Source organism: Streptomyces sp. NPDC097107, from assembly GCF_044762405.1.
In the GTDB taxonomy this organism is placed as follows: Bacteria; Actinomycetota; Actinomycetes; order Streptomycetales; family Streptomycetaceae; genus Streptomyces; species Streptomyces thinghirensis.
On sequence record NZ_JBIWEF010000013.1, the window covers coordinates 1 to 115343 of the forward strand.

A 115343-nucleotide genomic window follows, 5' to 3' on the forward strand; every position below is an offset into this window, starting at 1 on the left:
AGCTTTCGGTTCGTCTTGCAGCGTATGAGGAGATCGGCGCCGGTGATGGCCAGCTGGTTCAGCAGTGCGGCGGAGGAGAAGTTCCGGTCGCCCAGCAGCAGCATCCCGGCCCGCAGGTCCACCGCCAGGCGGCGGGCGTACTCCAGCTCACCGGTCGTGGCCGGACCGAACACGGCCCCGATCACCGACCGGGTCCCGCAGGCCACCAGCGCGGCCAGACGCAGCTGCGGGTAGCCCGAGATCCCGTTGCCGAGCCGCTGCCGGGTGAACACCGCCAGGTTGGCCGGGCAGTCCGGGACCGACAGCAGGGTGCCGTCGACCGCGACGACCCTCAACCCCCGCCATCGTCCCGCACCAGCGGTCGTGGCCGCAGGACCTCTTATCAGGTCGAACAGCGCTTTCATCGGTGCCGGCCCCAGTCGCTGGCGGGCCTGGCGAAGTGCGCTGCCACAGGGCCTCAACGGTGCGAGGCCCGCCAGTCCGGCACATAACCGGTCGAAGACCTGCTGATAGCCCAGCCCGTTGAAGAGTGCCGCGGCCAGCAGCAGGTAGACCGTGACCCGCGCCGGCACCAGCCGGACCCTGCACTGCACCGCACCGGTCTCCGCCAGCACCTCATCGACCATCTCGAACGGAACAATCCGGGTCAGCTCGCCGATGTGCCCCGGCGCGAACACCCCGGCCGCTGTTCCAACGGTCCTTGTTATGGCAGCCTGTTCCAACAGCGGAGCTCCTGTGGTGAGGATGTCTTGGAGTGACATCCCTCTTCTACAGCAGCTCCGCTGCCTTGTTCACCGGCCTTGACGAACAAACCCCCGCCCTAACTGAACGGCGTTGGTCCTAGGCCCTGTCGTCCGGGGAGGTCGTCGAGGGCACCCGGCACCCGGCCCCCTCGGCGACCTCCCCCCGGTCCCGCCCCGTCGCGGAGACCTCGCCGCAGGTCACCGGAGGATCGCCCACCGGTCTCGACGGCCCGCCGCCGTGCCCACTTCGAGACGCACCCGTAACGCCCCGTGCCGCACGTTCCGCCCCGCCGCGCCGTCACAGTCACGTACACCGGCGTCAACGGGACCAGGGGGCACGGAAGATGAAGCGGTACCGGACACGAAGGCCGATCGGCGCGCTGCTCGCGCTCACGGCGGCGGGCGGCCTGCTGATCACCGGCTGCGCGGGCGGGGGCGACGCGGATCACGGGACGAAGGAGTCCGCGGCCGACTCCCGGGGCGACTCGGCCCCGATGCCCGCACCCGACCGTCCCAGGGGCGAGGGTGAACAGCGCTACGACGGCGGTACGGCGACCGGGGAAGCCGGGGACGGGGACACCGAGGACTCCCCCGAGACCGCCCCGGACCCCGACCACCTCTCCACCTTCGCCCTGGACGTCGACACCGCCTCCTACGGCTACGCCCGCCGCACCCTCTCCGAGGGCCGGCTGCCCGACCCGTCGACGGTCCGGCCCGAGGAGTTCGTCAACAGCTTCCGCCAGGACTACGACCGCCCCGACGGCGACGGCTTCACGGTGACCGTGGACGGCGCCCGCGCCGACGAGGAGGACTGGTCGCTGGTCCGCGTGGGCCTGGCCACCCGGGGCGCCGAGCAGGAGGGCGAACGCCCGCCCGCCGCCCTGACGTTCGTCATCGACATCTCCGGCTCCATGGCCGAACCCGGTCGGCTCGACCTCGCCAAGGAGTCCCTCGGCACGATGACCGACCGCCTGCGCGACGACGACTCGGTCGCGCTCGTCACCTTCAGCGACGAGGCCGAGACCGTGCTGCCGATGACCCGGCTCGGCGATCGCCGCGGCCGGGTCCACGACGCCGTCGACAGCCTGGAGCCGACCGACTCCACCAACCTCGGCGCGGGCGTCGAGACCGGCTACGACACGGCCGTCGAGGGCCGTCGCGAGGGCGCCACCAACCGCGTCGTCCTCGTCTCCGACGCCCTCGCCAACACCGGCGACACCGATGCGGACGCCATCCTCGAACGCATCGCGGACGAGCGCCGCGAGCACGGCATCACCCTCTTCGGCGTCGGCGTCGGCAGCGACTACGGCGACGCCCTGATGGAACGCCTCGCCGACAAGGGCGACGGCCACACCACGTACGTCTCGGACACCGAGGACGCGCGCGAGGTCTTCAGCGAGCAACTCCCGCGCCACATCGAGCTGACCGCCCGCGACGCCAGGGCCCAGGTCGCCTTCGACCCCGAGACGGTCGCCGAGTTCCGTCTCGTCGGCTACGACAACCGACAGGTCGCCGACGAGGACTTCCGCGACGACCGCGTCGACGGCGGCGAGGTCGGCCCCGGCCACACGGTGACCGCCCTGTACGCCGTCCGCGTACGGCCCGGCGCCGACGGCCACCTCGCCACGGCCACCGTCCGCTGGCTCGACCCCCGCACCCGCGCCCCGCACGAGGAGTCCGGCGACGTGGAGACGGGCGCCCTCGCCGACTCGGTCTGGGGCGCGGACCGCGGCCTGCGGGTGACGGCGACGGCCGCCTACTTCGCCGACGCGCTGCGCGCCCCGTACGACGGGGGCGGCGGCGCCCTGCCCGGCGCACCACGCCTCGGCGAACTCGCCGAACGTGCCGGTGCGCTGGCCGACCGCACGGGGGACCCGGACGTCGGGCAGCTCGCCGAGGCGGTCCGGCAGGCCGACCGGCTGACCTGAGCCACCCCCGTTGACCCCTTACGCACAAGTAAGTTTACTCTCAAGTAAGTAACGGGAAGAGGCAGCGCAACACCACTCCGATCCGCGACCGGGAGCCGACATGGGCGTACGCAGGGACCTGAAACGGGCGAAACACCGCGGCGACCTGGCGTCCCGCACCCGGACCGAAACGGTCCGGGACGCGGACGGCACCGTCCGCGAGGCCCGCACCGCGCCCCTCGCGCATCGCCCCACCACCGGCAGCACCGCCGACATCCCGTTCACCAACGCGGCCGAGGCCCCGGACGCGGTGGTCCTGCGCCGCGAGGTGAACGGCGTCTGGCGCCCCGTCACGGCGGCGGAGTTCGCCCGCGAGGTGACCGCCGTGGCCAAGGGCCTGATCGCCGCCGGCCTGGAACCCGGCGGGCGGGTCGCCGTCATGTCCCGTACCCGCTACGAGTGGACGGTCCTGGACTTCGCGATCTGGGCGGCCGGCGGCCGGACCGTCCCCGTCTACGCCACCTCCTCCGCCGACCAGGTCGAATGGATCGTCCGCGACTCCGGCGCCCGCCACGTCGTCACCGAGACGGCCGCCAACACCGCCACCGTTGTGACCGGCACCGCCGGCCACCCCGAGGGCCCGCGCGTCCGGGAACTCGACGCCGGTGCGCTCGCCGACCTCACCGCCCTCGGCAGGGGCGTGAGCGACGAGGAGGTCACCAAGCGCCGCACCGCCCTGACCCCGGACACGGTGGCGACCCTCTGCTACACCTCCGGCACCACCGGGCGACCCAAGGGCTGCGTCCTCACCCACGCCAACCTGCACGCCGAGGCAGCCAACACGGTCGAGCTGCTGCACCCGATCTTCAAGGAGGTCACCGGCCAGACCGCCTCGACCCTCCTCTTCCTGCCCCTGGCCCACATCCTCGGCCGCACCATCCAGATCGCCTGTCTGCTGGCCCGCATCGAGATCGGCCACTTCCCGAGCATCAGGCCCGACGAGCTGCGCCCCGCGCTGAAGACGTTCCGCCCGACCTTCCTGGTCGGAGTCCCGTACCTCTTCGAGAAGATCCACGACACGGGCCGCGCGACCGCCGAGAAGATCGGCCGCGGCGCCTCCTTCGACCGCGCCCACCACCTCGCCGTCCGCTTCGGCGCCGCCCACCTGGAGCGTTTCCTCGGCCGCGGCAAGGGCCCCGCCCCCGCCCTGTGGGCCGGCTGGGCCCTGTACGACCTGCTGGTCTACCGCAGGGTCCGGGCGGAACTGGGCGGCCGGATGCGCTACGCCATCAGCGGCGGCTCCCCGCTCGACCACGACCTCAACCTGTTCTTCTACGCCGCCGGAATCATGGTCTACGAGGGCTACGGCCTGACCGAGACCACCGCCGCCGCCACCATCGTCCCGCCCCTGGGACCCCGCCCCGGCACCGTCGGCCCACCGGTCCCCGGCACAGCCGTCCGCATCGCCGACGACGGCGAGGTGCTCATCAAGGGCGGCATCGTCTTCGGGGCCTACCGGAACAACCCGGAGGCCACCGCCGCCGCCCTCACCGACGGCTGGTTCGCCACCGGCGACCTCGGCTCCCTCGACGCCGACGGCTACCTCACCATCACCGGCCGCAAGAAGGACCTCCTGGTCACCTCCGGCGGCAAGAACGTCTCCCCGGCCGTCCTGGAGGACCGCCTGCGCAGCCGGCCGCCCGTCGCCCAGTGCCTCGTCGTCGGCGACAACCGCCCCTTCGTCGCCGCCCTCGTCACCCTCGACCCGGACGCCGTCGCGCACTGGCTGTCGGTCCGGAAGCTGCCCGCCGACACCCCGATGTCCGAGGTCGTACGGGACCAGCGGATCCGCGCCGACGTGCAGAAGGCCGTCGACCACGCCAACGCGGCCGTCTCCCGGGCCGAGTCGATCCGCGCCTTCCGGATCGTCGAGGGCGAGTTCACCGAGGAGAACGGGCTGCTGACCCCGTCACTGAAGGTCAAGCGGCACGCGGCGGTGGCGGCGTACGCGGACGAGATCGAGGCGCTCTACGCGGCGCCGGGAAGCTGAGCGAGCGGCACGGTCGGGGCATGCGAAAGGGGCGGGCCGCCGATGTGCTCGGCGGCCCGCCCCTCGGCCGATGTCAGCCCTCGCCGTTGGAGGACAGGATCGAGACGTCCTCCAGGAGGTGCGCCAGCGCGCCGTCGCGCTTGCTCTGCGTGGAGTTCTCGGCGCACTGCTGGGTCAGCTCGTCCGACAGGATCGGTACGTCCTGGATCGGCACGAGGCCGATGACACTGACCGGGATGTCGCTGACCGCGATGCAGGGCTTGTTGAAGGATCCCTGAATGAGCGCCATCTGCGGGCTCATGTTGCCGTGCGTCGCCGAGTTGCCGAAGTACTGCGAGGCTCCGTTGCCGTTCGCGGAGACGGGCCCGCTGTCGTCACCGATCGCCATCGCCTGCGGGGCCGCGGCGGCGGAGGCGCCCATGACGGAGGCGGCGATCGCCGCGTAGGCGACTACCTTCTTGATCATTTGGCCAGTCCTTTCTGAAAAACCCCGTCCACCGGAGCGTTCTGGTCAACTCCGTGTACGCGGGCGGGTTTCTCCCGTTCACTCCGTCGGCGGACAACGGGAAATGTGTACGGGTCCGCGTTTCCCCGCCATTTCCCGGCGGCGTTCCAGGGGTTTTGAGGTCCAGTGCGGGCCAACCGGGTGAACGCCCGCAACCAATCACTCCCCACCGGGTTGATGAGGCCGTAGGACAGTGCGTCGCTACGACGAAAGGAACGCGAAGTGCTCAAGAAGGCAATGGTCGCCGCGGCGGCTGCCGCTTCTGTGATCGGCATGTCCGCTGCTGCCGCGCCCCAGGCGCTTGCCATCGGGGACGACAACGGGCCGGCGGTGGCCAACGGCAACGGCGCCTCGTCGTCGTTCGGCAACTCGGCGACCGACGGCGACATGAGCCCACAGCTGTCGCTGGTCGAGGGCACGCTGAACAAGCCGTGCGTCGGTCTCGAGGACATCAACGTCGCCGTCATCAACATCGTGCCGATCCAGGACGTGCCGATCCTCTCGGACGACCTGGCGCAGCAGTGTGCGGACAACTCCACGCAGGCCAAGCGTGATGGCGCGATCTCGCACGTCCTGGAGGACCTGTCGGTCCTGTCGGCGAACAGCGAGGGCGGCCAGGGCTGAGCCCAGTCCTGCCCGGTCCGGGCGGCCCGCTGACTTCCCCGTGGGCCGCCCGGTCGTTTCCGGGCCGGGATTTCGCCGGGTGATCGGAATGACGTCGTCGCTCTCCTGGTGGTACGGCTGTAACGGGTGGTGGTGTATCCGAGTGAATTTCGCGGGGCCCCCTGTTCCACAGTTTCTCCGGCCGTCAATGCCTCGTTTGCAGGCTGCAGGTCATGGTGCGAGCCGTCAATGCTGTGCTCGCGCGGTTTCGGCCGTCATTCAGGCATGACCGCAGAGAAGGGAAAGTTCATGAAGAAGAGCGCTGCTGTCGTCGCGGGCGCGATCATGGCCCTGGGCCTGGCTGCCCCGGCCTTCGCCGACGCGGACGCCCAGGGTGCCGCGGTCGGCTCCCCGGGCGTCCTGTCCGGCAACGTCGTCCAGGTCCCCGTCCACGTGCCCGTCAACGTGTGCGGCAACACCGTCAACGTGATTGGTCTGCTGAACCCCGCGTTCGGCAACGTGTGCGTGAACGACTGACGTCGTTCCGCACCGACCGGCTGCGTCACGGCCGGCCTTGGCCAACTCGTTTGGTTCGGGGCCGGCTTTTCCCCTTTCTGCAGCCTCTTCTGCAGCAATCGCTACCAGCAGGAAGACAACCAGAGTGCGACAGACCCTGAGCAGGGGGATGGTCGCGGCAGCCGCCGCGACGGGCATCCTTTCCCTGTGCGGCAGCCCCGTCCTTGCCGACTCGCATGCGGGCGGTGCCGCCCAGAACTCGCCGGGCGTCGCGTCCGGCAACGCCCTCCAGGTGCCGGTCGACGTGCCGGTGAACGCCTGCGGCAACACCGTCGACGTGATCGCCGCGCTGAACCCCGCCTTCGGCAACGAGTGCGAGAACAGCTCGGACGAGCGGACCGGCGGCTCCGTGAAGCACGGGGCGCCCCACGGTGACGACGGTACGGGCCAGGACGGCGGGTACGGCGGAGAGTACGGCGAGGACGTGCGCGTCCCCTCCGGTGCCTCCGCGGACGGCGCGGCCGTGGGCTCGCCCGGTGTCGGCTCCGGCAACAACGCGCAGGTGCCGGTCGACGTGCCGGTGAACCTCTGCGGGAACACCGTCGACGTGATCGCCGCGCTCAACCCGGTCTTCGGCAACTCCTGCGACAACCGGGCGGAGGAGCCTCCGGGCTACGGCGAGGAGGAGCCTCCGGGCTACGGCGAGGAGGAGCCTCCGGGCTACGGCGAGGAGGAGCCGCCGCCCACGACGCCGCCGACCGACGAGGAGCCCCCGCCGCCCGGCGAGGAAGAGGAGCCTCCGCCGTCCGGTGAGGAGGAGCCCCCGCCGCCCGCCGGTGAGGAGGAGCCCCCGCCGCCCCCCCAGGTGGAGCAGCCGCCCGTCCTCGCGGAGACCGGCAGCGAGGCCGCGATGCCGGGCGTCGCGGCCGCCGGTGCCGTGCTGATCGCCGGCGGCGCGATCCTGTACCGACGGGCCCGCGTCGTCTCCCGCCGCTGACCCCGGCTCCCGCCGCCCCCACGCCCCCGGCCGACCCCGCAGGGTCCGCCGGGGGCGTTGTGGTGCCCGCGCGGCAGCGGCCGGTCAGCGGCTGCCCGCCCTGTCGTCGTCCGGGCGGCCGGAGCGGCCCGGGGAGGTCGCCTGGCGCACCACGCGGGCGCGGGCCGGTGCCCAGGTACGCGGGCGGCCGGCCTTGCGGCGCAGGCGGTCCAGCAGCCGGGCGGTCACATGGCGCCCCCACAGGTTCCACAGGGCCCGGCCGGGTGCCCGGTCGTCCGGGGCGTGCCAGGCCAGCTCGCGTCCGCCGGGCGCCGGGCGCAGGGCGCTGAGCGGCGCGTAGTTCTCCACCACGAACGCCCGCCCCGGCTGCGGCGCCCCGTCCGGCAGCGTGCGGTGGGTCAGGTCCAGGTGCAGGGCGCGTACGACGTCCAGCCCGGCGGTGTCGGTGAACAGCCGGAACTGGGCGCCGGGACGCGGGTTGAAGTCGAGCAGGTGATAGCGGCCCGTCGTACCGCAGCGGCGGAAGTCGAGGTCGAGGATGCCCCGGTAGCCCAGCTCGCCGGTGATCCGCTCGGCCAGGGCCTGCACCTGCGGGTTCGGTGTCCAGCGGCCGACCGCCGTCAGACCGGCGCCACGTGGCCTGGCGCGCGTCTTGCGGCCGGGACCGCCCGCCCGCACCGCGCCGGTGCGGTCGGCGTACCCGTGGAAGAACCAGTCGCGGTCCGGCCCCGGCGGCAGGAACTCCTGGAGCAGCAGCCGGCTGCCCGCCTCCTCGGCCCGCCGGTACAGCTCCCCGGCCTCCCGCGCCGAACGCACCAGCACCGTGCTCCGCAGCCCGCCGCCCGCAGGCACCAGCCAGGGCCGGCTCCACTTCGCCACCACCGGCAGTCCCAGCCGCCAGGCGGCACGGGCGGCCTCGGCCGGGCCGTCCGGGACCAGGGTCTCGGGGTGCGGCACGTCCAGGGACGCGCACACGCCGGCCAGCTCGGCCTTGTCGGCCACCCGTTCGGGCAGCGCGCCCGGCAGGTCGGGCAGCAGATACGCGGGCGCCAGCTCCGCCCGCATCCGCCCCACCGCGACGGCACACGCGTCGTCCATCGGGATCAGTACGGCGGGACGCGCGATCCGCGCGGCGACGCGGCGCAGGACCACCGCGATGTCGGCGGGCGACGCGCCGGGCGGCGGGGGAGTGTGCAGCCTGCTCACATATCGGGAGGCGCGGACCGGGCTCTGCGCGCAGTCGGCGACCACGTGTACCTCCACGCCCGCGCGGCCGAGCGAACGCACGGCACCCAGCGTTCCGTGGTGAAAGGGATTCCGGTCGGTCCGCAGCAGAACGGCGGGGACACGGGTGTCGAACAGCGACACGGGATTCTTCCTTCGCATTCGATTCGGGTCACCGGTGCGGGCGATCGGCGCACTCGAAAGCCGTAACGGCGGTGGCGTGATGGCATTTCATATGACTGAGTGTCAGTAAGCAGTAAGCAATTCGGGGCGACGGAAGGAGCCGGTAATGGCCGTACGGCAGTCACGGACCCGGTCCAGGCGTTCGGCGCGCGCCGCGGCGGTGGTCGCGGCGGCGGCGCTCCTGGCCGCGATCCCCCAAGTCGCCGTCGGCGAACCGGTCCCGCCCGCGCCGGCCCCGCCCGCACCGGCCCCCGCGGTTCCCGGCCGGACGCCCGGTGCCGCTCCCGCGTTCGGCGCGTACCTGGACTACGGCCCGCGTGGCGTGGCCCGGATGGCGCAGCTCAGCCACTGGCTGGGCGGCGCCGAACTGCGCGTCGGCCACACCTACCTGCCCGGCGACCTGTGGAGCAACATCGAGGGCGCCCCCGGCTTCCTCGACGTGTGGGCCGACTGGCGCACCCGCGAGGCCGACCGGATGCTCGTCCTCAACGTGCCCATGATGGAGCGCAACGAGGAGGGCGTCGACGACGGCGAGGTGCGCACTCTGCTGCGCCAAGGTGCCGCCGGACGTTTCGATCACCACTTCAGGGCCCTCGCCGAACGGCTGGTCGAACTGAACGTCCCGGACACGGTCCTCGTGCTCGGCTGGGAGATGAACGGCACCACGTACACCCATCGGTGCGGACCGGACCCGGAGGCCTGGAAGACGTACTGGAACAGGATCGTCACCACCATGCGTTCGGTGCCGGGCCAGAAGTTCCGGTTCGACTTCACCCCGAGCCGCGGCCGGGACGCCGTTCCGTGGACCCAGTGTTATCCGGGGGACGCCACGGTCGACATCATCGGCATGGATTCGTACGACCAGCCACGCGGAATGGCGTTCGACGAACAGGTGAAGGAACCGTACGGACTTCAGGCGCACGTCGATTTCGCCAAGGCCCACGGAAAGCCCATCTCCTATCCCGAATGGGGCCTCTTCCGCAACGGTGACAACGCCGAGTACATGCGGCGCATGCTCGCGTGGATGGACGAGCACAAACCCTTGTACAACACGCTCACCGACTACTGCCCGCACGGCGTGTGGCAGTGCGACGACAACCCCCGGTCCACCGCGGTCTACCGGTCCGTGCTCTTCGGCCGCACCGACGAGCCGGACACCACGGTCCCGGAGCCGGCCACGCCCACCGTGCCCACCGCACCGCCCGTGCCCGCGGTGCCGCCCACCGCGCCCCGGCCGCCCGCCGACTGCTCGCCGCTGGAGCTCGGCGACTGGGTCGAGTACTGGATCGGCGGGAAGCTCTGCATGCGCCTCGACTGGTACTCGCGCAACAAGTAGCCGCCGACGGGGGCAAGGACGGAGGTGTCGGAGGCGACGGGGGCGACGGAGGTGGCGGCGGGGGCGACGGAGGTGGCGGAGGTGGCGGCGGGGGCGGTCAGGTCCTGCCGCCACCGTCGCGCTCCTTCCGAACCTTGCGCACCTGTCGCCGGTGCAGCAGTTCCTTGCCCCGCCGACGCGCGGCGACGTCGCACAGGGCCGCCGACAGCAGCGGGGCCGTGTGCCGGCGGGCCAGCAGCAGCCGCTGGTTCGGCACCGGTTCCGGGCGCCAGTGGTGTTTGTACGGCTCGTCGCCCCGCAGCAGGCTCAGCGTGCCGCGCCCCGGGGCGCGGGCGTGCTCGGCGCACGCGTCCAGCAGCATCACCGCCACGTCCGCCTTCCGTTCCCGCAGCCGCGGGTGGGCGCCGTACAGATAACCGCCCGCCAGCCGCCGCGACAGCAGCGTGACGTCCACGGCCACCACCTCGTCGTCCATCCGGAACTCGGTGACGACCGCGTCCCCGGCACGCACCATCGGACCCACCGCCCGCACCAGGTGGTCGCGGAACCGCGCCCGCAGATGCTCGCCGGTCACCTTCCGCCCCTGCCACTGCAGCCGGTGCAGCTCCAGCAGCCGCCGCAGCGCCGCGTCCACCTCGTCCGGGAGGACGGTCCGGCTCTTGACGCCGAGCGCGTCCAGCCTGCGCAGCTGGGCGCGCACCCGCTGGCGGCCCTTGGCCGAGGGCAGCCGGGCGGCCAGTTCGTCCACGGGGAGGGCGGGCAGCTCCAGGCAGAGCGAGTCGGCCACCCGGCGCCGGGGCCCGCGCCAGCGGTCGTAGACCCGTTCGGCGGCGGCACCCGGCCGCACCTCGCGCAGGTCGATCAGCGCGGTACGGGCCACCGCGGAAAGCCCCTCGGTGAGCGCGGCCACCGCGTCCTCCCCGCGCTCGTCGTCCAGCAGGACGTCCCCGTAGTCGGAGATCGCCCCGCCCAGCGGCACCAGCGACGGCACCGGACGCCGTACGCGCATCAGCGGCGCGGCGGCGACCAGTTCGCGGCCGTCGCGGGCCAGCAGCAGCCGCAACCGGCCGCGCCCGCCGTACGACCGCCACCACGAGTGCAGCCAGGCATGGCTCTGGAACGGGGTCGCGGCGGCGCACCGGCCGTACAGCCGCCCCCAGTCCGCGGTCAGCTCCGCGAAGGCGCGCTCGTCGGTGACCAGTTCGGTCGTGTACGTCGTCGGGTACGTCACAGCTGTCCGCGGACGTCCGCCGCCGAGGCGGGTCCGGGCACGGCCGCCGTCGTGCGGCCGGGCTCCCGCGCGGCCGGGCGCGGACGGACCAGCAGCGCCAGACCGCCGAGCAGACCGCCCGCGCTCGCGCCCACCAGCCCCGTCACGGCGGCCGAGGCCGAGGACGCCTCGGTGGGCTCGGTGGCGCGCGCGAACCGCCGCAGCTCCACGTGGGTGTCGTCGGCGGCGGCGTCCGCGTGCTCGGTGAGTGCGCCGGCGACCGCGTTGGCCATGTCGGCGGCCTCGTCCGGGTGCGCGGAGGTGGCCGTCACCGAGACCATCGGCGCGTCCGGCGAGGTCGCCGTGCGGACGCTCTCCTCCAGCGTCGCCACCGGGACGCCCGCCAGCATCTGGGCGTCCCCGAGCACGGCGAGCTGGGTGGCGACCCGGCCGTAGGCCTGTGCGAAGCCCAGCGCCGACGCCGGGTCGGACTTGCCGGTGGGGACGGCGACCACGTAACTGGTGGCCGTGTACTGCGGAGTGGCGGCCAGGCCGTAGCCGGCGCCGAGCAGCCCGCCGGCGAGGACGCCGGCCGCGAGCGGGGACCAGGGTGGCAGGGAGCGGATGCGGCGCAGGACGCCGTGCAGGGCGGTGCGTGCGCGGCGGGGGCGGGCCGGCTGCTCGGCCTCGTGCCGCTCCGCGGGCTCGGCCGGGGACTGGGTGAGGGGCTCGGTCATGCGGAACTGACTCCCTGGGGTGCCTGGGACAACGGGTGCGTGAGGGTGGTCGCGTACACGTCCATCAGCTGGGCGGCGCTGCGGGTGACGCAGTAGTGGCGGGCGGCCTCGGGGGCGGTGCGCGGGCCGGGGCCCGGCTCGGCGGCCGCCCGGGTCTCGGCGAGTGCGCGGGCGAACTCCTCCTCGCCACCGGTGACACGCCGGGCGGTCAGCGCGGCGGCCGGGGGCAGGTCCTCGATCGCCGGGCAGGAGGCGTAGAGCACCGGCAGCCCGGACGCGAGGCCCTCCACCACCGCCAGGCCGAAGGCCTCCTCCGGCGACGGCGAGGCGAGCACGTCCATCGCTGAGGCCAGGGACGGCAGGTCCGGGCCGGGGGAGCCGTCGGTCACGTAGGGGCGTTCGCCGGTGAGCAGGACGCGGTCGGCGACCCCGGCCTCGCGGGCGGTGCGGCGCAGGACGTGCTCCTCGGGGCCGCCGCCGACCAGCAGCAGCCAGCAGTCCTCCGGCAGCCGGGCCAGGGCGCGGACCAGGACGTCGAACCGCTTGGCCGTGGTCAGCCGGCCCACGCCGCCGACGACGTACGCGCCCTGCGGCAGGCCGAGACGGCGGCGGGTGCGCAGTCGCGCGACGGGATCGAAGCGGAAGCGGGCCAGGTCGACGCCGTTGGGGACGACCTCGATGCGGGGCGCGGGCACGCCCCAGCGCCGCAGCCGGTCGGCGACGGTGGGGGAGACGGCGACCGTGGCGCTGCCCAGCCGCTCCCCGGCCAGGTAGAGGGCGCGGATGCCGGGGGTGAGCGGGCGGCCCTCCATCTGGGAGTCGCCGAGGGAGTGTTCGGTGGCGACGACGGCGCGGACGCCGGCCAGGCGGGCGGCGATGCGGCCGTAGAGGCAGGCGCGGTAGAGGTGGGTGTGCACGAGGTCGTAGCCGCCGGTGCGGATGAGGCGGGCCAGGCGGGGCAGCGCCGTCAGGTCCCGGTTGCCGGTCATGCCGAGGTGGACGACGTTCACGCCGTCGGCCAGCAGTCCGTCGGCGACCGCGCCCGGGTTGGTGAGCGTCACGACGTCGCAGTCGACGGGGAGGTGGCGCAGGAGCAGCCGCAGTTGCTGTTCGGCGCCGCCGACGCCGAGGCCGGTGATGATGTGCAGGGCCTTCATGTCCTTCGTGCCCCTCCCTGTCAGATCCCGGCCGCGGCGCGGCGGCGCAGGCGGTGCAGCCGGGTCTTCAGCAGCAGGCGTACGGCCGTGTCCCGCTGCCCGATGTGTACGCGTGGCAGGGCGTGCGGGCCGGTCAGCGGGCCGGGGTCGATGGCGCAGGCGTAGGTGTGACCGGCGGCGCGTACGGCGTCGGCGGCGCGGGCGTCGACGGCGCCGTACGGATAGCAGAAGCCGGTTACCGGAGCACCGATCAAATCCGAGAGCAGTGCTCTGCTTTCAGCGGTCTCGGCCTTCAGCGTGGCGTCGTCCGCCTGGGTCAGGTCCACGTGGGTGAGGCCGTGCGAGCCGATCTCGACGCCCTCGGCGGCGGCGTGCCGGATGCCGTCGGCCGTGAGCAGCGGCTTGCGCGGGCCGAGCGGGTCCCACGCGTTGTCGCCGCCGAGCCGGCCCGGCAGCACGAAGAGGGTGGCCCCGCAGTCCCAGCGGCGCAGGCACGGCAGCGCGTGCTCGACGAAGTCGGCGTACCCGTCGTCGAACGTCAGCCCCACCAGGTCGCGGCCACCGCCCCGGGCCCGGGCGGCCAGCAGCTCGGCGACCGGCACCCCGCGCAGCCCGCGCCGCCGCAGCCAGCCGAGCTGCGCGTCCAGCCGGTCGGGCGTGACCGTGATGCGGTACGGGTCGTCCGAGCAGTCGCCGACGGAGTGGTACATCGCCACCCAGGGGACGGTGCCGGGGCGGGTGCGGGCGTCGGAGCGGGCGCGGGTGTCGGGACGCGTGCGAACGCCGGGGCGCGTGCGGGCGTCAACGGGGTCTGCGGAAGGGGAAACGGTCACGGAAGCGGATGAGGACGCGGGAACGGGAGCCGAAGCGGCCATGCGGGAGCCTTCGTGTGACGGAGCGGACGAAATAGAGGGCCGGCACGACACCTTGGACGCGCAGGACCCGGCCGAGCAGGACGAAGACGCCGACGACGGTCACCACGCCGGCGGCGAGGGAGACGGCCGGCCCGGTGAACAGGCCCGCGACCGGCGCGCCCACGACGGTCGCCCCGGCCGCCGCCAGCACCGGTCTGACCAGGTCGCCCAGGACGCGCCGGACGCGGACCGGGACGCTGCGCGGGCCCATCCCGGCGAGCAGCAGGGCGGCGGTGACGGTGATGCCGGCGGCGTTGGCGGCCGCGATGCCGGTCACTCCCCACGGGGCGACCGCCCGGGCACCGATGCCTGCCGTGGCGGCGATGCCCGCGGTCATCGCGGCGAGCGGGTACCAGCTGGCGCGGCCCGCCGAGAAGTAGGAGCGGGCCAGCGCGCCCACCACGGTCTGGCCGAGCAGCCCGAGGGCGTACACGCGCATGACGTCCGCGGTCGCCGCCGTGTCGGCCGCCGTGAAGGCGCCGCGCTGGAAGAGGAGTTCGATCATCTGCGGCGCGCAGGCGACGACCGTGGCCGCGCCCAGCAGCACCAGGCAGGCCGCCAGCGCCACGTCCCGCTCGACCCGGTCGCGGGCCCGTTCGGTGTCGCCGTCGGCCATCGCCCGGGCCACCACCGGGAAGGTGACCGTGCACAGCATCAGCGACAGCGTCATCGGGATCTGGGCCACCTTCTGCGCGTAGTTCAGGTGCGAGATGGCGCCGGAGGGGAGCCCGGAGGCGAGGAAACGTTCGATGAGGACCTGCGACTGACGGCACAGGGCGAAGAGCAGCACGGTGCCGAACAGGGCGAGGGCCAGCGGACGCGCCTGGTCCCCGGTGCCCGCCGGCCGCCCGACGCCGTCGTCCCGGCGCCGCAACTGCCGCAGCAGCGAGGGCAGCTGCGCCGCCACCATCAGGAAGCCGCCCGCCGCGACGCCGACCGCCGCCGAGCGCACCCCCCAGCGCCCGCCGAGCACGAACATCGCCGTGATGATGCCGGTGTTGTAGGCCACGTAGATCGCCGCCGGCGCCAGGAACCGGCCGTGCGCCCGGAGCGCGGCACTGCAGTACCCGGCGAGTCCGAAGCTGACGACGCAGGTGGCGGTGAGCCGGGTGCAGTCCACGGCGAGGGTGTGGTCGGGCAGCCCCGGCGCCAGGGCCCGGACCAGCTGGGGTGCGCAGACGACGGTCAGCGCGCCGACCGCGACGAAGGCCGGTGCCAGCCGGGGCAGGGTCGAGGCGACCAGCGCGCGGACCGGGTCGCCGGGGGCGCCCTGCGCGCGGCGGGCCAGGGCCAGGCTGAACATCGGGACCAGCGCGAAGGCCAGCCCGTCCTCGATCAGCAGCGTCGCCGCGAACTCCGGCACGGTCCACGCCACCAGGAAGGCGTCCGTCTCGCTACCGGCCCCGAACAGCCGGGCGAGCGCCTGGTCCCGGGCCAGCCCGAGGACCGACCCGGCCACCGACAGCACCGCCGTGAGCAGTGCGGCCCGGGCGAGGAAGCCCCCGGAGGACCGGCCCTCGGCCGCCGCTGCCCGGGTTTCCGCGTCCGGCGCGGCGGACCGGGCCGGCGGGACGGACGGGGACCGTGCGGCCCGGAAGGGCGTCACCTTCATCGCGCGGGCACCTCCTCCGCACCGGGCCCGGACCCGGCCCCGGGCCGAGGCCCGGGCCCGGAACCAGGCCGAGGCCCGGGCCCGGAACCAGGCCGAGGCCCGGCCCCGGAACCAGGCCCAGGCCCGGAACCAGGCCCAGGCCCGGATCCGGGCTCAGACCCGGGTTTGGCTGCGGGTTTGGCTCCGGGTTTGGCTCCGGTCTCGGCTCCGGGTTTGGCTCCGGTCTCGGATCCGGGTTTGGCTCCGGACTCGGCCCGGGACTCGGCCCCGGGCTCGGCCCCGGACCCAGGCATGGACCCGCCCCCGGCCTCAGACCTGGCCCCGTCCCCGCCCCCGAGTGCCCACCAGCCCGCCAGCCCGAAGCACACCGCCGTCAGTACGGTCGAGGGCCCGCCGATGTCGGCGTACGCGAAGTCGGTCAGCTGCCACACCAGCAGCCCGCAGGCGACCAGCGCGCAGTCCGTCCCGGACGCCGCACCGGAGCGCCGTACCGCACGGAGCCTGCGCAGCCCCAGGACGAGCAGCGCCAGCCAGCTCCCCGCCAGCGCGACCAGCCCGATCAGCCCCTGCTCGGCCAGGATCAGCAGGTACATGTTGTGCGGGGACAGCAGCGGCTGCTTGCGGTACCCGGCGCCCGCGCCGTCGGTCTCGCTGCCCGAGGACAGGGCCAGCGAGGCGTGCCCGTCCCGGTGTTCGGGAAAGCCCTTCAGGCCCACGCCGGTCAGCGGCCGCTCGCGCCACATGCCGGCCGCCGCCGCCCACATCGTGTAGCGGTCGGTGACCGACTGGTCGGGCGAGTCGGTGACCTGCGTGATGCTGCCCAGCCGCTCCTGGAGCATCGCCGTACCGGCCCCGAACCCGCCGACCAGCACCACGCCCGCCGCGACCACGGCCGCCCCCACCGTCAGCGCCCTGCGCGCCCCGGCGAGCATCAGTTGGGCCGCGCACGTCACCGCCGTGGCGATCCACGCGCCGCGGCTGAACGACAGGGCGAGCGGCAGCAGCAGGGCGATCGCGCAGCCGGCCGCGAGAGCGCGCTGCCGGGCAGGGGCACGGCCCAGCGCCAGCCCGACCGCGCAGACCAGCCCGAGGGAGACGACGGTCGCCATCCCCATCACGTCCTGCGGCCCGAAGGTGCCCACGGCCCGGATCTGCTCGCCCTGGTAGGAGGCACCGGTCCCGGTGACGTACTGGTGCACGCCGACCGCCCCCTGCCACACCGCCAGCCCCGTCATCGACCAGGTGAGCAGCCGTACGTCGTCCCGGTCGCGGACCAGCAGCAGTACGGCGGCGGGGACGAGGACGAACACCTGGAGGTATCGGCCGAGCCCGGTGAGCCCGGCCCCCGGCGACACCGCGCCCAAGGCGGCGAGGGCCAGCGGGAGCACGGGCAGGCCCAGCACCACGGCAGCCGTGCGGGTCAGGGGGCGCCGCCGGTCCCGCACCAGGCGCAGGGCGCAGTACAGCACCACCAGCGCGGAGGCCGCGTCGGCCGGGTGCGCACCGCCCGCACCGTCCCCCGCGGCCGGCAGGGCGAGCAGCGCGACGACCGCGACCACGGCCAGCACGGGCGGCAGGCGCCGTACGCGCGCGGTGGACCACAGGGGCGGGGTCTGGGCCACCGCGCTCAGCTCCCGGTCGGGCGCACGAGCGCTACGGCCGTGCGCAGCAGGATGCAGACGTCCTGCCACAGCGACCAGTCGTCGATGTAGGCGTTGTCGAAGCGGGCCCGGTCCTCGATGGAGGTGTCGCCGCGCAGCCCGTTGATCTGGGCCAGGCCAGTGATGCCGGCCGGCACCCGGTGGCGGGCGGCGTAACCGGGATAGGTCTGGCTGAACTGCGCCACGAAGTACGGCCGTTCGGGACGCGGCCCGACCAGGCTCATGTCGCCCCGGAAGACGTTCCACAGCTGGAGCAGCTCGTCGAGCGACGTACGGCGCAGGAAGCGGCAGAACCACGGCATCCGGCGCTCGTCCGCCACACTCCACCGGGTCGCCGACTCGTGCTCGTCGGCCGGGCGGTGGGTGCGGAACTTCAGCAGCGTGAACGGCCTGCCGTCCTTGCCGATGCGCTCCTGCCGGAACAGCACGCCGGGCCCGCCGATGACCCGCAGCAGCGTCGCGCAGGTCAGCAGCAACGGGCTCAGCAGCAGCAGCAGTGCCCCGGACACCGTCACGTCCAGCACCCGCTTGCCGGCGCCGCCCGGCCGCCGTTCCCCCGCCTCCAGACGCCGGCAGGAGAACCCGGCGAGCCGGTCCCGGCCCGCGTACGCGGGGACGTCCGCGTCGACCTCCCACACCACGCAGCCGGACTCGGCCAGCGCCCGCAGCAGCGGTCCCTGTCGCGTCCGTACGGAAGGGTGCACGGCCAGTACCTCCCGTACGCCGTTCTGCACGACCGCCCGCTGCACCTCCTCGCCCGTGGTCAGCACGGGCAGGCCCGCGCCGCCGCCCGGCTCGTCTGCGACGATCCCGACCGGGCGCACCCCGCAGCGCGGATGGCGCAGCACCGCCGAGGCCACGCGCTGCGCGGTCGCGGCGGGGCCGACGACCAGGGCGGCGCGCGGGCGGTTCAGCAGCGCGGTACGGCGCCACCGGTGCACGGCGCCCCGGCCGGCGCAGCCCGTCGCCGCGTGCAGCAGGAAGCCGAGGAGCAGTGTGCGTGCGGACAGGGTGTGCGGCGGGGCGTACGCCGCGACGAGCGCCGCCAGCGCCAGCCAGACCACCGTGATCCGGCCGCACAGGGCGGGCAGGTCGTCCAGGACACCCGGCAGCCGCCGGGGAGCGCGCGGGCGCAGCAGCAGCGAGGCGGCGACCAGCAGGGCCGCGAGCAGCGGTTGGTGAGGAGTGCCGGTGAGCATCAGGGAGCCCGGCACCGCCGCCGCCGTGCCGTCCGCGACGAGCAGTGGCAGCGGGGACTCCGGCCGCGGTGCGGGAAGCCGGTCGGGGAATCGGAAACCCGCGGTGCCGGCACGCTGCGGCAGCACCGAGACGGGTGCGGAGGAGCCGAGGTCGCGCGGCTGGCCGGCGGGGGTGGGGACGGTGCTTTCCGCGGTCACGGGTGCGTGGACTCCCTGTACTCGATGGGCACGACGGCCGAGCGCCCCACGAGCGCGGGCCTGTCGCCGGGGACCGTGTGTGTCCCGGTCGTCCGCCCGTCGCCGAGGAGGTCGTCGTACACCGCCGTGATCGCCGCGGCCGTGTGCCGTACGTCGTGCGTGGACAGGACGTGTGCGCGCCCCCGGCGGCCGAGCGACGCGCGCAGTGGAGCGTCGAGCAGCAGCCCGGTGACCGCGTCGGCCAGCGCCTTTGGGTCCATGGGCGGTACCAGGCAGTGCGGCACGAGAGCGGGCGGCAGGCCCTCGCGGGCGCCGTCCACGTCGGTCGCCACCACGGCCCGCCCACAGGCCATCGCCTCCAGCGGCGCCAGCGCCATGCCCTCCCACCGGGACGGCAGGACGACCAGGTCGGCGGCCCGGTACCAGGGCCTGGCATCGGCGACGGCGCCCGCGAACAGCACGGACGCGGGGGCGCGTTCACCGGGGCGGGCCGGGTTCGTCGCGTGGTCGCGGGGCTGGGCCGGGTTCGTCGCGTGACCGTGAGGCCGGCCCGGGTTCGTCGCGTAGGTGTGGGGCCGGGCCGGGTTCGCCGCGTGGTCGCGGGGCTGGGCCGGGTTCGTCGCGTGGCCGGGTTCCGGGGCCGGGTGGTGGCCGCCGGGGCGGGTTGGGGACGGGCCGTCGCCGAGGAATCCGTACGCCGAGGCGCGATCGGCGAGCCGCGCGTGGTCCGGGCCCTCGCCGACCAGCACCAGCCGGGCGTCCGGGACCCGCGCGAGGACCGACTTCCACGAGGTCAGCAGGACGTCCTGCCCCTTCTGCCGGCACAGCCGCCCCACGCAGACCACCAGCGGGCCGGGCCCGCCGGCGCCGGGCGGGAGCCGTACGCCGTCGACGGCCTCCACGCCACCGACGCCACCGCCCACGTCGCTCACGTAGCCCACACCCTCCACGGCATCCGCGCCGAAGCGGTCGAGGTCGATACCGTTCGGGATCACCGTCCACCGCCCGCGGACCCGGCTCCGCACCCCCCGCAGCCGCTCCGCCTCGCTCACGCACACCGTCCGCGCCGCCCACCGAGCCCCCCACCGCTCCCAGCCGAGCGCGAGCGCCGCGGCGGCCCCGCCGACCGCCTCGAACGACCAGGCGTGCGGCTGGAAAACGGTCGGGATCCGCCCGCGTACGGCGAGCCGGGCCGCGAGACCGGCCTTCGCGCTGTGCGCGTGCACCAGGTCGGGCCGTACGTCCTCGATCACGCGGGCGAGCCGCCGTACCTCCGACACCAGCGCCGGACCCGGCGACCGCGTCGCCGGCCAGTGCCGCACGTCGGCGCCCAGCGACCGGAGTCCGGCCGCGAGACCTCCGTCGGGACAGGCGACCGCGACGCGCAGCCCGGCGGCGAGCTGAGCCCGCGTCAGGTCCGACACGACACGGGCGACCCCGCCGTCCGCCGGCTGGGTGACATGGAGAACCCGTGGCCGGGAGTCGGTCGGTGGCAGGTGCATACGCGTTTCCTCGCTCACGGAAAATGCTCGGGACGGGCGTGAACGCGTTTCACCGCAGGACGTCGGCCGCCACGCGGCGTACGCCGGCGCACGCCGCGTCCTGCTGGGAAACGAGCCGGAAGGCCGACTGGTCACCGCCACGTTCGGAGCGATCGGAGAGTGCCCTCGGCCGATGTCCCGCAGTGGTGCGACCGGGGTGCGTCGGTGGTGTGGGACTCTAGCCGCTATCCGTACTAATACGGTGAAACCGGGTAAGTGTGTTGGATTCGTGAACGCCGCTCTCCGGCGGGATCACTCCTTTGGCGGCACAACTCGCGTGCGCGCCACGCGTTGACACTGCGCCGGGCACCCGCCCGGATGTTTGTGTCAACCCCAAGGAGCACTTCTCCATGTCGCGTATCGCGAAGGGCCTGGCCCTGACCTCCGTCGCCGCCGCCGCGGTGGCGGGCACCGCCGGTGTCGCCGCTGCCGACGCCGGCGCGCAGGCCGCCGCCGCTCACTCCCCGGGTGTCCTGTCCGGCAACGTGCTGCAGGTTCCGGTCCACATCCCGGTCAACGTCTGCGGCAACACCGTCGACATCATCGGCCTGCTGAACCCGGCGTTCGGCAATGAGTGCGAGAACGACTGATCGTCGGCTCGAAACCCTTGCGCCGGCCGTCCGTACCGCGGTTCATCCGCGAGCGGGCGGCCGGTTCGCGTTGCCGCACGGACGGCGGTGTGCTGCCCCGAATGGGGGGTGCGGGCGCCGACACGGCCGGAAGGCCTTGACAGGGCGTCTCACCAGGTAGGACGCCGGGACGGGGAAAGGCGGCCGAGCGCGTACGGTCGCCGCTCGGTTGCAGAGCGCCACGGCCGCTTCCACGGTGGGCACAAGATCCGACGCACCACCGAAAGGAACCCCCATGCGTCTGCCCGCTCGGCGAATCGCCACCACCGCTCTCACCGCCGGCCTTCTGATCGGTCTCTCCGGACCGGTGGTGATGGCGGCGGATGGCGAATCGGTCCGGGAACGCACCCACGCGGCGTCCCAGGCACCCCTCCCCGACGTGGCCGAACTGCTGAACCAGGTCGGCAGTCTGGCCGGCCTGGGCGGTGTGCTCACGCCGGTCACCGACATGCTCAACGCCGTCCTCATGGCCGACAACGGCCAGCTCACCGCCATGGACGCGGACAAGCTCGCCGCCGCCGTCAAGGACGCCCTCGCCAAGGCCGACGCGGCGGACGCCGACGCCGACGACGCGGCGGCCACCCCGGGCACGACCACGCCCGGCACCACCACCCCCGGCACGAGCACCCCGGCCCAGCCGCCCGTCGTGACCGCGCCGGAGGCCGAGACGCCGGTCACGCTGCCGGCACCCGTCGTGGCACAGGGCAGCGACGAGACCGCGGCGGCGGCCGACCTGGCCGCCCAGTCGTACGCCGCTCTGCAGAAGCAGATCGACGCCCTGGTGGAGGCCACCACGTCCGGCACCGCCGAGCAGGTGAGCCTGGCCGTCGAGAACCTGATGACCGGCGTCGTCAACGTCGTCGCCGCCACCCTGGTCGGCAGCGGTCTGCCCGCCGCCGACCTGGCCGGTCTGCCCGCACTGCCGGCCGCACCGGAAGCCACCACGCCGGAGGTCGCCGCGCCGGAAGCCGCGGTACCGGCGAACCCGCTGCCGGCCAACCCCTCCTGACGCCCACGGCGTCCGCGTTCCGGGCCGTCGCGCCATTCCTCACGGGGTGGCGCGACGGCCCTTCGCCATTCTCATTCCCTTTCCCCTTTCGGCCCTCCGGAGATCTCATATGTCTTCCGGACGCGGGGTTTCCGTGCCCGGCGCAGGTCGTTAGGCACGGCGTCAGCATTTCGTCAGGTGACACGAGTTGCCGAAGAAAGGAACACGATGAAGTCCCTCAAGGCCGCCGCTGTCGTCGCCGGGTCCCTGGTCGCCGCCGGCTCCGCCGCGCCCGCGTTCGCCTACGACGCCGCCGACATCACGCCCACCAGCCTCAACGGCGCCGTGAACGCGCTCACCGCGGAGCCCATCGACGTGATGCCGCTCAAGCACCAGTCGGACGCGCTCGACACCGAGAACAAGGACTCCGTGCTGCACACCGTGAAGGGCGCGACCACCGACCTGAACTCCGAGGGCGGCCTGCTCGGCGGCCTCCCGCTGGGCGGCTGAACCACTCCGCCCCGCCTTTTCACCGTTCTTCTCGCATTCTCGAAAGGGACCGTGCCCGAAATGAAGTCGACCACCAGACGAACCCTGGCCGCCGTCGTCACCGGTGTGGCGGCCGCCGTGGGCGCAGCCGCGTCCCCCGCCGCCGCGGCCGGCGCGATCCCCGTGCCGGTGCCACTGGACGGCGCGGAGACGGCCCTCGGCATGGAACTGCCCGAGGTGGCCGGAGAGCTGCCCGTGCCGACGGCCGGCGCGCCCGAGGGCCCGCGGTACGTCGAGGGCCGGCTGCTGCCCGAGCGGACGCTTCCGCGGTTGCCGGTGCACGGCGGGCTGCCCGGCGCCGACCTGCGCCAGCCGCTGCCGCGCGTCCTCGGTGACGACTTCGACCACGCCGCCGTCGACGCCCCCGCCGCCGGGCTGCGGACGCTGACGCCGGGCCTGTCCCTGGACGCCCCGCTCACGGCGCCGAACCCGGGCGCCCTCGGCCTGCCGACGGCCAAGCTTCCGCAGGCCGGGCTGCTGGCCCCGGCCGTCCGGACGGTTCCCGTGGCCGACCTGGGCGTCGGACCGGGGCTGTAGGGGTGTCGTTCGGATCCTGCCTGGGGCGCGGGGTCCGGCACGCGCTCCCCCACTGCCTGAAGGGCGTGGGAGGTGCCCCCAGCGGCGTCGTCGTCGGTTGCCAGGGCTCCGCCCTCCGCCCTCCTCGGCCTTGCAGCCGCACGCACCAGACCCCGCTCGGGTCGGCTGCAAGGCACTGATGCCTGGCGTCGGCCTGATCCAGACGAGACCCCCTAGCCCGTCGCGCCTCGCGGCGCAGGCGCGGCCCGTGCTCCGACCGGCCCTGGGGAGGGTGACCGCGGAGCCCGTCGACCGGTTAGCGGTGCGGACCACCGGAACCGGACGAGGAGCGAGCCATGGTCGTCAACGCGGGCGGAGCAGCGAGCGACGCGCAGCAGGAGCGGGATCACCAGCGGGACCACCAGGGGGAGGGCCCGGCGAGAGGCGGGCCGGCGTCCGGCACCCGGCGGCAGCTGATGAGAGGGCTGCTCGGCCCGGCCCTCGCCGTGACGCTCGCTCCCCTGGTCGCCGCCTCCCGGCCCTCCCAGGCCACCGCCGGGCACGGGGCGGGGCTCGCGCCCACCACCGGGCACGGTGCCGGGCCCTCGCGTCCCGAGCCGCACGACGAATCGGCCGAGAGCACCTCGTTCGACGAGACCTACCGGGGCCGCCGTATCCGCGGCATCCGGTCCGCCGCCGGCCGGGCCGTCGGTGCCGGCACCTGGCACGTCACCGTGGACGGCCGCCCGTTGCACCTGATGCGCCGGGCCGACGGCAGCTGGCTGAGCATGATCGACCACTACCGGTCGTACCCCACCCCCCTCGCCGCGGCCCGCGGTGCCGTCGACGAACTCGGCCCCGGCGAGCACCTGCGCGACACGCCGGCCGCCGCCGGCCGGGACCACTCCGGGGGGAGCCATGGCGTACACGCGTAAGGACGTCAGCACGCTGACCCGCGCCGAGAGGCGACGGTTCGTCAAGGCGCTGCTGGAGATCAAACGGCGCGGCGAGTACGACGAGTTCGTGCGCACCCACATCGAGTACTACGTCTCCGACGGCGAGGACGGACTGCGTACGGCGCACATGGCGCCGTCCTTCCTGCCCTGGCACCGCCGGTTCCTGCTGGACCTGGAGGAGGCGCTGCGCCGGGTCGACTCCTCGGTCACCGTGCCGTACTGGGACTGGACGAAGGACCGCACGACCACCTCCGCGCCCTGGACCGCCGACCTCCTCGGCGGCACCGGGCGGCGCTCCGACCACCGGGTCACCACCGGGCCGTTCGCCCACGCGGAGGGCAACTGGACCCTCAAGGAGAACGTCACCGACACCGAGTACCTCACCCGGGACCTCGGCCGCACCCGGGACCCGATCACGCTGCCCACCGAGAGTGACCTGGAATGGGCGCTCGACGACCCGGCGTACGACACCGCGCCCTGGGACTCCACGGTCCGCAAGGGCTTCCGGAACAAGCTGGAGGGCTGGGGGACCGGCCGGGGCAGCGTCTCCTGGCGCAACCACAACCGCGTGCACCGCTGGGTCGGCGGTGCCATGGTCGGCGGCGCGTCCGTCAACGACCCGGTGTTCTGGCTGCACCACGCCTTCGTCGACCTCCAGTGGTCCCGCTGGCAGGCCCGGCACCGCGGCGCCCGCTACCAGCCCGCCGAGCCGCCGGGCCGGGGCAGCGCACAGCGTGGACGGATCGTCGCACGGCACGAGAGGCTGCCGCCGTGGGACGTGACTCCGGACGAGCTGGAGGACCACAGCCGGATCTACCGGTACGGCTGAGCGACCGGCCCCGAACGCTCGGCGCGGACATGGGGAGAGCCCCGGCCGGGACGGCCGGGGCTCTCCTGGTGCCTACGGGACTCAGCCGCCGTAGCCGCCGTTCTTGCCGTCCGCGCCGTGCTTGTCGCTTCCGTCCTTCTTGTCGTCGTCGCCGTTTTCGCAGGCGTTGCCGAAGGCCGGGTTCAGCAGACCGATCACGTTGATCGTGTTGCCGCAGACGTTGATCGGCACGTGCACCGGGACCTGGACGACGTTGCCGGACAGGACACCGGGCGAGCCGACGGCCGCGCCTTCGGCGACCGCGTCCGCCATGGCCAGGCCGGTGCCGCTGAGCACCACAGCGCCGGCGCCGAGTGCGACGCCGGCGGCCTTCGCGATGCGAGACATCACGTTCTCCTTTGACTCGGGGAGCACGGCGGCAGGACGCGCCACCGCACTGCCGGTCCAACGCAGCAGGTCGCGCACGGGTCACGGGAGGAATGTGAGGATCACCCTTTTTGAACAGAAGGGTGGAGCGCGGGCCGTCCGGGGCGGAAAATCGCTCCGCTCCGCGCCGAGGTGTCCACTAGCCTCCGGGCATGGTTAACGACCGACCCGACCGGTCCATGGAAACGCCGGAGCCGTCCGCGCAGTCGACGCTGTCCGCGCTGTCCGCGCTGCCCGGCCTGTTCGCCGAGGAGAGCCGGGTGCGGGCCTTCGCGGCCGTGGCCCTGGGGGCGGGCAGTCCCGCGCGGGTGTCGGAGACGGCCGGCCTGTCCTCCAGGGACACGGCCGCCGCGCTGCGCCGGCTGCGGGGGCAGGGCGTGGTGGCGTACGGGGGCGGCGGAGAACTCGTCGTCGCCCATGACCGCTTCAGGGACCTGGCCCGCGCGGGCCGGCCGGCGGTGGCCACCGGCAATCCCGGGGCGGGCGACGACGACCGGGCGGCCGGCATGATCGTGCGGACCTTCGTCAGGGACGGGCGGCTGGTCCGCCTCCCCGCCCGCTGGACACGCAAGAAGGTGGTGCTGCGGCATATCGCCGAGCAGACCTTCGAGCCCGGCGTGGAGTACCCGGAGCGCACCGTCGACGAGAAGCTCCGGCCGTGGTGCGAGGACGGCGACGTCGACCATGTGACGCTCCGGCGCCATCTGGTGGACCTGGACCACCTGCGCCGGAGCGGCGGAATCTACTGGCGCCCGGCGCAGTCCGTCCGGGCGGGGATCGCCTGAGCGTCCGACGCCGGGGACGGAGGCGGGGCGGCAGTCGGAGCCGGAGCCGCAGCCGGGGTCGGAGCCGGAGCCGGGGTCGGAGCCGGGGTCGGAGCCGGAGCCGGCTCCGGGGGCACGGGCAGGCGGCGTACGGGGGAGCCCGCGAGGTAGGCCCGGACCGCCTCGACCGCCTGCCCGTAGTACGTGGCGTAGTTGGCGCGTGAGACGTAGCCCAGGTGCGGCGTCGCGAGCAGGCGCGGTGCGGTGCGCATCGGGTGGCCGGCGGGCAGTGGCTCGGTGTCGAAGACGTCCACGCCCGCACCCGCGATCCGGCCCTCGTGCAGCGCGGCGAGCAGGGCGTCCTGGTCGACGATGGCCGCGCGCGACGTGTTGACCAGGTAGGCCGTCGGCTTGAGCAGGGCCAGTTCGGCGGGGCCGAGCAGGCCGCGGGTGCGGTCGCCGAGGGCCAGGTGGACGGAGACGAAGTCGGCCGTCGCGAGCAGTTCCTCCTTGGAGGGGGCGAGTTCGACGCCGACCTCCTGGGCGCGCTCGGCGGTGAGGTTCTGGCTCCACGCGCTCACCCGCATGCCGAAGGCGAGGCCGACCTGCGCCACCCGGCCGCCGATCCTGCCGAGGCCCAGCAGTCCGAGCCGGCGGCCGTGCAGGTCGGCGCCGACCGTCTGCTGCCAGGGGCCGTCCTCGCGCAGCGCGTTGCTCTCCTGGACGATCCCCCGGGCCAGGCCCAGCAGCAGGGCCCAGGTCAGTTCGACGGGTGGGGTCGAGGAGGACGCCGTACCGCACACGGTGACGCCGTGGGCGGCTGCGGCGGCGTAGTCGATCACGCTGTTGCGCATGCCCGAGGCGACGATCAGTTTCAGCCGGGGCAGCCGGGCGATCAGTGACTCCGGGAAGGCCACGCGCTCCCGCAACGTGACCACGATGTCCACGTCGGCGAGCGCCTCGGCGAGGGCGTCCTCTTCGCCGAAATGAGTGTCGAAGGTCACGACGTCCACGTCGTCCGCGACCGGGGACCAGTCGGCGATCTCGGTCGCCACCTGCTGGAAGTCGTCGAGCACCGCGCAACGCAGTCGCACGTCGTCCGGTCCCTCCCGCCAAACGGGCAGTGGCGCCCCCGGCAGGACTCGAACCTGCGGCCAAGCGCTTAGAAGGCGCCTGCTCTATCCACTGAGCTACGGGGGCCTGGTGTGGTGGCCTCGGTCGTGGTGCCCGGGTGTGGGCTGATCCGTGACGGTGCCGGGGACAAGGATAGGGCTCCCGGCTCCATGTCCCTGATGCTTCGCCTCCGTGGCTCGATGTGGAGGTTCGGTGAAGCGATCCTGATAATCGCAGGCAGGTACGAATCGTGCATTGCTTTTGGCGTCTCGCGCATCGGGTGTTGTGCACTCGTTATGCCCGGACTGCCCTCCCGTCCCAGTAGTCCCTTCCGTCCGGAGTGTCTGGTCGGCGCGCAGACATGCCCATATGCTTCAGAATTCCCCTAAAATTGGGCATTCTTCACATGTGGTGACCTTGGACGTACGGCCTCAGTTGCTCGACGCACTCTCCGCCCTGCGCGACCGTGTCGCGGCCGCACGCTTCCCGCTGCCCCTGGCGGGGGCCCCACGCGCGCGTGCCAACCGCGACGAACTGCTCGCGCAGCTCGACGACTACTTGGTGCCCCGGTTGAAGGAACCCGAAGCGCCCCTGCTGGCCGTTGTGGGCGGATCCACCGGCGCCGGGAAGTCCACGCTGGTGAACTCCCTCGTGGGGCGGCGGGTCAGCGAGGCGGGTGTGCTGCGGCCCACCACCCGGACACCGGTGCTGGTGTGCCATCCGGAGGATCACCACTGGTTCAGCGGCATGCGGGTGCTGCCCGACCTCACGCGCGTGTGGGTGCCCTACCGGGAACCGGACGACGATCTGCTCCTGCCGGGCGAGAACCCCGCGCGCGTACTGCGCGTCGAGACCGCCGACACCCTGCCGCCCGGCATCGCCCTCCTGGACGCGCCCGACATCGACTCCCTCGTCGCCGACAACCGCGTACTGGCCGCCGAGCTGATCTGCGCCGCCGACATCTGGGTGATGGTCACCACGGCCGCCCGGTACGCCGACGCCGTGCCCTGGAATCTGCTGCGTATCGCCAAGGAGTACGACGCCACCCTGGTCACCGTGCTCGACCGGGTGCCCCATCAGGTGGTGTCCGAGGTGTCGCGGCAGTACGGGGCGCTGCTCACCAAGGCCGGGCTCGGCGAGGTGCCCCGCTTCACCGTGCCCGAACTGCCCGAGTCCGCCTGGGGCGGCGGGCTGCTGCCGGCCAGCGCGGTGGCGCCGTTGCGGGCCTGGCTCGTCCACCGGGCACAGGATCTCGAGGCCCGGCACGACACCATGGCCCGTACGGCGCACGGGATCCTGGACTCCCTCAAGTCCCGGATGCCCGAACTGGCCGGCGCCGCCGCCGCCCAGTACGCCGCCGCGCTGCGGCTCACCGCCGCCGTCGACGGTGCGTACGACGGCGAGCACGCGCGCGTGCGGGGGCGGTTGCAGGCGGGCGCCGTGCTCGCCGGGGACGCGCTGAAGCGGTGGCGGGCCTTTCCTCTCGACTGCTCCCCCGAGGAACTCCTCGACTCGCTGGTGGAGAGCCTGAGCGCGCTGCTGCTGTGCGCCGTCACCGCCGCCGACGAACACGTCGACGAGGTCTGGCAGCGCGAACCGGCGGGCGCCGCTCCGGAACTCGCGACCCGCGACCCGGCGCCGGAGAGCGCCGAGCACCGCATCGGGATGGCCGTACGGCGGTGGCGGCGGGAGCTGGAGGAGTACGCCGAGGAGGAAGTGCGCGAGCTGGACCGGAGCATGGCGCCGGACCCGGGGGTGGTCGCCGCCCTGGTCGCCACCGTGCTGCTGGGCGGGCGGCGGGCGCGCATCGCCGGGGAGCGGCTCGCCGAGCGGATCGGCGCCCACGGCGCGCTGCGGCTGCGCGACCGGGGCGGGCGGCTGCTCGACGAGCACGTGGACCGGGTCGTGCACGTCGAGCGCGAACGCCGACTGGCGCCGCTCGACGGGCTGGAGGTGCATCCCGAGCCGCAGGCCGAACTCATCGCCGCGCTGTCCGTACTGCAGAAGGAGAGGTGACCGGTGACCGCCGTCACTGACCAGGACCCCACCGAGCACACCGACCACACGACGGAGGAGGCAGGCCAGAAGGGCCAGGCGGACCGGACGGACCGGACGGGCAGGACGGACCGGACGGGCAGGACGGACCGGTCGGGCCGGACGGGCCCGACGGGCTCCGAGGGCGGCCGGGGCCCGGAGCGGGGAACCCGCAACGAAGAGAGCGAACGCGCCCGCGGCTCCCACGCGCGCGTGCGGGACGACGGGGCGTCCCGCCGTACGGATCGAGACCGGGACCGAGACCGGGGCCGAGACCGGGACCGGTACCGGGACCGGGACCGGGACCGCGGGGAGGAGCGCGCGGAGCGCACGGAAGCCGGCGAGCGTACGGAGGCTGCGGCCGACGGGCCGCCCGGATCCGGGGCCGGAGGCGGAAGCGGGGAGGAAGGCGTCTGGGGCGACGGGCTGATCGCGCGGCGGGTGGACGAGAACAGCGGGGCGGAGCAGTTCACCCTCATGCCGAGCAGGCCCGCCAGTTCCTCGGCCCTGATGCCGCTCGCGTACGACGGGCAGCTCAGGTCGCGGCTGGACGCGCTGCGCGAGCTGGTGGGGCTCTCCCGCACCCGGCTCGACAGCGGGACGCTGGCCGAGGCGGGCCGGGTCCTCGACGAGGCCGCCGCGCGGCGCAGGCTCTCCGGGCAGCACACCGTGGTGGCCATCGCGGGGGCGACCGGCAGCGGCAAGTCGCAGCTGTTCAACACGCTCGCCGGTGTCACGATCTCCGAGACGGGCGTCCGCCGGCCTACGACCGCGGCGCCCATCGCGTGCAGTTGGAGCGACGGCGCGGCCAGCCTCCTGGACCGGCTCGGCATCCCGGGGCGGCTGCGACGCCGCCCGCTCCAGCATCCGGACGCCGACTCGCCGCTGCGCGGGCTGGTCCTGATCGACCTGCCCGACCACGACTCGGCGGCCGTGCAGCACCGCGAGCAGGTGGACCGCATCCTGGCGCTCGTCGACGCCGTCGTCTGGGTCGTGGACCCGGAGAAGTACGCCGACGCCATGCTCCACGAGCGCTATCTGCGGCCGATGGCGGGCCACGCGGAGGTCACCCTCGTCGTCCTCAACCAGGTCGACCGGCTGCCCGGGGAGGCGGCCGAACAGGTCCTCGACGACCTGCGGCGGCTGCTCGACGAGGACGGCATCGCGCTGGGGGAGCACGGCGAACCCGGCGCCACCGTGCTCGCCCTGTCCGCCCTCACCGGGGACGGCGTCGGCGAACTGCGCGAAGTGCTCGGCCAGTTCGTCGCCGAGCGGCAGGCCCCGGCGCGCCGCATCGCGGCCGACGTGGACGCCGCCGCCTGGCGCCTGCGTCCCGTGTACGTCACCGGGCGGCGGACCGGGCTCAGCGAGGAGGCGCGAGAGGAGTTCGCGGACCGGCTCGCGGACGCGGTGGGCGCCACCGCGGCGGGCGAGGCGGCCGAACGCTCCTGGCTGCGCAACGCCAACCGCGCGTGCGGCACGCCCTGGCTGCGGCTGTGGCGCTGGTACCACGACCGGCGCGACCCCCCCACGGGACGGCTCTCGCTGCGCGCCCAGGCGGACGAGGAGGCCACGGCCCGTCAGCGCGTCGAGCAGGCGGTGCGTACGGTCTCGGAGTGGGCGTCGGCCGGGCTGCCGACGCCGTGGGCGCAGGCGGTGCGCGAGGCGGCCGTCCGCGGCGCCCAGGGGCTGCCCGAGGCCCTCGACGAGCTGGCGGTGCGCACGGGGCTGCCACCGGGGCGTCCGCCGCGGCCGGGCTGGTGGCCGGCGGCCGTGCTGGCCCAGGCGGCCATGACCCTGCTGCAGGTGGTGGGCGGCCTGTGGCTGCTGGGCCAGATCATCGGCTTCGTGCCGCCCAACCTGGGCGTGCCGGTGCTGCTGATGCTGGCCGGGATCATCGGCGGCCCCCTCATCGAGTGGAGCTGCCGCATCGCGGCCCGCGGACCGGCACGGCGCTACGGCCACGAGGCGGAACGCCTGTTGCGGGAGGCGGCCGCGGGGTGCGGCCGGGCGAGGGTGCTGGATCCGCTGGCGGCGGAGCTGCTGCGGTACCGGGAGGTCCGGGAGCAGTACGGGCGGGTCACGGGGGCGGGCACCGCGGCGAGGTAGGCGGGGTGGACGTGGCGGGGGCCGGGGAGTGACGGCTCCGGCTGTGGACGTCACTGCCGGTGCCGGTGCCGTTGCTGTTGCTGTCGCCGTTGCTGTCGCCGTTGCTGTCGCCGTTGCCGTACGGGCCCTCGCTCGCTGGGGTGACGGAGTTCTCCACAGGCGCCGGGGCGGTGCACAGCCCGCGGGGGGCCCGGCCCGGACGGAGGCAGTCTGGCCTCGCGGCGATCGCGACGGACGCGGTCGTCACGGCAGCGGCCGGCGTACGGGAACCCGACGCCGGCCGCGCCGGACACAGCCGTACGGGACGCGCCCGTACGGGAGGGAGGACTCGCGATGAACGAGACGATGATCTGCGCCGTGGGCAACGTGGCCACGCAGCCGGTGTTCCGGAACCTGGCGAACGGGCCGTCCGCGCGGTTCCGGCTGGCGGTCACCGCGCGCTACTGGGACCGCGAGAAGAGCGCGTGGACCGACGGCCACACCAACTTCTTCACGGTGTGGGCCAACCGCCAGCTCGCCGCCAACGCTTCGGCGTCCTTGGCGGTGGGCGAACCCGTCATCGTGCAGGGCCGGCTGAAGGTGCGCACGGACGTGCGCGAGGGGCAGAACTGGACCTCTGCGGACATCGACGCGGTGGCGATCGGTCACGACCTGGCGCGCGGCACGGCGGCGTTCCGTCGCACCGGGAGGGCGGAGACGGCGGCCTCCCCACCGCAGCCGGAGCCCAACTGGGAGACGCCGGCGGGGGAGTCGGACGACGCGGACGCCACCGGACAGCGGCCGGAGCCCGCCGGCGCGGTGGCCTGACGCCGACGGGCCCGCCGGAACTGACCGAAGTACGGCTTATCGGCGAGTGCGCCCCGCGCGACCCCGGGTGGATTTGTCGATAAGCCCTGCTCACCTGCCCTGCCGGCGATAACGATTCCGAGTCGGATCACCGCGTGGACGAACATCATCGGCAAGCAGGGTGTGTCAGGTACTTAGGATGCCGAACGAGCCCTGTGGGGCTGGTGATTCTGCTGGTAGGACCGTGCCCCCATGTCAACGGGTCCTGCTCGAAGGGGAGTTTGGTGTTTTCTTCGCTCACCGCGCTGTCTCTGCCCGGCCGGGGTGCGGCGCGCCGCGCCACCGCGGCACTGTTGTCCGCGCTCGCCGTCGCGGGCGTGGTGACCGGTGCCGGACCGGCGACCGCCGCCCAGGACGCGGCGGGGCAGGGGCAGGGCGGGGCGACGGCCACCATAGGCGGCCTCAAGGCGCACGGCACCGCGGTCATCCACGGCGAGGGCGGCGACCAGGAGGTGCCGGCCGGCCTGTTCGAGATGTCCGTCGAGGGCGGCGGCATGCTGCAGACGTACTGCGTCGACATCCAGAACCCGACGCAGAAGGACGCCAAGTACCACGAGACCCCGTGGAGCGGCACGTCACTGGGCACCAACAAGGACGCCGGCCGCATCCGCTGGATCCTGCGGAACTCCTACCCCCAGGTCAACGACCTCGCCGCGCTCGCGAAGAAGGCGGGCGTCCGCGGTGGGCTCACCGAGCAGGACGCGGCGGCCGGCACGCAGGTCGCCATCTGGCGCTACTCGGACGACACCGACGTCGACGCCGTCGACCCGCAGGCCGAGCGGCTCGCCGACTACCTGGAGAAGAACGCCCGCGATCTCGCGGAGCCCGCGGCGTCGCTCACCCTGGACCCGCCCGCGGTGTCGGGCCGCCCCGGTGAGCGGATCGGTCCGGTCACGGTGCGCACCAACGCCGGCGGGGCGACGGTGACGCCTCCGGTGGACGCCACCGCGGGCGGGGTGCGGATCGTCGACAAGAAGGGCGAGCCGGTCACCTCCGTCACCGACGGCACCCAGATCTTCTTCGACGTGCCCGAGGACGCGGCCGCGGGCACCGCCGAGCTGGCGGTCCAGGCCTCGACCACCGTGCCGGTCGGTCGCGCCTTCGCCTCCGAGAGCCGCAGCCAGACCCAGATCCTGGCCGGCTCCAGCGAGTCCACGGTCGCGGCGACGGCCACCGCCACCTGGGCCGGCCAGGGCGCGATACCCGCCCTGTCCGCGACGAAGAACTGCGCCGATGGTGCCCTGGACGTCACCGCGCTCAACAAGGGCGACGAACCCTTCACGTTCGAACTCCTGGACACCGAGTACACCGTCGCGCCCGGCGAGACCCGCACGCTGACGGTCCCGCTGCCGGAGGACCGCGTCTACGACTTCACCGTTCGCGGCCCGGCCGGTTTCGAGCAGCGCTTCACGGGCGTACTCGACTGCCGCACCCGAAGCGCCGCACTGGCCGACACCACCCGCCCCCTCGGCGAACCGGCCCCCACCAAGGTCGTCACCCCCTCCCCGAACCCCAACCTCGCCGACACCGGCAGCTCCGGAGTGACGCCCCTGATCGGCGGCGCGGCCATCGGCCTGGTCGTGATCGGCGGCGCGGTCCTGCTGTTCCTCCGCCGAAGGAACGAACGGTGACCACCCGCCCCCGCCCCTCGACCCCGGGATCGAGTCGGGCCGGCAACGGGTCCTCCTGATCGGGGGCGTGGAGGTCTCGCAAAACCCCAGGTCAAAGGGGTCGGGCGGAACGCGTTTCCTCACAGGGGTGGCGGTGCGGCAAGATGGGGTGTATCTGCCCACTGCCTGATCAAGCTGCCGGACGGTTTCTCTTGGCTGAGTACATTTACACCATGCGCAAGGCGCGCAAGGCGCACGGCGACAAGGTGATCCTCGATGACGTCACCCTGAGTTTCCTGCCCGGCGCGAAGATCGGTGTGGTCGGACCGAACGGCGCCGGTAAGTCGACCGTTCTGAAGATCATGGCGGGGCTGGAGCAGCCGTCGAACGGCGACGCGTTCCTGTCGCCGGGCTACACGGTCGGCATCCTGCTCCAGGAGCCCCCGCTGAACGAGGACAAGACCGTCCTGGAGAACGTCCAGGAGGGTGTCGCCGAGGTCAAGGGCAAGCTCGACCGGTTCAACGAGATCGCCGAGCAGATGGCGACCGACTACTCGGACGCCCTGCTGGAGGAGATGGGCAAGCTCCAGGAGGAGCTGGACCACGCCAACGCCTGGGATCTGGACGCCCAGCTGGAGCAGGCCATGGACGCGCTGGGCTGCCCGCCCGGTGACTGGCCCGTCGTGAACCTCTCCGGTGGTGAGAAGCGGCGTGTGGCGCTGTGCAAGCTGCTGCTGGAGGCGCCCGACCTGCTGCTGCTCGACGAGCCGACGAACCACCTCGACGCCGAGTCCGTCAACTGGCTGGAGCAGCACCTCGCCAAGTACGAGGGCACCGTCGTGGCCGTGACCCACGACCGGTACTTCCTGGACAACGTCGCCGGCTGGATCTGCGAGGTCGACCGCGGCCGGCTGCACGGCTACGAGGGCAACTACTCCAAGTACCTGGAGACCAAGCAGACCCGCCTCAAGGTCGAGGGCCAGAAGGACGTCAAGCGCGCCAAGCGGCTCAAGGACGAGCTGGAGTGGGTGCGGTCCAACGCCAAGGGGCGGCAGGCCAAGTCCAAGGCGCGTCTCGCTCGGTACGAGGAGATGGCGGCCGAGGCCGACAAGATGCGGAAGCTGGACTTCGAGGAGATCCAGATCCCGCCGGGCCCGCGCCTGGGCAACGTCGTCGTCGAGGTCAGCAACCTCACCAAGGGCTTCGGGGACAAGGTCCTCATCGACGACCTGAGCTTCACGCTGCCGCGCAACGGCATCGTCGGTGTCATCGGCCCCAACGGCGCCGGCAAGACCACCCTCTTCAAGATGATCCAGGGCTTCGAGGAGCCGGACTCCGGGAGCATCAAGGTCGGCGACACGGTCAAGATCTCCTACGTCGACCAGAGCCGCGAGAACATCGACCCGAAGAAGACGCTCTGGGCGGTCGTCTCCGACGAGATGGACTACATCAACGTCGGCCAGGTCGAGATGCCCTCGCGGGCGTACGTCTCCGCCTTCGGGTTCAAGGGACCGGACCAGCAGAAGCCGGCCGGCGTGCTCTCCGGCGGTGAGCGCAACCGGCTCAACCTCGCGCTCACCCTCAAGCAGGGCGGCAACCTGCTCCTCCTCGACGAGCCGACCAACGACCTCGACGTCGAGACCCTCGGCAGCCTCGAGAACGCCTTGCTGGAGTTCCCCGGGTGCGCCGTGGTCGTCTCCCACGACCGGTGGTTCCTCGACCGCGTCGCCACCCACATCCTCGCCTACGAGGGTGACTCCAAGTGGTTCTGGTTCGAGGGCAACTTCGACTCGTACGAGAAGAACAAGGTCGAGCGGCTCGGCGCCGACGCCGCGCGTCCGCACCGCGCCACCTACAAGAAGCTGACCCGGGGCTGATCTTGCGGCACATCTACCGCTGCCCACTGCGCTGGGCGGACATGGACGCGTACGGCCACGTCAACAACGTGGTCTTCCTCCGCTACCTGGAGGAGGCCCGTATCGACTTCCTGTTCCGCCCGGACAAGGACTTCAAGCAGGGGTCGGTGGTGGCACGCCATGAGATCGACTACAAGCGGCAGCTCGTCCACCGGCACCACCCGGTCGACATCGAGCTGTGGGTCACGGAGATAAGGGCCGCCTCCTTCACGCTCACCTACGAGGTCAAGGACGGCGACCAGGTCTACGTCCGCGCCTCGACGGTGATCGTGCCGTTCGACTTCGAGACGCAGAGGCCGCGCCGGATCACCGCGGAGGAACGGGAGTTCCTACGCGAGTACACGGACGACAAGGAGGAGGCCGTCGCCGCATGACGGCCCTTCACCTGGCCGACGAGGGGGAGGCCGCGGATCTCGCCGCCTTCCTCTCCCGCCTGCTCCATTACGACCGTTCGGCGGCGGTGCGCCTCCAGGCGTCCGGCACCGCCCTCGCCGTCTTCGGCCGGCCACCCTCCTTCGAGGTGCTGGCCGTGCGCGCGGCGCGGCTCGCCAAGCCGTACGAGAACGGGCTCGACGCCACGCTGGACGTGACCGTGTCCGCCGGTGAGCTGCTGGAGACGGTGGACGAGGCGGCGGCCACCGCCGGTGTGCCGGGGGCGGTGACCGGGCCCCCGTGGGCCGGCGTGCTGCCCCCGCGCGGCGGCTGGCGGCCCGAGCCGGGGCTGCCCGCCCCGGACGCCCTGCGCGCGCTGGTCGCCGCCGCGGTGGCGGAGTTCCGCTCCCGCACGGGGGAGCTGACGCCCGAGGGCCGTACGCGGGCCGAGCTGGACCGGGTCGGGCGGGAGATATGGTCCCGGACGGTCGGGGACACCGGGCTGCCGGTGCGGGCCGTGCACGCGGCCCAGTCACTGGGGTTCCTGCGGCCCCCGGGGGCGTCCGGTGAGGAAGCGCCGCAGCTGTTCTCCTCGGGCGCGTGGCTGCGGCTGCGCACGCCCTTCGGATCGGTCGTCCTGCGCCGGGCCGGGACCGGGGCGCTGGGCATCAGCGTGCGCTGACCCCGGCGCCGTTCGCACCAGGGTGAACCGGACCTGACTTGACCGGACCGGGGCGCCGGACGACCGGATTCCGACGCCACGTCACGGGGGTCAGTCAGCAGTGTTGATCATTGAGGCCGCCGCGTACGTCAGGTACTTCCACAGCGTCCGGTCGTGCTCCTCGGAGAGCCCCAGCTCGTCGACGGCGACCCGCATGTGCTTCAGCCAGGCGTCGTGCGCGGCCCGGTCGACGGCGAAGGGGGCGTGGCGCATCCGCAGCCGCGGATGGCCGCGGTTGTCGCTGTACGTCGTCGGGCCGCCCCAGTACTGCATGAGGAAGAGCGCGAAACGCTCCTCGGCCGGGCCCAGGTCCTCCTCCGGGTACATCGGCCGCAGGATCGGGTCCTCGGCGACCCCCTGGTAGAAACGGTGGACGAGCCGACGGAAGGTCTCCTCCCCGCCGACCTGCTCGTAGAAGGTCTGCTCCTGAAGCGTGTCGCGCCGAATCTCATTCACGTCGTCCATGGTCTCAGACGCGGGGACATAGGACTCGAGGCCTAGGACCCCCGTACTGTGGAGGCATGGGCGGGCACCGGGATCTGGACGGCCTCGCCGCCTCCGCGCGGGCGGAGCTGGTGCGGGAGATCGAGCTGAGCGGCGCCTGGGCGGCCGAGCCGGTGTGGCGGGAGGCCTTCGCGACCGTTCCCCGCCACCTCTTCGTGCCCTACTACTACGTCGGCGTCCGGGGCGGCTACGAACGCCGGTGGGGCGACCACCCCGACCGGCACGCCCGCGAGCGCTGGGTGCACGGCGCCTACGCCGACACCCCGCTGGCCACCCGCCTGCGCGACGGCGAACTGCTCTCCTCCAGCAGCCAGCCGTCGCTGATGGCGATGATGCTGGCGGAGCTGGGCGTGAGAGACGGCGACCGGGTCCTGGAGATCGGCGCCGGCACCGGTTACAACGCCGCCCTGCTCGCCCACCGGCTCGGCGACGACGACCTGGTCACCACCGTCGATCTGGACACCGACATCACCGAGTCGGCCCGCCGGCACCTGGCCGCCGCCGGGTACCACCCGGCCGTCGTCACCGGCGACGGCGCCCGCGGGGTGCCCGAACGCGCCCCCTACGACCGGATCCTCGCCACCTGCGCGCTGCCCTCGATCCCGCGCGCCTGGCTCGCCCAGTGCCGCCCCGGCGGCCGGATCCTGACCCCGCTCGCCACCGGCCTGGTCCTCCTCACGGTCCGCGACGCCGGGCACGCCGAGGGCCGCTTCCTGCACACGCCCGCGTATTTCGTGCCGCTGCGCGGCGCGGACCGGTCGGAGCCTCAGACGCCGGGCCTCGGCGGGGTGCCGCGCCGGGCCCGGGAGGACGACCTGTTCCGCTTCCTGCTGGCGCTCGGCCGGGGCAGCCTCGACCCGCAGGAGGCGTACGCCCTGTGGGACCGCGAGGACGCGCCGCAGCGCGAGAGCTACGGGATCACCGTCAGCGGCGAACGGGCCTGGGCCTGGCTGGACGACCCGGAGGGCCCGTACGCCTGGCCCTTCACCTGACGGGCACGGCGGGGCCCTGTCCCCGTCAGCCCCGGCGGATCGTGATCGTCGTCCAGGCGCCGACGTGCACCCGGTCGCCGTCCTGGAGCGGCACCGGCACGAAGGGCTGGATCGGCTCGTCGCCGCCGTTGACCGTCGTGCCGTTCGTCGAGTTCTGGTCGACGACCGCCCAGCTGCCGTCCGGCTGCTGCACCAGCACCGCGTGCTGGTGCGAGACACCGGGGTCCTCCGGGGGCACCGCCAGGTCGATGTCCGGGGTGTCACCGGTGGAGTGCCGGCGGCGGCCGATCGTGAACTGGTTGCCGGTGAGCGTGCGCTGCTGCTCGGGCGAGTACGCGGGCAGGTTCAGCCCCGCGGCCTCGGGGCCGGAACGCTGCATCATCGCCATGAAATAGTCACGGTCCGGCCCGATGGTCGCCGTCCAGGTCGTCGGCCGCTGGGGCTGTTGCGGCTGCTGGGGCTGCTGGGGCTGCTGGGGCTGCTGGGGGAATCCGTAGCCGCCGCCCGGCGGGGGCGGCGGGGCCTGGGTGGCGCCGGGCGGCGGATAGCCGTAGCCGTTGCCCTGGGCCGGGCTCGGGCCTCCCGGCCCGCCTGGTCCGCCCTGTCCGGTGGACGACGGCGGGGAGAGTACCCAGTCGTCGTCACCGCCGCCGAAGGACGGGCCGCCCTGCTGCGGGCGGTTGGTCTCCTGCGGGAAGGCGGGCGGGGCCGGCGGACCGGACTGCTGGTAGGCCTGTGGGGCGCCCCCCGGCCCACCGGGGCCGGGCGGCGGCGGAACCGTCCGCGACGGGTCGGCACCGAAACCGGGCGGGGGCGGCGGACCGCCGGGACCGCCGGGACGGTGCGGGCCGCCGGGGCCGTCGGGGCCGCCGGGACGGTGCGGGCCGCCGGGGCCTTGCGGGCCACCAGGGCCTTGCGGGCCACCAGGACCGCCGGGGCCACCAGGACCACCGGGGCCGCCGGGGTTGAAGGGGTTGAAGGGATCGGAGGGCCCATTCGGGCCGCCCGGGCCACCGGGACCACCGCCCGGGCCACCGGGACCACCACCCGGGCCGCCGGGGCCACCACCCGGGCCGCCCGGGCCGCCGGGAGCACCACCCGGGCCGCCCGGCCCCGACGGGTCGCCGCCGAAGGGCGGCCCCGGCGGGATCGGCTCGGCGGGGCGGTTCATCTGGGACGGGCGGGAGCCCTGGTAGTCGTACGAGTCACCGCCGCCGTACGACGGCCCCGCCGGCGGCTGCTGGAAGTGCGGCGCCGGACCACCGGGCGCCGGCGGGCGCGGCGCGGCCGGCGTGTACGAGGTGGCGGTGTTGGTGAGGAAGTTCCACCGGCACTCCTCGCAGAACGGCGCCGCGCCCTCACGCGGCGTGCGGCACTGCGGGCACAGCTGCGGCTCGGCACCGGGGCCACCGGGACCGCCGGGCGGCGGGAAGCCGTAACCGCCGCCCGGGGGCGGAGGCGGGGGAGGGGGCGGCACGGCACCGGCCATGCGGTGACCGCAGACCTCGCACCAGTCGTCGGAACCCGACTGGTGTCCGTTCGGGCAGGTCGGCATGTCGGAGCTTCCCCCTCTTGCGGGCTTGTGGAGTGTGTTGTCCTGCGTCACTTCTTTACACGAACAGTCTTTGTCGACCGAGTCTCGAGAGTCATCTCGTCGGCCTCCATGACCTTCGCTTTCAGTCGCACAGTACCTTCCGCCGCGTCGACGACGTCCACCACCTTCGCGAGCAGTTTCGCGGTATCCGCGTTTCCGGAGGCTCCGGCGAGCTGAACCGCACGGCCCAGTTTGGCCGTTGCTCCGTCGAAGTCCCCCGCTTTGCGCAGATCGAGCCCTTGTTGGATGACCTGTGCCAGTTCGGCCTGCCCGGTGTAGTGGGCCACTTGCGGGTTGATCGACGTGGAGGCGGCCACGTCGTCCGTCCACACGGCCCGTACGAGACCCTGCGCGCCGAGGTGTCGGACACCGCCTCCCCCACTCCCGGCTTCGCGCGGGCGGGAGGTGTCCCCGGGCTCCGGGATGACCAGGGAGACGCGGGCTGCCAGCATCTCCTGACCGAGGTTCGCGGCCGGTACCTCCACGCAGACGTGGTAGTCACGGGACTCGTCGCCCCAGGATCCGGTGGGGTAGTCCCCGGCACGCGGGCCCGCCTCGGTGCGGCGGCCGGTCAGCTCCTCGACCGTGGGGGCGACCTGCTTGACGAACTTCACCGTGGTGCCGACCGGGGTCCACAGGCGCAGGGTGACGTCCGCGACCTCCTTGCCCATGGCCGTCTCCATCATCCGCGTGAAGTCGGCGGCGAGGCCGGCCGGGTCGGCGACGATGTCGGCGGTGCCGAGCATGGCGGAGGCGATGCCTGTGACTTCTTTCACTTCCCAGTCGGTGCCCACCCCGCGGGCGTCACAGGTGAACCGCCCGGCGCAGGCGTCGAGCGCAGCCTTGAGGTCTTCCGGCGACTCGTGCTCGTTGCGGCCGTCGGTGAGCAGGATGCCGTGCCGGATGGCGACGTCCGCGGTGGACAGCAGCCGGTCGGCCAGCCCGAGCCAGGTGCCGATGGCGGTGCCGCCGCCCGCGCTCAGCTTGCGCAGTGCCTGCTTGGCCTGCTCCCGGGTGGTGGCGTCGGCGACCGCGAGCCGGCCGCCGCCCGGATAGACCTCCTCGGCGACGTGCGTGCCGCCGACCACCGCGAAGTGCACGCCGTCGCGCAGGGTGCCGATCGCGGCGGACGTCGCGTCGCGGGCGTTGCGCATCTTGGTCGGCGGGTAGTCCATCGAGCCCGAGCAGTCGACCATCACCGCCACGGCCGCGGACGGACCCTGGCCCGGTGAGTACAAGTGGGGCGCGGCGACCGCGCTCCCGATCGTGCCGCCGCCGGTCGCGGTGACCGTCACGATGGCGTTGACCTCACGGCCGCCCTCGGGCAGGTACTCGTTCTGGTAGACGTCCACCGAGAACTGCGGCACGTTCGACTTCGAGAAATTGGCCATGCCGGATCGCATCCCCCTCTACGTCCCCACGGTGGTGGGGTGTCTGGCTGCCGGCGCGGGCCGCCCCCTGCGACCCGCGAGACCACCCCGCGCCCGTACCCGTACCTGTACGCGCGCGGTGGCTCTCAGGCCGATCCTGCCCCCTGCGGCGGGGCCGGGAACGGCAGGAGGGCCACTGTTACGTTGTCGTGGCCCCCGCCGTCCAGGGCGTGACCGACCAGGACGCGGGCGCTGTGCAGCGGGCGCACGGCGGCGTCGAGGGGCATGGCCTCGGCCATCTCCTCCGCCGACTCGGCGTAGTTCCACAGGCCGTCCGTGCAGACCACGACCACGCCCGGGCGGTCCGGCTTGAAGGACGCGGTGTGCGGCTCCAGTTCGTAGGCGTCGGCGCCGAGCCAGCCGGTGATCGCGTGGGCGCGCTCGTCGGCGTACGCCTCGGCCTCGCTCATCAGGCCGGCCGCGACCATCTGCGCGGCCCACGAGTCGTCCTCGGTGAGCCGGACGGGCGGGGTGCTCCGGTCGACCGGCACCCAGTAGACGCGGCTGTCGCCGACCCAGCCGACGACCAGCAGCCCGGACGTCACCACGGCGCCGACCAGGGTGCAGGCGGGCGCGTTCTGGTGCGGGGCCTGCTCGCGGGCGGTGGCGGGTTCGTCCGCCAGCGCGTTGACGGCGTGCGAGGCGGCGAGGATGGCGTCGTGCATGGCCTGCTGCGGGTGCGTGCCCCGCGGCAGGGCGGTGAGCAGCGACTCGCCGGCCGCCCGGGACGCGGCGAGGGAGGCGTCGTCGGGGCGGGTCGCGGAGGACACGCCGTCGCAGACGATCGCCACGGTCGCGGGCGCGCCGTCGGGCAGCGCGGTGCAGCCGACGGAGAACGCGTCCTCGTTGCGGTGATGGCGCAGACCGCGGTCGCTGACCGCGGCGACGGGGCCTGACTCCTGTTCCATGTGGTCGCGTTCGCGGGGCTGGGCGTGCCCGCAGTTCTCGCAGTAGCCGTCGTCGTCGACCCGGCCCGCGCGGCAGGCCACGCACACCTTGGCGCCCGCGGCCGGTGCCGGTTCAGCCGGTCCCGCGGGGGCCTGCGGCTCGGCCGCCAGTCGCGGGTCGGGCGCCTGGAGCGGGTACTCCTCGGGCTCCCCCGGCCGGTCGGGACGGTCGAACCGCACGCCGGGCGCGGGTGACTCCGGCGGCGCCGCCGGCATCGGCGGTGCGGCCGGCGGGGTCGGCGGGGTAGGCGGTGGGGTCGGCGGGGTAGGCGGTGGGGTCGGCGGCAGCGGGGCGCCGCCCGAGTCGGTGCCCGGCACCTCGGCCGCCGCGTGCACCGGGGCGGGCCGGCCGGAGCCGTCCGAGTCCCGGGCCACGGGCCAGTCCACGCCGTCCGGCGGCGGGTACGGCGCGGGCACCGAGCCGTTCATGGCGATCGTCGGGCTGTCGTCGGGCCGCGCGGGCACCGCGGACAGGTCATATCCGCACGCACCGCAGAAGCGATCGCCCGACTCGAGGGGTTCCTCGCAGCTCGGGCACTTCGACACAGCGGCCTGCTGGGGCATCTGCGACATCAACTACACCCACGTCCGGGGGCGGTAACGATTGGCACGTTCCACCAGGTCGATCCTCTCCTCGCCGCCCCGCGCCAGCCGAGCCAGCGTGCGGTACGAACGCTCCAGGCCGAAGCGCAGGCCGCGTTCGTCCAGGCCGCTGCCGAGCAGCGTCCGTCCCCCGGCGGCGGGCGGGACGGAACCCTGACCTCCGGAGAGTACCCAGTCCAGCGCGCAGCCGAGGACCTCGGTCGACAGCTGCTCGCGCCGCGCCGGATCCAGACCGTACACGTCCAGCGCCTCGACCTGCCGCGCGGCGGCGACCAGATCGTCCAGGAAGGCCGTGTCACCCGCGCCCGCGGTGCGCTGCCGCAGCCGTGCCCGTACGGCCGCGACGCGCGCGGCCGTGCAGTGTATGGACGACTCCGGCACCGACTCCAGCGTCCGTACGGCACCGGCCCGGTCACCGCCGGCGAGCTGCACGCGGGCCAGCCCGAACGCCGCGCTCACATGGCTCGGGTCGGACGACCACACCAGGCGGTAGTACTCGGCGGCGTTGTCGAGCTGCCCCAGCACCTCCGCGCACAGGCCGAGCGCGAGCTTGGGCGCGATCTCGCCCGGGAAGGCGTCGTAGACGGCGTCGAAGGCCAGCGCGGCGACCTCGTGATCCCCGGTCACCAGTGCGGCCAGTCCCCGGTACCAGACCACCCGCCAGTCGTCGGGCCGCTCGCCCTCCAGGGTCTCCAGGGCCGTCAGTGCGCCGGGCGCGTCGCCGGTCTCCAGCCGCGCCCGGATCTGCCGCAGCCGGGTCTCGGCCGACGGCGCCGGCGCGGCGGCCAGCGCGGTCAGCAGCTCAGCCGGCGCGGACGCCATGAGGCCCGCCAGGAAGCCCGCGTTGGGGTCGCCCGCGTCGACCCGGGGCACCGGCAGGGCGAGGGCGGCGGTGGGCGCGTCGGCCGACTTGACCAGGCCGGAGGCACCGGTGTCGAGCCCGCCGGGTCCGCCGGGTCCGCCGCTGCCACCGACACCGCCGGGTCCGCCGCTGCCACCGATGCCGCCGGGTCCGCCGCTGCCACCGATGCCGCCGATGCCGCCGGGTCCGCCGACCTCGCCGACCGAACTCACCGCACCCGGCAGCGCGGCGCTCGCGCCCGCTCCGCCGGCCGGTCCGGTACTCGTGCCCGTCCCACCGGGTGCGCCGAAACCCGTGCCGGTCGCGCCGGGTGCGCCGACCCCCGTGGCCGCCCCGCCCGGTGCACCGACCCCCGTGCCCGTCCCGCCCGGCGCCCCGACCGCCGCGCTCGTCCCGCCCGGCAGCGCCGGGCCGTTGCCCGTGCTGCCCGGCCGCAGCGCCGGAGCCGAGGCGGAGCCGCGCCTCCTCGTACCCGGCACCCGGGCGCCCAGCCGCGACACGTCGCCGTCCAGCCGCAGGAACAACTCGGTGTCCGTCACCCTGACCTCCGGCCCGAACAGCGTGGACACGGCGGGCCGGGCGCGGCCCGTCTGGAGCGAGACCACCTCGCGCAGCACACCCGTCAGCTGCTCGGCCATCTCCTGCGCGGAGGCGAACCGGCGGGCCGGATCGGGGTCGGTGGCGCGCACCAGCAGCCGGTAGAACGACTCGTACCGCCTGAAGACGTCGATGGTGTCCGGGTCCGGCAGGGAGTCGGCGTAGACGTTGGTGTAGCCCTGGAAGTCGAACGTCAGCACGGCGAGGGTACGGCCGACGGTGTACAGGTCGGACGCCACCGACGGGCCGACGTCGGCGACCTCCGGCGCCTGGTAGCCCACCGTGCCGTAGATGGCCGACTCCTCGTCGTCCGTCCGGCGCACCGCGCCCATGTCGATCAGCTTGAGCTGGTCCTCGGTCTGGATGGCGTTGTCGGCCTTGAAGTCGCAGTAGAGGAGGTTGCGGCTGTGCAGGTGGCCCAGCGCCTCCAGCGCCTCGATGCCGTACGCGCAGGCCTGCTCGACCGGCAGCGGGTCGCGTCTGCCCTCGGGGGAGCGCCGCGCGTTGGCGATCTCCTTCAGCGACTTGCCGCCGACGTACTCCATGACGATGTAGCCGTCCAGCGAACCCGTCCGCTGGTCGAGGTGTTCCACGAAGTTGTAGATCCGCACGATGTTGGCGTGCTCGATCTCCGCGAGGAACCGGCGCTCGGAGATGGCCGCCGCCATCGCGTCCTGGTCGCCGGTGTCCAGCAGGCCCTTGAGGACCACCCAGCGGTCGGAGACCGCCTTGTCCACGGCGAGGTAGATCCAGCCGAGCCCGCCGTGCGCGAGGCAGCCCACCACCTCGTACTGGCCGTGCACGACGTCCCCGGCCTTCAGCTTGGGCACGAACGAGTACGGGTGGCCGCACTTGGTGCAGAAGCCCTCCGTGCGCCCGGGCCGCTCCCCGCGCGCCCGCCCGACCGGCGCCCCGCAGTCCGAGCGCGAGCAGAACCGCTTCCGCTCGGGCACCTCCGGGTTGTCCAGGACCATCGCGCGCGGGTCGGGCCGCGGGATCGCCGGGACCTCGACCAGGCCGGCGCCGAGGCGCCCGCGCGCGGAGGAACCGGCGGGGGAACCCGAGCTGCGCACCGACACCGACCGGCCCGTCGAGCGTCCCGACACCGACCGCGACAGCCGTCCCGACACCGAACGCCGGGACTTCGACGACTGCGACGACGTACGCGCACTACGGCTGCTCGACCGCGAACTGCCGCTGCCCGCCGAGCCGCGCGATCCGCGTGAGCCCCGGCCACCGCCACCGGTGACCCCGGTCGGCGTCGAGCCCACCATGCCGTTGGAGGCGACGACCGGTGCGAGACCGCACGTGTCGCAGTACAGCTCGCCACCGCCCACGTCCTCGTAGGTCCCGCCGCAGCCGGGACGCTGACACGTCCGCTGTGCCTCACTCATGACGCTGCCTCCCCCCTAGGGGTGTCGTTCGGGTCCTGCCGGGGTCGCGGGGTCTGTCGCAGGGCACCGTTGCCCGGAGCGGGCCTGATCCGGACGACACCCCCTGTCGCTCACGCGCCGGGCCCCGTCCGGTCCACCGGCCCGCCCTGACCGGGCACGCGCGGGGCGGAGCCGAGCAGGTCGGCCGCCGCGTGCTGGTAGCGCAGCACGGCCTGCTCGGCGACGCGCAGGTCGCAGGGCGCGCTCCACAGCACGCGGCGCGCCTTCTCGTACTTCTCGGCCAGCTCGGGATCCTCGGCGTGGCCGAGCCGGGCCACCTTCGCCTTGTACGCGTCGAGCCGGCCGCGCAGCTCCGCGCGGACCGCCAGCGGCGCGGTGACCGCCGTCAGCGACTCGCGGGCGCGCAGCAGCTCGTCCTCCGCCTTCTCCTCCAGGGACTCCAGGAGCGGGGACAGGCGGTGCCACTGCGCGTGTCTGCGGTACTCGGCGGCCGCCGCCAGTTGCTCCTGCAGCGCCGTCGGCGGCCCGCTGACGACCGGCACCTCCGTCGCCGCGATCTTCGCCAGCACCTCGCCGCGCGCGGTGCGGGCCTCGGCGAGTGTGCGGTCCGCGCGGGAGAGTACGTCCCGCAGGGACACGATCCGGCGTTCCGCGTCCTGGCGCACCGTCAGCACGGCGTCGATCTCGCGGCGCACGTCCTCCAGAGCGCGCGCCTCCCGGTCGTACACCGTGGTGTCGGGCCGGCCGCCGCCCGGCGCCGAACTGCCCTCGGCGGGCAGCCAGAAGGCGAGCGGGTCGGACACCACCCGCTCGCGCAGCTTCGTCAGGGTGCGGGTGATCCGCTCCAGGTCGTCGCCGGCCGGGTGCTCGCCGGGGCGGACGCCCACGGAGTGCGCGAGGCGGCGGGTGCGCTGGAGCTCGGCGGCGAGTAAATCGATCCGCGCGGGCAGCGCCGACCACACCGCGTCGGCGGCGACCACCATGTCGAGTGAGGTCGCGTAGAGCTGGTTCATCCGGTCGACCAGGGTCGCCAGCGAGTAGCGCTCGCTGAGCCGGCCCGGACCGCCGTCCAGGGTGGGCGCGGCGGCCGTGGCGGTGGCGCTGCCGGCCACCGTGACGGCCTCGCCGCGCAGCAGTTCGGTCAGCTCGGCCAGGTCCTCGCGGCTGGACCAGCGGCGCCGGGAGCGGATCTCCCGTGCCGTGCGCAGCGCGCCCGTGTACGCGTCGAAGTAGGTCCACAGCAGCGTGATCGACGCCTCCGCGGCGGCCCAGCGCTCGCCGGTCACCCCGGTGAGCTCGGCGCCTTCGAGGAGTCTGCGGCCCGCGTGGTCCTGGAGGGAGAGGAGCGAGGTCTCGACCGCCTCGTGCTCCGCGCCGAGCCGCGCCAGCGCACGGTCCACCTCGTCCCGGTCCATCACCGGCCCGGTGGGTCCCGTGTCGCCCATCGATCACCCCTCGCTGTCGCGGACTTGTGCGTGCTCTTTCCCTGCGCTGCGGCGGTCGTTCAGTTCTCGCGCAGATACTGCGGGGGCGGTGGCTCCGACTTCCTCGAGTCGTCCCCCATGGTCTCCGACAGCCAGTCGTCGTACGAGTGCTGCCAGCCCTCGGCCCTGTCCGCGCGCCACTCCACCAGGATCTGGTTGACCCGGCGTACCAGATCGTCGGCGTCCTTCTTCATCGCCACGCCGTAGTACTCGGTGGTGAAGGCGTCGCCCTGCAGTTCGACCGTCGGGTCCTGCGCGGCCTGGCTCGCGGCGAGCGCCCCGTCGGTGACCACCGCGTCGGCCTCGCCGAGCTGGAGCCGCACCAGGCAGTCGAGTTGGTTGGGCACGGTGGTGCTCAGGTCGGCGTCGGCGGACAGCTTGCCGTCCTGCCGGTCCTGCTCCAGCGTGCTGAACGCCGTCGAACCCGCCGCCGTGCAGATCCGCTTGCCGGCGAGCGTGTCGTCGTACCCGGTGATGGCCGAGGACTTGGGCGCGAGGACCTGCTGGCCGGTCTCGAAGTAGGGCGCGGAGAAGGCGACGTCCGCCAGGCGGTCGCAGTTGATGGTCATCGTGCGGACCACCATGTCGACCCGGCCGTCCTGGATCGCGGGTATGCGCTGGTCGGTGGGGATCGCCTTGAACTGCACGGCGCCCGGGTCGCCCAGGATGTCCTCCGCGATGCGGTGCACCAGGTCGATGTCGAAGCCCTCCAGCTCGGCGTCCCCACCGCTGTTCGGGTCGCGGTAGCCCCAGCGGTAGCTGTTCTGGTCGACGCCGACGATCAGCTTGCGCTTCTCGCCCTCGCGGCTCTGGATCTCGTCGATGGTGGGGCCGTCGGCGTCGTCCGGGGACAGCGTCTGCTTCTCCGGCTCCGCGCACTCCTCGGCCGCGCGCGCCTGGCTGCCGTGGGCGACCCCGTGGCCGGCGGTGCCGGTGCCCGCGCCGCCGTTCTCGCCGTGCGAGCGGACCACCGGCAGGAGCAGGGCGAAGAGCACCGCGAGGGCGCAGGCGAAGCCCATCGCGCCCACACCGCCCCAACCCCTCAGTCCGGCCCGCAGTCGTCGTGCACGCATCCTCGCGCCTCCTTCCACGGGTACCCCTCCCCGCCCGTCCGCCGGGCCCGCGCCCCGCCTCACCGGTACTCCGAGAGCCTGCGGCCGATGCCCAGCAGCGCGCCGGCCGCGCCGAGCCCGGCCAGGACGCCGGCGCCCTGCGGCAGGTAGCCCATCGCGTCCAGCCCGTCCCCCGCCGCCTGCTCGAACTCCCGCTCCTCGTGCTTTATGGCGGCGGCCAGCGAGGTGTCGACGCCGTCGAAGCACTCGACGGTGGCTCCCTTGCCGCCGATGACCAGGTCGAGCGCCTGCTGGTAGTTGCCGCTCTCGTCCTGCTCACGGGCCGAGGCGTGGCGCTTCTTCCACTCCGCCATGTTGCCGTCGGCCGCCGCGACCGGCCGCTCGCCCGCCTCGTCGTCGGCGAGCCGTTCCGCCTCGGCCAGGCCCTTGCCCAGGGTGTCCATGTTCTTCCCGAAGTCGAAGTCGTAGGCGTCGAACGTCTCGTCGCCCACCTTCTTCGTCTCCGCGCCGCGTGCCACCAGCGTGAGGTTCTCGTTGCCCCGGGCCTTGAGGGAGGCGATGCGGGCGTCGTGCAGCACGTCCAGGGAGCGTACGCCGTGGTCGTAGGAGTCGCCCAGGTTCGACCGCGCGACGCTGTGGCCGACGACCAGCCAGAGCATGACGATCGTGGCGGTGGCCGTGGCGGCGACCAGGCCGTGGTTCAGGACCCGGTTGGTGCGCCGGTAGTTGCGGTGCTGTGCCCAGGCCAGGGCGGCGAGCGCGAGGACGCCGAGGGTCAGCGCGGCCCAGGGGTAGGGCCTGGCGTCCGCATAGTCGGCGCGCAGCCGCTGGTTCTCCTTCTTGTAGAGGTCCTCGGCCGCCGGAAGCATGTCCTTCTGCATCTTCTCGTTGGCGTAGCGCAGGTAGGCGCCGCCGACCGGGAAGCCCTGGCGGTTGTAGGTGCGGGCGCGCTCGATGAGGCCCTTGTACTCGGGCAGGAGGCGGTTGAGCTCGGTGATGGTCGCCGCGGAGGGGGAGTCGGCGTCGGAGTTGGCGGCGGCCGTCACGAGCCCTTCGGCGGCCGTGCGGATGCCCTTCTCGTACCGGTCGCGGGAGGCCTTGGTCTCCTGTCCGCCGGCCAGGAAGCCGCTGGAGGCGGCGGTGTTGGCGTCGGCGAGGGAGCGGTAGATGTCGGCCGCGTCGGAGGTGAGCGGCTGGCTGCGGGTGAGGACGTCGTCGGCGGCCTGGGACCGCGCGTTCATCTGCCAGGCGGTGACGGCGCCGAAGGCGACGACGAGCGCGGCGAGCAGTGCGCCGATGATCCGCAGCCGCCCCGGCTCGGTGACGGCCGCCGCGCGCAGCCGGTCCACGCCCTCGGCGAACGCGGTGCGGCGGGGCTCCGCGGGAGGCGGCCCGGCGGGCGTGCCGCCCGACCGCTGCGGGGGCAGTGGCCGGGGCTGCGGCGGTAGGGCGGGCAGGACGGGCGCGCCGGTGCCCGGCGGTGGCGCCGCGCTGCCCTTCGGCGGTCGAGTCACTGCTGACCTCCCCCATGGTCATCCGTCGCCGCAAGTATCCCTGCCCGCACCGGCATTCGCACCGGCCTTCACCCGATCCTGATCCGAACCGGGTGCAACGCACCACCCCTGCCCATGAATACGCCACCGGAACCGGTTCGGTTCCCCGATCCGGGCTCCGCGGGGGCCAGTGCGGGGTCGGGCCCGAAACCGGGCCGGCCCGGGTGGGGTCGGCGCTGGGTCCGGTGCCGGATCGGGGTCGGGTTCGGATTCGGGGCCGGTCTGGGGCTTGGGTCGGGTCTGGCCTTGGGCTCGGGTGGGGCCCGGCGCTGGGTCCGGTGCCGGATCGGGGTCGGGTTCGGATTCGGGACCGGTCTGGGACCCGGAGTTGAGGCGACCGGGCGCGGGCCGGGGAACCGGGTCCGGGCCGGAGTCAGGTCCCGGGCCCGGACAGGACACCGGGCCGGACCCGGACCGGGTTCCGGACCCGGACCCGGACCCGGACCGGATTCCGGACCCGGACCGGGCCCCGGAGCGGGCGTCGGGTCGTGTGGTCTCAGGCGGCGAAGTGTGCCCGGACCCGTGTGTGGGCCCCGGGGGAGGCCCCCGCCCGGTCGAGTCCGAGGAGGGCCGCGCCCAGGACGGGGCGTGCCGTCACCACCCGGGGTACGGCCTTGGGGGCGCGGGACGTCAGCAGCTGCCGTATTCGGTCGTCGAGTTGCGGGTGCCGTGCCGCCAGTACGCTGCCGCCCAGGAGGACCGGAGTCTCCTCCGCGAGCAGGTCCAGCCGGGTCAGCGCGACCGTGGCCATGGCCACCACCTCGTCGGCCTGCCGGTCGACGACCGCCCGGGCGAGCGGGTCGCCGCCCGCCGCCGTGGCGAACAGCACGGGGGTCAGTTCGTGGCGCCGGACGGGTTCGACGCGCCGCAGGTGCAGGGCCTCGATGAGGGCGTACATCGAGCCGAGCCCGAAGTGGGCCGGCAGGGTGCGGGCCAGTTCCGTGGGCTCTCCGCGCCCGTCCTCCGCCCGCGCCGCGTGCCACAGCGCCTCCTCGGCCAGCCCCCAGCCGCCGCCCCAGTCGCCGGAGAGGCGCCCGATGGCCGGGAAGCGGGCGGTCCGGCCGTCGGGGCGCATGCCCACGCAGTTGACGCCGGCCCCGCACACGACGGCGACGCCGAGAGGCTCGTCGACGCCCGCCCGCAGGAGGGCGAACGTGTCGTTGCGTACGTCCACGCTCGTGCCCCACGCGCGCGCGTCCAGCGCGGCGGCCAGCTGCTCCTCCTCCACTGGCAGGTCGGCGTTGGCCAGGCACGCCGAGACGTGCTCGACGGCGGTGACGCCGGCCGCGGCGAAGGCCCGCGTCACCGCCTCCGCCAGTGCGTCCACGGCCCGCTCGACGCCCACGGCGGGCGGCCGGAAGGCGCCGCCGCGAGCCGTGGCGAGAACCTCCCCGTCGGCCGTCACCACGGCGACGTCGGTCTTGCTGTTGCCCGCGTCGACGGCGAGCAGGCTTGCGGTCAGGCCCACGCCAGGTGCTCCCGGTTGTGTGCGATCAGCCGGTCGGTGAGCTGCTCGGCGTACGCGTACTGGCCGACGAGGGGATGGGCGAGCAGCGCCCGGAACACCCGGTCCCGGCCGCCGCGCAGGGCCGCGTCCAGGGCCAGGTCCTCGTACGCCGTCACGTTCGCCATCAGGCCCGCGTACAGCGGGTCCACGGCCGGCACCGGCAGGGGAGCGGCGCCCTTGCCGCCCACCGCGGCCGGCACCTCGATCACCGCGTCGCCGGGGAGGAAGGGCAGCGTGCCCCGGTTGTACGTGTTCACCACCTGGTACGGGGAGCCGGCGCCGCCGAGCAGGGCGGCGGCCAGGTCCACGGCCGCCTCCGAGTAGTAGGCGCCGCCCCGCTTCGCCAGCAGGGCGGGCTTCTCGTCCAGGGCCGGATCGCCGTACATCTCCAGCAGCCGCCGCTCCATCTCCGCCACCTCGGCGGCCCGGGAGGGCTTGGTGCGCAGCTCGTCGACGACCTCGTCGTGCGCGTAGTAGTAGCGCAGGTAGTAGGAGGGGACGACGCCCAGGCGGTCCAGGAGGGGCCGGGGCAGGCGGAGGTCGGCGGCGACCGCGTCCCCGTGCTCGGCCAGCAGCCGGGGCAGGACGTCCGCGCCCTCGGGGCCGCCGAGGCGGACGCCGGTCTCCCAGGTGAGGTGGTTGAGGCCCACGTGGTCCAGGTGGACGTCGGCGGGTGCCACCCCGAGGAGCGCGGCGAACTTGCGCTGCAGCCCGATCGCCACGTTGCACAGGCCGACCGCCCGGTGCCCGGCCCGGAGCAGGGCGCGGGTCACGATGCCGACCGGGTTGGTGAAGTCGATGATCCAGGCGTCCGGGTTGGCCCGGCGGACCCGCTCGGCGATGTCCAGTACCACCGGCACGGTGCGCAGCGCCTTGGCCAGACCGCCCGCGCCGGTCGTCTCCTGGCCGACGCAGCCGCATTCCAGGGGCCAGGTCTCGTCCTGCTCACGGGCGGCCTGGCCCCCGACGCGGAGCTGGAGCAGGACGGCGTCGGCGCCCTCCACGGCCTCGTCGAGGTCGGAGGTGGTGACGATGCGGCCGCCGTGGCCCTGCTTGGCGAAGATGCGGCGGGCGAGGCCACCTACCAACTCCAGCCGGTCCGCCGCCGGATCGACGAGGACGAGTTCCTCGACCGGCAGCGTGTCCCGCAACCGGGCGAAACCGTCGACGAGTTCGGGCGTGTAGGTCGAACCGCCGCCGACCACGGTGAGTTTCATGCGGTCACCACTCCTTTGCTCATCCCTTGACTCCGGTCAGCGTGATGCCCCTCGACGAACGCCTTCTGCGCGAAGAGGAACACGAGGGCGTTCGGGTCCTCCGCGGCACGGTGCCGGACCGATCGGTGCAGGCGGTGGCGAGGAGGGTGAGGGAGGCGGAGACGGCGACCGCGAGAGCCGTTTTTCTGTATTCCGGGCATGGCGGATCTCCCTGGGGCGGGGGCGGGGGCGGGGGCAGGGGCGGGAGGGGCAGGGGAAGGGCGTGAGCGGGGTGTTTCAGCGCGAGGTGTCGAAGACCTCGTCGCGGGTGGTGGCCAGCGCGCTTTCCAGCGCGCCGCGCAGGACGGGATGCTCGGTCACGTCACCGACGACGAGCCGGGGCCTGGACGCGGCCAGTTCCGCCAGCTCGTCCTGGACCAGGGCGCGCAGCGCCTCACCGCCCGCGGCGAGCGAGGTGCCGCTCAGGACCACCAGTTCGGGGTCCAGAACGGAGACGAGGGAGGCGAGACCGGTGGCCAGTCGGGTGGCGTACGTCCGGAGCAGGCGGCGGTGCGGGTCGTTGTCGTCGTCGGCGTCCTCGGCGGCCCGCGCCGCCCGGGCGACGAGGTCGGCGGCGACCTCGCAGTACGCCCCGGAGGGCACGGAAGTGACGCCGAGCTCCCGGGCCAGCCCGGCCAGGGCCTGGGAACCGGCCAGCTCCTGGAAGCCGCCGCTGCCCGTACGGCTGACCTTGCGGGCCAGCGGGGCGCCCGGCACCGGCAGGAACCCGACCTCGCCCGCGCCACCGGTCCACCCGCGGTGCAGCCGGCCGCCGAGCACCAGGGCGGCGCCCAGGCCCTCCTGGTTCCACAGCAGGACGAAGTCCTCGTGGCCCCGGGCCGCGCCGAGGCGCTGCTCGGCAACGGCGGCGAGGTTCACGTCGTTCTCGTACTCGACCGGCATCGGCAGGGCGGCGGCGAGTTCACCGAGGAGGGCCGGGGAGTGCCAGCCCGGCAGGTGGGAGGCGTAGCGCAGCCGCCCGGTGCCCGGGTCGAAGGCGCCCGGGGTGCCGATGACGAGGCGGCGGACGTCGTCCCGGGCGAGTCCGGCGGCCTTCACCGCGCCGTCGAGTGCGTCGGTGACCTGCTGGACGACGGGGATGGCGGCGCGCCGGCCCGGGGTGGGCAGCTCGTGCCGGCCGACCGTGCGCCCCGTGATGTCGGCGACCGCGGCGAGGATGCGGTCCGGGGTGACGTCGAGCCCGGCGGCGTACGCGGCGGCCGGGTTGACCTCGTACAGCTGGGCGCCGGGTCCGGGGCGTCCCTCGGTCGTACCGCCGGCCAGCACGAGTCCCGCCGCCTCCAGGCGGGCCAGCAGTTGGGAGGCGGTCGGCTTCGACAGGCCGGTGAGCTTGCCGATCCGGGTGCGGGACAGCGGGCCGTGCTCCAGCAGGAGGTCCAGGGCGGCCCGGTCGTTCATGGCGCGCAGGACGCGCGGGGTGCCCGGCGTACCGGCGGTTCCTGCCATGCGTGTCCACCCCTGCCTCTCGGTCGCTCAGTTCTTCAGTGTCCGGTGGAGGAGGTCCACCGGCCGCCCTCCGTCCGGCGGTGAGCGGGACCGAGTTTGTTAGGAAAGTTTCCTGTTGACTGAGAAACGTAGAGCCGCCCCGCAGGGGGCGTCAAGAGAGCGCCTCCGAGGCGACACAGTCGTTACCTCGGGGGCGGGAGGGGAGCGCGGGCCGGATCTACTTGGTGGTGCTCGTCGGGGGGATCGGGGACGCCGCGACGGACTGCGGCGACACCGTGCTCGCGTACGCCGACGGTGCCGCGACGCCGGCCGTCGGGTCGGCGGCCGCGGCCGGCTGCCCCGGGATCTCGGGACCGCCGACGATCTGGATGTCGGCCGCGTCGAAGGCCCGCTTGACGCGCCAGCGCAGCTCGCGCTCGACGGTGAGGGACTTGCCGGGCATGGTCTTCGCGGAGACCCGCACCACCATCGAGTCGAGCAGTACGGAGTCCAGGCCGAGCACCTCGATCGGGCCCCAGAGCATCTCGTTCCAGGGCTCTTCCTTGCCCATCCGCTCGCCGACGGCGGCGATGGTCTCCTTCACCTTGTCCAGGTCCTCGCCGGAGCGGACGGTCACGTCCACGCCGGCCGTCGACCAGCCCTGGGAGAGGTTGCCGATCCGCTTGACCTCGCCGTTGCGGACGTACCAGATCTCGCCGTTGTCGCCGCGCAGCTTGGTCACCCGCAGCCCGACCTCGATGACCTCGCCGGAGGCCACGCCCGCGTCGATGCTGTCGCCGACCCCGTACTGGTCCTCCAGGATCATGAAGACGCCGGAGAGGAAGTCGGTGACCAGGTTGCGGGCGCCGAAGCCGATCGCCACGCCGGCGACACCGGCGGACGCGAGCAGCGGCGCGAGGTTGATCTGGAAGGTGCCGAGGACCATCAGGGCCGCGGTGCCGAGGATGAGGAAGCTGGCCACCGAGCGCAGTACGGAGCCGATGGCCTCCGAGCGCTGACGGCGCCGCTCGGCGTTGACCAGCAGGCCGCTCAGCGCGGTGCTGGCGCCTGTCCCCACCCTTCGGTTCATCCGCTCGATCAGCTTGGTGATCGCCCGCCGCACCACCACCCTGAGCACGGCCGCTATCACCACGATCAGCAGCACCCGCAACCCGATCGCGAGCCACGTCGACCAGTTCTCCTCGACCCAGCCGGCGGCGTTCGTCGCGCTCTTATGGGCGTCCTGGAGCGAGGGCACCGCCGGGGCCGTCGGGGACGGCGACGGGGACGGCGGCGAACCGGCGGCCGACAGGACGGCGGCGGACAGGGACACGGTGGACACCTCCAGGTGCGGCGACCCGTCCGCACAGGGCGGGGCCAAGGTCGGGCCCGAGATCCGGTCCATGATCCGGCCGAGGTCCGCTCCAAGGTCACGGAAAGGTCACCGGACGGGCAGAAGCACCACACTAACGGGGCACCGGGCGCGGATCGGCCCGAAATGGGCGAGAGAGACGGTACTCACCCGCGCTTGAACTGGTCACGGTCGTGGGGATGCATTCCGTGTGGTCGAAAACACTCCCAGCCCGTTACCGGGACATGGTGGCGCTTCCACCAGCCGTGAGGGGAGACTGACTACGGATCGTCCCGGCGCGAGCCACGCGCCGCCGGCGTACAAGGAGGCATCCGTGCCGCATGTCCTGGTTCTCAACGCGTCGTACGAGCCACTCGGCGTCGTACCGCTCCGCCGCGCGCTCGTCCTCGTCCTCGAGAACAAGGCCGTATGCCTTGAGGAGTCCGGCGCCTATCTGCACAGCGCGACCGTCACCGTGCCCGCACCCAGCGTGGTCCGGCTCAAGCGATTCGTGCGGGTGCCCTACCGGGGGCCCGTCCCGCTCACCAGGCGGGCGCTCTTCGCACGCGACGGGGGCCGCTGCATGTACTGCGGCGCCGTCGCCACCAGCGTCGACCACGTCGTCCCGCGCAGTCGCGGGGGCCTGCACGCGTGGGACAACGTCGTGGCGTCCTGCCGCCGCTGCAACCACGTCAAGGCCGACCGGCACCTCGGCGAGATCGGCTGGCGCCTGCGCCACAAACCCGCCCCGCCCACCGGCCTGGCCTGGCGCATCATCGGCACGGGCCACAGGGACCCGCGCTGGCTGCCGTACTTGCAGCCGTACGGCGCGGAGGACGCCATGGCCCGGATCGACGGCATCTCCGCCTGACGATCCGGGCCTTCGCGTACGCCGGGCCGGGTGGAAGTCGCCGGCCTGGAGAACGTCCGCCTTCAGGTCCTGCCGCCAGGTCCTGCCGCTCCGGTGAGTGCGTCGAGGTCGCCCCCGACGTTCCCGCGATGGCGGCCGTCCGCGACTCCAAGAGGCCCGCCGGCGGGCCGATACCTCGCGTCGCGCCGCAGGCCTGGGCTCGGTTCGCGGGGGAGTCGGGGTCGTGCCCGCTCAAGGGCCGCTCCACGTGAGTGTGTAGCGCCAGAAGAGCCGTCGGTGCAGCCGGGCGCCGGGCAGAGCGGTGCGGGCCGCTTCGGTGATGTCGGAGAAGGGCATGTCGGCCGGCCGGGTCCGGGTGGTCATCGAGGTGGGCGGGGCGGCGCTCCGGCCCCTGTTCTTGAGCCACCCGGTGGCTGCGTTCAGCGGGACGGCGGCCGCGCCGAGGAGGTGGTCCGTGGCGGTCCGCGGCCGGAAGAGGCCGACGACGACCAGGGTGCCGCCGGGAGCAAGGTGCCGGCGGAAGGTGTCGAGGGCCTCGGTGAACGGCAGATGGTGGATGGTGGCGACGCAGGTGATGACGTCGTGAGGTCCGGCGGGGAGTCCCGTCAGTGCGTCCGCGACGGTGAAGGACGCCGCCGTCGCCTCCGGGGTCAGCACGCGTGCCTGGGAGGTGATCCGGGGGTCGGAGTCGACACCGTGGACTTCGTCGGCACGGGTGGCGAGAAGCCGAGCCAGGTCGCCGCTGCCGGAACCGACGTCCAGCGCGCTGCCGAACCGGTGGGGAAGTTGCCGCAGGATCCAGCGGTGGTAGTGGGCGTTGTGGTCCCAGGGGTGGGCGGCGTTGAAGCGGTCGAGCGCCTGGAGGAGCCGGTGAGGCAGTGACGTCATGTGGTTCCTTCGACAGTTCGTCCCGGGCCGGAAGCCTGGGGACAGGCCACGGCTCCCGCAGCCCCGCACACCGCACCTAACGTGAACACTCAGGCCTCTACTGTCCCCAAGCCGCTCATTCGAGCACCAAGATGACACTTGCCCGCCGAGTGCTCACGCCTTTCGGTACGCCCCGCCCCGCCGGGACGAAGACGGCTGCGGGGAGAGGGGAGAGGGGACAGGGGAGAGGGGAGAGGGGTGCCTCTATGTCCTTCGTCAAGTGAGTCGGGGGCTCCTGGGTTCGTAGAAGGTTCTGTCGCGGAGCATGGCGAACAGGACGCTGATGCGGTGGCGGGCGAGGCGGAGGAGGGCCTGGGTGTGGGTCTTGCCGCGGGCTCGGCAGCGGTCGTAGCAGGACCGGGAGGCGGGATCGTGGAGGGCCGCGAACGCGGAGAGGAACATCGCCCGTTTCAGCTGCCGGTTGCCGCCTCTGGGGGCGTGCTCGCCGTGGATCGACGTGCCGGACTGCCGGGTTGCCGGGGCGAGGCCGGCGTAGGAGGCCAGATGGGCGGCGGTGGAAAAGCTGCTGCCGTCGCCGACGGTGGCCAGGAGGACTGCGGCGGTCCTGACGCCGATGCCGGGCAAGGCACCCCTCGGACCCGTTGACACCACCCCCCAGGTCATCCCATCGACAGGGGGCAACAGTCATGCCGGGCCCGGAGGCCAGCGGCCCTCTTGCAGGACCGCGAAAAGATGACGGGGAGGAGGGACGAGCGTCCGTCCCGCAGCGCGACAGCGTCCTCGTGCCGGTCCACCGCGCACAGCGGGTCCGTCGGGACTAAGGGGGGAGCCGGTGGCACACGAACACGAGACAGTCCCGTGCACCGCGCCGCATTCGCGACCGCGTACACGAGACGGGCACCGGAGGCGCCAGGTCCCGTGGACGGACAACGCGGTGCGCAGCGGCAGGTCTGCCCAGAGCACGGCCGCGTCACGTGTACCGCAACTCCCCGGGTCGTACCGAGCGGCCCAGCAGCGGCAGCGCCGTCGCCGCCGACAGGAGGCAGGACGCGTACACCGCGGGCGCGACCAGCAGGGCTGTCCACGGCACCGAGCCGACGCCGGTCGCCGTGGAGTACCAGACGCCGACCGCCAGGCCCCCGGCACCGGCCAGCAGCAGGGCGGGCGCGAGCGGGACGGCGGTTTCCATCAGCAGGGCCCGGTTCAGGACCGCACGCGGCACTCCGGCCGCGACCTGGGCGGCCAGGGCACGGCGCCGGGTGGTCAGGGACTCGGCGGTGCCCACGGCGAGGCCGGAGAGGGTGATCGCGAGGGCGACGAGGACGGCGGTACCGGTCAGGTCGAGGCCGGCGGTGTAGTAGTCCAGGTCGGCGCCGAGGTGCCACTCCCGGGAGCGCAACTCGGTGAGCATCGCGTGCCGGACGCACAGGAACGCCGTACCGGCGACCGTCACCAGCAGGACCGCGGCGTGGGTGCGCGCCGGGGCCCAGGGGTCGGCGCGCAGCCGTTCCGCCGCGATCAGCGGGGCGGCGGTCCGGGCCCGGTGGGCGAGCAGCCGCCCGGTGAGTCGCGCCATCGCCCCCGACAGCCGCACCGCACCGGCACCGACCGCGATGACCAGGGCGAACACGGTCAGCGGGCCCTGCCGGTAGTGCCGTCCGCCCGAACCGAAGCCGGTCGTGGCCACGGCGAGCGGCGCCAGCGCCGCCACCAGCAGCAGCGCGGCCAGGAAGAGGCGTCCCGGGCCGCGGCCCGTCGTCGGCCCCGTCCGGCGCACCCAGCCCAACGGCGACGCCACCACCCGGCGCAGCGCCAACGCCCCCGCCACCGCGCCCAGCACCGGCACCCCGACGGCGACCAGCGCGATGCCCGCCCAGGTCAGGGCGGTCGGGCGGCTCCACAGGCGCAGCAGGAGCAGGACGGAGAAGACAGTCACCACCGCCGAGCCCGCCAGGCACGCGAGCCCGGTCTCCAGCGCCGCGATCCGCCGGACCTGCCAGGGCGTCGCCCCGGCCAGCCGCAGCCCGGCCAGCCGCCGGTCGCGGTGGACGGCACCGATCCGGGCGCACTGACCGAGGAAGCCCAGCACCGGAACCAGCAGCATCAGCAGACTGACGATCACTCCGGCCCGGGTGCCGGGCTCGTTCAGCAGGCCGTGGCCGACCGAGACGGTCAGGCCGCCCTGAAGGGACGCGAGCGTGACGGCCGCCAGTGCGAAGCCCGTCGCGAGGGCCGCGCCCGTCGCCGTCAGCATGATCCGCCACCACTCCCGCCGGTCCGACCCGCGTACCAGCTGCCGGGCCAGCCGGACGTCCGAGGCCACCGTGCTCACGCCGTCACCTCCAGCGGCGCCACGGCACCGTCCCGCAGCCGCACCTCGCGGTCCGCGTACGCCGCCACCTGGGCGTCGTGCGTGACCAGCAGCACCGCCGTGCCCGACTCCCGGGCCGTATGCGCCAGCGCCGTCATCACCTGCTCGCTCGCCAACGAGTCCAGCGCCCCGGTCGGCTCGTCCGCGAAGACCGCCTTCGGCCCGGTGACCAGCGCGCGGGCCAGCGCCGCCCGCTGCGCCTGACCGCCGCTCATCTCGCCGGGACGCAGCTCCGCCTGCCCGCGCACCCCGAACCGCTCCAGCCACCGACCGGCCCGCGCCCGCGCCTCGGTGCGGCCGGTACCGGCCAGCATCAGCGGCAGCGTCACGTTGTCCAGCGCCGTCAGCTCCGGGATCAGCTGCCCGAACTGGAAGACCACCCCGAAGTCGGTGCGGCGCAGCTCGCTCAGCCGCTTCTCCGGCAGCTCCTCCAGCCGCCGGCCGGCGTACGTCACCGAACCCGCGTCCGGGCGGACGATCCCGGCCAGGCAGTGCAGCAGCGTCGACTTCCCGCTGCCGCTGGCCCCGGTGACGGCGAGGATCTCGCCGGCCCGCAGGTCGACCGAGGCGCCGCGCAGGGCCTCCGTGCTGCCGTGGGACTTCACCAGGCCGCGGGCCGCGAGCAGCGGCCCCGCCGTGGTCCCGTTCGTGTCCCCGTTCGTCATGGTGTGCGGACCTCCGCGGTCAGAGTGGTGAGCCGGGCCGCCGTGGTGGTCATCCAACGGAGGTCGGCGTCCAGGTGGTTGAGGGCGTAGTCGGCCGAGAGCACGGTCGTCAGGCTTGTGCCTGGGGCCGTCTTGACCGCCGTGAGCTCCCGCATCCGGCCCATGTGGGCGGCGCGCTGGGCCAGCAGGTAGGCGCCCGCGTCGCCACCGGTGAGGATGGATACGACGACCTTGGCGAAGATCTCGTTCGCCACGAACGGGGCGGGCGGTGCGATCTCGCCCGCCCACCGCGCCAGTTCGCGGGCGCCGTCGTCCGTCGCGCGGTACGCGGTCCGCTCCGGGCCGCCGTCCGACGCGGTGCCGTCGACCTCCGCGAGACCGTCCCGGACCAGGCGTTGCAGGGTCGTGTAGACCTGCCCGTAGGCCAGCGGACGAGCCTCGGGGAAGCGTTCGTCGTGGCGTCGCTTCAGGTCGTAGCCATGACTCGGCCCCGAGGCGAGCAGCCCCAGCAGGATGTGACGGGTGCTCATGGGGAGCATTATTCACTGAGTACATGTACTGAGTGAATAGCTGAGGGTGAGGTGTCGGCGCGTTCCGGAGCCGAGCGGCCGGTTTGCGTGGTACTCAGACGGGTTACGTGGCTGTTCTGTCCGGATTGGTGGGGAGTTCGCGAGAATGGAGTGTGACCAGGAGCACGTTGTCGGTGCTGGGGTGCCTGACCTCGCGCGGACTGGGTAGGGCTGCCGTAACGCGCCAAAAGCGCGCCCGAAACAACGCTCGACGAAGGAGAACCCCGTGGCTGCACTGGCACCGCTTCTGCTCCCGGCCCCGTCCAAACCCGTGGCGGAGCCGTCCACCCCCTGGGCGGATCCCTCCGCCGCCTCCGACACCCCGCACTACTGCGTCTTCGGCGCCACCGGCAGCTGCGCCGAGGCACCGCTCACCAGCGAACCGCCGCTGCCCGACGCCGAGCCCCTCACCAGCGAGTCGCCGTTCGCCGACGCCGTGCCGCTGACCAGCGAGTCCTCGCCCGAACTCACGGCGGACGTGCCGGAGCAGGGCGGCCCCTCCTTCGCCGTCCCGGAACCCACGAGGTCGTAGAGGTCGCAGATGTCAGCAGCCCGGCCGGCCGAGCCCCCCACCGAAGACCTTCCCGAGGATCTGACCCGGCTCGCCGCCCTGCACGGCGTCGCCACCTCATACAGCCCGTCCCCGGACCACACCGTCGCGGTCTCGGCCACCGCCGTCGCCCTCGCGCTGGCCGCCCTCGGCGCGGACACGAGCACACCGGAGGCCGTACGCGCCGCGCTCGCCGCCCGCGAGTCCGTGCTGCGCGAACGCCTGCTGCCGCCCACCGTGGTCGCCTGGAGCGACGGCGGCACCCCCGCCGCCCTGGCCGCCCTGCCCGAGGGCACCCGGCTGCGCGTCGACACCGAGCAGGGCGAGACCCGCGACGGCGCCGGGCGGCTTCCGGCCGGCGTCCACCGCCTGGCCGCCACCGCACCCGACGGCCGGACCGCCCGGGCCCACCTGATCGTCGCGCCCGCCCGGCTGCCCGTCCCCGCCACACGCTCCTACGGACTCCTCGTCCAGCTCTACTCCCTGCTCTCCCGCCGCTCCTGGGGCATGGGCGACCTCGGTGACCTCGGTGAACTGGCCGCCTGGGCCGGACGCGCCCTCGGCGCCGGGTTCGTCCAGGTCAACCCGCTGCACGCGGCCGTGCCCGGCGCCCCCACCGACCCTTCCCCGTACCGGCCCTCCTCGCGGCGCTTCCCCGACCCGGTCCACCTGCGGATCGAGGACGTGCCCGAGTTCGCGTACCTCACCGACGGCGAGCGCGCCCGGGCCCTCCAGGAGCGGGCCGGACGGCTGCGCGAGGCCGTGCTGGAGAAGGGCGCCCTGATCGACCGGGACGCCGTGTGGGAGCTGAAGCGCGAGGCCCTCGAACTGCTCGGCGAGGTCCCCCTGGGGCCCGGCCGCCGCGCCGCCTACTGCGACTACCTCGCCGAACAGGGCACGGCCCTGGAGGACCACGCGACCTGGTGCGCGCTCGCCGAGGTCCACGGCTCCGACTGGCACCGGTGGCCCGAGGGCCTGCGCGACCCCCGCTCGGCCGAGACCGACCGCGCCCGCAGCGAGCTGATGGACCGCGTCGACTTCCACACTCGCCTCACCTGGCTCACCGACACCCAGCTCACCGCCGCCCAGCGCACCGCCCGCGAGGCCGGGATGCCGGTCGGGATCGTCCACGACCTCGCCGTGGGCGTGCACCCGCGGGGCGCCGACTCCTGGGCGCAGCAGGAGCACTTCGCCGCCGGCATGTCGGTGGGCGCACCCCCGGACGCCTTCAACGCCCGGGGCCAGGACTGGGGCCTGCCGCCCTGGCGCCCCGACCGCCTCGCCGAGTCCGGCTACGCACCCTTCCGGAGCCTGCTGCGGGGCCTGTTCCGCTACGCCGGAGCCCTGCGCATCGACCACGTGATGGGCCTGTTCCGGCTCTGGTGGGTCCCCGAGGGCCACCCGCCCACCGAGGGCACCTACGTCCGCTACGACGCCGAGGCGATGCTCGCCGTCCTGGTCCTGGAGGCGGCCCGGGCCGGCGCCGTGGTCATCGGCGAGGACCTGGGCACCGTGGAACCCGGCGTGCGCGAGGCGCTGCGCGAACGCGGGGTGCTCGGCACCTCCGTGCTGTGGTTCGAGCGCGACTGGGCGGGCGACGGCCGGCCCCTGCCCCCCGAGCGGTGGCGCGCCGACTGCCTGGCGACCGCCACCACCCACGACCTGCCGTCCACCGCCGCCCGCCTCACCGGCGAACACGTCGAACTGCGCGACCGCCTGGGCCTGCTCGCCCACCCGCTGGAGGAGGAGCGGGCCGAGGCGTCGGCGGACACGGCCGAGTGGCTGGACGTACTGGCCCGGCTCGGCCTGCTGCACGGCACCGGCGGTGACACCGGCACCCCCTCCGAGGAGGCCGGCATCCAGGCCGTCCACCGCTTCCTGCTGCGCACCCCCGCCCGCCTGGCCGGCATCTGGCTCCCGGACGCCGTCGGCGACCGCCGCCCGCAGAACCTCCCCGGCACCTGGGACCAGTACCCGAACTGGCGTCTGCCCGTCGCCGACGCCGAGGGCCGCCCCGTGACCCTGGAGGACCTGGCCGCCTCCGCCCGGCTGCACGCCCTGATCGACGTCGTACGGGACCGGGCCGGCGACTGAGCGGCCCGCCCCCGGACCGCTCACGGCCCCCGTACGGCACCCCGGGCGCGCGGCCCTTCCGGCCGTTCGCTAACTTTGCACCGTGGACAAGAAGAACGCCCTGCGCGCCGGCGCCCTGGCAGCCGGTACGACGCTGATGATGCTGCTCATGTCGTCCCCCGCGCTCGCGCTGACCCGCGACGACGGCGACGACCCCGGCACGGGCCTGAGCGTCATCGAGACGCTGGGTCTCTACGTCGTGGCCCCGATCGCGCTGTTCGTGATCATCGCGGTCCTGGTCATGGTCCTGGACAGGTCCAAGGAAGAGCACCGCGTGACCTCCCGCAACATCAAGACCCGGCCCAAGGCCGACGCCAAGGTCTGACGGCTCACCTCGACTTCACCGAGGGCGCCGGTCCCACCGCACACACGCGTCAGCCGTGTACGGGCGGGACCGGCGCCCTCGGCGTGCGTGTGACCCTCGCGCCGGCCGGGCAGGAGTGAGCGGCGCGCGGCGCCGGTTCGTGCTGATCACATCCCGGCACGCCGCGAAGGCGACGGACCGGCCGGCCGTGGAGCGCTGAGCGGGCGGACGGCGGACGGCGGTGCTGGTGCGGCCCGACGGGTACTTGGCCCGGGCGGCGGACGGCGCGGACGCGGCGGGCACCGAGAAGTAGGCGGCCCCCGCCGCGCACGTGGGCCGAGCGGGCCGCCTACTTCTCGGTGCCGGCGAGCAGGTGCCGCAGCAGGTCGGCCAGTTGGGCGGCCCGTCCGTCGTCGAGGGCGGCCAGGGCCTCCGTCTGGGCGGCGAGGCCCGCGCCGACCGCCTCGTCGATCAGCTCCAGTCCCCGGTCGGTGAGCGTGACCTGCAGTCCCCGGCGGTCGTGCGGGTCGGGGGAGCGGCGCAGCAGTCCGGCCCGTTCGAGCTTGTCCAGGCGGCCGGTCATGCCGCCGGTGGTGAGCATCAGCGTGGCCGAGAGCTGCCTGGGGGAGAGCGTGTAGGGCTCGCCGGAGCGGCGCAGCGTGGCCAGGGCGTCGAATTCCCCGCGCGAGATGCCGAAGCGCGAGTACGCCTTCTCCATCCGGTCGCCCATCGCGCGGGCGAGCCGGAAGACGCGGCCGAACACCTCCATGGCGGCCGTGTCCAGGTCGGGCCGCACCGACGCCCACTGGTCGATGATCGCGTCGACGGGGTCCTTGCGCGGCTCGGGGTGTTCAGTCATGCCCACGAGTATCGGGACACCTCCGCTCGGCCGCAAGAAAGTAGCTTGACGGCATCTTGCTTACAGCTAAGCTACTTTCTACTGAGCTTTTCGCTCGCCCGTCGTCCGAAGGGTGCCTTCATGGCCGCCGGCCGCCCCACCCTCATCGCGCTCACCGCCCTCGCCCCCGTCTCCTGGGGCACCACCTACGCCGTGACCACGGAGTTCCTGCCGGCCGACCGGCCGCTGTTCACCGGGCTGATGCGGGCCCTGCCCGCCGGTCTGCTGCTGCTCGCCCTCGCCCGGGTGCTGCCGCGCGGCGCCTGGTGGTGGAAGGCGGCGGTGCTGGGCGCGCTGAACATCGGGGCCTTCTTCCCGCTGCTGTTCCTCTCCGCGTACCGGCTGCCGGGAGGCATGGCGGCCGCCGTCGGCTCGGTCGGCCCGCTGATCGTGGTCGGGCTCTCGGCGCTGCTGCTCGGGCAGCGGCCCACCGCCCGGTCCGTGCTCACCGGCGTCGCCGCCGCGTCCGGCGTCAGCCTGGTCGTGCTGAAGGCGGCCGGGGAGCTGGACGCGCTCGGCGTGTCGGCGGCCCTCGCGGCCACCGCCTCCATGTCGGCCGGCACCGTGCTCACCAAGCGGTGGGGCCGCCCGGACGGTGTCGGCCCGCTCGCGCTCACCGGCTGGCAGCTGACCGCGGGCGGCCTGCTCATCGCGCCGCTCGCCCTCCTGGCCGAGGGCGCCCCGCCCGCGCTGGACGGCCCTGCGGCCGGCGGCTACCTCTACCTGGCGCTGGCCGGCACGGCGGTGGCGTACTGGCTCTGGTTCCGCGGCATCGGCCGGCTCTCCGCCACCCAGGCCACCTTCCTCGGCCCGCTCTCACCGCTGACCGCCGCCGTCGTCGGCTGGGCGGCGCTCGGACAGGCGCTTACGCCGGTGCAACTGGCGGGCATGGCGCTGGCGTTCGGGGCGACGGCCGCGGGGCAGCTCGCGCCGCGTGCGAAGGTCGCCGCACCCTCCGCACCTTTCAGCTCTCCTCCAAAGAATGGTCGAAAAGATTCGATGGACCTGACGGGTCCGGTGCTGCGACGGTAGGCACACCGCAATCGTCGCCCTGCCGAAAGGACCTCCGTGGCGGTGACCGCGACGGCCGAGGCGCTGCGCATGACGCCGTCCGCCGTCTCCCAGCAGCTGACGAACCTCTCCAGACAGCTCGGGGTGGAACTGCTCCAGGCCCAGGGCAGGCGGGTCCGGCTGACGGACGCGGCCCGGCTGGTGCTGCGGCACGCCGAGGCGGTCCTCGAGCAACTGGAACGCGCCGACGCAGAGTTGGCGGCCTACGTCCACGGGGAGGCCGGCGAGGTGCGGGTCGGCGCCTTCTCCACCGCCGTACCCGCCCTCGTCGTACCGGCCGTCACCGCGCTGCGGGCGACGCATCCGGGGATCGCGGTGCGGGTGCGGGAGGCCGAGGCGCAAGAGGCGTACGAACTGCTGGCCGCCGGTGCGGTGGACCTCGCGCTGTCGCTGGCCGCGCAGGCGCCGAGCGCCGCCGACCCGCGCTTCACCCGCGTCCCGCTGCTCGCCGACCCGCTGGACGTCGCGCTGCCCGACGACCATCCGCTGGCCCGCGCGGACGGGCTGCGGCTGGCCGACCTCGCCGCCGAGCCGTGGATCTTCGGCGGCAGCGGGCCCTGGTCCGAGATCACGCGCGGTGCCTGCGAGGCGGCCGGGTTCCGGCCCGAGGCCCACGCGGCGGCCGGCTGGACGGCGATCCTCGCGATGGTCGAGGCGGGCATGGGCGTCGCCCTGGTGCCGCGCATGGCGGCCGTGCCGCGAGACGGTGTGCTGATGCGCGAACTGCACGCCGACCGCCCCGTCCGGCACGTCGTCGCGGCGGTGCGCAGGGGCGCGGGCGAGGGCGCCGCCGTCGGAACCGTCCTCACGGCTTTGCGCACAGCGGCGGACGCCCGGCCTTGAACGCAACGGGGGCCCGGCCCTGTACGCACGCCCCCGGGACCCGCCCCTGAATGCCCCCGGGACCGGCCGCTGAACACACACCGGGGCGCGCCTGCAGGTACGGGGCGCGCCTGCAGGTGCGGGGCGCGCCTGCGAGTTACGGGGGGCGCCTGCGGGCACGGGGCGCGCCTGCGGGCACGGGCGCGCCTGCGGGTACGCAAGCACGCCGCACCCCGCGCGCCCGCCCCAACCGCGACGGGGGCGCCCGGCGCAGTGCCGGGCGCCCCCGAGGGCGTGCTGGTGGTGGCGTCGCCTACTCGGCCGCCGCCGCGTCCGCCGCCTGCGCCCTCAGCGCGCGCTCGACGCCCGAACGGGACTCCGAGACCAGCCGGCGCAGGGCCGCGTTCGGCTCGGCCGAGGACAGCCAGGCGTCCGTGCGGTCCAGGGTCTCCTGGGACACCTGCACCGCCGGGTACAGGCCGACCGCGATCTGCTGGGCCATCTCGTGCGAACGGGACTCCCAGGCACCCTTGAGCGCCTCGAAGTACCGCTCCGTGTACGGCGCCAGCAGCTCACGCTGGTCGGTCTGCACGAAGCCGGCGATGACCGCCTCCTGCACGGCGTTCGGCAGCTTGTCGGACTCGACGACCGACTCCCAGGCCTCCGCCTTGGCCGCCTCGGTCGGACGGGCGGCACGGGCGGTGGCCGCGTGCCGCTCACCGGCGGCCGTCCTGTCCCGCTCGTACTCGCTCCGGATCTCCGACCCGCCGAACCGGCCCACCGCCGCCAGCCGCTGCACGAACGCCCACCGCAGCTCGGTGTCGACGGCCAGGCCCTCGATGGTCTGCGTGCCGTCGAGCAGCGCGTCGAGCAGGTCCAGCTGCTCCGGCGTCCTGGCCGTCGCCGCGAACGCGCGCGCCCACGCCAGCTGGTGGTCGCTGCCCGCCTCGGCGGCCCGCAGATGGGCCAGCGTCGCCTCGGTCCAGCGGGTGAGCAGCGCCTCGCGGGCGGTCGGGGCGGCGTACTGGTCGATGGCCAGCTTCACCTGGCGGTGCAGCGACTGCACGACGCCGATGTCGGACTCCTTGCCGATGCCGGACAGGACCAGGGACAGGTAGTCGCGGGTGGCGAGTTCCGCGTCCCGGGTCATGTCCCAGGCCGACGCCCAGCACAGTGCGCGCGGCAGCGACTCGGTGAAGTCGCCGAGGTGCTCGGTGACGACGGCGAGGGACTGCTCGTCGAGGCGTACCTTCGCGTACGACAGGTCGTCGTCGTTGAGGAGGACGACCGCCGGACGGGGCTTGCCCACCAGCTGCGGTACGGCCGTCAGCTCGCCGTCCACGTCCAGCTCGACGCGCTCCCCGCGCACCAGCTTGCCGCCGGCGTCGAGGTCGTAGGCGCCGATCGCGATGCGGTGCGGGCGCAGCGTTGGCTCGCCCTTCGCGCCGGCGGGCAGGGCGGGGGCCTCCTGGCGGATGGCGAAGGCGGTGATGACCCCGTCGGCGTCCGTCTCGATCTCCGGACGCAGCACGTTGATGCCGGCCGTCTCCAGCCACGCCTTCGACCACGTCTTCAGGTCGCGGCCGGAGGTCTCCTCCAGCGCGCCCAGCAGGTCGGACAGGCGCGTGTTGCCGAACGCGTGCCGCTTGAAGTACGCCTGCACGCCCTGGAAGAACGCGTCCTGGCCGACGTACGCGACGAGCTGCTTGAGCACGCTCGCGCCCTTGGCGTACGTGATGCCGTCGAAGTTGACGAGCACGTCGTCCAGGTCGCTGATGTCCGCCATGATCGGGTGCGTGGACGGCAGCTGGTCCTGCCGGTACGCCCAGGTCTTCATCTGGTTGGCGAACGTCGTCCACGAGTGCGGCCACTTCGAGCCGGGCGCGTCGGCCTGGCAGGCGGCCTCGGCGTAGGTGGCGAACGACTCGTTCAGCCACAGGTCGTTCCACCACTCCATGGTGACCAGGTCGCCGAACCACATGTGCGCCAGCTCGTGCAGGATCGTCGCGGCGCGCACCTCGTACGCGGCGTCCGTCACCTTCGAGCGGAACACGTACTGGTCGCGGATGGTCACCGCGCCCGCGTTCTCCATCGCGCCCGCGTTGAACTCGGGCACGAAGAGCTGGTCGTACTTCTTGAACGGGTACTGGTAGTCGAACTTCTCCTGGAACCACTCGAAGCCCTGCCGGGTCACCTCGAAGATGGCGTCCGCGTCGAGGTGCTCGGCGAGCGAGGGCCGGCAGTAGATGCCGAGCGGGACGGACTGGCCGTCCTTCTCGTACACGCTGTGCACCGAGTGGTACGGGCCGACGATCAACGCCGTGATGTACGACGAGATGCGCGGGGTCGGCTCGAAGACCCAGACGTCGTCCTGCGGCTTTGGGGTGGGCGAGTTGGAGATGACCGTCCAGCCCTCGGGCGCCTTCACGGTGAACTGGAAGGTCGCCTTGAGGTCCGGCTGCTCGAAGCTCGCGAAGACGCGGCGCGCGTCCGGCACCTCGAACTGCGTGTACAGGTAAGCCTGGTCGTCGACCGGGTCGACGAACCGGTGCAGGCCCTCGCCGGTGTTGGTGTACGCGCAGTCGGCGACCACGCGCAGGATGTTGCGCCCCGGCAGCAGCCCCGGCAGGGCGATGCGGGAGTCCTGGAACACCTCGGCGGCGTCGAGGGAGTCGCCGTTCAGCGTCACCTCGTGGACCGTCGGCGCGACCAGGTCGATGAAGGACTCGCCGCCGCCCTCCGCGACGTCGAAGCGCACCGTGGTCACGGACCGGTAGGTGCCGCCCTCCTGCGCGCCGGTGAGGTCGAGATCGATCTCGTACGAGTCAACGGTCAGCAGCGTCGCCCGCTGCCGCGCCTCTTCGCGAGTCAGGTTTGTGCCAGGCACGCGGTCATCTCCTCGTTATGTGTGGGTTGCGCCATCCTTCCACGTGGTCCGCACGGAACGCGATGTCCATTTCCCGCCGGTGGACGGGCCGGACGCGCGCGAGCGTGGAGCGCATGCAGCACTACACCGCACGGCCCGTTCCGCCGGCCGCCCTGAAGGAACTGCGCACCGCCGACGACGCGGGCCGCGTGCCCGCCCCGTTCACCGACGACCAGGGCGGCGCGCCCCTGCGCTGCTGCCTGCGCCGCAGCACGCCGGGGGAGAGGATCGCCCTGGTCTCCTACGCCCCGCTGCGGCGCTGGGCCGCCGGGACGGGCGCCGAACCGGGCGCGTACGACGAGCAGGGGCCGGTCTTCGTCCACGCCGAGGAATGCGCGGGACCGGAGACGGACGGACTCCCCTTCACGAACTCGCACCGCACCCTCCGCCGCTACTCGGCAGACGGGCGCATCCTGGGCGGGCGGCTGGTCGAGGGCGCCGGCGCCTTCGCACCCGCCCTCCGGGAAGCGCTCGACGACCCGTCCGTGGCGTTCGTCCACGTCCGGGCCGTCGAGTACGGCTGCTTCCTCTACGAGGTGAGGCGGGCCCAGCCCCGAGGGCCCAGTCCCGAGGGCCCAGCCCCGAGGGCCCAGTCCCGAGGGCCTAGCCCCAAGGGCCTAGCCCCAAGGGCCCAGCCCCAAGGGCCTAGCCCTTCAGCTCCGCCGCCACCAGCTCCGCGATCTGCACCGCGTTCAGGGCCGCGCCCTTGCGCAGGTTGTCGTTGGAGACGAACAGGGCGAGGCCGTTGTCCACGGTCTCGTCCTGGCGGATGCGGCCGACGTAGGACGGGTCCTGACCGGCCGCCTCCAGCGGGGTCGGCACCTCGGTGAGCGCGACGCCCGGGGCGCCGGCCAGCAGCTCCTTGGCGCGCTCCACGCTGATCGGGCGGGTGAAGCGGGCGTTGATCTGGAGGGAGTGTCCGCTGAAGACGGGCACGCGCACGCAGGTGCCGGAGACCTTCAGCTCCGGGATCTCCAGGATCTTGCGGGACTCGTTGCGGAGCTTCTGCTCCTCGTCCGTCTCGTGCAGGCCGTCGTCCACGATGGAGCCGGCCAGCGGCAGCACGTTGTACGCGATCGGCGCCACGTACTTGTCCGGCTTCGGGAACTCCACCGCCGAGCCGTCGTGGGTGAGCTTGGGGGCGTCGTCGCCGACCTTCTTGACCTGCTCGAACAGTTCGTCCACGCCGGCCAGGCCGGAACCGGACACGGCCTGGTAGGTGGCGACGACCAGCGCTTCGAGACCCGCCTCCGTGTGCAGCGGACGCAGGACCGGCATCGCGGCCATCGTGGTGCAGTTCGGGTTGGCGATGATGCCCTTGGGGCGGTCGGTGATCGCGTGCGGGTTCACCTCGGACACCACCAGCGGGACCTCGGGGTCACGGCGCCAGGCCGAGGAGTTGTCGATCACGACCGGGCCCTGGGAGGCGACCTTCTCGGCCAGCGCCTTGGAGGTGGCGCCGCCCGCCGAGAACAGCACGATGTCCAGCTCGGAGTAGTCGGCGGTGGCCGCGTCCTCCACCGTCACGCCGTCCAGCTCCTTGCCGGCGCTGCGGGCCGAGGCGAACAGACGCAGCTCGGTGACCGGGAAGTTCCGCTCGGTGAGGATCCTGCGCATGACCGTGCCGACCTGACCGGTGGCTCCGACGATTCCGACCCTCACGGTGACTCCTTCTCCGTTTGTGCGCGTGTCTTCACGCGCGCTTTGCTCGGCCGAGACTTTTCCATCATGGGGCGAAGCCCGGCCCACCTGTCCAATTCTTTGCGCGGGATGCCCGCACCCTGGGACGCGGCGGCTCGTACAGCGGGCGCGGTCCTTCGCTGGAAGCCCTGCTGAGCTGCAGGAATTCACCTCCACCGGGCCCCGCGCCGCAAGCTGTGCTGTTCCGCCCCTGCCCATCCCTTCCCACCCCACACGACGATGTGACGTACGCCTCGCAGCAAGTCTCCGCCGGCCGGGCGAACGTTTCGGGCCCGGCCGGCGTCATAGGGGAAACGTGGCTGGGGGAGGGGTGGCTGTGCTGCGCAGAAGGGCCCGCCGCGGCCAGGGGGACGGCGTACTCGACGATCCCCTGGACGCGGCCCAGGAACGCCGGGTGCGGGCGGTGCTCGCGCTGGGCGGTGTGCCGCAGACGGACCTGCCGGACGGGGTGCAGCAGGTCCGCCTGCGGTTGCTGGAGCGCACGGCGAGCGGACGCGAGGCGCCGCGCGACGTGTCCGCGTGGGCGGCGGTCGTCGCCTCCAACCTGGCCATGGACTGGCACCGGGCCAGGCGCCGCCAGGACCGGATCGGCGAGCGCCTGGCCGCGCTCCGCCAGGTGGAGCACCCCTCCGGGGAGGACACCAGCCTGCTCTCCCTGGCCGTCGCCCAGGGCCTGGACGAGCTGCCCGACGCCCAGCGCCAGGTCCTCGTCCTGCGTTTCTACGCCGACCTGCCGGTGCGCGGCATCGCCGAGGAGCTGGGCATCCCCGAGGGCACGGTCAAGAGCAGGCTGCACACGGCGGTGCGGGCGATGCGGGCCCGCCTGCACGAGGACGAGGTGGTGTGAGATGGCCGCCGAACAGCATCCCGGTGGGCACGACGCGCTGATGGCCGCGATCACGGGCGAACCGCTGCCGCCCGGGACGGGCGCGGACGCCGATGCCGAGTACCGGTCGGCGGCGGCCGACGTGGCGCTGCTGCGCGAACAGCTGGGGATCGTCGGACGGTCGCTGAGCGAGCCGCTGCCCGGCCCCGAGGCCACCCCGGTGGGGGCACCGTTCCGCCGCCCCCGCCCCCGCCCCCGGCGCCGTCCGCTCGCCGTCGCCTTCGGCGCTCTCGCGGCGGCCTGCGCCGGCGTGGTGGTGACGGGGCTGGGCTGGCTGGTGGTGCAGGGCGGGAACGGAGCCGAGGACGCGGCGAGCGGCAAGGCCGCGGCGAGCGACGGGCAGGCGGACTCCGCCGAGTCCGGTGGCGTCGCCTTCGGCAGCCCCCGTTACCTCGCCTGCGCCCGTCTGGTGGCCGAGGGCACGGTGGCCGGCGCCGAACCGCTGCCGGGGGCCGGGCAGCACCGGATCACCCTGGACGTGACCCGCTCCTACAAGCCGGAGGAACGGCCGGGGAAGGAGGGCGAGCGGATCACGTTCGCCCTGGACGACACCACCGCCCGGCTCGTCGAGGGCGACCGCGCGCTGGTCGGCATCCCCCTGCACGGCGACAGCCCGGACGCCGTGCTCACCGGCGCGGAGGCCATCGCCGCCGAACGCGCCTGGATCACCGCGTCCCTGCCGGAATCCCGCACCCTCACCTGCGACTGACCCCCGGCATGCGGAAGGGGCGGGCGCCCCGCGGAGCGCCCGCCCTCCCATGTGCCGCACCGGACTACGGCACGGCGTTCACCGGACTACGGCACGACCTTCCCGATCCGTACGCTGCCGAGGCCCGCGGCCGTGCCGTGGGCGTTCACCAGCTGGACCCGTCCGAAGAACTCACGGCCCTCCGGGGCGGCGGCCAGCGCCGTGACGCTGCCGGAGACCGTCGCGGAGTCGCCCGTGCCGAGCTCGACCGGCGCCGAACCGTCCACGGTGACCGAGCCGAGGGACGCGGCGAAGTACACGTCCCGGTAGTCGTACTCCGTGCTGCCCGACGGCACCGCGTAGCCCACGACCTCGACGGTGTAGGCACCGGCGGCCGGCTTCGGCACGGAGACCGACTCCTCGGAGTCGCCGTCCGCGGACTGGCCGACGATGTTGCCGTCCTTGTCGTAGACCGTCAGGTCCAGGTCGGAGGCCGCGTCGGAGACGCCGCCGATGGCTACGTCCAGCGACTCGGCGCCCTCGGGCACCTCCACCGTGGAGGTCCTGGTCGCACCCTGCCCGATCGACGGGCGGGACGTCTCGGCCGAACCGAGCGGGCCGCCGACCAGCTTGCCGTCGATCGGGCCGTACTGGTTGGTCACCTTCCAGGAGGCGTCGGCCGGGGTGCCCACCTCGGCCTCGGGCACGGTCACGACCTCCGGGTCGAAGGTGGCGCCGAGGACGGTGACGTCCAGCGTGTACGGGTTGCCGAGCAGCGGCGAGGTGCGCCGCGACTCGACCTCGATCTCCCAGACGCCGGGCTGCGGGTCGGCGTACGCGCGCACGTCGGGCCGGCAGCCGTTGCCGTCGAGGTAGTTGTTGTAGCAGTACGGCGTGGACGTGGTGTCGACCGGGACGCCGTAGGGGTGGATGGCGATGAACCGGGTCTGGCTCCCGTCCTTCAGCCCGCTCATCGCCACCTCGAGCGCCTTCGCGCCCGCGGGGACGGTCACGAAGTACGACTCGGTGTCGTTGCGCTGCACGGAGTCCTTCGCGGAGAAGTCGTAATCCAGCGGGGCCGAGGCCACGACCGTGGTCAGGACCAGCTTGTCGGTGCCCTCGGTGCGCGGGTCGTTCACCTCGAGGATCGCGCTCTTGAGGCCCTCGGAGCGCGGCTTGGCCTGCACCTTGACGGTCACCGGCTGGTTCAGCGGCAGCTTCACCTCGTCGGAGCCGACGACGCGGAAGGTGCGGTCGGTGTTGTTCTCGAAGTGCAGCTCGTGCCGGATCGCACGGTCCTCGCCGGAGGTGCGGGTGAGCGTGATCTCGTACGTCTTCTTCTCCCCGGCCTTCAGCCCGCCCTCGCGGTCGTAGAGGCCGGTGCCGTGGCCCGGGGTCTTCAGGAACTGGTCGATCGCGGTGTCGACCGGCGCCTTGACCGTGTACTCGTGGGCGGTGGCGCCCTTGCGGATCGATCGCCAGGCGTCGGGGATGTTGATCAGGCCCGCGCCCTCCTCGTACGCCTGCACACCCTTGATGTGATCGGCGGTGGAGGTCAGCGCCGTGCGCAGCTTCGCCGGGGGCAGGTCGACGTCCGCCTGCTTCGCGGCCGACAGCAGCAGCGCCGAGGCGCCGGCGGCCTGCGGGGACGCCATCGAGGTGCCCTGGAGCATGCCGTAACCGGCCGGGAGGTCGTAGCCCGCCTCCGGGACCGGGGCGCCGGGCGCCCAGGTCTGGATGGTGTTGACCGCCGCGCCGGGCGCGGTCAGCGTCGGCGTGAAGCCGCCGTCCTCCCGCGGGCCGCGCGAGGAGAACGGCATCATGGCGTACTTGGTCTTCACCGCGGAGCCGTAGTTGGCGGCCCAGGTCTCGCGGGAGATGGACGCGCCGACCGAGATCACCTTGTCGGCGAGCGACGGGTCGCCGATGGTGTTGGCGCCGGGGCCGGAGTTGCCCGCGGAGATCACCAGCTGGACGCCGTAGGTGTCGATGAGCCGCGTGTACAGCTCGGCGCGGGCGTTGTTGCCGTCGTTGAGCGCGGGGAGGCCGCCGATCGACATGTTGACGATGTCGACACCCCGGTTGACGACGAGGTCGATCATGCCCTCGGTGAGCGCGACGTTGGTGCAGCCGCCGCTCCAGGTGCAGGCGCGGGACGAGACGATCTTCGCGCCGGGCGCGGCACCGTCCATCCGGCCGCCGAACAGGCCGTTGGCGGCGGCGAGGCCGGCCACGTGCGAGCCGTGCGAGCCCTCGATGACGCCGATGTTGACGAAGTCGGCCTTCGCGCCGGCCGCGGTGTACACGACGTCCTCGCGGATCTCGACGACGAACGGCTGGCGCTCGGCCACGTCCGTCTTCGGGTCGTCGGTGCCGAAGTACCCGATCTGGAAGCCGTCCTTGTAGGGCTTCATCGGGGTGTCGTCGGCGAAGTCGTGGTTGTCGTTCAGGTCGACGCGGACCGTGCCGGCCTGCGCGTCGTAGAGGACGCCCCAGGAGTCGGTGGTGTCACCGTCCCGGTTGGCGTCGCCGCCGGCGTCACCGCCGGTGGTGTACGACTCCAGGAAGGTGCTCACCTGGTACGAGCCCGCGGGCGCCGTCCACGTCTCGCCGCCGAAGGTGAAGGTCGGCCCGGAGACCGAGGTGAGCATCGGGCGCCAGGTCCGGTCGCCGTCGACTACGGGGTCGGTCGCGGTGACCCAGTCGACGATCTTGCGCTCGCCGGTGGTGGTCTTCTGCAGCGCCGGGTGGGCGAGGTCGACGCCCGAGTCGAGGATGCCGATGGTGACGCCGCGGCCGTCCGCCTTCGGGTACTTCTTCACGAAGTCGACGGCGCCCGTCTCGAAGGACGGGTTGTACGGGTTCTCGGCGGGGGTCCGGCGGTCCGGCGCGGGGTAGGACCGGCCCTTGTGGTGTTCGCCGCCCTTCGCCCGGTCGGCGCCCGGCGTCGGGTCGTCCAGCGGGATCTCGTCGCGCAGGTCGATGCCGTGCACGGAGGAGAGCTTCGTGGCGGCGGCGATGGCCGAGTCCGCCTTGGCGGTGGGCACGGTGGCGCGGACGTAGCCGAGCTCGTCGTACGTCCGGCCGACGGAGCCGCCGCCGACCGCGTCCAGCTGCTGAGCCACCTGCTCGGTCTGGCCCGGCGCGGTGGCGACCATCATCGTGACGTTCTTCGTGCCGTCGGCCTTCGCCTCGGCGAGCAGGTCCGCGTCGTCCGAACCGAGCTTGTCGTGGGCTGACTTGACGGAGGCGTCGGCGGGTGCGTCGACGGGGGGAGCGGTACCCGGACCGTCGGCGGCCAGCGCCATGGGTATCGGTCCGACGGCGCAGAGCGCGGCGACGAGGCCCGTGGCCACGGCGATGCGGGCCGCGCGTCTCGCGCCCGGTATCGGTTCGCGCTGGGGGGTGTGGGTCATCGGCATCCCTTGTAGGTAAAGGAACGTGCGTGGGCGACCGGGGCCGATCGGTCCTGGCCGCGGCAGTCCGGAATCCGATCCCGGACGACCGCTCAGCCTTACGTAAGGGTTCACTGTTTGGGGAGAGTTGTCCGGGACGGGATGGAGCCATGGCGTACTTCCGCCATACGCCATCGGGGACACAAGGGGCGCCCTGTGACAATCCTGTGAGCCGCGCCCGGGTCGCGGCCGGGCGGGTCAACGTCCCGGAGTGCTGCGCAAACCGAGGGTGGCGGCCTACGCCATATGTGTTCGGGACGGACAGGTTCTGCTCGCCCGGTCACCGGGCCCCGGCGGGGTCCCCGAGTGGGTGCTGCCGGGCGGCGGCACGGAACACGGCGAGGATCCCCACGACACCGTCGTACGCGAGGTCGAGGAGGAGACCGGCTACCGCGTCGAGCCCACCGCCCTGCTCGGCGTCGGTTCCCACCGCGTCGCCCGCCCGAGCCGCGCCGGACTCGGAGGGCTCCTGCGGCGAACCGTCGACCAGCACGCCCTACAGCTCGTCTACGAGGTCCGGGTCACCGGCGGTGACCTGCGGTTCGAGGTCGGCGGCTCCACGGACCCGGCGGCCTGGCAGGACCTGACCGCCGTCCCGGGGCTGACCCGGGTGCCGATGGTCGACGTCGGCCTGCGGCTGCGGCGGGAGAGGCCGCCGTCGGGACGGGCGGAACGCCCGCGGGCCGAGGAGGGCTGAATCCCGCCCAACCACCCCGGGGCGCGGCAACCTTCGTACCGCCCGTCCGGTCCCTCCCCCCGACCGAGCAGGGCAGAGAACGCAGAGAACGCAGAGAACGCAGAGCACGCAGAGCACGCAGAGAACGCAGAGCACGCAGAGAACGCAGAGAACGCAGAGGACACAGACGATGGGGGAAGACATGACCGCACGCGTACGGACCACTCTGGTGGCGGCCACCGCCGTGGCACTGTCGCTGGCGGTGGCGGGTCCCGCCGCGGCGGCGCCCGCCACCGGCGGCCACGACGCGACCCGCCGCGCCATGGAGGCCGCGGTCGAGGACGGCGTACCCGGCGTGACCGCGACCGCCCGGGACGGACACCGCACGTGGTCCGAGACCGCCGGGGTGGGCGACCTCAAGACCGGCGAGCCGCGTTCGGAGCGGGACCGCTACCGGGTCGGCAGTATCACCAAGACCTTCGTCGCCACCGTCCTGCTCCAGTTGGAGGCCGAGGACCGGCTCTCGCTGGACGACACGGTGGGCGAGTGGCTGCCGGGCGTGGTCGAGGGCAACGGCCACGACGGCAGCCGCATCACCTTGCGCCAACTCCTCAACCACACCAGCGGCATCTACAACTACACGGCCGACGAGGAGTTCGCCCGCACCCACTTCGCCGAGGACGGCTTTCTCGAACACCGCTACGACACGGTGACACCGCGGGAACTGGTCGGGATCGCCATGGCCCACGAGCCGGACTTCGCGCCGGGCGCCTCCTGGAACTACTCCAACACCAACTACGTCCTGGCCGGGATGGTGATCGAGGAGGTCACCGGCCGCCCGTACGGCGACGAGGTGCGCCGTCGCGTCATCGAGCCGCTGAGGCTGCGCGCCACGTCGGTCCCGGGGACCGGGGCCGGTATGCCGCGGCCCAGCAGCCGCGCGTACTCCAAGCTGGCCCCGACGGCCACGGGCCCGACCTACGACGTCACCCGGCTCAACCCGTCCATCGCCGGTTCGGCGGGCGAGATGATCTCCAGCTCCGCCGATCTGAACCGCTTCTACACCGCCCTGCTCCGCGGCAGGCTGCTGCCCGCGGAGCAGCTGGCCGAGATGACGGCCACGGTTCCGGTGCAGAAGGGCGCCGCCTACGGCCTCGGCCTGATGAAGCGGGAACTCGGCTGCGGAGTGACCGTCTGGGGCCACGGCGGGGGCATCCACGGCTCCTCGTCGGAGGCGGTGGTGACGAGGGACGGCCGGCGCGCGCTCGCCTTCAACTTCAACGGCGACTGGTCGGGCGACAGCCAGGCGGTGATCGAGGCGGAATTCTGCGCCAAGTAGCGCGCCACGCACGGGGAGGGGCCGAGCAGGAGGAGGGGCCGTGCACGGGGAGGGGCCGTGCACGGGGAGGGGCCGTGCACGAGGAGGGGCCGTGCACGAGGAGGGGCCGTGCACGAGGAGGGGCCACCGGCACAAGCGGTGGCCCCGGTGGCCCCTCCTCTCCCCTCCTGGTGACCGCCCCGGTCCGTCACTCCTACTGGGGCAGCACCACGACATACGCGGCGGGTTCCCGGTCCCCGGCCGCCATCAACGCCGTACGGACGACGGCCGCCTGCTGTTCCGGGCAGTCCCGCAGCTTGCGCGGCGTGAGGTGCACGACCGTGATGCCCAGTCGCTCCAGGTGCTCGCGCTTGCGGGCGTACTCGGCCCAGACCGCGTCGTCCTCCTGCTGACGATGGGCGCGGGTGTCCAGCTCCAGCGCCACCGAGTGCTCGGGCCAGAAGGCGTCGACGCCGCCGAGGCGAGGGCCGCCGGGCAGGCGCAGGTCGACGTTCCAGAGCGGTTCCGGCAGGCCGTGCTCGCGCACCATCCGGTACAGGCGCTGCTCGGCGAGCGCCCGGCCCTCGGCGACCAGTGAGTCCACGGCGTCCACCACATGCGGGCGGCTGAGCAGCCGGGCCCGGTTCAGTTCCCGTACCACCGCGGCCGGTTCGCAGTGCCCGCCGCGCACCGCCTCCGTCAGCAGCCGGCGGACGGCGCCCGCGTCCGTCAGCTCCGCCACCGCGTCGGCCAGGGCCCGCGCCACCGGCGCCACCGGAACCCCGGTGACCTGCATGGGGGTGGGCAGCGCGGTCGTGCGGACGATCCGCGCGCAGCCCGTCGTGCGCAGCCGGCGCAGCATCGGGACCAGGACGTCGATGGTCTCGAGGGACGGCAGCGGGGGAGCGGCGGAGAAGCCGTGCAGCGTCAGCGCGGCCAGCCCCGTGATCATCGCCTCGGCGTAGGCGGGCGCGGGGGTCTCCTCCCCGCCCGGCTGGACCGGCACGGAGGCGGTGACACCGGCGGGCGCACCGCCGTTCGCGCCGGCGGTCCGCTCCCGCGCCGCGTACAGCAGCACCGCGTGCAGGCGCTCCTCGCCGGTCGGCGGGCCCGGGTGGAGCAGGACGACGTTGGGGAGAAGCTGCTGCCAGGGCCCGCCGGGCCGGCACTGCTCGTTGGTCTCGGCGGCGGAGACACCGTGCGCCCGCAGCTGGGCGGCCGTCATCAGCCGGCGCCGGCCGTTGGCCAGGTGGTGGAGCGGGCGGGGGGAGAGCGGGGTGTTGTGCGTCATGACCGGGGGTTTCCCGCGCCCGAACCACTCCTTAACCGCTGTTACACGCTCATCGCCGAATCCGGACAAGCCCGCCCTAAAGGACGGGTGTTCGGATGCCGAAAACCCCTGGTCCGTCGTGGTGCGGCCCAGGGGTTACGGCTGCTGCTGACTGATTCCGTAACGATGACGGAACGCCCAATCATTGGCCAGAGGTCAGTGTGATCAGCGGCCCGCCGCCGCGTCGCACGCCTGGCCCCGTAGCGCCCGCGCCAGGTCGTCCCGCGCCTCCAGCACCAGCCGGCGCAGCGCGGGCGCGGCGCCCTCGTGCGCGGACAGCCACGCGTCCGTCGCGTCGAGGGTGTCCTGGGAGTCCCGCAGCGACGGGAACAGGCCCCGGACCACGTCCATCCCGATCTGGATGGACCGCTCGGCCCACACCCGCTCGATCGCCGCGAAGTACTTCTCCGCGTACGGCGCGATCAGCTCCCGCTGCGAGGCCTGCGCGAAGCCCGCGATGGTCGCCTCCACCAGGGCGTTCGACAGCCCGTCCGACTCCACGACCTGCGCCCAGGCCTGCGCCTTCACCGCCGCCGACGGACGGGCCGCCAGACAGCGGACCTGGTGGCGCTTGCCGGAGGCCGTGTCGTCGCGGGCCAGCTCGGCCGCCAGCACGCCCTCGTCGGCGTCACCGTGCGCCGCGAGCGGCTCCAGGAACGCCCAGCGCAGCTCCTGGTCCACCTCCAGGCCCTCGATCTTCTCCGTACCGTCCAGCAGCCCGCGCAGCAGCCCCAGTTCGTCCTCGCCGGACGCCACCGCCGCGAGGAAACGCGCCCACGCCAGCTGCGGCTCGCCGCCCGGCGCCGCGTCCCGCAGCTCCCGCAGCGCGCCCTCGCCGAGCAGCCGGGCGCCGGTCTCCCGCCAGTCGGGGGCCGCGTAGTGCGTCAGCGCCGAGCTCGCCCAGGCGTGCAGCATCTGGAGGACGCCGATGTCGGACTCGCGTCCCGCGAAGCGCAGCACCAGGCCGACGAAGTCCCGCGCCGGGAGCAGCGCGTCCCGGGTCATGTTCCACAGCGCCGACCAGCACAGGGCACGGGCCAGCGGGTCGGTCAGGGCGCCCAGGTGGTCGCGCAGCGTCGCCAGCGAGTTCTCGTCGAAGCGCGTCTTGCAGTACGTCAGGTCGTCGTCGTTGACGAGCACCAGCTCGGGCGCCTCCGCGCCGGCCAGCTCCGCCACCACCGTGCGCGGCCCGTCGACGTCCACCTCGGCGCGCGCGTACCGCTCCAGGGTGCCCTCGCCCGTACGCCGGTACAGGCCCACCGCCACCCGGTGCGGGCGCAGTTCGGGGTGTTCCGCCGGGGCGATCACGGCGGCCTCCTGCACCACCGCCAGTTCGCCGACGCGGCCCTCGGCGCTCAGCAGTACCTGCGGGGTGAGCGAGTTGACGCCCGCCGTCTGGAGCCAGGACCGCGCCCAGGCGCCCATGTCCCGTCCGCTGGTCTCCTCCAGCACCGACAGCAGGTCACCGAGGCGCGTGTTGCCGTACGCGTGCCGCTTGAAGTAGCGCCGGGCGCCCTCCAGGAACGCGTCCTGGCCGACGTACGCCACGAGCTGCTTGAGCACGGAGGCGCCCTTGGCGTAGGTGATGCCGTCGAAGTTCAGCTTGGCGTCCTCCAGGTCACGGATGTCGGCCGTGATCGGGTGGGTGGACGGCAGCTGGTCGGCACGGTAGGCCCAGGCCTTGCGGCGGTTGGCGAACGTGATCCAGGCGTCCTTGAAACGGGTCGCGCCGACGTTGGCGAACGTGCCCATGAAGTCGGCGAACGACTCCTTCAGCCACAGGTCGTCCCACCACTCCATGGTGACCAGGTCGCCGAACCACATGTGCGCCATCTCGTGCAGGACGACGTTGGCGCGGCCCTCGTAGGACGCCCGCGTCACCTTGCCGCGGAAGATGAACTCCTCCCGGAAGGTCACCAGTCCCGGGTTCTCCATGGCGCCGAGGTTGTACTCCGGCACGAACGCCTGGTCGTACTTCCCGAAGGGGTACGGGTAGTCGAAGTGGTCGTGGAAGAAGTCCAGGCCCTGCTTGGTGACCAGGAAGACGTCGTCGGCGTCGAAGTGCGGTGCCAGGCCCTTGCGGCACAGGGCGCCGAGCGGGATCTCCAGCCGCGTACCGTCCTCGAAGACGCGCTCGTAGGAGTCCCTCACGTAGTGGTAGGGACCGGCGACGACGCACGTGATGTACGTCGAGATCGGCTTAGTCTCCGCGAACCGCCAGACCCCGTCGGCGCGCTCGCCGGCGCCGTTGCTCCACACCGTCCACTCCTCGGGCGCCCGCACCTCGAAGCGGAAGGTTGCCTTCAGGTCCGGCTGCTCGAAGTTGGCGAAGACCCGGCGGGAGTCGGCCGGCTCGTACTGGGTGTAGAGGTAGACCTCGCCGTCCTCGGGGTCGACGAAGCGGTGCAGGCCCTCACCGGTGCGGGAGTAGGCGCACTGGGCGTCGACGACCAGCTCGTTGTCGGCGGCCAGGTCCTCCAGGGCGATCCGGGAGCCGTCGAAGACCTCGCTCGGGTCGAGGTCGCGGCCGTTGAGGGAGAGGGCGGTGACGCTCGGTGCGATCAGGTCGGCGAAGCTGCTCGCGCCGGGCTCGTTGCAGCGGAAGCGGACCGTGGTGACGGACCGGAAGGTGCGCGGACCGTCGCCCTCCGCCGCACCGGTGGCCGAGCGCACGTCGAGGGACACCTCGTACCCGTCTACGGAGAGCAGGGCGGCCCGCTCCCGGGCCTCGTCGCGGGACAGATTCTCACCGGGCACGGGCGGCACTCCCTCGGGTGGTGTTCAGTATGCGGACAGCACCGATCCTGCCATGCGGCCCTGACGCGCGGCAGCCGGGAACGGCAGGGCGGGCCGGGAATGGCCGGAGCGGCGGGCGGGTTGCCCGGAGGAACGCTCGGTTGCGCCTCATGAGGAGAGACATGTCGGAGAAGACGCCCGTCGACTTCTGGTTCGACCCGCTGTGCCCCTGGGCCTGGATGACCTCCCGCTGGGTCCTGGAGGTGGAGAAGGTCCGGGACATCGAGGTCCGCTGGCATGTGATGAGCCTCGCCGTCCTGAACGAGGACAAGCTCGACGAGCTGCCCGAGGAGTACCAGGAGATGCTCCGGACCAAGGCCTGGGGCCCGGTCCGGATCGTCATCGCCGCCCAGGAGGAGCACGGCACCGAGGTGCTCGGCGACCTCTACACGGCGCTCGGCACCCGCATCCACAACCAGGGCGAGGGCCCGGAGAAGGAGACGGTAGCCGCCGCCCTGAAGGACGTGGGCCTGCCCGAGTCCCTCATGGACCACTGGGACTCCACCCCGTACGAGCCCCAGCTGCGCGCCTCCCACAAGGAGGGCATCGACAAGGTCGGCCAGGAGGTCGGCACCCCGGTCATCGCCGTCCCCGGCGCCGACGGTGAGCAGCTCGCCTTCTTCGGCCCGGTCGTCACCCCGGCCCCCAAGGGCGAGGACGCCGCGAAGCTCTGGGACGGCACCCTCGCGGTCGCCTCGGTCCCCGGCTTCTACGAGATCAAGCGCACCCGCACCAAGGGCCCGGACTTCAGCAACCTGTAGGGAGCACTGCGGCGGCCTGCCGCCGGAACTGCCGGCGGCAGGCCGCCGTCGTCGCCGTCGTGCCGCGCCCGTCCGTCCCGGCACAGGAGCATGTGGCGAACACCGACGCTGGAGGCGAGTCCCACCCCATGACGGAGACCGGCACCTCGGTGCCGCACTCGGCCCGGGTCTGGAACCACTGACTGGGCGGCAAGGACGACTACCCCGTGGACGTGGTGCGGCGCCCGGACCCGGCCCCGGACGGCACGGCCCCGCAGTCGATCGGCCGGCTCGGCGGCCTCGCCCGCAGACCCTGACGTCCCTGTGCGGCCCCGGGTGCCCGCAGAAAGCCCCCGCGAGTCACGTCCTCGCGGGGGCTTCCCCTCTTCCGCCTGCCGCCGTGAAGGGTGAGAAGACGATCACGAGGCAGGACGACTCGGGAACTCAGCCGGTCACGGCGCCAGCAGCAGCGTGTTCGTACGGGACTTGGCGGCCTCGTGACGCTTCGCCACGTCCTGCCAGTTGACGACGGCCCACATGGCGTCGATGAAGTCGACCTTCTGGTTCTTGTACTGCAGGTAGAAGGCGTGCTCCCAGGCGTCGAAGACCAGGATCGGCGTGGCGCCCTGGCCGACGTTGCCCTGGTGGTCGTAGACCTGCTCGACGATCAGGCGACCGCTCAGCGGCTCGTACGCCAGCACACCCCAGCCGGAGCCCTGCGTGGTCGCGGCGGCCTTGGTGAGCTGCGCCTTGAAGCCCGCGAAGGAGCCGAACGACTCGGCGATCGCGTCGGCCAGCTCGCCCACGCCGTCCGCCGCCAGCGGCTCGCCGCCGCCGTCGCCGGTCATGTTGTGCCAGTAGATCGAGTGCAGGATGTGCCCGGAGAGGTGGAAGGCCAGGTTCTTCTCCAGGCCGTTGACCGATCCCCACGTCTCCTTGTCGCGCGCCTCGGCGAGCTGCTCCAGCGTGTCGTTGGCGCCCTTCACATAGGCCGCGTGGTGCTTGTCGTGGTGCAGCTCGATGATCTCGGGGCTGATCACGGGGGCCAGCGCGGAGTAGTCGTAAGGCAGTTCAGGAAGTGTGTAGACGGGCATGGCGGATCCCCTCCGACCTCTTATTGCAAAAGGCTTGCAAGTGCACGCTAGCAGCAAGAGGCATTCGGGCGTGCGAGGGAGGGCCGGGCGTGCCGCGGCACGTGAAAGGGCCCCCGCACGGATCGGTCTCCGTGCGGGGGCCCTCGAAGAGCTGAAGGGCGGTGGCTAGCCGCGCGCCCGGCGCCGCTGCCGCGCGTAGCCGACGGCCGCCAGGGCCAGCGTCATCGCGCCCGTCGAGTACAGCTGCACCCGCGTGTCCGGCTCCCGGGCCATCAGCACGAACACCGTGGCCATGCCCGCCAGCGCCACCCAGGTCAGGTAGGGGAAGCCCCACATGCGCACGACCAGCTTCCCGGGCGCCTCCCGCTCCAGCCGGCGGCGCAGCCGCAGCTGGGAGGCGGCGATGAAGATCCAGACGACCAGGATGACCGCGCCGATCATGTTCAGGAGCCAGGAGAAGACGTCGTCCGGCCGCCAGTAGCTGAGCAGCACGCAGCCGAAGCCGAAGAGGGAGGAGACGAGCACCGCGATCCGCGGCACCCCGCCCGACACCCGGCCCAGCGCCTTCGGGCCCTGGCCGCGCTCGACCAGCGAGTAGCCGATGCGGGAGGCGCCGTAGATGTTGGCGTTCATCGCGCTGAGCAGCGCGACGAGCACGACGACGTTCATGAGCTGCCCGGCGCCGGGAATGCCGAGTTCGTCGAGGGCGGCGACGTACGGGCCCTTCTCCACGACCTCCTCGGAGTCCCACGGCACCAGGGTGACGATGACCGCCATCGAGCCGATGTAGAACAGCGCGATCCGCCACATCGCCGTCCGCACGGCGCTCGCCACGCCCTTGACCGGGTTCTCCGACTCGGCCGCCGCGATGGTCACCGTCTCCAGGCCGCCGTAGGCGAACACCGAGGCGAGCAGGCCGATGATCAGTCCGTTGCCGCCGTTCGGCAGGAAGTCGCTCAGGTGCGAGGTGCCGGGGGAGTCGGTGCCCGGCAGGACCCCGGCGATCGCCAGCACGCCCAGCACCAGGAAGAGCGAGATGGCGCCGACCTTGAGGGCGGCGAACCAGAACTCGAACTCGCCGAAGTTCTTCACGGCGGCCAGGTTCGTCCCGCAGAACACCACCATGAACAGCGCGACCCACACCCACTCGGGCGGGCCCGGCAGCCAGCCGTGCACGATCGCCGCCGCGCCGATGCCCTCCAGGCCGACGGCCGTGCACAGCAGCACCCAGAACGCCCAGCCCGCGGTGAAGCCGGCCCAGGGGCCGATCGCCCGCTCGGCGTGCGCGGAGAAGGAGCCCGACGACGGATACGCGGCCGACATCTCGCCCAGCATCCGCATCACCAGCATCACGAGGAGGCCGGAGAGGGTGTAGGCGACGACGATCGACGGCCCGGCGGCGGCGATGCCGGCCCCGGAGCCGACGAACAGCCCGGCGCCGATCACCCCGCCGAGGGCGATCATCGACAGATGGCGCTGCTTGAGGCCGTGGGAGAGGGCGGCGTCGTCCGACTCGGGCGGCGCCTTGGTGGTGGTGCTGTTGGACATGGGGGCGGCTCGTCCAATGCGTGGGGGGCGGGGGCAGGGCAAAAACGCCCACAGTCTCCGGTCTCGCGCCGGTCGGCGACAGCGATTGCCCACGATGCGGACGATGCCGGTACGGAACGTGATCGTCCGAATGCATCGTTCCGCTTCCGGGTGACGCTCGCCTCCCCTCCTCGGTGACCGGTGTCACGCGGAATCACGTGTATCCCGGCGTCTTTGTCGGGAGCCCACCAAGCCGGCGATCAGGCCTTTGTCGAGCGCTGCTGGTGATCGGGCCCGATCCGCTGGGATAGCGTCACGGTGTCCCGACATGTCCACACCACCGCGGAGTCCCCATGAGCACCGCTGCCGTCCCCGCCCGCTCCGGGCAGGTCCTCGCCGACCTCATCCCCTCCTCCCGTGTCCGGGACGTCGCGCTCGTCGCCGGCGGTGCCGTGCTCACCGGCGTCGCGGCCCAGATCGCGGTGCCCGTGCCCGGCTCCCCGGTGCCGGTGACCGGCCAGACCTTCGCGGCGCTGCTCGTCGGCACCTCGCTCGGCGCCCGCCGCGGCCTGCTCTCGCTCGCGCTGTACGCGCTGGTCGGCATGGCGGGCGTGCCGTGGTTCGCGGAGGGCGGCTCCGGCACCGGCGCCCCGTCCCTCGGCTACGTCTTCGGCATGCTGCTCGCCGCCACCGTCGTGGGCGCCCTGGCCCGCCGCGGCGCCGACCGCTCGATGCTCCGCGTGGCCGGCACGATGCTGCTCGGCGAGGCGATCATCTACGCCGTCGGCGTCCCGTACCTGGCCCTCGCCGCCGACATGTCCCTCACCGCGGCGATCGCGGCCGGACTCACCCCGTTCCTGATCGGGGACGCGCTGAAGGCCGCCCTCGCGATGGGCGTGCTGCCCACCGCCTGGAAGCTGGCCGACAAGCGGTAGCACCGCCTCAGTTCTGGCCGAAGAGGCTCGCCGGGTCGTACCGCGACCTGATCAGGGCGAGCCTCTTTCGCGTCTGGGCGTCCCCCAGGCCGTCCGTGCGGTCTCCCGCGCCGAAGGCGAAGTTGAGCGCGCGCCCGAGCGTCACCGGGCCGAGCGGCGCGAAGGCGGCGTCCAGCCGCTCCCGGGCCGCCGCCCGGTCTCCCACGGCCAGCAGGCGTACCAGGAACCGCCCGTCGCGGTGCGGCACCGAGTTCCGCGCCCCGCTCGCGGCGAGCGCCCCGCCCAACTGGTTGACCTGTACGACGCACATGACGCCGCCCGCGTCCGGCCCGGTACGGGCGAGCAGCTCCCCGGCCGCGGCGAGGTCCGGCTCGCGCAGCACCGCGCCCTCCCCGTAGTAGGCGTGCGGGACGTCCGGGTCGCTGTGGACGGTGCGGCTCCCGGTGTACGGCATCCGCCGCAGCGAGTCGGCGAGCGCCGGCCCGATCCGCCGCAGCGGGGCGGCGACCCGGTCACCGTCGGCACCGGTGTGGGCGACCCGCACGGAGACCACGTACCGTCCCCGCAAGGCCTCGGGAAGCGCCGGCAGGTCCGGGTACGGCACGGCCGCGAAGGACGAGGTCAGGCCCTCGGGAACGGTTCGCGTCCACTCCTCCCGGGCCCGCAGCACGGCCGCCGCGCCGACCCGGCGCCCGTCGAAGGAGACCGAGCCGCCGTACAGCGAGGCGACGGGCACCAGGCCGGTCTCCAGCCCGGTGACGACCCCGAGGCCGCCCCCGCCGCCGAGCAGCGCCCAGTACAGGTCGGGCTCCGACTCCGGTGCGACGTGCCGGAACCGCCCGTCGGCGGTGACGACGTCGGGGGAGCGGACGTGGTCGGCCGGTAGCCGAACTCCCGGGCCAGGATGCCGAGGCCGCCGCCCAGCACGTATCCCACGGCGCCGACCGACGGCGCGGAACCGTTGAGGGGCGCCGGCCCGTGCGGCGCGGCGGCCGTGACCACCTGCCCCAGCGCACGCCGGCCCCGAGCCGGGCGGTACGGGCGACGGGGTCGACGCTCAGCCCGTCCATGCGCCGCGCGGTGACCAGGACCCCGCCCTCGGACGGCCCGGGCAGCCCGCGCCCGGTGGCCTGGACGCGGACCGGCGGGCCCCGCCGCGCCGCGTACCGCACGGCCGCGACCACGTCGGCGGCCGAGCACGCGGCGAACACGGCGTCGGGACGCGGGGCGAACCCGGTCTGGAAACCGGCGAGCTCGTCCTCGTGTCCCGGGTCGCCGGGATACGAGGACGAGCGGGCCGTCGGTGCTCTTGTGCTCGTTCACGACGTCCATGAACGGCATCGTGAACGCATCACCTGACAGCGGCCGTCGGCCTTTTCCCGGTGACGGCCTGTGCGGCACGGTCTCCTCGTGCGCCACAGGCCGCGGCACGGGCACCTCGTACGCCACGGCTCCTCGTGCGGCACGGACTACCGCGCGACGGCCGTCTCCTCGGCGGCCTTCCGCGCGACGGCCTTCTGCTTGACGAAGGCGACGGCGAGGACGAGCGCCGCGACGAGCAGCGACAGCAGCACGGTCGTACGTCCGTTGTGCTCGGTGTCGGTCAGCATGTAGCCCAGCACGAAGACGATGACGCCGGCCGCCGCCCAGGTCAGATACGGGAACAGCCACATCCGCACCACCAGCTTCTCCGGCGCCTCCGCCTGGATGATCTTCCGCATCCGCAGCTGCGAGAAGCAGATCACCAGCCACACGAAGAGGGCCACGGCGCCGGAGGAGTTGACGAGGAAGAGGAAGACGGAGTCGGGGAACTCGTAGTTGAAGAAGACGGCGACGAAGCCGAACACCACGGACACGAGGATCGCCGTCCGCGGCACACCGCGCCGGGTGGTCCGGGCGAACGCCTTCGGCGCGTCACCGCGCTCACCGAGCGAGAAGGCCATCCGGGAGGCCGTGTACAGGCCGGAGTTGAGGCAGGACAGCACGGACGTCAGCACGATGAAGTTCATGATCTGACCGGCGTTCGCGATGCCGAGCGAGTCGAGGGCGGCCACGTAGGAGCCCTGGTCGATGATCGACTGGGAGTCCCAGGGGAGCAGCGCGATGACGACGAAGATCGAACCGAGGTAGAAGACGGCGATACGCCAGATGATGCTGTTGGTCGCCTTGGTGACGGCCCGCTGCGGGTCCTCGGACTCGCCGGCGGCCAGGGTGGGGATCTCGCTGCCCATGAACGAGAAGACGACGAGCAGCACACCGGTCAGGATCGCCCCCGCCCCGTTCGGCAGGAATCCGCCGTGCTCCGTCAGATTGGCCAGCCCCGCCTGCTCGCTGTCCACGCCGGGCAGCAACCCGGAGACGGCCAGCCCGCCGACGACGATGAACGCGGCGATCGCGACGACCTTGATCCCGGCGAACCAGAACTCGAACTCGCCGTAGGAGCCGACCGAGGCGAGGTTGGTGGCGGTCAGCACGACCATCACGATCAGCGCCCACCCCCACTGCGGCACGGCCGGTATCCAGCCTTCGAGGATCTTGGCCCCCGCGGTCGCCTCCACCGCCAGCACCACGACCCAGAAGAACCAGTACAGCCAGCCGATGGAGAACCCGGCCCAGGGCCCGAGCGCCCGGTCGGCGTGTGCGGAGAAGGAACCCGAGGTCGGATTGGCGGCGGACATCTCCCCGAGCATCCGCATCACCAGCACCACGAGGGTGCCGACGAGGGCGTACGAGAGAAGGATGCCGGGCCCGGCGGTGGCGATTCCCGAACTCGATCCCACGAACAGCCCGGCCCCGATGACACCACCAATGGCGATCATCGAAAGATGGCGGTTCTTGAGCCCGGCCTGGAGCCCGGACCCGGGTTCTCCGGGGCGTTCGGGCCCGTTCTCGGGCTTCGTCAGGGTCGGCTGCGAAGTCATGGGGTGGTTTTCCTTTGCGCCGGTCGAGCAGTTTCCCGTACGAGCGGTGTACGAGCCGGACCAGTGAAACGGAGGCGAACGAAATCGGGAACCTTTGATTCCGGATCTTTACTCGAACTTTCCCTGAGCTTCCATAGATCCACTCACCCCTTTTCAGACCCGACACCCGACGCTGCCGCCCCGTGACCCCCGTGTCACACTCGACCCATGCGCGTGTATCTCGGCTCCGACCATGCGGGCTACGAACTCAAGAACCACCTCGTCGAGTGGCTCAAGGCGGCGGGCCACGACCCCGTCGACTGCGGCCCGCACATCTACGACGCCCAGGACGACTACCCGCCCTTCTGCCTCCGCGCCGCGGAGCGGACGGCCGCCGATCACGACGCCCTCGGCATCGTGATCGGCGGCTCCGGCAACGGCGAGCAGATCGCGGCGAACAAGGTGAAGGGCGTGCGCGCGGCGCTGGCCTGGAGCGAGGAGACGGCCTCCCTCGGCCGCCAGCACAACGACGCCAACGTCGTCGCGGTCGGCGCCCGCATGCACACGCGGGAGGAGGCGACGAAGTTCGTCGAGACCTTCCTCGCCACCCCGTTCTCCGGCGACGAGCGCCACATCCGGCGCATCGACATGCTCTCGTCCTACGAGACGACGGGCGACCTGCCCCCCATCCCGCCGCACCACCCGCAGCAGTAGCGCGGGGCGCCGCCGGCGGTGCCCTTCCCTCGGTGCGTGTGCGCCGGGGGAAGGCACGGCCCGGGGCCGGGATGACGCGCGGCGCCGGGGTGGAGGGAGCCCGCCTCTCCGCCTCTCGACCGAGTCGGGTGGGCGGTGGGCCAGGGCAAGGAAAGGACGACAACGTGCCAGAGGGGCACACCATCCACCGGCTGGCCCAGGACTACGCCGCCGCCTTCGCCCGGACGGCAGTCCACGTCACCAGCCCCCAGGGCAAGTTCGCCGACGCCGCCGCCCTGCTCACCGGCACCCCCCTCACCCGCACCGAGGCCCACGGCAAACACCTCTTCCTCGGCTTCGGCGCCGCCGAGCCCGCCGAGTGGGTCCACATCCACCTCGGCCTCTTCGGCAAGGTCACCTTCGGGAAGACCCCCGCGCCCCCGCCCACGGACACCGTCCGCCTCCGCCTGGCGAACGACACCGCGTACGTCGACCTCCGCGGCCCCACCACCTGCGCCCTGATCGCGGACCCGGAGAAGCAGGCGATACACGACCGTCTCGGCCCCGACCCCCTGCGCCCGGACGCCGACCCGCGGGCGGCCTACCGCCGGGTCTCCCGCAGCCGCTCCACCATCGCCGCCCTGCTCATGGACCAGAAGGTCATCGCCGGCGTCGGCAACGTCTACCGCGCCGAGGTCCTCTTCCGCCACGGCATCGACCCGTACCGTCCCGGCAGGGACCTCACTCCCACCGAGTGGGACGCGATCTGGGACGACCTCACCGACCTCATGCGCGAGGGCGTCAGGAACAACCGCATCGACACCGTCCGCCCGGAACACACCCCCGAGGCCATGGGCCGCCCGCCCCGCGTCGACGACCACGGCGGTGAGGTCTACGTCTACCGCCGGGCCAACCAGTCCTGCCACCTGTGCGGCGACGCGATCCGCACCGCGGACCTCGCCGCCCGCAACCTCTTCTGGTGCCCGACCTGCCAGCGGAAGCCCTAGCTAGGGGTGCCGTCCGGTTTCTGCCGGGGGCGCGGGGTCCGGCACGCGCTCCCCCACTGCCTGAAGGGTGTGGGAGGTGCCCCCAGCGGCGTTGTCGTCGGTTGCCAGGGCCCCGCCCCGTCGCCCTCCTCCGCCTGTGCGGCAGCACGCACCGGACGCCGCCCGGGCCGGTCGCAGGGCACCGTCGCCCGGAGCCGGCCTGATCCGAACGACACCCCTAGTACACGACCGCCGTCAGAACCCGTGCGGCAACCACGGCGCGACGTCCGACCCGAACCCCGCCGACGCCTCCGCCAGCGCACCCCGCCGCACCTCCCGCACCCGACCGGCCGCGCCCAGCGAGGCCAGGCTCACGCCGCCGAGATACGCCGCCCCCAACTCCCGCACCGTCAGAGCCAGATCCGCCGAGTCGGACGTCCGCTCGCAGGACGCACCCTTCGCGTCCCCGGTCAGCCGCCAACGCCCCGCGTTCCAGGGGCAGAAGGCGTCCTCGACCTCGAACACCACGTCCACCGGCGTCTGATACGTCCGCGCCGTCAGCGCGGCCCCCACGTCCACCAGCCGTACGTACAAGGCGTCCCGCAGCACCGGCCGGCACCGCCGGATGTCCGACACCTGGTGCTGCCACGCCTCGTCGACCGGCCGCCCGCGCGCGGTCAGCACCGACGTCAGGTCGATGTCGAACAGGAACCGCCACAGCGCCGCGTCGGTCGCCGGATCCAGCCCGGCCAGGTCCTCCACGACCACCGTGCCGCCCGGCCCCTCGGCCCCCCAGGCCGGCCGCACCCGGAACCGCGCGTACCCCGTGACCTCGCCGTCCCGCCGGGCGACGACGCACTGCAGCGGTGACGCGCCCTCCCGACCGCTCTCCGGGTCCAGCAGCCCCAGCCGCTCCCAGCCGGGCCGCCGGGCCAGCATGCCGGGCCGTCCGGGCACCAGCCGCGCGTACACCGCCTCGCACGCGTCGAGTACGTCCGCGGGCGCCGCGTACCGAAGCCGTACGTCATCCGTGCCGTCCGGCACGGACAGCCGGACCCGGTTCGTGTCGATCTCCGCGTGGATCTGGAAGGTCGCGGCGCCGTACCCGAACCTGCCGTAGATCGCCGGTTCGGAGGCCGTCAGCACGGCCAGCGGCTCGCCCCAGGACCGTACGTCGTCCAACTGCCGCCGCATCATCGACGTCAGCACACCCCGGCGCCGGTGCGTGGCGGCGACGCTCACCATCGTCACGCCCGCCGCCGCCACCTCCGCACCGCCCGGCACGGTCATCCGGAAGCTGAAAGCCCCCGCCGTCCCGACGCAGTCGTCGCCCTCCCAGACGCCGAGCGAGCGGTCGGCCTCGGTCAGGGCCTTGAACAGCGCCAACTCCTCGGCCGACTCCGGGACCCCGCTGAAGGCACGGACCAGCGTCCCGTACCACTTGTCCCACTCGTCCTGCCGCAGCACCCGCAGCTCGGCCGTCGAATCGTCGTCGCCTATTCCCCTGGAACGTTCCATGGACCATGCGTACCAGGGCCGCGCGGGCCGGGCGAGACAATTTCCGCCAGGTTGCGGCGCGACGGCCGTTCGTGAAGTTCACTGTGAAGTCCGGTCTCGGACGAGGGACAAGTAGGACCTCCCGTGCCAAGCGCCCGGTCCGATGGATAGGGTCCCGAACTAATGGCAGCAGGACGGCAGCGGCGCGCGGAAGCCGACACGTTCACGGCCCGGTGGAAGAAGCAGTGGCACCGGGCCCGCGTCGGCATGCGCAGATCCGCCGTCGACTACTTCCGCGGCGACGGCTCGGACTGGATCGCCCTGGCCGGACTGCTGCTGATGATCCCCGTCATCGCCGCCACCACGATGGCGAACTCCGTGTGGTGCTCACCGGCCGCGCTGGTCCTGCCGATCGTCGCGGGCGGCCTGCTGCTGCGCCCGGCGAGCCTGCTCGGCCTGTACGCGGCGGCGGCCACGGCACTGATCGTGGAGTCCGTACAACTGGGCCCCTACACCGAGGGCCCCTCCCGGGTCACCCCCGGCGTGGTCCTGGTCGTCGCGGCCTGCGGCTTCTTCGGACTGCTGGTCGCCCAGTTCCGCAGCCGGGTCGGCGTGCCCTGGCGGCGCGGTGGCACCATGCTCTTCGACCTGCGTGAACGCATCCGGGTCCAGAGCAAGCTGCCCAAGCTGCCGCCGGGCTGGCACCGGGAGATGGCGCTGCGCCCGGCCGGCGGCCAGTCCTTCTCCGGCGACTTCGTCGTCGCGGCCCGCACGAACGGCGGCCGGACACTCGAGGTGGTCCTCACCGACGTGTCCGGCAAGGGCATGGACGCGGGCTCGCGCGCCCTGCTGCTCTCGGGCGCGTTCGGCGGACTGCTGGGCAGCCTGCCCCCGCACGCCTTCCTGCCGGCCGCCAACGGCTACCTGCTCCGCCAGGACTGGGACGAGGGCTTCGCCACCTCCATCCACCTCGTACTGGACCTCGACTCCGGCGACTACGAGCTGTACTCGGCCGGACACCCGCCGGGCCTCCAGCTCAGCGCGGGCACCGGCCGCTGGGAGGAGAAGACGGCCGAGGGGCCGCTGCTGGGTGTGTACGACGGTGCGCAGTTCGACCCGGTGAAGGGGGCACTGCGCCCCGGAGACGTGCTGATGCTGTTCACGGACGGTCTGGTGGAGACCTCGGAACGCGACATCGCCGAGGGCATCGACCGCCTCACCGGCGAGGCCGACCGCTATGTCGCGGGCGGCTTCCACGGCGCCGCCTGGCATCTGATCGAGGCGGTCGCCAAGGACGTCAACGACGACCGGGCGCTCCTGCTGATCCGCCGGGAGAGCGCCACGGCCCAGACCCCGGCGGCCCAGTCCTCAACGGCGGCGGACTGACACACTGAACCGCGTGTCCCACACTCCGTCACCGTCTTCACCGTCTTCACCGCCCGATGAGCCGCTCTCCCCGGCCGACGTCGAGGCCACCGCCCGTGCCGCCCACGCCGGGCAGACCGACAAGGCGGGGCGGCCGTACGCCGAACACCTGCGGGCCGTCGCCGAGGGAGTGCGGCGGCGCGGCGGGGACGACGAGCAGATCGCGGCGGCCTGGCTGCACGACGCCGTCGAGGACGACGCGCTGTCCGAGCGATGGCTGCGCGAGGCCGCGCTGAGCCGCCGTACCAAGGACATCGTCCTGGCCCTCACCAAGCGGGCCGGGGAGCCGCCCGAGGCGTACGCCGCGCGCATCCTCGCCACGCCCGGCGCACCGCTGGTCAAGGAGGCGGACCTGGCGCACAACGCCGACCCGGCGCGGCTCGCGGTCCTGGACACGGCCACCCGCACACGACTGACCGAGAAGTACGCACGGATGCGCGCACTTCTCGGTCTGGTCGATCCGGACGAGGGTGCCTGAAACGGAAAGCCGCCTTCGGACGAAGACCTTCAGACGGAGACCTTCTCGCCGGCCTCGCTAGGCGCACGAGCCTCGTGCACCTCTGTCTTCTCTGTCGTCTCTGCTCTCTCCGCCTTCTCCCGCTTCTCGCGGCCCCGGGCGGCCTCGCCCGGATCCCGCTTGAAGAGCCACTCCATTCTCGGCTCCACCACGCACCGCAGGACCCGCTGGACGGGCTTGGTGCACAGCAGGGTGATGACCGTGGCTCCGAGGACGGTGAGCCCGATCTCCCCGAGCGGCGAGTCCAGCACGGGGTGGGAGAACCAGCCGGCGTAGCTGCCCTCCTTCACCAGGAAGCCGTGCACCAGGTAGCCGTAGATCGTGCCCGCGCCGAGCGCCGTGAACCACATGCGCCGGCCCGGCACCCAGGCGAAGAAGCACGCGGACAGCACCAGCGAGCAGCCGAAGAGGGCGAGCGTCAGCACCGGCCCGGTCCACCAGGGGGCGCCCGTGTCCTGCACGGCGGCGTTGCGGTAGAACCAGCCGGTCTCCATGCGCGGCACCGACCACCAGGCGACGGCCACGGCGGCCGCGACCAACGGCACGGACAGGATCCGCACCGAGCGGCGCCGTACCAGCTGGAAGTGCTCGGGGCGCAGCACCAGGCCCAGCACGAAGCAGGGCAGGAACTGCAGCACCCGCTGCATGTTCAGGTCGTTGCCGACGGTGGGCGTCACGGAGGCCAGCGCGGCGATGCCCAGCGCGATCGGCAGCGGCCAGCGGACCGTCTGCCAGATGGGGGTGGTCAGCCGCCAGACGAACAGCGCGCACAGGAACCACAGCAGGTACGTGGGGTCCAGCAGGCTGATGTCGTTGGCCGGGTCCTCGCTGACGCGGCGGTGCAGCGCGTAGGCGACCTCGAAGACGAGGTACGGGACGGCGACACCGGTGATCAGCCGTTTGACGCGCTTGGGGCTCAGATCGAAACTGCGCGAGAAGTAGCCGGAGATGATGATGAACGCCGGCATGTGGAACGTGTACAGGACCCGGTACAGGGTCTCGACGGTCTGGTTCCCGTCCAGGATCTGTCCCCAGGCGTGACCCACACCGACCAGCACGATCGCCAGGTACTTGGCGTTGTCGAAGAACGCGTCGCGCTGCCGACTCGGCTGTGCCTGCTGGTTCGGTGCCTGCTGGTCCGGTGCCTGCTGGTCCGAGCGGTACGGCGACTTCCGGTCGCCGTGCGGTCGCAGCGAGCTCGTCATGCAACACCCCGCCAAAAAATCGGCGGGTCGTAGCAGGACCTCGCTGCTCTGGTGGGGGACGAGGCAGCGTAGAACATCTGAGGCACCCTAGCGTTGTCCCTGTGTTTCCGTAAAACCCTCGACGTCATTCCTGCATTCGCCTCCCGGATACCTCGCGAGTACCCGCGATTTCGGGGAACTCGGCCTCCCCGGTCGCGTGACGGCTCCCACACCCCCGTGCGCTGCCGGGCACGGAAGTAGCGCCCTGAGCACCCCACTTGTCACGACTAGTCGTGACTAAACAGCGCATAAGGCCGGAGGGCGACTCCGCTGGAATACCCCTTCAATGCGCTTACGCGGATCGTCGGCGACTCTGTGAACTCCCTGTGAAGTGCTCGTCGATGTGCGCCCCGCGACAATTCGAAATATCTGCGAACGCGTTGTGTGGGAATCGAAACGAAGCGGCCCGAATTCCCCGCACGAGTGACCTGTCGAATTTCTGTACGGGGTGCGATGGTTGGGTACGTCCGCGCGCGAGGGAGGTGCGCCGCCCCGGGAACCGGCCGGACGATGTGTCACCCGCCGCATAGCGGGGCCCGGTTGGTGGCACGATGGTTCTGGCGGGGGTGTGCTGCGCTGCACCTCCGGGCCGGAGTGCGGACCGACCTAGGGTGTGATCAGTTGTGGCCATTTCGCTGTCAGTGGTGCTGCTGTTGGCAATCATCCTGGTGGTGCTGCTGCGAGGAGGCTCCATCAAGGCGGGCCCGGCGGTCGTCGCGATCCTCTTCGGCTTCTTCCTGGCCTCGACGGGCATGGCCGACGACATCCAGCGCTTCCTGGACTCGATAGCGGAGACCCTCAACTCCATCCAGTTCTAGCCCGGGCAGCCTCTGGCGCCTGTCAGCGCTCAGAGGGGTGGGCTGCCGCTGGACCGGCGTGCCGGCCGGCTGCTCCCGCTCCAGGGCTCAGGCCTGCGCGCCGCTGCCGCACCAGGTTCCCGGAAAGCGATCAGGGCCAGGCGGAGGAATGATCCTCCGCCTGGCCCTGAGCCGTATGGAGCGGGCGACGGGAATCGAACCCGCGTAGCTAGTTTGGAAGACTAGGGCTCTACCATTGAGCTACGCCCGCACAGCGCGCGCCGCGGGTCGCTGACCGCGGCGCTGGAGGCATCGTAGCGGGTCGTCCCCCCTCACCGCACACCCCTTCCGGTCCGCGCCGGATCTTCACGGACGCTCGGGAAACTCGGCGGCCCCCGACGCCTGGCGGCATGTACCCTACGTCTCGCACCAGACGGGGTGTGGCGCAGCTTGGTAGCGCGTCCGCTTTGGGAGCGGAAGGCCGTGGGTTCAAATCCCGCCACCCCGACCAACCACCGAGACCGCGGTCGCTGATGATGATCGCCTTTTGGGCCGTGTAGTCGCTGCCGTTACTATGCAAGCTGCACGCCCGTGTGTCTCAGCGTCTGAAGTCTCCGGGCGGCGAAATTTGCCGGATGCCGCTCTGGTTCCGGCAGAACCCAAGAAGTCAGCCACCAAGGAGACCGAACCGTGAAGAGCGCCGTGGAGACCCTGAACCCGACCCGGGTTCGGCTCACTGTCGAGGTGCCCTTCGAGGAGCTCAAGGACAGCCTCGACGCGGCGTACAAGAAGATCAACCAGCAGGTCACGGTGAAGGGCTTCCGCAAGGGCAAGATCCCGGCCCGAGTCATCGACCAGCGGTTCGGCCGCGGTGCGGTTCTGGAGGAGGCGGTCAACGACGCGCTTCCGAAGTTCTACACCGACGCGGTCAACGAGGCCGAGCTGAACCCGCTCGGCCAGCCCGAGGTCGACATCACGGAGCTGAAGGACGGCGAGACGCTGAACTTCACCGCCGAGGTCGACATCCGCCCGGCCATCGAGATCCCGGACTACTCCGGTATCGAGGTCGAGGTCGACGCCGTCGAGGTCAGCGACGAGGACGTCGAGAAGGCGGTGGAGCAGCTGCGCGAGCGCTTCGCCTCCACCTCCCCCGTCGAGCGGGCCGCCGAGGACGGCGACGTCGTCACCCTCGACCTGCAGGCCAAGGTCGAGGGCGAGGTCCTGGAGGACGGCGTCGCCGACGGCGTCTCCTACACCATCGGCTCCGGCGAGCTGCTGGAAGGCATCGACGACGCCGTGAAGGGCGTGGAGGCCGGTGGCGAGGCCACCTTCACCTCCGAGCTCAAGGGCGGCTCGGCGGCCGGCAAGGAGGCCGAGGTCACCGTCAAGGTCACCCAGGTCGCCGCGCGCGAGCTGCCCGAGCTGGACGACGACTTCGCGCAGCTCGCGTCGGAGTTCGACACGCTCGAGGAGCTGAAGGCCGACAGCCGCAAGCGCCTGGCCACCACCAAGCAGTACGACCAGGCCACGCAGGCCCAGGAGCGCGTGCTCGACAAGCTCCTCGAGCTGGTCGAGGTCCCCGTCCCCGAGAAGCTCCTCGAGGACGAGGTCAACACCCGCAAGCACAACCTGGAGCACCACCAGCTCGGCCAGATGGGCCTGGACCTCGAGAAGTACCTGGAGCTCCAGGGCAAGACCGTCGAGGAGTTCGAGGCCGAGACCCGCGAGGCCGCGGTCAAGGGCATCAAGACCCAGTTCGTCCTCGACGAGCTGGTCAAGCAGGAGAAGCTCAACGTCAGCCAGGAGGAGCTCACCGAGCACCTCATGCGCCGCGCCGCCTCCTCCGGCATGTCCCCCGACCAGTTCGCCCAGGCCGTCGTCGAGCAGGGCCAGGTCCCGCTCCTCGTCGGCGAGGTCGCCCGCGGCAAGGCCCTGGCCGTCGTGGTCGAGAAGGCCACGGTCAAGGACACCAACGGCGAGGTCGTCGACCTGGAGGACGAGGAGGAGGAGACGGAGGCCACGGAGGCCGCCGCCGAGTCCGCCGAGTCCGGTGACGACAAGGCCGAGGAGAAGTCCGAGGAGAAGACCGAGGGCTGAGCCCCACGGCTCCTTGCGAAAGACGTGTGACGGGCTCCGGGGCGACAGCGCCCCGGAGCCCGTCGGCGTACGGCACGGCAGCGCACCGAGGGGAGTGCGGGCCGCATCGGTGTGCGGCCGGGCGGCCCCGGACGCGAGCACACCCCCCACGGCCGGTACGTCCGCGGACGTACCGAACCGCCCACGGCGCGGGCGAGTCCCCTGCTCACCCAGCGGAGCGACATGCGCTCACAGCGAACACCCGCGGAACCGGGATGGCACCGCGGGGCCTGCGCGTTAGGGTCCATGAGTACGAGGGCAGGGGAGTCCCCGAAACCGGCCGGACGGCCCCGAGCCCCGGCAGAACACGTGAGACGGCCCGGCGCCGTCGTAAGACGAGCAGGTGGATACGTGACGAATCTGATGCCCTCCGCCGCCGGCGAGCCCTCCATCGGTGGTGGCCTCGGCGACCAGGTCTACAACCGGCTGCTCGGCGAGCGGATCATCTTCCTCGGCCAGCCGGTCGACGACGACATCGCCAACAAGATCACCGCACAGCTGCTGCTCCTTGCCGCCGACCCGGACAAGGACATCTTCCTGTACATCAACAGCCCCGGCGGCTCGATCACGGCCGGCATGGCGATCTACGACACCATGCAGTTCATCAAGAACGACGTGGTGACGATCGCGATGGGGCTGGCGGCCTCGATGGGGCAGTTCCTGCTCAGCGCGGGCACCCCGGGCAAGCGCTTCGCGCTCCCGAACGCCGAGATCCTGATCCACCAGCCCTCCGCCGGCCTGGCGGGCTCAGCCTCGGACATCAAGATCCACGCCGAGCGGCTGCTGCACACCAAGAAGCGCATGGCGGAGCTGACCTCCCAGCACACCGGTCAGACGATCGAGCAGATCACCCGCGACTCGGACCGCGACCGCTGGTTCGACGCCTTCGAGGCCAAGGAGTACGGCCTCATCGACGACGTCATCCCCACGGCCGCCGGCATGCCGGGCGGCGGCGGCACGGGGGCCTGAGCCGCTCCCCGCGGGCCCCGGGTCCACCCGGGCCCCGCGGCGCCGAGCCCAGCCCTCCGCGGGCCCAGTGTGCCCCTCCAGCCGGCCCCGAGCCGACCGCCTCAGCCCCTTCCCAGGAGAAACTGTGAACGACTTCCCCGGCAGCGGCCTGCACGACAGCGTGCGTGCCGAGTACACCGGCCCGTCCGCCGAGTCCCGCTACGTGATCCCGCGCTTCGTCGAGCGCACCTCCCAGGGCGTTCGCGAGTACGACCCGTACGCGAAGCTCTTCGAGGAGCGGGTGATCTTCCTCGGCGTCCAGATCGACGACGCCTCCGCCAACGACGTCATGGCGCAGCTGCTGTGCCTGGAGTCGATGGACCCCGACCGGGACATCTCGATCTACATCAACAGCCCCGGCGGCTCCTTCACGGCGCTCACGGCCATCTACGACACGATGCAGTTCGTGAAGCCCGACATCCAGACGGTCTGCATGGGCCAGGCGGCCTCCGCCGCCGCGATCCTGCTGGCCGCCGGCACGCCGGGCAAGCGCATGGCGCTGCCCAACGCCCGCGTGCTGATCCACCAGCCGTACAGCGAGACCGGCCGCGGCCAGGTCTCCGACCTGGAGATCGCCGCCAACGAGATCCTCCGGATGCGCGGCCAGCTCGAGGACATGCTGGCCAAGCACTCCACCACGCCGGTCGAGAAGATCCGCGAGGACATCGAGCGCGACAAGATCCTCACGGCCGAGGACGCCCTGGCCTACGGCCTGGTCGACCAGATCATCTCCACCCGGAAGATGAACAACGAGTCGGTTCGCTGACACGGAGCGGGTATCGTCTGCTGCTCCTTGGCACGGTCCACGCCAAAGTGAACCGTGCCAAGGGGGGCCCGGACGGGGGGCCCGGCAAGGTACCGTCGGACATAAGGCAGCACCAGGAGTCCGCTGGCCGTTGACGTGACGTCGGCGGCGGGGAGTCTCCCAGGCGAAGGGGAAGCACACCGTGGCACGCATCGGTGACGGCGGCGATCTGCTCAAGTGCTCGTTCTGCGGCAAGAGCCAGAAGCAGGTCAAGAAGCTCATCGCAGGGCCCGGTGTCTACATCTGCGACGAGTGCATCGACCTCTGCAACGAGATCATCGAGGAGGAGCTGGCGGAGACCAGCGAGGTGCGCTGGGAGGAGCTCCCCAAGCCCCGCGAGATCTACGAGTTCCTCGACGGGTACGTCGTCGGCCAGGAAGCGGCCAAGAAGGCGCTCTCCGTAGCGGTGTACAACCACTACAAGCGCGTTCAGGCCGGCGAGAACGGCGGCGCCCAAGGCCGTGAGGACGCCATCGAGTTGGCGAAGTCCAACATCCTGCTGCTGGGCCCCACCGGCTCCGGCAAGACCCTCCTCGCCCAGACCCTGGCGCGCATGCTGAACGTCCCCTTCGCGATCGCCGACGCCACGGCGCTCACCGAGGCCGGTTACGTCGGTGAGGACGTCGAGAACATCCTGCTCAAGCTGATCCAGGCGGCGGACTACGACGTCAAGAAGGCCGAGACCGGGATCATCTACATCGACGAGATCGACAAGGTCGCGCGGAAGAGTGAGAACCCGTCGATCACGCGCGACGTCAGCGGCGAAGGCGTCCAGCAGGCGCTGCTGAAGATCCTCGAGGGCACCACGGCCTCGGTCCCGCCGCAGGGCGGACGCAAGCACCCGCACCAGGAGTTCATCCAGATCGACACGACGAACGTGCTGTTCATCGTGGGCGGCGCCTTCTCGGGCCTGGAGAAGATCATCGAGGGCCGGGCCGGTGCCAAGGGCATCGGCTTCGGCGCGACGATCCGCTCCAAGCGGGAGCTGGAGTCCAAGGACCAGTTCGAGGCCGTCATGCCCGAGGACCTGGTCAAGTTCGGCATGATCCCCGAGTTCATCGGCCGGCTCCCCGTCATCACCTCGGTCCACAACCTCGACCGCGAGGCCCTGCTCCAGATCCTGGTCGAGCCGCGCAACGCACTCGTCAAGCAGTACGAGCGCCTCTTCGAACTCGACGGCGTCGAGCTGGACTTCGAGCGCGAGGCCCTGGAGGCCATCGCCGACCAGGCCATCCTCCGCCAGACCGGCGCCCGCGGCCTGCGCGCCATCATGGAGGAAGTCCTCCAGGGAGTCATGTACGAGGTCCCCTCCCGCAAGGACGTCGCCCGCGTCGTCATCACGGCCGACGTGGTCCTCTCCAACGTCAACCCGACGCTGATCCCGCGGGATTCGCGGGGGCGGGGGCCGGGGGAGCAGAAGACGGCGTAGCCGTCACCGTACGAACGGCGAATGCCGAAGGGGCCCCGGTCGACCGACCGGGGCCCCTTCGACGTCGCGCGCGGGCGTCAGGCCTTGACGCGGATCTCCTTGCGGAGCTTGGTGGTGATGTCGACGGCGACGTCCTTCGTCACACCCTTGGTGGCGTCACCGGGGGAGACCACGGCGGCCGTGCTGTAGTCGGCCCAGACACAGATCCAGTCGGTCTTCTCCTTCTCGGTGACCGGGTTGGTGCCCTCGACCCCCTGGCACTTCATGACCGCGCCGTCCAGGTCGACCGACTCGGGCTCGCCGAGCACCTTGCCGCCGGTGCCGGTGCCGGACGAGGAGCTCTTCTCGGACTGCTTCTTGAACTCCGCGAAGAACTTGTCGAGCGTCGCCTCGGGATCGGAGATCTTGCCGTAGCCACCGATGAAGGTGATGCCCTTCGCCGTCGCCATCTCCGCGGGGTCCGGCGCGGTGCTCGGGTCCGAGGGGTCGTAACCGCTCAGGTCCGCCGTGGAGTAGAACCCGGTCACCCCCGTGCCGTCCTCGATCCCGGACTTCGCGAGGTCCTCCGTGTCGCTGTCGGAGGACGCGGTCTCGTCACTGCCACGCGTGTAGTCGCCGAGCACCGTCTTCGGCGTCGTCAGCTTGTGCGCGCCGTCGTCCTCCAGGCCGCCCGCACCACCGCCCCCGCCGAACACGAAGTACGCCCCCACGCCGATCGCCGCCACGACGGCGACCGCGCCGATGATCAGGCCCGTCTTCTTCTTGCCGCCGCCCGGCGCCGGGGGCTGGGGCATGCCGTACGGCTGCTGGCCGTAGGGAGGCTGCTGGCCGTACGGGGCCTGCTGGCCGTACGGCGGCTGCTGGGGCGGGACGCCGCCCTGCTGGGGCTGCTGCGGGTAGCCGTAACCCGGCTGCGCGGGCGGAGGCGTCTGCTGGGGATAGCCGTAGCCGGGCTGGGGGGCCTGCGGCGGCTGCTGGCCGTACGGGCCCGGCTGGCCGTACGGTCCGGGCTGCTGGGGCTGCCCGCCGTACGGGCCCGGCTGGTTGTGACTCATTTCTGGGTTCCCCTCCAGATGCTTACGTGGTGCTGACATCCTGACGCAGGCCTGGTGTGCGCAGGTCACCGGGGGCCACACCGTTACAGAGGAAACGCGTTTCGGGACACGGTCGTGACGCCCTTAAACTGACCCCCGTGACCGAGAACTCTCAGCAGCCGCAGCCCGCACCCACCACCGAACTGCCGACCCAGTACGCGCCGGCCGAGGTAGAGGGGAAGCTGTACGAGCGCTGGGTGGAACGGGGTTACTTCGAGGCGGACGCGGACGGCGACAAGCCTCCGTACACCGTCGTCATCCCCCCGCCGAACGTCACGGGCAGCCTGCACCTCGGGCACGCCTTCGAGCACACGCTCATCGACGCCCTGACCCGCCGCAAGCGGATGCAGGGGTACGAGACGCTGTGGCAGCCCGGCATGGACCACGCCGGTATCGCCACGCAGAACGTCGTCGAGCGGGAGCTGGCCAAGGAGGGCAAGTCCCGGCACGACCTCGGCCGGGAGGCGTTCGTCGAGCGGGTCTGGCAGTGGAAGGGCGAGTCCGGCGGGCAGATCGGCGGGCAGATGCGGCGCCTGGGAGACGGTGTCGCGTGGTCGCGTGAGCGGTTCACCATGGACGAGGGCCTGTCCCAGGCCGTCCAGACCATCTTCAAGCGGCTCTACGACGACGAGCTGATCTACCGCGCCGAGCGCATCATCAACTGGTGCCCCAGGTGTCTGACGGCCATCTCGGACATCGAGGTCGAGTACCAGGACGACGACGGCGAACTGGTCTCCATGAAGTACGGCGACGGGGACGACACGATCGTCGTCGCCACCACCCGTGCCGAGACGATGCTCGGCGACACGGCCGTCGCCGTCCACCCCGAGGACGAGCGGTACAAGCACCTGATCGGCAAGCTCGTCAAGCTGCCGCTCACCGACCGCTCCATCCCGGTCGTCGCCGACGAGCACGTCGACCCCGAGTTCGGCACCGGTGCCGTCAAGGTGACGCCCGCCCACGACCCGAACGACTTCGAGATCGGCCGGCGCCACGACCTGCCCGCCATCGCGGTCATGGACGAGCACGCCGTCATCACCGTCCACGGCCCCTTCCAGGGCCTGGACCGTCTCGAGGCCCGCTCCGCCGTCGTCGCCGCGCTGCGCGCCGAGGGCCGGATCGTCGCCGAGAAGCGGCCGTACGTCCACAGCGTCGGCCACTGCTCGCGCTGCAAGACCACCGTCGAGCCGCGCCTGTCCATGCAGTGGTGGGTCAAGGTCGGCCCGCTGGCGAAGGCCGCCGGCGACGCCGTCCGCGACGGCAAGGTCAAGATCCACCCGCAGGAGATGGAGAAGCGGTACTTCGACTGGGTCGACAACCTCCACGACTGGTGCATCTCGCGCCAGCTGTGGTGGGGCCACCGCATCCCGGTCTGGTACGGCCCGGAGGGTGAGGTCGTCTGCGTCGGGCCCGACGAGGAGCCGCCGAGCGGCGAGGGCTGGCACCAGGACTCCGACGTCCTGGACACCTGGTTCTCCTCCGGCCTGTGGCCGTTCTCCACGCTGGGCTGGCCCGAGCAGACCGACTCGCTCGCGAAGTTCTACCCGAACTCCGTCCTGGTGACCGGCTACGACATCCTCTTCTTCTGGGTCGCCCGGATGATGATGTTCGGCCTGTACGCGATGGACGGCACCCCGCCGTTCCACACCATCGCCCTGCACGGCATGGTCCGTGACCAGAACGGCAAGAAGATGTCCAAGTCCTTCGGGAACGTCGTGAACCCGCTGGACTGGATGGACAAGTACGGCTCCGACGCGCTGCGCTTCACCCTCGCGCGCGGCGCCAACCCGGGCGTCGACGTCCCGATCGGCGAGGACTGGGTCCAGGGCTCCCGGAACTTCGCCAACAAGATCTGGAACGCCACCCGCTTCGCGCTGATGAACGGCGCGACGGTCGACGGCCCGCTGCCGGACGCCTCGAAGATGTCGTCGACCGACCGCTGGATCCTCTCCCGGCTCAACTCGGTGGTCGCCGAGGTCGACGCGTACTACGAGGACTACCAGTTCGCGAAGCTGTCCGACGCGCTGTTCCACTTCGCCTGGGACGAGGTCTTCGACTGGTACGTCGAGCTGTCCAAGACGACGTTCCAGGCCGGCGGCGAGGCCGCCGAGGTCAGCAAGCGCGTCCTCGGCGAGGTCCTCGACGTCACGCTGCGGCTGCTGCACCCGGTCGTTCCCTTCGTCACCGAGACGTTGTGGACGACGCTCACGGGCGGCGAGTCGGTCGTCATCGCCGCGTGGCCGTCGGACTCCGGCTTCCGGGACGCCGACGCCGAGCGGGAGATCTCGACCGTCCAGTCGGTGATCACCGAGGTCCGCCGGTTCCGCGCCGACCAGGGCCTCCAGCCCGGCCAGCGGGTTCCGGCGCGGCTGACGCTCGCGGGCAGCCCGCTCGCGGCCCACGAGGCGGCCGTCCGGCAACTGCTGCGGCTCCAGCCGGAGGGCGACGCCTTCACGGCGACGGCGACCCTGCCGGTGGCGGGCGTCGAGGTCGCCCTCGACCTGTCCGGGGTCATCGACTTCGCGGCGGAGCGCAAGCGGCTCGCCAAGGACCTCGCCGCCGCCGAGAAGGAGAAGGCCCAGGCCACGGCCAAGCTGGGCAACGAGGCGTTCCTCGCCAAGGCGCCGGAGCAGGTCGTGGACAAGATCCGGGGCCGGCTGGCCAAGGCGGACGAGGACATCGCCCGCATCCAGGCCCAGCTGGAGAAGCTGCCGGAGGCGTAGCCCGCCGGTCGTGTGTCGGTGAAGGCCCCCGGAGTCCGATCGGCTCGGGGGCCTTCGCCCGCGTCGCGGTGGGTCGCGGCGCAGTGGGGTGCCGCCCGCGCCCACCCGTGCCGCCCCAGGCGGCACGAATGCCCGCGGAGAGCGGGTACGTAGACTGGTCCCCGTGAGCGACATCCCCGGCGAGAACGACCAGCCCGACCCCTCGGACCCCCTCGACTCCTTCGACGAGATCATCGACGCGGAGACCACCCGCGACCCCGACCTCGCCGTCATCGAGGCCGGCAGCCGCACCCTGCGCACCCAGGGCGGCCCCCCGCAGGCCGACGTGCCCGCGCGGCCGGAGGATCCCGAGGTGGACAAGGCCCTGCGCGAGGTGGAGACGGAGCTCGCGACGCGCTGGGGCGAGACCAAACTGGAGCCGTCCGTCACCCGGATCGCCGCGCTGATGGACGTACTGGGTGACCCGCAGCGGTCGTACCCGTCCATCCACATCACGGGGACCAACGGCAAGACCACCACCGCCCGCATGATCGAGGCCCTGCTCGGCGCCTTCGAGCTGCGCACCGGGCGGTACACCTCGCCGCACGTGCAGTCGGTCACCGAGCGCATCAGCCTGGACGGGGCGCCGATCTCCGGCGAGCGGTTCGTCGAGACGTACGAGGACATCAAGCCGTACGTCGAGATGGTGGACGGCCGCCAGGAGCACCGGCTGTCCTTCTTCGAGGTGCTGACCGGCATGGCGTACGCCGCCTTCGCCGACGCGCCCGTGGACGTGGCCGTCGTCGAGGTCGGGATGGGCGGCTCCTGGGACGCCACCAACGTCATCGACGGGGACGTCGCCGTCGTCACCCCCATCGACCTGGACCACACCGACCGGCTCGGCGAGACGCCCGGCGCGATCGCGACCGAGAAGGCCGGCATCGTCAAGCAGGACGCCACCGTGATCCTGGCCCAGCAGCCGGTGGACGCGGCGCAGGTGCTGCTGAAGAAGGCCGTGGACGTCAACGCCACCGTGGCGCGCGAAGGGCTGGAGTTCGGCGTCGTCGCCCGGCAGGTCGCCGTCGGCGGGCAGCTGATGACCCTGCGCGGGCTCGGCGGCGAGTACACCGAGGTCTACCTGCCGCTGCACGGCGCCCACCAGGCGCACAACGCGGCCGTGGCGCTGGCCGCCGTCGAGGCGTTCTTCGGCGTCGGCGCGCAGCGTCCCGAGCCGCTGGACATCGACACCGTGCGCAAGGCCTTCGCCGCCGTCGCCTCACCGGGCCGGATGGAGGTCGTCCGGCGTTCGCCGACCGTGGTGCTGGACGCCGCGCACAATCCGGCCGGCGCCCGGGTCACCGCGGAGGCGGTCGGTGAGGCGTTCCAGTTCAGCCGGCTCATCGGCGTGGTCGGCGCGAGCGGCGACAAGAACGTGCGGGGGCTGCTGGAGGCCTTCGAGCCGGTCTTCGCCGAGGTCGTCGTCACCCAGAACTCCAGCCACCGCGCGATGGACGCCGACGAGCTGGCCGGAATCGCCGTCGAGGTGTTCGGCGAGGACCGCGTCCAGGTCGAGCCGCGGCTGCCGGACGCCCTGGAGGCCGCGATCACGCTGGCCGAGGAGGAGGGCGAGTTCGCGGGCGGCGGTGTGCTCGTCACCGGTTCCGTCATCACCGTCGGCGAGGCCCGACTGCTCCTCGGGAGGGGCTGAGAAACCGTGCGTATGCTCTGTGCTTCGACTCTGATCAGCGAGTTCCTCGTCATCGGCTTCGCCGGACTGGTCGCCATGAAGGACCCGGACCTGTCCGTCGGGACGGTGTGGACGGTCAGCGGCATCGCGATGGTCCTGTGCGTCGCGCTGTGCGGCGTGGTCACCCGGCCCGGCGGCATCGCCTTCGGCTGGGCCCTGCAGATCGCGCTGATCGCCTCCGGCTTCGTGGTGCCGTCCATGTTCTTCCTCGGCGCGATCTTCGCCGCCCTGTGGTGGGCCTCCGTGCACTACGGACGGAAGATCGACGAGGCGAAGGCGAGGTTCGCGGCCCAGGCCGAGGTCTCCGCGCCCGACGCCGCCTGACGCTGTGTGACAGGCGCCGCGACACGCCCGGTAACCTCAGTCATCACCCCGCACCACCGCACACCCCCAAGGGAGCCCGTCGTGACCCAGCGCAGCCTCGTCCTCCTCAAGCCCGACGCCGTCCGTCGTGGCCTGACCGGCGAGATCATCAGCCGTATCGAGCGCAAGGCCGGCTGGCAGATCACCGCGCTGGAACTGCGCACCCTGGACGCCGAGACGCTGGAGCAGCACTACGGCGAGCACAAGGGCAAGCCCTTCTACGAGCCGCTGGTCGACTTCATGGCGTCCGGTCCGGTCGTCGCCATGGTCGTCGAGGGCGAGCGGGTCATCGAGGGCGTGCGCGCGCTGGCCGGCCCCACCGACCCGATCGCCGCCGCTCCCGGCTCGATCCGCGGGGACTTCGGCGTGATCGTGCGGGAGAACCTGATCCACGCCTCGGACTCCGAGGAGTCCGCCGAGCGCGAGCTGAAGATCTTCTTCCCGGGTCGGGTCTGAACCTCCTCCGGGACACGCCGGACTGCCTTTTTTCTGACAGGCCGTCAGCCGAATGGCCGAGGCGAGGCCGGGGCGGTCGCGTAAAAGCGACCGCCCTGTGGCATATGCGCGCCTGATCGGGGGAACGGATGCCCCCGTTGGCCCGTCTCCACAAGCGAGGCGCCGCGCCATCTGCTGACAATGGCGAAGACCCTCGCGCAGTGTTCGCGAAAGCGCGTCTACGATGGAAGCCTCCACGCGTCACTGCATCCACTTCGCCTACCTGAAAAGCCCTCAAAAGCTCCTGGGAAGGCCAGTCGAATCCTGATGGGGAACTCAATGTCGTTCATCGGCCGTGACATGGCTGTCGACCTCGGGACCGCCAACACGCTGGTGTACGTCAGGGGTCGCGGGATCGTACTCAACGAGCCGTCCGTCGTCGCGATCAACACCAACACCGGTGGCATCCTCGCGGTCGGCGCCGAAGCGAAGAAGATGATCGGGCGCACGCCCGGCAACATCGTTGCCGTGCGCCCGCTGAAGGACGGCGTCATCGCCGACTTCGAGATCACCGAGCGGATGCTCCGCTACTTCATCCTGAAGATCCACAAGCGGCGTTATCTGGCTCGTCCGCGGGTCGTCGTCTGTGTGCCCTCGGGCATCACGGGCGTCGAGCGCCGCGCCGTCATCGAGGCGTCGTCCCAGGCCGGCGCCCGGCAGGTGCACATCATCGAGGAGCCCATGGCCGCGGCCATCGGCTCCGGCCTGCCGGTCCACGAGGCCACGGGCAACATGGTGGTGGACATCGGCGGCGGCACCACGGAGGTCGCGGTCATCTCGCTCGGCGGCATCGTCACCGCCCAGTCCATCCGCGTCGCGGGTGACGAGCTGGACAACGCGATCATCCAGCACGTGAAGAAGGAGTACAGCCTTCTGCTGGGCGAGCGCACGGCCGAACAGATCAAGATCACGATCGGTTCGGCGTACGACCTCGACGCTGACGAGCACACCGAAATCCGTGGCCGGGACCTCGTCTCCGGGCTGCCCAAGACCGTCGTCATCTCGGCCGGCGAAGTGCGCAAGGCCATCGAGGAGCCGGTCAACGCGATCGTCGACGCGGTCAAGACCACCCTCGACAAGTGTCCGCCGGAGCTGTCCGGCGACATCATGGACCGGGGCATCGTCCTGACCGGCGGCGGCGCGCTGCTGCGCGGGCTCGACGAACGGCTGCGCCGGGAGACCGGAATGCCGATCCACATCGCCGAGGACCCGCTGGACAGCGTGGCGCTCGGCAGCGGCAAGTGCGTCGAGGAGTTCGAGGCACTCCAGCAGGTGCTGGACGCCTCGCCCCGCAGATGACGTAACACTTCGGTTCCGCCGTACGAGACGATCTCCTCTCGTGCGGCGGATCGTTGATATAGAGGGTTGCGGTACCGGATGCGCGTGAAGCGCCCGACGTACCGAATCAGCTGAATTCCTGAACACCGCCACGTACATTCCGAGATTCCCGAATTCGACGAGGAAGGCACGGCCGCCGCACGTGAGGGACACGAAAGAGAGCCGGCTGCTCCTGGTGCTGCTGATCGCCATCGCGTTCGCACTGATCACGGTGGACATCCGCGGTGGGGAGGATTCCCCGGTCGACGGTGCCCGGCAGGCCGCGGCGGGCGTCTTCGGTCCGATCGAGAACGGGGTGTCGTCCGCGGTCGACCCGGTCGGCAACGCGGTCTCCGCCGTCCGCGACTCCGGCGACCGGCACGACCGGCTCGCCGAACTGGAGACGCAGAACGCGGCCCTGAAGGCGAAGCTCGGCAGCGACGAGCGCGGCCGCAGCCGCCTGAAGCAGTTCGACAAGATGCTCGGGCTGGCCGGCGCCGGCCAGTACGGCATCAAGGGCGCCCAGGTCATCGCCATAGGAGCCGCTCAGGGCTTCTCCTGGACCATCACCATCGACGCCGGCGCCGACGACGGCATCAAGCGCGACATGACCGTCCTCAACGGCGACGGCCTCGTGGGCCGCGTGACCACCGTCGGCCCGGGCACCGCCACCGTGCTGCTCGCCAACGACCCCGACTTCACCGTCGGCACCCGGATGGAGGCCGGTGACGAACTCGGCTTCGCCTCCGGCCAGGGCGGCCGGCCCCTGCGCGTCGAACTCCTCAACGGCAAGGCCGACGTCAAGAAGGGCGACCGCCTGGTCACCTTCGGCTCCCAGGCCGACAAGCCGTTCGTGCCCGGCGTGCCCGTAGGCGTCGTCTCCCGCATCGACCCCTCCGGCGGCGACCTGACCCGCACCCTCGACGTCACGCCGTTCGTCAGCTTCACCAAGCTCGACATCGTCGGCGTCGTCGTCCAGGCCCCGCAGAAGGACCCGCGCGACACGGTGCTCCCGGACAAGCCGACGCCGAAACCCACGCCGACCGTCACGGTGACCGCGACCCCGTCCGCCGGGGCCGGCACCGACGGGGGGACACAAGGCGAAGAGAACGAGCAGACCGAGCAGAACCAGCAGAACGAGCAGTAGGAGTTCTCACCCCATGCGCGTCAACCGGATCCTGCTGTCCGTCTCCCTGGTCGTCGTCGCCCTGGTGCTCCAGGTGAGCGTCCTCGCCCGCCTCCACCTGCCCGGCGCCGTCCCCGACCTGCTCCTCCTCACCGTCCTCGGCCTCGCCCTGGTCTACGGCCACGTCGGCGGCGCCCTCGTCGGTTTCGGCGCAGGGCTGCTCGCCGACCTCGCCCCGCCCGCCGACCACGCCGCCGGCCGCTACGCCCTGGTGCTCTGCGTCATCGGCTACCTCGCCGGCCTCGCCAAACCGGAGAACGGGCGGCTCAGGACGGCCACCGGCCCGATGGCCGTCGTGGTCGTCGCCGCCCTCGGCGCCACCCTGCTGTACGCGGGCGTCGGAGCCCTCGTCGGCGACACCGCCGCCCGCCATGTCGGCCTGCCCAGCCTGCTGTTCACGGCCGCCCTGTACGACCTGCTGCTCGCGCCGTTCGTCGTCCCCGGCATCATGGCCCTGGCCAGACGCGCCGAGAACGACCCGCTGGCCGAGACCAACTCCGCCGGCCAGAAGAGCGACATCGCCTCCGGCTGGCTCTCCGGCGGCACCGGGCTGCGCATCGGCAACCAGCGCAACGGACTGCGGGTGAAGGCGGCGCGGGCGCGGGTCGCCCGGGCCGGACGCATCAAGGGGGTCAAGCGGCTGTGACGACGCGGCAGCACACGAAGCGGCCGTGCGCGACGCGGCCGTACACAAGGACCACGCACCTCACGAGGGGGAGGCAGCCGCGGTGACCAACATCCCCGAGACCGGCCGCAGCACACGCGTCCAGACCCGGCTCGTCGTCATCCAGATCCTCGTCCTCTCCCTCCTGGGCACCCTCGGCGGCCGGCTCTGGTACCTCCAGATCCGCCAGGGCGACGAGTACGCCAAGGAGGCCTCCGGCAACCACGTCCAGCAGGTCGTCCAGCCCGCCCCCCGCGGCTCCATCCTGGATGCCCGCGGTGTGGCACTCGCCGACAACGAGACCCGGCTCGTCGTCTCCGCCTCCCGCACCGACCTGCTCAAGATGAAGGACGACGGCAAGACCGTCCTCACCAAGCTCGCCGGGGTCCTGGGCATGACGCCCAAGGAGGTCATGGAGAAGGTCCGGCTGTGCGACGCCGAGACCCCCCAGCCCTGCTGGAACGGCTCGCCCTACCAGCCGATCCCCGTCACCGACGAGGCCACCCCCAAGCAGGCCCTCCAGATCCGCGAACGGGCCGAGGACTTCCCCGGCATCACCGCCGAGCCCATGGCCGTACGCCGCTACGCGAGCCCCGGCAAGGCGAACACCGGGCAGGTCCTCGGCTACCTCTCCCCGGTCACCGACGAGGAGATCCAGAAGGCCGAGGACACCGACTCGCCCTTCCTGCGTTCGGACCAGGTCGGCCGCTCCGGCCTGGAACGCCAGTACGACAAGGCGCTGCGCGGCAAGGCCGGCGTCACCCGCTACGAGGTCGACAACCTCGGCCGCGTCATCGGCGAGGCCGAGTCCGACCCGGGCGTGCCCGGCTCCAACCTCGTCACCAGTCTCGACGCCCGCGTCCAGCGGGTCGCCGAGTACGAGCTGAACGAGGCGATGAAGGCCGCCCGCAAGGAGATGGACCGCAACACCAACCGGCTCTACGAGGCCGACGCGGGCGCGGTCGTGGTGATGGAGGCCAAGACCGGCCGCGTCGTCGCCATGGCCTCCAACCCGACGTACGACCCGAACGCCTGGGTCGGCGGCATCTCCGCCAAGGACTACAAGCGGCTCACCGGCAAGGAGTCCAACTACCCGCTGCTCAACCGGGCCACCCAGGGCCAGGCCGCCCCCGGCTCGATCTTCAAGGTCGTCTCCTCGTCCGCCGCGGTCGAGGCCGGCTACGACTTCGACGGCGGCTACGACTGCTCCAGCTCCTACTCCGTCGGCGGCCAGGTCTTCAAGAACTTCGAGTCCGCCAGCTACGGCTCCATCAGCATCGGCCGCGCCCTGGAACTCTCCTGCGACACCGTCTACTACCGCCTGGCCCACCAGGAGTGGAAGAAGGACGGTGGCATGAAGCCCAAGAATCCCAACGACTACTTCTACAAGGCCGCCCACGAGTTCGGCCTCGGCAAGGAGACCGGCATCGACCTGCCCAACGAGGTCACCGGCCGGGTCCCCGACCGCAAGTGGAAGCAGAACTACTGGGAGGCCAACAAGGACGCCTGGTGCAAGACGGGCAAGAAGGACGGCTCCTACGTCGAGAAACTCGCGTACGAGGGCTGCCTCGAGGGCAACAGGATGCGCGCCGGTGACGCGATCAACTACTCCATCGGCCAGGGCGACACCCTCGTCACCCCCATCCAGATGGCCACCGTCTACGCGGCCATCGCCAACGGCGGCACCCTGTACGACCCGAGCATCGGCAAGGCGGTCGTCAGCCCGGACGGCAAGGAAGTCGACGCGATCGAGCCCAAGTCGCACGGCAAGCTGCCGATAAGCAAGACCACGCTGGCCAAGATGGACGACGCCCTCGAAGGCGTCGCCACCCGCGGCACCGCCGCCTGGCGCTTCGAGGGCTGGCCGCAGGACGAGATCCCGATGCACGCCAAGACCGGCACGGCAGAGGTCCACGGCAAGCAGACCACCTCGTGGTTCGCCACGTACACCGACGACTACACGATCGTCATGACGATCTCCCAGGGCGGTACGGGCTCCGGCGCCTCCGGCCCCGCCGTCCGCAACATCTACGACGCGCTGTACGGCGTCTCCGACGACGGGAAGGTCGACGGCAAGAAGGCGCTGCTGCCCAAGCCGCAGGCGGAGCTCCCGACGATCAAGGCGGACGGCACCATCCCCGCGCCGAAGATGTCCAAGGACGCCGTCAAGGACCTGCTGCCGAAGGAGGAGGCCTCCCCGGAGGAGGAGTACGCCCCCCTCGACGGACAGGAACAGGGAGCGACGACGCCGACGCAGAACGGCGACAACCGCGACACACGCCGGCACCGACGACGCGGCGGCGCGGGCCGGCACGGCGGCGGAAAGCGCAGTGCGGGCAGAAGCGGAAGCCGGAGGGCGCGCGCATGACCGGTTCCAACAGCTTCCAGGTCTCCGGATACGGACCCGAGAAAGCCGGGTGGACCCGACTGCTCGCCCGGGACTCGATGGCGCGCCGGCTCGACTGGCCGATACTGCTGGCCGCCGTCGCGCTCTCGCTGCTGGGCTCGCTGCTCGTCTACTCCGCGACCCGCAACCGCACCGAACTCAACCAGGGCGACCCGTACTACTTCCTGACCCGGCACCTCCTGAACACCGGCATCGGGCTCGCCCTGATGGTCGGCGTCGTCTGGCTCGGCCACCGCGCCCTGCGCACCGCCGTGCCGGTCCTCTACGGCGCGTCCGTCTTCCTGATCCTGCTGGTGCTCACCCCGCTCGGCTCGACCATCAACGGCGCCCACTCCTGGATCAAACTCCCCGGCGGCTTCTCCCTCCAGCCCTCGGAGTTCGTCAAGATCACGATCATCCTGGGCATGGCGATGCTGCTGGCCGCCCGCGTCGACGCGGGGGACCGGCCGAACCCGGACCACCGGACCGTGCTCCAGGCCCTGGGCCTGGCCACCGTGCCGATGCTGATCGTGATGCTCATGCCCGACCTCGGCTCGGTCATGGTCATGGTCATCATCGTGCTGGGCGTGCTGCTCGCCTCCGGCGCCACCAACCGCTGGGTGTTCGGACTCATCGGCGCCGGAACCGCCGGCGCCCTCGCCGTCTGGCAGCTCGGGGTCCTCGACGACTACCAGATCGCCCGCTTCGCCGCCTTCGCCAACCCGGCACTCGACCCCGCCGGCGTCGGCTACAACACCAACCAGGCACGCATCGCGATCGGCTCCGGCGGCCTCACCGGCTCCGGCCTCTTCAACGGCTCACAGACCACCGGCCGCTTCGTCCCCGAACAGCAGACCGACTTCGTCTTCACGGTCGCCGGGGAGGAACTCGGCTTCCTCGGCGCGGGCCTCATCATCGCCCTGCTCGGCGTGGTGCTCTGGCGCGCCTGCAGGATCGCACGCGAGACCACCGACCTGTACGGCACGATCGTCGCCGCCGGAATCGTCGCCTGGTTCGCCTTCCAGACCTTCGAGAACATCGGCATGACGCTCGGCATCATGCCGGTCACCGGACTGCCGCTGCCCTTCGTGTCGTACGGCGGCTCGTCGATGTTCGCCGTGTGGCTCGCGGTCGGGCTGCTCCAGTCGATCACGGTGCAGAGACCGATGTCCGCCTGAGCAGGGGCCCGGCCGGGACGCGGGCCACGGGCGGTACGGGGGACCTCCTTCGCCGGGTTAGGCTGGATGGTCCCCCTTGTCAGCACACAAAGGTTCCCTGAGATGCCTGCCGAAGCCGCCGAGCCTGTGAAGTCTGTGTTTCCGCAGCTCGAAGCTCTGCTCCCGCATGTGCAGAAGCCGATCCAGTACGTCGGCGGAGAGCTCAACTCCACGGTCAAGGACTGGGAATCCTGCGACGTCCGCTGGGCCCTGATGTACCCCGACGCGTACGAGGTCGGTCTGCCCAACCAGGGCGT

General features: G+C 72.7%; 92 protein-coding genes, 3 tRNA genes and 5 pseudogenes (1 of these 100 running past the window's edge). 55 read left to right on the plus strand and 45 right to left on the minus strand.

All coding sequences use genetic code 11. The annotated features are described in order from the left end of the window. Positions 1-722 (minus strand): IS4 family transposase (locus ACIQ1J_RS27905; protein WP_403561066.1); only part of this gene is annotated, 722 nt, incomplete at its 3' end. A gap of 365 nt (positions 723-1087) precedes the next feature. On the opposite strand from ACIQ1J_RS27905, the gene ACIQ1J_RS27910 reads away from it, so the two are divergent. Together ACIQ1J_RS27910 and ACIQ1J_RS27915 are read left to right on the plus strand one after the other, a co-directional pair. After that, a complete protein-coding gene (locus tag ACIQ1J_RS27910; protein ID WP_403561068.1) occupies positions 1088-2671 on the plus strand; it encodes a von Willebrand factor type A domain-containing protein in 1584 nt (527 codons plus the stop codon). Positions 2672-2771: 100 nt separating this feature from the next. Continuing rightward, positions 2772-4700: an AMP-dependent synthetase/ligase gene (locus ACIQ1J_RS27915; RefSeq protein ID WP_403561070.1), complete on the plus strand. Its 1929-nt coding sequence runs from the start codon at positions 2772-2774 to the stop codon at positions 4698-4700. Positions 4701-4773: 73 nt separating this feature from the next. Here the strand turns inward: ACIQ1J_RS27915 and rdlB are convergent, their stop codons facing one another. Continuing rightward, positions 4774-5166, minus strand: coding sequence for a rodlin RdlB (gene rdlB, locus ACIQ1J_RS27920; RefSeq protein WP_210964599.1), 393 nt, complete (start codon positions 5164-5166; stop codon positions 4774-4776). 261 nt (positions 5167-5427) lie between these two features. On the opposite strand from rdlB, the gene rdlA reads away from it, so the two are divergent. From rdlA to ACIQ1J_RS27935, 3 genes are all read left to right on the plus strand, one after another. Then, complete coding sequence (rdlA, locus tag ACIQ1J_RS27925) at positions 5428-5829, plus strand: rodlin RdlA (protein WP_210964600.1); 402 nt, start codon at positions 5428-5430, stop codon at positions 5827-5829. Between the two features lie 288 nt (positions 5830-6117). Continuing rightward, positions 6118-6345: a chaplin ChpD gene (gene chpD, locus ACIQ1J_RS27930; RefSeq protein WP_282107553.1), complete on the plus strand. Its 228-nt coding sequence runs from the start codon at positions 6118-6120 to the stop codon at positions 6343-6345. A 124-nt stretch (positions 6346-6469) separates the two neighbouring features. After that, positions 6470-7321 (plus strand): chaplin, encoded by an 852-nt coding sequence (locus ACIQ1J_RS27935; RefSeq protein ID WP_403561073.1) that lies wholly within the window; start codon positions 6470-6472, stop codon positions 7319-7321. Between the two features lie 84 nt (positions 7322-7405). Here ACIQ1J_RS27935 and ACIQ1J_RS27940 read toward each other — a convergent pair whose 3' ends face one another. Next, positions 7406-8689 (minus strand): ATP-grasp domain-containing protein, encoded by a 1284-nt coding sequence (locus ACIQ1J_RS27940; protein WP_403561075.1) that lies wholly within the window; start codon positions 8687-8689, stop codon positions 7406-7408. 145 nt (positions 8690-8834) lie between these two features. Here ACIQ1J_RS27940 and ACIQ1J_RS27945 point away from each other — a divergent pair, with 145 nt between their 5' ends. Then, positions 8835-10064, plus strand: coding sequence for a glycoside hydrolase family 26 protein (locus tag ACIQ1J_RS27945; protein ID WP_403561077.1), 1230 nt, complete (start codon positions 8835-8837; stop codon positions 10062-10064). A gap of 97 nt (positions 10065-10161) precedes the next feature. Here ACIQ1J_RS27945 and ACIQ1J_RS27950 read toward each other — a convergent pair whose 3' ends face one another. The 8 genes and pseudogenes from ACIQ1J_RS27950 to ACIQ1J_RS27985 form a co-directional block, all read right to left on the minus strand. After that, positions 10162-11295: a GNAT family N-acetyltransferase gene (locus tag ACIQ1J_RS27950; protein ID WP_210964604.1), complete on the minus strand. Its 1134-nt coding sequence runs from the start codon at positions 11293-11295 to the stop codon at positions 10162-10164. After that, on the minus strand, positions 11292-12011 hold the full coding sequence (locus ACIQ1J_RS27955; RefSeq protein WP_403561079.1) for a lipopolysaccharide biosynthesis protein: 720 nt from the start codon (positions 12009-12011) through the stop codon (positions 11292-11294). Before ACIQ1J_RS27955 ends, ACIQ1J_RS27950 begins: the two co-directional genes overlap by 4 nt. Beyond that, positions 12008-13168, minus strand: coding sequence for a glycosyltransferase (locus ACIQ1J_RS27960; protein ID WP_403561081.1), 1161 nt, complete (start codon positions 13166-13168; stop codon positions 12008-12010). Before ACIQ1J_RS27960 ends, ACIQ1J_RS27955 begins: the two co-directional genes overlap by 4 nt. 20 nt (positions 13169-13188) lie before the next feature. Further along, positions 13189-13878 (minus strand): polysaccharide deacetylase family protein, encoded by a 690-nt coding sequence (locus ACIQ1J_RS27965; RefSeq protein WP_210964609.1) that lies wholly within the window; start codon positions 13876-13878, stop codon positions 13189-13191. Between the two features lie 91 nt (positions 13879-13969). Continuing rightward, positions 13970-15694 (minus strand): murein biosynthesis integral membrane protein MurJ, encoded by a 1725-nt coding sequence (gene murJ / locus ACIQ1J_RS27970; RefSeq protein WP_403561083.1) that lies wholly within the window; start codon positions 15692-15694, stop codon positions 13970-13972. A gap of 266 nt (positions 15695-15960) precedes the next feature. Then, positions 15961-17316 (minus strand): annotated as a pseudogene (locus ACIQ1J_RS27975) (O-antigen ligase family protein); the annotation flags it as partial. A 5-nt stretch (positions 17317-17321) separates the two neighbouring features. Further along, positions 17322-18752 carry a sugar transferase gene (locus tag ACIQ1J_RS27980; RefSeq protein WP_403561085.1) on the minus strand — a complete coding sequence of 477 codons (1431 nt, stop codon included), beginning with the start codon at positions 18750-18752 and terminating at the stop codon, positions 17322-17324. Continuing rightward, positions 18749-20254 (minus strand): glycosyltransferase, encoded by a 1506-nt coding sequence (locus ACIQ1J_RS27985; protein ID WP_403561087.1) that lies wholly within the window; start codon positions 20252-20254, stop codon positions 18749-18751. The genes ACIQ1J_RS27980 and ACIQ1J_RS27985 overlap by 4 nt, the downstream gene beginning before the upstream one ends. A 389-nt stretch (positions 20255-20643) precedes the next feature. Between ACIQ1J_RS27985 and chpG the strand changes: the two genes are divergently transcribed. The 6 genes from chpG (at position 20644) to ACIQ1J_RS28015 (ending at position 24760) form a co-directional block, all read left to right on the plus strand. Beyond that, positions 20644-20883, plus strand: coding sequence for a chaplin ChpG (chpG, locus tag ACIQ1J_RS27990; protein WP_121747058.1), 240 nt, complete (start codon positions 20644-20646; stop codon positions 20881-20883). Between the two features lie 274 nt (positions 20884-21157). Next, entirely contained in the window at positions 21158-21931 is a 774-nt protein-coding gene (locus ACIQ1J_RS27995) for a hypothetical protein (protein WP_403561089.1), read from the plus strand. Between the two features lie 207 nt (positions 21932-22138). After that, positions 22139-22420 (plus strand): hypothetical protein, encoded by a 282-nt coding sequence (locus tag ACIQ1J_RS28000; RefSeq protein WP_210964579.1) that lies wholly within the window; start codon positions 22139-22141, stop codon positions 22418-22420. Positions 22421-22480: 60 nt separating this feature from the next. Further along, the gene (locus ACIQ1J_RS28005) at positions 22481-22996 is read left to right on the plus strand and encodes a hypothetical protein (RefSeq protein ID WP_403561091.1); all 516 of its coding nucleotides are present in this window, start codon (positions 22481-22483) and stop codon (positions 22994-22996) included. A gap of 335 nt (positions 22997-23331) precedes the next feature. After that, the gene (locus tag ACIQ1J_RS28010; protein WP_403561093.1) at positions 23332-23910 is read left to right on the plus strand and encodes a tyrosinase family oxidase copper chaperone; all 579 of its coding nucleotides are present in this window, start codon (positions 23332-23334) and stop codon (positions 23908-23910) included. After that, positions 23894-24760 carry a tyrosinase family protein gene (locus ACIQ1J_RS28015; RefSeq protein WP_403561095.1) on the plus strand — a complete coding sequence of 289 codons (867 nt, stop codon included), beginning with the start codon at positions 23894-23896 and terminating at the stop codon, positions 24758-24760. Before ACIQ1J_RS28010 ends, ACIQ1J_RS28015 begins: the two co-directional genes overlap by 17 nt. An 81-nt stretch (positions 24761-24841) precedes the next feature. Here ACIQ1J_RS28015 and ACIQ1J_RS28020 read toward each other — a convergent pair whose 3' ends face one another. Beyond that, on the minus strand, positions 24842-25147 hold the full coding sequence (locus ACIQ1J_RS28020; RefSeq protein WP_210964583.1) for a chaplin: 306 nt from the start codon (positions 25145-25147) through the stop codon (positions 24842-24844). A 218-nt stretch (positions 25148-25365) separates the two neighbouring features. On the opposite strand from ACIQ1J_RS28020, the gene ACIQ1J_RS28025 reads away from it, so the two are divergent. Continuing rightward, complete coding sequence (locus tag ACIQ1J_RS28025) at positions 25366-25971, plus strand: DUF2087 domain-containing protein (protein ID WP_403561396.1); 606 nt, start codon at positions 25366-25368, stop codon at positions 25969-25971. Between the two features lie 116 nt (positions 25972-26087). Here the strand turns inward: ACIQ1J_RS28025 and ACIQ1J_RS28030 are convergent. Next, a pseudogene (locus tag ACIQ1J_RS28030) lies at positions 26088-27044 on the minus strand (D-2-hydroxyacid dehydrogenase family protein); the annotation flags it as partial. A 30-nt stretch (positions 27045-27074) separates the two neighbouring features. Then, positions 27075-27150, minus strand: a tRNA-Arg gene (locus ACIQ1J_RS28035). 321 nt (positions 27151-27471) lie between these two features. Here ACIQ1J_RS28035 and ACIQ1J_RS28040 point away from each other — a divergent pair. The 7 genes from ACIQ1J_RS28040 to ACIQ1J_RS28070 all read left to right on the plus strand — a co-directional run bounded on the left by ACIQ1J_RS28040 (position 27472) and on the right by ACIQ1J_RS28070 (position 36632). Then, positions 27472-29079 (plus strand): dynamin family protein, encoded by a 1608-nt coding sequence (locus ACIQ1J_RS28040; RefSeq protein WP_210962035.1) that lies wholly within the window; start codon positions 27472-27474, stop codon positions 29077-29079. Between the two features lie 3 nt (positions 29080-29082). Next, the gene (locus tag ACIQ1J_RS28045) at positions 29083-31206 is read left to right on the plus strand and encodes a GTPase (protein WP_403561098.1); all 2124 of its coding nucleotides are present in this window, start codon (positions 29083-29085) and stop codon (positions 31204-31206) included. A 333-nt stretch (positions 31207-31539) separates the two neighbouring features. Then, positions 31540-32013 carry a single-stranded DNA-binding protein gene (locus tag ACIQ1J_RS28050; RefSeq protein WP_403561100.1) on the plus strand — a complete coding sequence of 158 codons (474 nt, stop codon included), beginning with the start codon at positions 31540-31542 and terminating at the stop codon, positions 32011-32013. A gap of 263 nt (positions 32014-32276) precedes the next feature. Then, complete coding sequence (locus ACIQ1J_RS28055) at positions 32277-33683, plus strand: Cys-Gln thioester bond-forming surface protein (RefSeq protein WP_403561102.1); 1407 nt, start codon at positions 32277-32279, stop codon at positions 33681-33683. Between the two features lie 191 nt (positions 33684-33874). Next, positions 33875-35539 (plus strand): energy-dependent translational throttle protein EttA, encoded by a 1665-nt coding sequence (gene ettA / locus ACIQ1J_RS28060; protein ID WP_403561104.1) that lies wholly within the window; start codon positions 33875-33877, stop codon positions 35537-35539. Positions 35540-35541: 2 nt separating this feature from the next. Continuing rightward, the gene (locus ACIQ1J_RS28065) at positions 35542-35952 is read left to right on the plus strand and encodes a thioesterase family protein (protein WP_210962040.1); all 411 of its coding nucleotides are present in this window, start codon (positions 35542-35544) and stop codon (positions 35950-35952) included. Then, positions 35949-36632, plus strand: coding sequence for a hypothetical protein (locus ACIQ1J_RS28070; protein ID WP_403561107.1), 684 nt, complete (start codon positions 35949-35951; stop codon positions 36630-36632). Before ACIQ1J_RS28065 ends, ACIQ1J_RS28070 begins: the two co-directional genes overlap by 4 nt. Positions 36633-36722: 90 nt before the next feature. Here ACIQ1J_RS28070 and ACIQ1J_RS28075 read toward each other — a convergent pair whose 3' ends face one another. Then, a complete protein-coding gene (locus tag ACIQ1J_RS28075; protein WP_403561109.1) occupies positions 36723-37136 on the minus strand; it encodes a globin in 414 nt (137 codons plus the stop codon). A 56-nt stretch (positions 37137-37192) separates the two neighbouring features. On the opposite strand from ACIQ1J_RS28075, the gene ACIQ1J_RS28080 reads away from it, so the two are divergent. After that, entirely contained in the window at positions 37193-38167 is a 975-nt protein-coding gene (locus ACIQ1J_RS28080) for a methyltransferase domain-containing protein (RefSeq protein WP_403561111.1), read from the plus strand. A 25-nt stretch (positions 38168-38192) separates the two neighbouring features. On the opposite strand, the gene ACIQ1J_RS28085 is transcribed toward ACIQ1J_RS28080, so the two are convergent. The 11 genes from ACIQ1J_RS28085 to ACIQ1J_RS28135 all read right to left on the minus strand — a co-directional run bounded on the left by ACIQ1J_RS28085 (position 38193) and on the right by ACIQ1J_RS28135 (position 55246). Beyond that, positions 38193-39722, minus strand: a complete 1530-nt coding sequence (locus ACIQ1J_RS28085; RefSeq protein WP_403561113.1) for an FHA domain-containing protein — start codon at positions 39720-39722, stop codon at positions 38193-38195. Between the two features lie 47 nt (positions 39723-39769). Then, positions 39770-41152 carry a VWA domain-containing protein gene (locus ACIQ1J_RS28090; protein ID WP_403561115.1) on the minus strand — a complete coding sequence of 461 codons (1383 nt, stop codon included), beginning with the start codon at positions 41150-41152 and terminating at the stop codon, positions 39770-39772. A 125-nt stretch (positions 41153-41277) separates the two neighbouring features. Next, entirely contained in the window at positions 41278-42711 is a 1434-nt protein-coding gene (locus tag ACIQ1J_RS28095; protein ID WP_403561117.1) for a PP2C family serine/threonine-protein phosphatase, read from the minus strand. Between the two features lie 3 nt (positions 42712-42714). Then, positions 42715-45594: a tetratricopeptide repeat protein gene (locus ACIQ1J_RS28100; protein ID WP_403561119.1), complete on the minus strand. Its 2880-nt coding sequence runs from the start codon at positions 45592-45594 to the stop codon at positions 42715-42717. 110 nt (positions 45595-45704) lie between these two features. Continuing rightward, positions 45705-47039 (minus strand): hypothetical protein, encoded by a 1335-nt coding sequence (locus tag ACIQ1J_RS28105; RefSeq protein ID WP_403561121.1) that lies wholly within the window; start codon positions 47037-47039, stop codon positions 45705-45707. A 59-nt stretch (positions 47040-47098) separates the two neighbouring features. Further along, a complete protein-coding gene (locus tag ACIQ1J_RS28110) occupies positions 47099-48151 on the minus strand; it encodes a glutamate ABC transporter substrate-binding protein (protein WP_403561123.1) in 1053 nt (350 codons plus the stop codon). Positions 48152-48210: 59 nt separating this feature from the next. Further along, positions 48211-49665, minus strand: a complete 1455-nt coding sequence (locus tag ACIQ1J_RS28115) for a hypothetical protein (protein WP_403561125.1) — start codon at positions 49663-49665, stop codon at positions 48211-48213. 535 nt (positions 49666-50200) lie between these two features. Next, positions 50201-51172 carry an N-acetylglucosamine kinase gene (locus tag ACIQ1J_RS28120; protein ID WP_403561127.1) on the minus strand — a complete coding sequence of 324 codons (972 nt, stop codon included), beginning with the start codon at positions 51170-51172 and terminating at the stop codon, positions 50201-50203. Next, entirely contained in the window at positions 51163-52428 is a 1266-nt protein-coding gene (locus tag ACIQ1J_RS28125; RefSeq protein WP_403561129.1) for a 6-phospho-beta-glucosidase, read from the minus strand. Before ACIQ1J_RS28125 ends, ACIQ1J_RS28120 begins: the two co-directional genes overlap by 10 nt. 276 nt (positions 52429-52704) lie before the next feature. After that, positions 52705-53934: an ROK family protein gene (locus ACIQ1J_RS28130; protein ID WP_403561131.1), complete on the minus strand. Its 1230-nt coding sequence runs from the start codon at positions 53932-53934 to the stop codon at positions 52705-52707. A 217-nt stretch (positions 53935-54151) separates the two neighbouring features. Continuing rightward, positions 54152-55246, minus strand: coding sequence for a mechanosensitive ion channel family protein (locus ACIQ1J_RS28135; protein WP_210962054.1), 1095 nt, complete (start codon positions 55244-55246; stop codon positions 54152-54154). 352 nt (positions 55247-55598) lie between these two features. On the opposite strand from ACIQ1J_RS28135, the gene ACIQ1J_RS28140 reads away from it, so the two are divergent. Together ACIQ1J_RS28140 and ACIQ1J_RS28145 are read left to right on the plus strand one after the other, a co-directional pair. Beyond that, positions 55599-56135, plus strand: coding sequence for an HNH endonuclease (locus ACIQ1J_RS28140; RefSeq protein WP_210962055.1), 537 nt, complete (start codon positions 55599-55601; stop codon positions 56133-56135). 2 nt (positions 56136-56137) lie between these two features. Beyond that, a complete protein-coding gene (locus ACIQ1J_RS28145; protein ID WP_403561398.1) occupies positions 56138-56386 on the plus strand; it encodes a DUF397 domain-containing protein in 249 nt (82 codons plus the stop codon). Here the strand turns inward: ACIQ1J_RS28145 and ACIQ1J_RS28150 are convergent. The 5 genes and pseudogenes from ACIQ1J_RS28150 to ACIQ1J_RS28170 all read right to left on the minus strand — a co-directional run bounded on the left by ACIQ1J_RS28150 (position 56367) and on the right by ACIQ1J_RS28170 (position 60589). Next, on the minus strand, positions 56367-57023 hold the full coding sequence (locus tag ACIQ1J_RS28150) for a class I SAM-dependent methyltransferase (RefSeq protein WP_403561134.1): 657 nt from the start codon (positions 57021-57023) through the stop codon (positions 56367-56369). The genes ACIQ1J_RS28145 and ACIQ1J_RS28150 overlap by 20 nt on opposite strands. Positions 57024-57278: 255 nt before the next feature. After that, a pseudogene (locus ACIQ1J_RS28155) lies at positions 57279-57650 on the minus strand (transposase); the annotation flags it as partial. Between the two features lie 343 nt (positions 57651-57993). Next, positions 57994-59355, minus strand: coding sequence for an ABC transporter permease (locus ACIQ1J_RS28160; RefSeq protein WP_403561136.1), 1362 nt, complete (start codon positions 59353-59355; stop codon positions 57994-57996). Further along, positions 59352-60059 carry an ABC transporter ATP-binding protein gene (locus ACIQ1J_RS28165; RefSeq protein ID WP_403561138.1) on the minus strand — a complete coding sequence of 236 codons (708 nt, stop codon included), beginning with the start codon at positions 60057-60059 and terminating at the stop codon, positions 59352-59354. Before ACIQ1J_RS28165 ends, ACIQ1J_RS28160 begins: the two co-directional genes overlap by 4 nt. Further along, positions 60056-60589, minus strand: a complete 534-nt coding sequence (locus ACIQ1J_RS28170; RefSeq protein ID WP_403561140.1) for a PadR family transcriptional regulator — start codon at positions 60587-60589, stop codon at positions 60056-60058. The genes ACIQ1J_RS28165 and ACIQ1J_RS28170 overlap by 4 nt, the downstream gene beginning before the upstream one ends. A 265-nt stretch (positions 60590-60854) precedes the next feature. Here ACIQ1J_RS28170 and ACIQ1J_RS28175 point away from each other — a divergent pair, with 265 nt between their 5' ends. From ACIQ1J_RS28175 to ACIQ1J_RS28185, 3 genes are all read left to right on the plus strand, one after another. Beyond that, positions 60855-61160, plus strand: a complete 306-nt coding sequence (locus tag ACIQ1J_RS28175) for a hypothetical protein (protein ID WP_210962060.1) — start codon at positions 60855-60857, stop codon at positions 61158-61160. A 9-nt stretch (positions 61161-61169) separates the two neighbouring features. Next, on the plus strand, positions 61170-63272 hold the full coding sequence (gene malQ, locus ACIQ1J_RS28180; RefSeq protein WP_403561142.1) for a 4-alpha-glucanotransferase: 2103 nt from the start codon (positions 61170-61172) through the stop codon (positions 63270-63272). An 82-nt stretch (positions 63273-63354) separates the two neighbouring features. Next, positions 63355-63636 (plus strand): hypothetical protein, encoded by a 282-nt coding sequence (locus tag ACIQ1J_RS28185; RefSeq protein WP_121747032.1) that lies wholly within the window; start codon positions 63355-63357, stop codon positions 63634-63636. A 328-nt stretch (positions 63637-63964) separates the two neighbouring features. Here ACIQ1J_RS28185 and ACIQ1J_RS28190 read toward each other — a convergent pair whose 3' ends face one another. Further along, the gene (locus tag ACIQ1J_RS28190; RefSeq protein WP_403561144.1) at positions 63965-64474 is read right to left on the minus strand and encodes a MarR family winged helix-turn-helix transcriptional regulator; all 510 of its coding nucleotides are present in this window, start codon (positions 64472-64474) and stop codon (positions 63965-63967) included. A 120-nt stretch (positions 64475-64594) separates the two neighbouring features. Between ACIQ1J_RS28190 and ACIQ1J_RS28195 the strand changes: the two genes are divergently transcribed. Both ACIQ1J_RS28195 and ACIQ1J_RS28200 read left to right on the plus strand, forming a co-directional pair. Then, on the plus strand, positions 64595-65545 hold the full coding sequence (locus tag ACIQ1J_RS28195; RefSeq protein ID WP_403561146.1) for an EamA family transporter: 951 nt from the start codon (positions 64595-64597) through the stop codon (positions 65543-65545). A 42-nt stretch (positions 65546-65587) separates the two neighbouring features. Next, positions 65588-66427, plus strand: coding sequence for a LysR family transcriptional regulator (locus tag ACIQ1J_RS28200; protein ID WP_403561148.1), 840 nt, complete (start codon positions 65588-65590; stop codon positions 66425-66427). A 292-nt stretch (positions 66428-66719) separates the two neighbouring features. Here the strand turns inward: ACIQ1J_RS28200 and pepN (ACIQ1J_RS28205) are convergent, their stop codons facing one another. Beyond that, positions 66720-69293 carry an aminopeptidase N gene (gene pepN, locus ACIQ1J_RS28205; protein ID WP_403561150.1) on the minus strand — a complete coding sequence of 858 codons (2574 nt, stop codon included), beginning with the start codon at positions 69291-69293 and terminating at the stop codon, positions 66720-66722. A 113-nt stretch (positions 69294-69406) separates the two neighbouring features. Here pepN (ACIQ1J_RS28205) and ACIQ1J_RS28210 point away from each other — a divergent pair. Then, positions 69407-69877: pseudogene (locus ACIQ1J_RS28210) on the plus strand (DUF1203 domain-containing protein); the annotation flags it as partial. Positions 69878-69977: 100 nt separating this feature from the next. On the opposite strand, the gene ACIQ1J_RS28215 reads toward ACIQ1J_RS28210, so the two are convergent. Next, a complete protein-coding gene (locus ACIQ1J_RS28215) occupies positions 69978-70994 on the minus strand; it encodes an aspartate-semialdehyde dehydrogenase (RefSeq protein WP_210962066.1) in 1017 nt (338 codons plus the stop codon). 349 nt (positions 70995-71343) lie between these two features. Here ACIQ1J_RS28215 and ACIQ1J_RS28220 point away from each other — a divergent pair, with 349 nt between their 5' ends. Next, positions 71344-71880: an RNA polymerase sigma factor gene (locus ACIQ1J_RS28220; RefSeq protein ID WP_403561153.1), complete on the plus strand. Its 537-nt coding sequence runs from the start codon at positions 71344-71346 to the stop codon at positions 71878-71880. Position 71881: 1 nt separating this feature from the next. Next, complete coding sequence (locus tag ACIQ1J_RS28225) at positions 71882-72628, plus strand: hypothetical protein (RefSeq protein WP_403561155.1); 747 nt, start codon at positions 71882-71884, stop codon at positions 72626-72628. 86 nt (positions 72629-72714) lie between these two features. Here the strand turns inward: ACIQ1J_RS28225 and ACIQ1J_RS28230 are convergent, their stop codons facing one another. Beyond that, on the minus strand, positions 72715-76023 hold the full coding sequence (locus ACIQ1J_RS28230) for a S8 family serine peptidase (RefSeq protein ID WP_403561157.1): 3309 nt from the start codon (positions 76021-76023) through the stop codon (positions 72715-72717). Positions 76024-76273: 250 nt separating this feature from the next. Between ACIQ1J_RS28230 and ACIQ1J_RS28235 the strand changes: the two genes are divergently transcribed. Together ACIQ1J_RS28235 and ACIQ1J_RS28240 are read left to right on the plus strand one after the other, a co-directional pair. After that, positions 76274-76759: an NUDIX hydrolase gene (locus tag ACIQ1J_RS28235; protein WP_403561159.1), complete on the plus strand. Its 486-nt coding sequence runs from the start codon at positions 76274-76276 to the stop codon at positions 76757-76759. A 181-nt stretch (positions 76760-76940) separates the two neighbouring features. After that, positions 76941-78077, plus strand: a complete 1137-nt coding sequence (locus ACIQ1J_RS28240) for a serine hydrolase domain-containing protein (RefSeq protein ID WP_403561161.1) — start codon at positions 76941-76943, stop codon at positions 78075-78077. A 193-nt stretch (positions 78078-78270) separates the two neighbouring features. On the opposite strand, the gene ACIQ1J_RS28245 is transcribed toward ACIQ1J_RS28240, so the two are convergent. Both ACIQ1J_RS28245 and pepN (ACIQ1J_RS28250) read right to left on the minus strand, forming a co-directional pair. Then, on the minus strand, positions 78271-79347 hold the full coding sequence (locus tag ACIQ1J_RS28245; RefSeq protein WP_403561163.1) for a hypothetical protein: 1077 nt from the start codon (positions 79345-79347) through the stop codon (positions 78271-78273). A gap of 204 nt (positions 79348-79551) precedes the next feature. Continuing rightward, positions 79552-82143 (minus strand): aminopeptidase N, encoded by a 2592-nt coding sequence (gene pepN / locus ACIQ1J_RS28250; RefSeq protein ID WP_403561165.1) that lies wholly within the window; start codon positions 82141-82143, stop codon positions 79552-79554. A 161-nt stretch (positions 82144-82304) separates the two neighbouring features. Here pepN (ACIQ1J_RS28250) and ACIQ1J_RS28255 point away from each other — a divergent pair, with 161 nt between their 5' ends. Further along, complete coding sequence (locus ACIQ1J_RS28255) at positions 82305-82943, plus strand: DsbA family protein (protein ID WP_403561167.1); 639 nt, start codon at positions 82305-82307, stop codon at positions 82941-82943. A gap of 431 nt (positions 82944-83374) precedes the next feature. Here ACIQ1J_RS28255 and ACIQ1J_RS28260 read toward each other — a convergent pair whose 3' ends face one another. Both ACIQ1J_RS28260 and ACIQ1J_RS28265 read right to left on the minus strand, forming a co-directional pair. Then, entirely contained in the window at positions 83375-84016 is a 642-nt protein-coding gene (locus tag ACIQ1J_RS28260) for a superoxide dismutase (RefSeq protein ID WP_403561169.1), read from the minus strand. 165 nt (positions 84017-84181) lie between these two features. Then, the gene (locus tag ACIQ1J_RS28265; protein WP_403561171.1) at positions 84182-85564 is read right to left on the minus strand and encodes an amino acid permease; all 1383 of its coding nucleotides are present in this window, start codon (positions 85562-85564) and stop codon (positions 84182-84184) included. Between the two features lie 332 nt (positions 85565-85896). Between ACIQ1J_RS28265 and ACIQ1J_RS28270 the strand changes: the two genes are divergently transcribed. After that, positions 85897-86478: a biotin transporter BioY gene (locus ACIQ1J_RS28270; RefSeq protein WP_403561173.1), complete on the plus strand. Its 582-nt coding sequence runs from the start codon at positions 85897-85899 to the stop codon at positions 86476-86478. Between the two features lie 7 nt (positions 86479-86485). On the opposite strand, the pseudogene ACIQ1J_RS28275 reads toward ACIQ1J_RS28270, so the two are convergent. After that, a pseudogene (locus ACIQ1J_RS28275) lies at positions 86486-87689 on the minus strand (FAD-dependent oxidoreductase). Positions 87690-87947: 258 nt separating this feature from the next. After that, positions 87948-89399, minus strand: coding sequence for an amino acid permease (locus tag ACIQ1J_RS28280; protein WP_403561175.1), 1452 nt, complete (start codon positions 89397-89399; stop codon positions 87948-87950). Between the two features lie 207 nt (positions 89400-89606). Between ACIQ1J_RS28280 and ACIQ1J_RS28285 the strand changes: the two genes are divergently transcribed. Together ACIQ1J_RS28285 and ACIQ1J_RS28290 are read left to right on the plus strand one after the other, a co-directional pair. Continuing rightward, positions 89607-90092 carry a ribose-5-phosphate isomerase gene (locus tag ACIQ1J_RS28285; protein ID WP_403561177.1) on the plus strand — a complete coding sequence of 162 codons (486 nt, stop codon included), beginning with the start codon at positions 89607-89609 and terminating at the stop codon, positions 90090-90092. Positions 90093-90256: 164 nt separating this feature from the next. Further along, positions 90257-91078 (plus strand): Fpg/Nei family DNA glycosylase, encoded by an 822-nt coding sequence (locus tag ACIQ1J_RS28290; RefSeq protein ID WP_403561179.1) that lies wholly within the window; start codon positions 90257-90259, stop codon positions 91076-91078. 234 nt (positions 91079-91312) lie between these two features. Here ACIQ1J_RS28290 and ACIQ1J_RS28295 read toward each other — a convergent pair whose 3' ends face one another. After that, a complete protein-coding gene (locus ACIQ1J_RS28295) occupies positions 91313-92575 on the minus strand; it encodes a GNAT family N-acetyltransferase (RefSeq protein WP_403561181.1) in 1263 nt (420 codons plus the stop codon). A gap of 162 nt (positions 92576-92737) precedes the next feature. Between ACIQ1J_RS28295 and ACIQ1J_RS28300 the strand changes: the two genes are divergently transcribed. After that, complete coding sequence (locus ACIQ1J_RS28300; RefSeq protein WP_403561183.1) at positions 92738-93940, plus strand: PP2C family protein-serine/threonine phosphatase; 1203 nt, start codon at positions 92738-92740, stop codon at positions 93938-93940. Positions 93941-93953: 13 nt separating this feature from the next. Continuing rightward, a complete protein-coding gene (locus ACIQ1J_RS28305) occupies positions 93954-94457 on the plus strand; it encodes an HD domain-containing protein (protein ID WP_403561185.1) in 504 nt (167 codons plus the stop codon). A 29-nt stretch (positions 94458-94486) separates the two neighbouring features. Here the strand turns inward: ACIQ1J_RS28305 and ACIQ1J_RS28310 are convergent, their stop codons facing one another. Beyond that, entirely contained in the window at positions 94487-95701 is a 1215-nt protein-coding gene (locus ACIQ1J_RS28310) for an acyltransferase family protein (RefSeq protein ID WP_403561187.1), read from the minus strand. 662 nt (positions 95702-96363) lie between these two features. Here ACIQ1J_RS28310 and ACIQ1J_RS28315 point away from each other — a divergent pair. After that, positions 96364-96558, plus strand: coding sequence for a hypothetical protein (locus ACIQ1J_RS28315; RefSeq protein WP_403561189.1), 195 nt, complete (start codon positions 96364-96366; stop codon positions 96556-96558). A 176-nt stretch (positions 96559-96734) separates the two neighbouring features. On the opposite strand, the gene ACIQ1J_RS28320 is transcribed toward ACIQ1J_RS28315, so the two are convergent. Further along, positions 96735-96808 (minus strand) — tRNA-Gly (locus ACIQ1J_RS28320). Between the two features lie 163 nt (positions 96809-96971). Here ACIQ1J_RS28320 and ACIQ1J_RS28325 point away from each other — a divergent pair. The 5 genes from ACIQ1J_RS28325 to clpX all read left to right on the plus strand — a co-directional run bounded on the left by ACIQ1J_RS28325 (position 96972) and on the right by clpX (position 101915). Beyond that, a tRNA-Pro gene (locus ACIQ1J_RS28325) sits at positions 96972-97048 on the plus strand. Between the two features lie 179 nt (positions 97049-97227). Beyond that, positions 97228-98634, plus strand: a complete 1407-nt coding sequence (gene tig, locus ACIQ1J_RS28330; protein ID WP_210962085.1) for a trigger factor — start codon at positions 97228-97230, stop codon at positions 98632-98634. 402 nt (positions 98635-99036) lie between these two features. Continuing rightward, positions 99037-99642 carry an ATP-dependent Clp protease proteolytic subunit gene (locus tag ACIQ1J_RS28335; protein ID WP_193776311.1) on the plus strand — a complete coding sequence of 202 codons (606 nt, stop codon included), beginning with the start codon at positions 99037-99039 and terminating at the stop codon, positions 99640-99642. A gap of 124 nt (positions 99643-99766) precedes the next feature. Next, positions 99767-100447 (plus strand): ATP-dependent Clp protease proteolytic subunit, encoded by a 681-nt coding sequence (locus ACIQ1J_RS28340; RefSeq protein WP_403561191.1) that lies wholly within the window; start codon positions 99767-99769, stop codon positions 100445-100447. Between the two features lie 181 nt (positions 100448-100628). Continuing rightward, positions 100629-101915, plus strand: coding sequence for an ATP-dependent Clp protease ATP-binding subunit ClpX (gene clpX, locus ACIQ1J_RS28345; protein ID WP_121747006.1), 1287 nt, complete (start codon positions 100629-100631; stop codon positions 101913-101915). A 77-nt stretch (positions 101916-101992) separates the two neighbouring features. Here clpX and ACIQ1J_RS28350 read toward each other — a convergent pair whose 3' ends face one another. Next, positions 101993-102970 (minus strand): hypothetical protein, encoded by a 978-nt coding sequence (locus ACIQ1J_RS28350; RefSeq protein ID WP_403561193.1) that lies wholly within the window; start codon positions 102968-102970, stop codon positions 101993-101995. Positions 102971-103107: 137 nt separating this feature from the next. Here ACIQ1J_RS28350 and ACIQ1J_RS28355 point away from each other — a divergent pair, with 137 nt between their 5' ends. The 10 genes from ACIQ1J_RS28355 to ACIQ1J_RS28400 all read left to right on the plus strand — a co-directional run. Continuing rightward, positions 103108-105732, plus strand: coding sequence for a valine--tRNA ligase (locus ACIQ1J_RS28355; protein WP_403561195.1), 2625 nt, complete (start codon positions 103108-103110; stop codon positions 105730-105732). A 163-nt stretch (positions 105733-105895) separates the two neighbouring features. Beyond that, the gene (locus tag ACIQ1J_RS28360) at positions 105896-107419 is read left to right on the plus strand and encodes a bifunctional folylpolyglutamate synthase/dihydrofolate synthase (protein WP_403561197.1); all 1524 of its coding nucleotides are present in this window, start codon (positions 105896-105898) and stop codon (positions 107417-107419) included. Between the two features lie 6 nt (positions 107420-107425). Next, positions 107426-107782, plus strand: a complete 357-nt coding sequence (locus ACIQ1J_RS28365) for a DUF4233 domain-containing protein (protein ID WP_403561199.1) — start codon at positions 107426-107428, stop codon at positions 107780-107782. Between the two features lie 81 nt (positions 107783-107863). Further along, positions 107864-108277 (plus strand): nucleoside-diphosphate kinase, encoded by a 414-nt coding sequence (gene ndk / locus ACIQ1J_RS28370; RefSeq protein WP_210962090.1) that lies wholly within the window; start codon positions 107864-107866, stop codon positions 108275-108277. A 318-nt stretch (positions 108278-108595) separates the two neighbouring features. Beyond that, positions 108596-109615, plus strand: coding sequence for a rod shape-determining protein (locus tag ACIQ1J_RS28375; protein ID WP_087809356.1), 1020 nt, complete (start codon positions 108596-108598; stop codon positions 109613-109615). A gap of 181 nt (positions 109616-109796) precedes the next feature. Beyond that, the gene (gene mreC / locus ACIQ1J_RS28380) at positions 109797-110780 is read left to right on the plus strand and encodes a rod shape-determining protein MreC (protein ID WP_403561201.1); all 984 of its coding nucleotides are present in this window, start codon (positions 109797-109799) and stop codon (positions 110778-110780) included. 13 nt (positions 110781-110793) lie between these two features. Next, a complete protein-coding gene (gene mreD / locus ACIQ1J_RS28385; protein ID WP_210962092.1) occupies positions 110794-111465 on the plus strand; it encodes a rod shape-determining protein MreD in 672 nt (223 codons plus the stop codon). Between the two features lie 82 nt (positions 111466-111547). Continuing rightward, entirely contained in the window at positions 111548-113851 is a 2304-nt protein-coding gene (mrdA, locus tag ACIQ1J_RS28390; protein ID WP_403561203.1) for a penicillin-binding protein 2, read from the plus strand. After that, on the plus strand, positions 113848-115047 hold the full coding sequence (rodA, locus tag ACIQ1J_RS28395) for a rod shape-determining protein RodA (protein WP_210962094.1): 1200 nt from the start codon (positions 113848-113850) through the stop codon (positions 115045-115047). The genes mrdA and rodA overlap by 4 nt, the downstream gene beginning before the upstream one ends. A gap of 102 nt (positions 115048-115149) precedes the next feature. Then, positions 115150-115343, plus strand: partial view of a TIGR03960 family B12-binding radical SAM protein gene (locus ACIQ1J_RS28400; RefSeq protein ID WP_403561205.1) — the start only. Its footprint extends 1774 nt past the window's final position; the window shows 194 of its 1968 coding nt (coding positions 1-194); the start codon lies at positions 115150-115152; its stop codon lies beyond the right edge, outside the window.

Bases quoted from the DNA above. Each gene is read 5' to 3' on its own strand.
- ACIQ1J_RS27910 (WP_403561068.1), top strand. From the start codon at position 1,088: ATGAAGCGGTACCGGACACGAAGGCCGATCGGCGCGCTGCTCGCGCTC.
- ACIQ1J_RS28080 (WP_403561111.1), top strand. From the start codon at position 37,193: ATGGGCGGGCACCGGGATCTGGACGGCCTCGCCGCCTCCGCGCGGGCG.
- rdlB (WP_210964599.1), bottom strand. From the start codon at position 5,166: ATGATCAAGAAGGTAGTCGCCTACGCGGCGATCGCCGCCTCCGTCATG.
- ACIQ1J_RS28265 (WP_403561171.1), bottom strand. From the start codon at position 85,564: ATGTCCAACAGCACCACCACCAAGGCGCCGCCCGAGTCGGACGACGCC.
- ACIQ1J_RS27985 (WP_403561087.1), bottom strand. From the start codon at position 20,254: ATGCACCTGCCACCGACCGACTCCCGGCCACGGGTTCTCCATGTCACC.
- ACIQ1J_RS28150 (WP_403561134.1), bottom strand. From the start codon at position 57,023: ATGACGTCACTGCCTCACCGGCTCCTCCAGGCGCTCGACCGCTTCAAC.
- ACIQ1J_RS28335 (WP_193776311.1), top strand. From the start codon at position 99,037: ATGCCCTCCGCCGCCGGCGAGCCCTCCATCGGTGGTGGCCTCGGCGAC.
- ACIQ1J_RS28025 (WP_403561396.1), top strand. From the start codon at position 25,366: ATGGAAACGCCGGAGCCGTCCGCGCAGTCGACGCTGTCCGCGCTGTCC.
- ACIQ1J_RS27915 (WP_403561070.1), top strand. From the start codon at position 2,772: ATGGGCGTACGCAGGGACCTGAAACGGGCGAAACACCGCGGCGACCTG.
- mreD (WP_210962092.1), top strand. From the start codon at position 110,794: ATGCGCGTCAACCGGATCCTGCTGTCCGTCTCCCTGGTCGTCGTCGCC.
- ACIQ1J_RS28125 (WP_403561129.1), bottom strand. From the start codon at position 52,428: ATGAAACTCACCGTGGTCGGCGGCGGTTCGACCTACACGCCCGAACTC.
- ACIQ1J_RS27945 (WP_403561077.1), top strand. From the start codon at position 8,835: ATGGCCGTACGGCAGTCACGGACCCGGTCCAGGCGTTCGGCGCGCGCC.
- ACIQ1J_RS28245 (WP_403561163.1), bottom strand. From the start codon at position 79,347: ATGACGCACAACACCCCGCTCTCCCCCCGCCCGCTCCACCACCTGGCC.
- ACIQ1J_RS28130 (WP_403561131.1), bottom strand. From the start codon at position 53,934: ATGGCAGGAACCGCCGGTACGCCGGGCACCCCGCGCGTCCTGCGCGCC.
- ACIQ1J_RS28280 (WP_403561175.1), bottom strand. From the start codon at position 89,399: ATGACTTCGCAGCCGACCCTGACGAAGCCCGAGAACGGGCCCGAACGC.
- ACIQ1J_RS28015 (WP_403561095.1), top strand. From the start codon at position 23,894: ATGGCGTACACGCGTAAGGACGTCAGCACGCTGACCCGCGCCGAGAGG.
- ACIQ1J_RS28005 (WP_403561091.1), top strand. From the start codon at position 22,481: ATGAAGTCGACCACCAGACGAACCCTGGCCGCCGTCGTCACCGGTGTG.
- ACIQ1J_RS28095 (WP_403561117.1), bottom strand. From the start codon at position 42,711: ATGTCGCAGATGCCCCAGCAGGCCGCTGTGTCGAAGTGCCCGAGCTGC.
- rodA (WP_210962094.1), top strand. From the start codon at position 113,848: ATGACCGGTTCCAACAGCTTCCAGGTCTCCGGATACGGACCCGAGAAA.
- ACIQ1J_RS28310 (WP_403561187.1), bottom strand. From the start codon at position 95,701: ATGACGAGCTCGCTGCGACCGCACGGCGACCGGAAGTCGCCGTACCGC.
- ACIQ1J_RS28230 (WP_403561157.1), bottom strand. From the start codon at position 76,023: ATGACCCACACCCCCCAGCGCGAACCGATACCGGGCGCGAGACGCGCG.
- ACIQ1J_RS28165 (WP_403561138.1), bottom strand. From the start codon at position 60,059: ATGACGAACGGGGACACGAACGGGACCACGGCGGGGCCGCTGCTCGCG.
- ACIQ1J_RS28270 (WP_403561173.1), top strand. From the start codon at position 85,897: ATGAGCACCGCTGCCGTCCCCGCCCGCTCCGGGCAGGTCCTCGCCGAC.
- ACIQ1J_RS28170 (WP_403561140.1), bottom strand. From the start codon at position 60,589: ATGAGCACCCGTCACATCCTGCTGGGGCTGCTCGCCTCGGGGCCGAGT.
- ACIQ1J_RS28285 (WP_403561177.1), top strand. From the start codon at position 89,607: ATGCGCGTGTATCTCGGCTCCGACCATGCGGGCTACGAACTCAAGAAC.
- ACIQ1J_RS28350 (WP_403561193.1), bottom strand. From the start codon at position 102,970: ATGAGTCACAACCAGCCGGGCCCGTACGGCGGGCAGCCCCAGCAGCCC.
- ACIQ1J_RS28100 (WP_403561119.1), bottom strand. From the start codon at position 45,594: ATGAGTGAGGCACAGCGGACGTGTCAGCGTCCCGGCTGCGGCGGGACC.
- ACIQ1J_RS28090 (WP_403561115.1), bottom strand. From the start codon at position 41,152: ATGGCCAATTTCTCGAAGTCGAACGTGCCGCAGTTCTCGGTGGACGTC.
- ACIQ1J_RS28240 (WP_403561161.1), top strand. From the start codon at position 76,941: ATGACCGCACGCGTACGGACCACTCTGGTGGCGGCCACCGCCGTGGCA.
- murJ (WP_403561083.1), bottom strand. From the start codon at position 15,694: ATGAAGGTGACGCCCTTCCGGGCCGCACGGTCCCCGTCCGTCCCGCCG.
- ACIQ1J_RS28300 (WP_403561183.1), top strand. From the start codon at position 92,738: ATGGCAGCAGGACGGCAGCGGCGCGCGGAAGCCGACACGTTCACGGCC.
- ACIQ1J_RS28105 (WP_403561121.1), bottom strand. From the start codon at position 47,039: ATGGGCGACACGGGACCCACCGGGCCGGTGATGGACCGGGACGAGGTG.
- chpG (WP_121747058.1), top strand. From the start codon at position 20,644: ATGTCGCGTATCGCGAAGGGCCTGGCCCTGACCTCCGTCGCCGCCGCC.
- ACIQ1J_RS28000 (WP_210964579.1), top strand. From the start codon at position 22,139: ATGAAGTCCCTCAAGGCCGCCGCTGTCGTCGCCGGGTCCCTGGTCGCC.
- ACIQ1J_RS28085 (WP_403561113.1), bottom strand. From the start codon at position 39,722: ATGCCGACCTGCCCGAACGGACACCAGTCGGGTTCCGACGACTGGTGC.
- ACIQ1J_RS28295 (WP_403561181.1), bottom strand. From the start codon at position 92,575: ATGGAACGTTCCAGGGGAATAGGCGACGACGATTCGACGGCCGAGCTG.
- ACIQ1J_RS28190 (WP_403561144.1), bottom strand. From the start codon at position 64,474: ATGACTGAACACCCCGAGCCGCGCAAGGACCCCGTCGACGCGATCATC.
- ACIQ1J_RS28075 (WP_403561109.1), bottom strand. From the start codon at position 37,136: ATGGACGACGTGAATGAGATTCGGCGCGACACGCTTCAGGAGCAGACC.
- ACIQ1J_RS28050 (WP_403561100.1), top strand. From the start codon at position 31,540: ATGAACGAGACGATGATCTGCGCCGTGGGCAACGTGGCCACGCAGCCG.
- ACIQ1J_RS28260 (WP_403561169.1), bottom strand. From the start codon at position 84,016: ATGCCCGTCTACACACTTCCTGAACTGCCTTACGACTACTCCGCGCTG.
- ACIQ1J_RS27965 (WP_210964609.1), bottom strand. From the start codon at position 13,878: ATGTACCACTCCGTCGGCGACTGCTCGGACGACCCGTACCGCATCACG.
- ACIQ1J_RS28255 (WP_403561167.1), top strand. From the start codon at position 82,305: ATGTCGGAGAAGACGCCCGTCGACTTCTGGTTCGACCCGCTGTGCCCC.
- ACIQ1J_RS27955 (WP_403561079.1), bottom strand. From the start codon at position 12,011: ATGACCGAGCCCCTCACCCAGTCCCCGGCCGAGCCCGCGGAGCGGCAC.
- ACIQ1J_RS28020 (WP_210964583.1), bottom strand. From the start codon at position 25,147: ATGTCTCGCATCGCGAAGGCCGCCGGCGTCGCACTCGGCGCCGGCGCT.
- ACIQ1J_RS28195 (WP_403561146.1), top strand. From the start codon at position 64,595: ATGGCCGCCGGCCGCCCCACCCTCATCGCGCTCACCGCCCTCGCCCCC.
- ACIQ1J_RS28010 (WP_403561093.1), top strand. From the start codon at position 23,332: ATGGTCGTCAACGCGGGCGGAGCAGCGAGCGACGCGCAGCAGGAGCGG.
- ACIQ1J_RS27960 (WP_403561081.1), bottom strand. From the start codon at position 13,168: ATGAAGGCCCTGCACATCATCACCGGCCTCGGCGTCGGCGGCGCCGAA.
- chpD (WP_282107553.1), top strand. From the start codon at position 6,118: ATGAAGAAGAGCGCTGCTGTCGTCGCGGGCGCGATCATGGCCCTGGGC.
- malQ (WP_403561142.1), top strand. From the start codon at position 61,170: ATGTCAGCAGCCCGGCCGGCCGAGCCCCCCACCGAAGACCTTCCCGAG.
- ACIQ1J_RS28225 (WP_403561155.1), top strand. From the start codon at position 71,882: ATGGCCGCCGAACAGCATCCCGGTGGGCACGACGCGCTGATGGCCGCG.
- ACIQ1J_RS27995 (WP_403561089.1), top strand. From the start codon at position 21,158: ATGCGTCTGCCCGCTCGGCGAATCGCCACCACCGCTCTCACCGCCGGC.
- ACIQ1J_RS28375 (WP_087809356.1), top strand. From the start codon at position 108,596: ATGTCGTTCATCGGCCGTGACATGGCTGTCGACCTCGGGACCGCCAAC.
- ACIQ1J_RS28110 (WP_403561123.1), bottom strand. From the start codon at position 48,151: ATGCGTGCACGACGACTGCGGGCCGGACTGAGGGGTTGGGGCGGTGTG.
- ACIQ1J_RS28070 (WP_403561107.1), top strand. From the start codon at position 35,949: ATGACGGCCCTTCACCTGGCCGACGAGGGGGAGGCCGCGGATCTCGCC.